We start from the raw sequence: 114,744 nt of genomic DNA, 5'->3' as shown, positions 1-114,744 counted from the left end.
CCAGCGCGGCGCCGCAGACCAGGCCCCACTGGATCATCCGGTTGCAGGCCGCCCGCGCGCCCGCGGCGTCGCCGGCGCCCAGGTATCGCCCGATGATGGCCTGCCCGGCGATCGCGATGGCGTCCAGCGCGAAGGCGAGCAGCGACCAGACCGTGAGGGTGATCTGGTGGGCGGCGATCTCGGTGTCGCCGAGCCGGGCGGCGACGGCGGTGGCGATCATCAGGACGGCCCGCAGGCTGATCGTCCGGATCAGCAGCGGAACCCCGGCGCGGGCGCAGGCGCGTATCCCGGCGGCGTCCGGGCGCAACATCGACCGCCACGTGCCGGGGGCCTGGGCGCGGGCGCCGCGGACCACCATGGCGAGGTAGACCGCCGCCATGCCGTTCTGGGCGATGACGGTGCCCCAGGCGGAACCCGCGATGCCCAGCCCCGCGCCGTAGACGAGCGCCGCGTTGAGGCCGGCGTTGACGGTGAAGCCGCCCACCGCGACGTAGAGCGGGGTACGGGTGTCCTGGAGGCCGCGCAGCACACCGGTGGCGGCGAGCACCATGAGCATCGCGGGGATGCCGAGCGAGCTGATCCGCAGGTAGGTGCTCGCGTAGGGGGCGGCGGTGTGCGAGGCGCCGAAGAAGCCGACCAGGCCCGGGGCGGTCGGGAGCACGGCGGCGATGACCAGGACGCCGATCAGGAGGGCCAGCCAGATGCCGTCCATGCCCTGCCGCAGAGCCGCGGGCAGGTCGCCGGCGCCGACCCGGCGGGCGACCGCGGCAGTGGTGGCGTAGGCGAGGAAGACGAAGATGCTGACCGCGGTGGTGAGCAAGGCGGCGGCCACGCCGAGCCCGGCGAGTTGGGCGGTGCCCAGATGGCCGACAACCGCGCTGTCCACCATGACGAAGAGCGGTTCGGCCACCAGGGCGCCGAAGGCCGGCAGTGCGAGGGCCACGATCTCCCGGTCGTGGCGGCGGCGCACCGAAGCGGGCGGCCGGGCGGGTTCGCGCGGCGCCGATGTGTCGACTGCCGGGGGTACGGGACTCACAGCGGCATATCCTAACCGTCCACAAGTAAGAGGTGAAGTGCAAGTCTGATCATTACGCGCGACTGCGCAGAGTGATCTCCTCCGCGTTGTTTGTCATGATCTTGGTCCGGGTGCAGAAGTTTTTCTCCTGCACAGGCTATGGACGAAGAAGTTGCAGGTCAGGATGGGTTCTGCTGAGTGGCGACCGGCTTGTCCACAGCACTGTCCCAAGGGCTGTACACAGGTTCGGGGCAGTTCTCCACAGGTATGCCGCCGTCATCCACACCCCCTGTGGATAACCGGCTTGGTGTGGGCCGCCGGTGGGCCTAGCGTGGACCGTCCCCGACTCCGCGAAGAGCGTGCGCCGGGAGGCTCGTTGGACGGCTGCGCCGCCGTGAAAACCGGGGCGCCGCCGTGAAAGAGTGGCACGCACGCGGGGTCCGGCCGGACCGGCCGGATGGGAGGAGGTGGCGGGAATGAGCCAACCCGAACCCGCGGACGACCATTGGGCGGACCACCCTCCCGACGAGCGCCCCGCGGTCGCCCCCTTCCGCAAGCGCGGCGCCGGCGGCCAGGACGAGGGCCGGTTCTCCGAGGGCGGAGGCGGCTTCGAGCGCGTACCCCCGCAGGACCTGGACGCCGAGCAGTCCGTGCTCGGCGGCATGCTGCTGTCGAAGGACGCGATCGCCGACGTCGTCGAGGTGCTCAAGGGCGCCGACTTCTACCGGCCCGCCCACGAGACGATCTACAGCGCGATCCTCGACCTCTACGCACGTGGCGAGCCCGCCGACCCCATCACCACCTCGGCCGAGCTCACCAAGCGCGGGGAGATCGCCCGCATCGGCGGCTCCCCCTACCTGCACACTCTCGTCAACGCGGTGCCCACGGCGGCGAACGCCGAGTTCTACGCCGAGATCGTGCACGAACGCGCCGTGCTGCGCCGCCTGGTGGAGGCCGGCACCCGCATCACGCAGATGGGATACGCCGCCGACGGCGATGTCGACGAGATCGTCAACAGTGCCCAGGCCGAGATCTACGCCGTCACCGAGCAGCGCACCTCCGAGGACTACCTGCCGCTCGGCGACATCATGGAGGGCGCGCTCGACGAGATCGAGGCGATCGGCTCCCGCAGCGGTCAGATGTCCGGTGTCCCCACCGGTTTCACCGACCTCGACTCCCTCACCAACGGCCTGCACCCCGGTCAGATGATCGTCATCGCGGCCCGGCCGGCGATGGGCAAGTCGACGCTCGCGCTGGACTTCGCCCGCACCTGCTCCATCGCGCACAAGATGCCCAGCGTGATCTTCTCCCTGGAGATGGGGCGCAACGAGATCGCGATGCGGCTGCTGTCCGCCGAGGCCCGGGTCGCCCTGCACCACATGCGCTCCGGCACCATGACCGACGACGACTGGACCAAGGTCGCCCGCCGGATGTCCGACGTCACCGAGGCGCCCCTCTACATCGACGACTCGCCGAACCTGTCGATGATGGAGATCCGCGCCAAGTGCCGTCGGCTCAAGCAGCGCAACGACCTGCGGCTGGTCGTCATCGACTACCTCCAGCTCATGCAGTCCGGCGGCTCCCGGCGCCCCGAGAGCCGCCAGCAGGAGGTCTCGGACATGTCCCGTAACCTCAAGCTCCTCGCCAAGGAGCTGGAGGTCCCCGTGATCGCCCTCTCCCAGCTCAACCGCGGACCCGAACAGCGCACCGACAAGAAGCCGATGGTCTCCGACCTGCGCGAGTCCGGCTCCATCGAGCAGGACGCCGACATGGTGATCCTGCTGCACCGCGAGGACGCCTACGAGAAGGAGTCCCCTCGCGCGGGCGAGGCCGACCTCATCGTCGCCAAGCACCGTAACGGCCCCACCGCCACCATCACGGTCGCATTCCAGGGCCACTACTCGCGCTTCGTGGACATGGCCCAGACCTGAGGTCCGGCGTTGTAGGCTCAAATTTCGCGGCAGCTCCGATGGCACATCGGCGGCACTTATGCCGCCTTCGTGAGACTTGCTGGTCGGGGCCATCACCTTTTCGGGCGACGGAGACTCTGGAGCATTCCGCCCGGCGATGCGGCGCTGACACCCTTGGCTACAAGGGCGTTTGCCCGTGAGCTGGGGGTATGGGGTGGACAGTGCGGGTGTGACGGTGAGCATTCGTCGGCCAGATGGCCCTCCCGCCGAGGACGAAGAGTGGGACTTGGCGCCCATCGGCCTCCTGCAGTCGGCTCAGCCCTGGCGGACGTTCCGTTGGTACAAGGGCCAGTAGCACTACTCGGGCACCTACTGGTCGGCGACGATGCGCGATCACGTGATCTACGAGTCGCGACTGGAGCTGTCGCGGTTGCTCTTCGCTGATTTCGATCGGTCCGTACGCGGGATCGTGGCCCAGCCCTTCTTGCCGAAGACGGTGCTGGAGGGGAAGGTCCGCAAGCACATCCCGGACTATCTCCTGGTCACCGGGCAGGTCCCGGTGGTCGTCGACGTTAAGCCACTGCACCGTTTGTCCAAGCCGGAGGTGGAGTTCACCTTGGCTGGACTCGGCGGGCGGTGGAGTCACGGGGGTGGAAGTACGAAGTCTGGAGCGAGCGTCCGACTGTGGAGCTGGAAAACATCCGGTTCCTGGCGGGCTATCGAAGGGACTGGTTGTTCAGACCCGAGGTTCTGGATGAGCTTCCGGGAGCTGACCTCGATGGTGTCTCTTTGGGTCAGGCTACGTGCTGTCTGCCGGACCGTCCGGAGCCCCAAGTGCGTTCTGCTGTACATCATTTGCTCTGGACGCAGTCTCTCGTTACCGATCTCGATCGACCGCTCAGCCCTTCACATGTTCTGAGGTGGGTGGCATGAGCAGGGCGGGGGCTCGGGTCGGGGTCGGTACGCGCTTCTGCTACGACGGAGAGACCGTCGAGGTGGTGGAGATGGCCGCGACCCCCGCGGGCAACGAAGTGGTCCTGAAGGACACCGGCGGTCGACTTCTGCGGCTGTCGCTCAAGGAACTGCTGTTCTCAGACCGTGCCGCCATCAGTCCCGACGGTCCGGGACCGTCGGCAGACGACGAGGGTGAGATCGCCTCCGTAGTCCTCGCGCAGCTTGACGAGGCGGAGAAGAGGAGCTGCTGACAGTCCGGACCGGTGGACAGATCTGGGGTCTGCTCAACGTCCTTCCCGACACCTTCGACAAGATTCCGGAGACCTTGGACGCGGCGTCCAAGAAGGACATCGTCAGCCGCGTAGAGCAAGCCGTGACCCAGCCGGAGTGGGCAGTTCGCTGACGGAGGCGATCACACATCAAGACCAGTCCAGTGTTGACATTGACCGAGCGGTCAATAATATTGGCCATATGGTCAATAGCGATGGGACTCACGCACCTCGTCAACTCGGTGCAGTCAGCGTGCTCGTCGGGGTCTACGCCGCCGCCATGGTCGGAACGGTCGTGGCGCTGGCGGTCATGGCGTCCACGGCCCCGGAGCAGGCGACCAATGAGGCGTGGGGGCACGCCCTGATCGTCACGTTCTTCGCAGTCCTCCTTCTGGTGCGACTCCGGTCCGCCCGATTGGGCAGCACCACGGCAGTCCGGGCACTCGGCATCATCGCCACGGCGATGCTCGTCGTGAACCTGGTGGAAGCCGCCCTGCCGGGTGTCTTCCCAGGGTGGATGCGGGTCGAGATGGTGGCGATCGCCCTGTGGATGTCGATACTGCTCACCTTGCTCCGTCGTTCGGCACGCCGCTGATTGGTGCCTCTCACAAACTCCTAGCTAGGAATAATGGTGTGAAAACGCCCCACCGAGAGCCTCACCCCCTTCCGCGCACTCGTCAGCGCCTCAGCGAGGAGGTACGTCGGACACAGATCATCAAGGCCACCATCGCGGTGGTTGCCGAACTCGGCTACGAGGGTGCCTCCCTGGCCCGGATCGCTGAGCAGGCGGACGTTTCCAAAGGCTTGATCTCGCACTACTTCACAGACAAGGATCGCCTGATGGAAACAGTTGCCAGGACCACTCTGGCGACCCTCAGGCAGACCATTGCCGACTCTCTCGTCCTGACCGATCCGGTTCCCGAGGTCATCCGTGCCGCGATTCGCCGTGTGGCCCGCTTGGGCGCAACGCACCAAGCCGAGCTGACCACGATGCGACAGATCAGCACCAACCTGCGTGAGGCCGACGGGACCCTACGGCTCGGCCTCACCGACTACGAGGAGACCTACCAAGGCCAGGAAGCCCTGTTCCGTCGAGGTCAGGAAGAGGGCAGCCTCCGCGACTTCGACACTCGGGTCATGTCGATCACCTACCAGGGCGCCATCGACACGATGGTCACCTACCTCCATGAGCATCCCGAGGCCGATGCCCACCTCTACGCGGACGCACTCGCTGACCTCATCGTCGCCGCTATCAGGCGCTGCTGAAGAGATGCCACGGAACTGAGACACGGACGCCTGGACACCAGCTGAGACAACTCCGAAACCCACTGGTCAGGGCGGTGTCCTAGGACACGAGCGGCGAGATCCTACAGGCGTGTACGATCCGCGTTTCGCTGTCAGAATCCGCGCCCAAGTGTCAAGCCAGTGTCGAATTTGACATGGTCCGAGGACCTGCAGGTCAGAAGCGTCACTCGTTGGAGCGGCCAGAAAGGGGGCATGAATGGCCGACGCCGACCAGGTGTTGCGGGTCAGGACGTTGGTGACTGCGCATAGTGGTGGGCAAGATCGGTGGCGAGGTCGCGAAGGTGAGTCCTGGCTTCGGTGGGGCTGTGCACGGTGATGGCGCTCCCGAACGGCAGTAGTGCTCGCACGTCCTCCAGATGCAGGAAGCGGATTGTTACCTTGCGGCCGGTGGCGGATTCTTCGTGGTCGTCCGGGACGAGTCGTAGGCCAAAGATCCGTTGCGCTCGCTCGAACTGGGTCTGGTAGATGGTGGCGCTGACCTCTATCGCGTGGTGGTGTTCCCACTGGTCAATGAGTGCTGCCGCGACGGTGGCCAGGGTCTGGCTCTCGCGGATCCGTCGTGGCTGGTCGACTTCTTTCCACTTCGTGATCTGTTCGAGTCGGTACATCCGTGGCACTCGGGCGCAGTCGGCGACGAGGTACCAGCTGCCGGCCTTGGCGAGCAGCCCGTAGGGATCCACGACCAGGTCGCGGGGGCATGGCTCGCGTGGGCTGTCGTACTCGATCCGTAGCCGGCGACCGCGCCGCACCGGGCCGATCAGCGAAGCCGGGGTCGTGCCGGAAGTACGGGCCTGGAGCCAGGGACGGCTGTCCACGTGTACTACGTCGGTGAGCGGCAGGAGCTCATCAACTCGACGTGGCTGTGCAGCGGCGATCTTGGAGCGCGCGCGCCGGCTTTCGACCGATGCGTCGAGCTCCGCACGTTGCTTCTCGTCCAGCCCGGTGAGCGACAGATGATCACGCTCGCCGGGTGTGAGTCGCGTGAGGTCGAGCCCGGACCCGGGCAGCATGGTCACGCCTCCGAGACGGCCCCGTTGCGCGGTCACCGGCAGACCGGCGTCGCGGAGCCAGTTCAGGTCCCGGGTGACGGTTCGAAGGGACACCCCCAGCGCCGAGGCAAGTTCCTGTGTGGTCACGGCATTCCTCGATGCCAGGAGCAGCATCAGGGAGAAGAAGCGGTCTGGGGTCACACGCCAAGTTTCTCAGGAATTGCGACATGATGCGGCGCATATCCCGGTCAGGCTGGCGGATGCGTACCCACGACCTGCGAGAAGGAAGAACCATGACCACATCCGTCGTGTCCATCGTCTACGTGAACGACGCTCCCGCAGCAGCGCGTTTCTACGGAGGCCTCCTCGGCATGAGCCCCTCGTTCGAGACTCCGGGATACATCACCTTCGACCTCGGGCCAGGCGCTGACCTCGCTGTGTGGTCCGGCCAGTTCGAGGATCTGTCAGCGGACGTCCCGCGTACCGGTGAGGTGTGTCTGGCCATCGACAGTGGGCCCGACGAGGTCAACGCGATCTTCAAGCAGTGGCAGTCCAAGGGCGTCACGATCCTGCAGGAGCCTCATGATGCGGGGTTCGGGCTGACCTTCCTCGCAGCCGATCCTGACGGGAACCGTATCCGCGTCGCACCGAGGGACTGACAGGCTGCAATGCGGCAGGCGCGCACGATAGGTTTCGCGCCTGCCGTCGTCTGACGTCGAGAGGACGACGAGTGCCCCACGCGAATGCGCCCCTGAGCGTCGAGGGCCGTAGGCGGCTCGCGGTGAAGCCGAACTCGACTTCGTGGACCTCGGCAGCGGTGACAACCGTCCCGAGCACCGGGACCTCCATACCGAGCAAGAACTCCATGCCCTCCTCGGATCCATACTCGACTGGATCGTCCTCGGCGCGAACGGCTGCCCACGAGGATTGGACATGACCGCGCGGACAGATGTCGACGACAACTGACGCGGACTCGAAGGAAACCCCAGCTCAACGCTCCGCCATTCGACACTCAATCGCGGAACCTACACCGGCGCCGGCGGTCCTGGTACGTGACCGTCCGGGTGGTGACCGTCGTCATGGGATCGAAGGGTAGTCAGGGTCGGGCCGGGTCGGGCCGATCTTCACTGCCGGCGGAACATCGCCGCAGGCCCGGTCAACGAGTGGTGAAGGCGCCGCCGTTGACGTGGAGGGTCTGGGCGGTGATGTGGCGCGCGCCGGGGGAGGCGAGGAAGAAGGCGGTCTCGGCGATGTCGTCGGGGGTGCCGGGGCGCTGGTTGTGGGTCTCCTGGACCAGGGCGGTGTGGCGGGCGTCGGTCATGCCGCCGCGGAAGAAGTCCGTGCCGGTGACGTAGCCGGGGGAGATCACGTTGCTGGTGACGCCGTGCGGGGCGAGCTGCGCGGACAGGGAGGTGTTCCAGGCGCCGAGGGCCGCCTTGGCCGCGCCGTACGATCCGCCGCGCCGCTCGGCGCCGATCGAACCGATGCTGATCACCGCGCCGCCGTCCGTGAGCCTGTCCCGCACGGAAGCCGTGGTCAGTACCGCGCTGAGCAGGTTGCGGCTGAGGCTGGAGCTCCACTCGGCGAGCAGGGCCTCCAGCGGCGGCGCGCCGTCGGGGGCCGGCGCGGGCAGCCCGCCGGCCGCGTTGACCAGCACGTCCACTGTGGTCAGTTGCTCGGCGAGCGCCGCAGTCTGGGTCGGGTCGGTCGCATCGCAGACCACGCCGCGCACGCCCAGGTCCTTGGCGGTTCGCTCCACCGTGTCGGCGTGCCGCCCGGTTACCACGACCTGGGCGCGGTCGGCGGCGAAGCGCGCGGCGATGGCGCGGCCGATGCCGCCGCTTCCTCCGGTGACGAGGACGGTACGGGTCAAGGGATCGCTCCTGGTCGAGGTGTCGGGGTGCGGTGCCGAGCTGCTACGTTTAGAACTAAACATAGCGTGGGGTGCAGCGGCAAGAGGGGAATCCGCCATGGCCGACGACGAAGCCGACGTGTCAGCCGATGCCGATACCGGCAGCGGCCGTAGCAGTGGATGCGCCTACGTATCGGCCGACGCCCCGCCGGGCGCTCCATCCGGCGCCCCACCGCCCTACCCCGCCGCCGACATCGCGGCCGCCTGGCAGCGTGAGCGCCCGGGCACCCCGACCACGTCGATCGAGGTCGTCACCCCCATCTGGCGGCTGGCGAAACTCTTCGCCGACGATCGCGCCCGGGTGCTGCGCGCCGCCGGGATCGACGCGGCCACCCTCGACCTGCTCTCCGTACTCCGCCGCGCGGGACCGCCCTACACCCTGTCCACCCGCGAGATCGCCCGCCGCACCCTGGTCACGGCCGGCGCCGTCTCGCAGCGGGTCGCCCGCGCGGAGGACGGCGGCCTGGTCAGCCGCGGCCCCGCGCCGACCGGCGGTCGTACGGTCCTGGTCGCGCTGACGGCCGAGGGGCACGCCCTGATCGAGCGCTCCGTCGACGCGGTGCTCGGGCGCGAGGCGGCGCTCGTGGCGGGCCTGTCCCCGCAGGAAAGCGCACTGCTGGTCGGACTGCTGGACAAGCTGTCCACCGACGTACGGGCGCGGATGAGCTGAAGCGAGGGCACCCCCGCGGCCCGAGCGGGTCGCGGGGGTGCCGTTCCGGCAGGTTCAGGCTGCCGTCAGGTGGCCGTCCAGACGAACGTCTCGGAGCCCTGGGAGCCCGCCGCGTTCCGGCCGGTGACCGTCACCGTCCAGGTGCCGGCCTTGTCGGCCGCGCCGGTGAAGGTGCCTCCGGCCGAGAGCGAGATGCCCGGCGGCAGCCCGGTCGCGGTGTAGCTGACGCCCTTGGCGTTCTTGTCGTACGTCCAGTCGACCTGCTTGTGCACCGGGCTGCTCATGCCGTACGGGTTGGGCACGGAGAGCGGCGCGGCGGTCGCGGCCGGCCCGGAGACGGCTGCCTTCGGGGTGACGGTCGCGGCCAGGTTGCCGTTGACGGTGGTCGGCACGTCGAGCGTGCCGGTCAGCGGCAGGTTCCGCGAGGAGTCGCCCACCAGGATCTGGTAGTCGCCGGCCGCGGTCGTCCAGTCGCTGTTCGAGGTGTTCCAGTAGGCCAGGTCGTGGGTGCTGACGGTGAAGGTCACCGTCTGCGACTGGCCCGGGTCGAGCGTGACGCGCTGATAGCCGCGCAACTGGTGCACGGGCTCACCGGTGGACGCCGGGTCCCCGACGTAGAGCTGCGCGACCTCGCTGCCGGCCCGCGACCCGGTGTTGGTGACCGTGGCGTGCACGGTCGCCGTCCCCCCGCTCAGCGCTCCTACCTGGAGATTGCTGAAACCGAAGGTGGTGTACGACAGGCCGAAGCCGAACGGGAAGAGCGGGGTGATGTTCTTCGCGTCGTACCACCGGTACCCGACGTCCAGACCCTCGCTGTACTGCACCTGCCCGTTGGTGCCGGGCCACTGCGCGGCCGTGTTCGCGGGCACGTCGGCGAGCGACTTCGGGAAGGTCACCGGCAGCTTGCCGGAGGGGTTGACGTCGCCGAAGATCAGCGCCGCCATCGCCGTGCCGATCTCCTGGCCCGGGTAGAAGCCCTCGAAGACGCCCGCCACCTGGTTGAGCCACGGCATGTTGATCGCCGAGTTGTTGTTGAGCACCACGATCGTGTTCGGGTTGGCCGCGGCCACCTGAGCGATCATGTCGTTGTCGCTGACCGAGCTGCCCCCGTTGGCCGGCAGGTCGAGCGTCGTGGTGTCGTGCTCCTCGTTTCCGTAGTTGTCGGACGCGTAGACGATCGCCACATCCGAGCTGCGGGCCAGCGTGACCGCCGAGTTGAGGTCGGTCGCGTCGTTGTACTGGACAGTGGTGCCGGTGCCCGCGACCCGGTTCTGCATGCCGGTGATCGGCCAGACCGTGCCAGAGCTGGTCGTGGTGCCGCTGCCGCCGCCGATGGTCTGCACACCGGCACCGCCGTCCCAGCCGATCACCGCGATCGACTTGGTGGTGGACGTGGACAGCGGCAGGATGCCGTTGTTCTTCAGCAGCACCGCGCCCTCCTCAGCGCCCTGGAGGGCGACCTGCTGGTGGGCGGGGGTGGTGACGGTGGCGCCGGTCGAGCCGCTGGGCGCCTTGTCGAAGAGGCCGAACGCGAAGTACTGGGTGAGCAGCCGGCTGGCCATGGTGTCCAGCGTGGCCTGGCTGACGGTGCCGTCGGCCACCGCCTGGGCGAGGAAGTCGGCGTAGAAGTACCCGTTGGGCATCTCCACCGTCAGCCCCGCGTTGGCGGAGTCCTGCGTCGAGTGCGTGCCACCCCAGTCGCTCGTGATGAAGCCGCCGAAGTTCGCCTGCTGGTAGAGGCCGACGTTCATCAGTGCGGGGTTCTGGCAGGCGGGCACATTGTTGACCACGCTGTACGCGCACATGGCCGCCGCCGGCGAACCCTGCTCGACCGCCGCCTGGAAGGCGGGCAGGTAGAGCTCCTGAAGGGTGCGGTTGTCGACGATGACCGTGCCTGCCGGGTTCTCGATGTTGTAGACGGCGACATGCTTCATCTCGGCCATCACGCCCTGGCTCTGGATGCCCTTGATATCGGCGGCGGCCATCTGCCCGTTGAGGTACGGGTCCTCGCCGAACGTCTCGAAGGCACGGCCCCAGCGCGGGTCGCGGACGATGTTCAGCGTCGGGCCGAGCGCCACCTGCGCGCCCTTGCCGGCGAACTCGGCGCCGATCGCGGCACCGTACTGCTGCTCGAGCGCGGTGTCCCAGGTGGCCGCCGAGGCGTTCGCCGAGGGCATCTGGGTGACCCCGCCGAGCCCGTCTCCCACCCCGTGCGGGCCGTCCTGGAGCCCGAGAGCGGGGATGCACAGCGACGGGATGCCGTTGATGTTGCCGATGTACGGCGAGGCGTTGTTGTTGCCGTGCAGGATCGACACCTTCTCGGCGTTCGTCATCTGCGCCATCACCTGCGTCACGCGGTCCGCGACCGGCGCCGTCGAACCGACCCAGGGGCAGTCACCGTCGCCGCCGGTCGGCGGGGTGCCGGTGCCGCCCGGGGTGAGGACGGTGAACTCCCAGAGCGAGTAGCCGTACTGGGTGGCCCGCTGGGTGCCGTACATCCGCACATAGCGTCCGGTGCCGGTGAAGGAGAGGTTCTCCGTCCCGCCGGCCCCGGATGTCGTGGAGTACACCGTGTTCCACGTGGAACCATCGTCGGAGAGCTGGATCTGGTACGCCGTGGCGTACGCCGTCTCCCAGGTCAGCTGGGCGCCGCAGATGCTCTGCGAGGAGCCGAGGTCGACCTGTATCCACTGGGGGTCGGAGGCCGCGCTCGACCAGCGGGTGCCCGCGTTCCCGTCGAAGGCCGCGGCCGCGGGGGTGCCGTCGTTCTCGGTCGACGAGGCGCTGGACGGCTTGCCGAGCGCCGCGTTGGTGTCACCGCACGTCGCCGGCGGGGTGCTTCCGCCGCCCGATCCTCCGTAGACCTGGAACTCCCAGAGTGAGTAGCCCCATTGGGTGCCGCGCTCGGTGCCGTACATCCGTACGTAGCGGCCGGTGCCCGTCACGTTGAGGGTCTGGACGCCGCCGGTGCCGGTGGTGGTGGAGTAGATGTCGGTCCAGCTCGTGCCGTTCTCCGAGGTCTGGATCTTGAACGACTTCCCGTAGGCGGTCTCCCAGTTGAGCACCACCTGGGTGATCGGCTGGCTGGAGCCGAGGTCGACCTGGAGCCACTGCGGATCGGACGTGGCGCTGGACCAGCGGGTCCCGGTGTCCCCGTCCACCGCCGCGCCTGCGGTGAAGGCGTCCTGGACCGAGGAGGCGGTGGCCGCCTTGCCCTGGGAGAGCAACTGCGGTGCGGCGGCGTGGGACGTGGTCGGGTTCAGCGAGAGGTATGCCGAGGCGATGAGCACCAAGGCGAGGAGGATGATTCCCTGCGGGGATCGTCGGAAACGTTTACGGCCTGGGTTGGAGAGCCCTTGTGGGGTGACCCTCATGTGTACTCCTGTATGTCGGGTGGGGGCTTGCGTGTTGGGGGGACCGACAGATGGTGCGGAGGGAGAGAGCAGTGGTGTGAGAGCGCTCTCTGACCGACGTGATGGTCACGCTCGCCCATGGGGGGTGTCAACCTTTCTGACAAGTCCGACCGGGGGAAACTGCTTGATTTGCCCGGTAGTTGACGTGGCGGCGACGCGGGGGGATGAGAGGCTGGCGCCATGGGCGACGGGGATGAAGCGAGCGGTGGTGCCGCGGACGGTGGCGGGACGGGCGGCGACGAGCCGGCGGGCGAGGTGACGGGCGAGCCGGCGGGCGAGGTGCACGGCGCTTTCGCCGGGCAAGGCGCCGGCCGGATCAAGGTCGAGTTGGACGGCGTGCCGGCGACGCTGCTGTGGAACCTGGCCCATCGCGCCGCCGAGGCCCGTCGACCACCGGGGAACCGGCTGCTGGACGACCCCTACGCGGTGGACCTGGTGGACCGGATCGACTACCCCTTCGACCGCTTCGGCAGCGCGGTGATGGCGCAGTGGCACGCGCTGCGGGTGCGCGCCTTCGACGACGAGGTGCGCCGGTTCGTCGCCGAGCACCCGGGTGGCACCGTCGTCGCGCTCGGCGAGGGCCTGGAGACGCAGTTCTGGCGGGTGGACGACGGCCGAGTGCGCTGGCTGACCGTCGATCTTCCGGAGACCGTCGCGGTACGCACCGCCCTGCTCCCCGACGATCCGCCACGCCGCCGCACCGTGGCCCGGTCCGCGCTCGACCTGGAGTGGATGGACGAGATCACCGCGGCCGATGTGGCGAAGGGCGTTCTCGTCACCGCGCAGGGGCTGCTGATGTATCTGCCGGAACGCGATGCGAAGGGGCTGATCGCCGCGTGCGCGGAGCGGTTCCCCGGCGGGTGGTTCCTCTTCGACGCGCTGCCGCGGGCCCAGGTCGCACAGAACCAGGCGGGCAGGCTGGATGCGCGGGACGGCAGATATCGGGCGCCGCGCTGGGAGTGGGGGATGGACTACCGGGAGTACCCCAAGGTCGCGGCGGCGTCTCCGCTGATCACGCAGGTGCGCAGCCTGCGGCTGGGACGCGGCCGGGGCCTGTATGCGATCGCCCCGTTCTCGCACCGCATCCCGGGGGTACGGTCGATGCGGATGTCGATCATCTCGGTGCGCTTCGGCGCGGCCGGGATACGCAAGCAGGACGCGGGCGAGTAGCGGCGCCCGCCGGCGGTGGTGTCGCTGGTCGCGGTCATGCGCGGTGGCGGTACGACCGGCGGCGGGCGCCGCTCCCCGTCCGTGACGGCGCCGGGCAAGGGACCCGGCAGAAGGGCAGGGGACGTGTGACGACGAACGACTCTCCTCAGGCGTACGACGGGGGACTGCTGCCCGCCACGACCCGGGCGCTGATGCACCGGGTGGCGGTGGAGCAGGCCAGGGGCCGCACACCGTCGCTGGTCGGCGGGGTGGTGCGGGACGGAACGCTGGTGTGGAGCGGGTCGCGCAGCATGATCGAGGGGCATGCCCCCGACAGCGACACGCAGTACCGGATCGGGTCGTTGACCAAGACCTTTGTCGCGGTGCTGGTGATGCGGTTGCGCGACGAGGGCCGGCTGGCGCTCACCGATCCGCTGGAGGAGCACCTGCCCGGCACGTCGGTGGGCGGGGTGACGATCGGTCAACTGCTGGCGCACACCTCGGGTATCGCCTCCGAGACGCCGGGGCCGTGGTGGGAGCGCACTCCGGGCGACCTGCGGCCCGAACTGGCGGATGTACTCGGTACCGCACCGGTCAAGCACCCGGCGGGGCGCCGGCACCACTACTCCAACCCCGGCTTCGCCCTGCTGGGTGCAGTGGTGGCCCGGCTGCGCGGCAAGCCATGGGGTGACGCGCTCCAGGAGGAGGTGCTGGACCCGCTCGGGATGGTCAGGACCAGCCTGCTGCCGAGGCAGCCCGCCGCGGGCGGTTTCGCCGTCCACCCGTGGGCCGATGTGATGGTGCCCGAGGCGGTGCAGGAGACGGGTGTGATGGCGCCGGCCGGTGAGCTGTGGTCGACGGTCGACGACCTCGCGCGGTGGGCGACCTTCCTGGCCGGCGGTCATCCAGAGGTGTTGGCCGAGGAGACCGTGGCGTACATGCGCGAGCCGGCCGCGCCCGCCGAGGCGGACGAGCCGGGCGCGGGTTACGGCCTCGGCATCCAGATCACACGGCACCACGGCCGTACTCTGATCGGCCACACCGGTTCGATGCCGGGCTTCCTGGCGACGGTGTGGGTGAGCGTCGAGGACCGGCTCGGAGCGGTCGCCCTGGCCAACTCCACCTCGGGACCCAGGGTGGGCGGCCTCGCGGCCGACCTGCTGGCGATCAGCGCCGACGCCGAACCCGCTTTCCCCGCGCCCTGGCGGCCCGCCGACGCTCTTGATCCGGCGCTGCTCGACCTGGCGGGCGCCTGGTACTGGGGCACTCATGGGTACGGGCTGCTGGTGCTGGCGTCGGGTGAGGTGGAGCTGAAGCCGTTGACCGGCCAGGGCCGTGGCACACGGTTCCACGTGGAACATGACGGCACCTGGACCGGACGTACGGGCTACTACGCGGGCGAGACGCTACGGGCGGTGCGCCGGGACGACGGCACGCTCAGCCATCTCGACCTGGGCTCCTTCGTGTTCACACGCGAGCCTTACGACCAGCAGGCCCCGGTGCCGGGCGGCTTCCCCGGCTGGAGTTGACGCCCAGCTCATCCGGGCCCGCCGTGCCGGTCGGGCTCAGTCCGGCCGGCGCCTGTCCCGCCGGGGTGCGCAGCAGCACCCCGGCGAGGACGGCCGCGGCGGCGAGCAGTCCCGCCGCCACGACGAAGGCCAGGTGGTAGCCGTCGGCGAGCGCCGTGGTCGCGGTCCGGCCGGCGGCCAGCCGGTGTTCGGTGCGAGTGCCGGCGATCGACGCCAGCGTCGCCAGTCCCAGCGCGCCGCCGATCTGCTGCGCGGTGTTGAACACCCCTGACACCAGGCCGGAGTCGGCCGGTCCCGCCTCGGCCATGCCGAGCGTCAGCAGCGAGGGCATGACCAGCCCGAACGCGACCCCCATCAGCAGGATCGGCGGCAGGATGTCGGCCACGTACGAGGCGTGGCTGCCGGGGCCGCCCGACGGTGTGCGGGCCAGCAGCAGGAAGGCGCCCGCGAAGAGCACCAGGCTCGGCAGGAGCACCGCCCGCTGCCCGAAGCGGGCTCCCAGCCGGGCGGACAGGACCAGCGACATCACGCCGATCGCCACCCCGGTGGGCGCCAGTGACAGCCCGATCTCCAGCGGGTCGTAGCCCAAGACGTGCTGGAGGTAGAGCGAGGTCATGAACTGGAAGCCGAACCCGCCCGCGACCACCAGTACCTGGACCGCGTTGGCACCGGCGACGATCCGGGACCGGAAGATCCGCAGTGGCATCAGCGGCTGCGCGGCACGGGCCTGGCGGACCAGGAAGGCGGCGAGCAGGGCGAGGGAGGCCGCGCCGAACCCGGCGGTGGGTGCCGAAGTCCAGCCGCGGTCGGTGGTCTTGACGATGGTGTAGACGCCGAGCATCAGGGCGGCGGTGACCAGTACCGCGCCCGGTGCGTCGGTACCGCGCAATCCGCCGCGGGCGGTGCCGGTGCCGGTGCCGGTCCCGGCGGTCCGGTCGGCCTGGTCACGGCCGGTGCGGGAGGGGCGGTCGTCGGGCAGCAGGCGCAGGCTCAGCAGGGCCGCGGCGAGGCCGATCGGCAGGTTGACGAAGAAGATCCAGTGCCAGTTGATCGCCTGGGTGAGGATGCCGCCGGCGAGGAGACCGAGGACACCGCCCGCGGACTGGGTGAAGCTGTAGATGCCCATCGCCCGGGCCCGGCCGTGCGGGTCGGGGTAGAGGGCGAGCACCATGCCGAGCGCGACAGCCGAGACCATCGCACCGGCCGCGCCCTGCACGAAGCGGGCGGCGATCAGCAGGCCCGCGGAGTCCGCGATGCCGCACAGGAACGACGCGACGGTGAAGGCGGCGAGCCCCGTCACCAGGACCCGGCGCCGGCCGAGCAGGTCGCCGATCCGGCCGGAGAGCAGCAGCAGACCGGCGAAGGCGATCAGATACGCGTTCACCACCCACGCCAGATTGGCCTGGGAGAAGCCGAGGTCGTGCTGGATGGACGGCAGGGCCACGTTCACGATGGTGCCGTCGAGGATGATCATCAAGGTGCCCGCGCTGAGGACCGCGAGCGCGGCCGCGCGCGACCTGACGGCCTGGGAGTCCGGTGAATCGGGGACAGACATGGGGTCGCCTCCTGGCGGATCGGTATGCCAAGAGTGACCGTAGCAGATGGTTTTGTTGGAGACTATCTTTTACGGGTCTATCGCCGAGGCTTGGTGGCGCCTGTTGCGGGGCGCCTCACTTGCGCGACTGGCGCGGCCTGCGCACCCCCTGGCCGCCTTCCGGGGAGTCGGCGGGGGTGGCCAGGTGGCCACCGGCGAGCCGGTTCAGCGCGGAGACGAACGCTGCCCGCTCCTCCTCGGGCAGTGCGCCGAGCACGTCGCCGTGCACCCGGTCGACGATGTCCTGGCCGGTCGTCACGACCTGCTCGCCCTTCGGTGTGACCTTGATGATCCGGGCCCGGCGGTCGTACGCCGAGGGCACGCGCTCGGCCAGGCCGTCCCGTTCCAGTTGGTCGACGGTGACCACCATCGTGGTCTTGTCCAGGTCGGAGAGTTCGGCGATCTGGGCCTGGGTCCGCTCGGCCTGGGCGGCATGCGCGAGTACGCAGTGTGCGCGCGGTGACATGCCGATCTCCCCCAGGGCGGCCGCCATCTGTGTGGCCAGTACGTGGGCGGTGTGGTGGAGCAGGAAGGAGACGTCGGTGGTCGTCGCGGGTGCGGGCGTGGTCTCGACGGTCATGGGTCGAGGGTAGCAAAATAGTTCCGCTACGGGATTGTTTGCTGGCGGACCTATGTGAGGGTCGGAGTTGGTCGCGCGGAGTGTTCCACGTGGAACACTGGCGGAGTAGACCAGTGAGCGAACGGGCGAACGGGCGGAGCCTGTCGACGCGGGGGTGCGTCGGCATGAGGGCCGGACCTGGTCGGCCGCGCATGAAGGAGGGGGACAGGATGGCGCGACTGCACATCTTCGACATGGACGGCACGCTGATGCCCGGTACGTCCGCCGCAATGGAGATCTCCCGGCAGATCGGCATGGTCGCCGAGTTCCGGGAGCTGGACAGAGCACTGTCCGGCGGCGAGATCGACTCGTACGTATACGCGCGGCGCGCGTACCGGATGTGGTCCGCGCTCACCGAGCGCCACGTGGCCGGCGCTTTCACGAGTGCGCCCTGGCTGAGTGGGATTCGCGAGGTGTGGGCCGACATCACCGCGCGAGGCGAGCACTGCGCGGTGATCTCGCTCTCCCCTGACTTCTTCGTGACACGGCTGCGCACGTGGGGTGTCCACGACGCCCGCGCCTCGGTCTTTCCCGCGTTCCCCTTCGCGCCCGGAGCCGCCCTCGATCCGTCCGGCATCCTGATGCCCGAGTCCAAGGTGACCATCGCCGACGAACTGTGCGCCCGCTACGGGGTCGGCCGCGCCGACTGCGTGGCCTACGGCGACTCGCTGTCGGACACCGCGCTGTTCGGCGTGGTCCCGGTGTCGGTCGCGGTCAACGGCGACGACCATGTCAGCGGCCTGGCCACCCATGCGTATGCCGGGGACGACCTGCGTGAGGCGTACGCCCTGGTCGCGGACGCCTGAGCGGCCCGTGGAGCGGCGGGGCCGGTCGGATCAGCTCAGGTCGGGGCCGAGCAGCCCGAGCACCCCTTCGATGTTCGCGTCCAGGTAGTGCCGAAGGGTCAGCGGCACGATCTCCACGGAGGCGAGTCCCATCCGGGTGAAGGGCACCCGCACCACCTCGTAGCTGCCGCACGGTGCGTCGATCTCCGGGCCGTGCCGCTGGTCGAGGTCCATCGACTCCAGCCGGCAGGCGAAGAAGTACTGCACCTTCACGCCGTGCGACCCGTCGTCCGCGATGTGCTCGACGGTGTCGACGAAGGCGGGTACCGCGTCGGTGATCTTGCCGCCCAGTTCCTCGTCGATCTCGCGGTGCAGGGCGGCGAGCACCCCGGCGTCCTCCTCCTCGACACCGCCGCCGGGCGTGACCCAGTACGGAGCGATGCCGGGTTTGGTCCGCTTGATCAGCACAAGCCGGTCGCCGTCGAGGATGATCGCGCGGGCCGTACGTTTGATCACCGGCCGGGTAAAGGGGCTGGGGTGCGAGTCCGGAGGCATGCCTGAGATCTGCCGCGACGAAGCGCCGAGCAAACGTGTCCGTGGCGGCGAAATCAGCGCCGTCGCGTCATCCCGTGCTCCTCACGCGCCTGCCGTGTATCGGTCACGAGCGGTGCCGTGCACCGCTCACGCGCCCGCCGCGTACCGCCAGAAGTCCCGTAGCTGCCGCGCGGGCACCGGGCTCGTCGCCGCGAGCTGGGTCAGCAGGATGTGGACCGAGCCGGTCGCGGGCACGACATGCGCCGACGTACCCGTGCCGCCGACCCAGCCGTAGCGACCAGGGACGTTCCACGGGTCGAGGGGCTCGACGTCCACGCAACCGCCGAAGCCCCAGCCCTGCCCCTCCAGGAAGAGCCGGCTCGCCGCGCGCTGCGCCCCGGTGAGGTGGTCCGCCGTCATCAGCCGCACCGACTGCGCCGACAGCAGCCGCCGACCGTCCGCGGTGGCGCCCTCGGCGAGCAGCATCCGGCCGAACGCCAGCCAGTCGTCGGCCGTCGAGGCCAGCCCGCCGGCGCCGGACGGGAAGGGCGGCATGCTGCTCCACTGGCCGTCCGGCCCGTCGGCCACTTCCAGGCCACCGGACTCGTCGGTCCGGTAGTAGCTGGTGAAGCGGTCCCGCTTCGCGGCCGGGACGACGAAGCCGGTGTCCCGCATGCCCAGCCGCTCGAAGATCCGCTCGGCCATGAAGTCGGGCAGCGACTCGCCGCTGACCCGCTCGATCAGCACGCCTTGCAGGTCGGAGGAGGTGTTGTAGAGCCACGCCTCGCCCGGCTGATGCAGCATCGGAACGCCGGCCAGCGTCTGCAGCCACTCGTCGGTGGCCAGGAAGTGCTGCGGTTCGCGGCCGTCGGACTGCACGCCCTCGGCGAAGAGCGGCCGCACGGCGGGCAGTGCGAAGTCCGGCGCGAAGCCGTACCCGGTGCGCGAGCTGAGCAGGTCCTCCACCGTGATCGGGCGGGTGGCCGGCACCACGTCGTCGAGCGGGCCTTCGGGGGTGCGCACCACGCTCGGCGCGGCCAGCTCCGGCAGCCACCGCCGTACCGGGTCCGCCGGATCGAGCCGGCCGTCGTCGACCAGCACCATCACCGCCGCGGCCGTGATCGGTTTGGTGATCGAGGCGATCCGGAAGATCGAGTCCCGGGCCATCGGCGACCGGCCCTCGGCGTCGAGGGACCCGACCGCCGCGAACTCGACGTCGTCGCCACGCGCCACCAGGCCGACCGCGCCGGGCAGGGTGCCGTCTTCCACATACGGTCGCAGGACGTCGATGAGGCCCGCCGGGGCCGACCCGTTCGCTGACTTGGTCATGCCCTCACGCTAGCCGTGCGGTGCGACAGCGCTACTGCTGCCGCGCGGCCTCGTCGAGCGCACGGACCACGTCGGCCACGATGTCGTCCGGGTCCTCCACGCCCACCGAGAAGCGGATGAAGCCCGGTGCCACCGCGTCGCCGCCCCAGCGGGCCCGGCGCTCGGCGGTGCACTGCACGCTGCCGAAGCTCGTCGCCTCCGAGGTCATCCGCAGCGCGCCGAGAAAGCGTTCCGCGTGCTCCCGGTCGGGCAGCGTGAAGGACACCACGCTGCCGAAGCGGCGCATCTGTGTCACCGCCACCTCGTGCGAGGGGTCGGTGGGCAGCCCCGGGTGCCGTACCCCCGTCACCTCGGGCCGCTCCAGCAGGGCGCGGGCGAGTGCCAGCGCGTTGTCCGCCTGGCGGTCCACCCGCAGCGCGAGCGTGGCCAGCGAGCGATGCGCCAGCCAGGTCTCCATCGGCCCCGGGATGGCGCCCACCGTCTTGCGCCACTTGCGTACGGAGTCGGCCAGTTCGGCGCTCCGCGTCGTGACGTACCCCATCAGCAGGTCGCCGTGGCCGTTGAGCGCCTTGGTGCCGCTGGCCACGGAGAAGTCCGCGCCCAGGGCGAGCGGCCGCTGGCCCAGCGGCGTGGCCAGCGTGTTGTCCACGGCGACCAGCGCGCCCGCCGCGTGGGCGGCGTCGGCCAGCCGCCGGATGTCGCACACGTCCAGTTCGGGGTTGGACGGGCTCTCCAGCCACACCAGCCGGGCGCCCTCCAGCAGCGGGAGTTGCGCGTCGCCGGCGGTCGGCGCCATCCGCACCTGCACGCCGTACGACTCCAGGCGCTCCACCAGCGCGCGTGTCGTCTGGTAGCAGTCCGACGGCAGGACGACCACCTCGCCGGAACGCACCTGCGACAGCAGCACCGCCGAGATCGCCCCCATGCCGGAGGCGAACGAGAGCGTGCTGGCCTCCGGGTCGCCCGGTGCCTCCAGTTCCGCGATCGCTTGCTCCAGCAGGTCCCAGGTGGGGTTGTCGTCCCGGCCGTAGACATACGGACCGGTGGGCTCGCCTGGCAGGTGGTAGTGCGAGACGAAGACCGGGCCGGGCAGCGACGGCTCGTACGGCCGGGCCTCGGGGCGGCCGGCGTGCACGCTGCGGGTGCTGTCGCCGACCTGGTCCTCTGCCGTGCGATCCTGCGTCATGCGGTCCTCATCCTTCATGTCTCCTCGGTGCTCGCTCGGGTCGGTGCTCAGTCGTCCTCGTCCGGAAGGACGAGGTGCAGCGCCCACGCGACGACGCTGACGATCAGGCCGCCGAGCACGGCCGTCCAGAAGCCGTGCACGTGGAACTTCAGACTGAGCCGGCCGGCCAGCCACGAGGTCAACAGCAGCATCAGCGCGTTCACCACGATGGTGATCAGGCCCAGGGTGAGGATGAACAGCGGAAACGACAGCACCTTGACGACCGGCTTCACCAGCCAGTTCACCACGCCGAAGACCAGGGCGACGAGTATGAGCGTCAGTGCTTCGCGCCACGCCGAATGACCGGTGAGCGTGATGTCCTTGAGCAGCCACACGGCAACGCCCAGGGCCCCGGCGTTCGCCAGGGTCTTGACGACGAAATTCTTCATGGTGAGATCGTCGCAGGTCTGATCATCGGGACAAGAGACGGAACAGAACCGTGGCCGTACCGCAGCGGAGGAGCGATCGATGAAGGTGTTCCGGTTGGACGATCTGGACGCGGAGCGTGCCGCGAACCAGGGTGCGTACCTCCGCTTTCTGCGGGAACGCAACATGTCAGCGGGGCTGTACGCCCTCAAGGCCGGCGAGAGCGACTCGCAGCAGCCGCACGCGCAGGACGAGGTCTACCTCGTGGTCAGCGGTCGGGCCGCGATCACCGTGGGGGACGAGACCACCACCGTCGCGCGCGGCAGCGTGGTCTACGTGCCGGCCGGTACCCCGCACCGCTTCCACCACATCACCGAGGACCTCAGGGTCATGGTGGTCTTCTCGCCGCCGGAACCCTAAGGGGCGGATCAGGGTCGGATGGGGTCTTCCCGGCCTTCGCCCCGGCGCCGGGTGGACCTACAGTCGAAGTACGGCACAGTCGGAGTGCGCGCCCCGCGCAGCGACCTAGGAGCGAAAGAGCGTCATGGAGAATCTGCTGAAGAGCCTGCCCTGGTGGGTCAAGTGGATCGGCATCCCGGTCATCGCGCTGGTCGTGTTCGGCACGCTGATCGCGAGCCTGGTCAGCATCGTGATCGGCCTGCTGTTCAAGGTGCTCGTCTTCGTGATCCTGGTCGGCGCGCTGGTCTTCGTCGTGAAACGCGTCACGTCGGGGGGCTCCGGTAAGAAGCGCGACTGGTGACGTCGGCGTCCCGGCCGAGGCCGGGACCCCGGAATCGACCCCGGACCGCCCGCAGCGCGCGCACCACCCGGACCGGCGAACGGCTCAGACCGTTCGCCGGTCCGCGTCATTTCACCCGGCGATGGCTGCGGCCCGCGCCGGCCGGGCGGGACGGGCCCGGGACCGTCGCCGCCTCGCCCTGACCGGTGCGACCGCCTGGGCCGCTCTGACCGCCCTGACCGCTCACCTCGCCCCGGTTTCCGCGGTCGGCGCTGACCACCAGCGCGGCCAGCGCCGTCGTCAGCGGCACCGACGCCACCAGACCGATGCTGCCGACCAGGGTCCGTACGATCTCCTCGGCCACCAGCTCGCTGCTCGCCACCTGGAAGACCCCGCTGCGGGCGATCGAGAAGAGCAGCAGGAGCGGGAGGGCGGCGCCCGCGTACGCCATCACCAGGGTGTTGACGACCGAGGCGATGTGGTCGCGGCCGATCCGCATGCCGGCGCCGTACAGCTTGCGCCAGTTCGCCGTCGGGTCGGCGTCCTTCAGCTCCCACACCGCCGCGACCTGGGTGACCGTCACATCGTCCAGCACTCCCAGCGAGCCGATGATCACCCCGGCCAGCAGCACCCCCTTGATCTCGATGTTCGGGTAGAGGGTGTGGATCAGGCCGGTCTCGTCGGAGGTGTTGCCGGTCAGCCGGGCCCAGGCGATGAAGACCGAGCCGAGCGCGCCGATCAGGAACAGCGAGCACAGCGTGCCGAGTACCGCCACGGACGTGCGGGCGCTGACGCCGTGGCACAGGTACAGCGCCATGAGCATGATCGCGCTGCCGCCCACCACCGCGACCAGCAGCGGATTGTCGCCGCGCAGGATCGCCGGGAGGATGAAGAACGTCAGGATGGCGAACGAGATGGCCAGGGCGACCAGCGCCATGAGCCCGCGCAGCCGCCCGATCAGGACCACGACGAGCGCGAACCCCAGTGCGAGCAGCGCGACCGGCAGGCCACGGTCCACGTCGGTGACCGAGTAGCGCAGGTTCTTCGGTGCGTCGGGGGCGTAGGCGAGTACGAGGCCCTCGCCCTCGGTGTAGCGGCGGGTCTGGTCCGGCTGCACGATCTCGGTGAACCTCGTGCCCTTGTCCGGGCCCGACATCACCTCGATCGTCGCCTTCTGGCAGGCGTCACTGGCGGCCGACCCCGCCGTGGAGCCCCCGCCCGAGGCCGATGTCCCGCCCGCGCCGCTTCCGGTGCCGCCCGAACCGTCGCCCGCCCCATCGGCGTTGGGCAGCGCGCCGACCTGCTTGCAGGACACGTGCACGAGTTGCACCACCTTGCCCGGCCGGGTCTGCTGGTCGAAGCCGACCCCGCTGCGCGCGTGCGCCGGCGCACCGCCCGGCCACAGCAGCACCATGCCGGCCACCACGGCGGCCGCGAACGGCACGAGGACGGCCGCGATCACCTTGCGCAGATGCCGGGAGACCGGAGGCACGGGCCCGTGCGCGTGCCCATGGCTGTGTCCGTGTCCTTGGCCGAGTCCTTGTCCGTGTTCCTGGCCGTGGCCGTGGTCGGGAGACGCGGCGGAGTGCGGGCCGTGCTCGCCGGCCTGGGGGGAGTCCACGGCCCGATCATCGCAAGGGCCCTGGTGAATGTCCGTACACAGCCGCTACCGTTGGCAGCACCTTTGCAAACGCGGGAGCTCGGAGCACCGGGCTGAGAGGGCGCTGACATCGCTTGAGGCGAGCGCTGCGCCGACCGCTGAACCTGTTACCGGGTAATGCCGGCGTAGGGAGTGGGTCTCACATGACCATGCAGGATGCGCGCACGCGTGAAATCGGCTGGCACAAGTCGTACGTCACCGGTCCCACCGGATCACGGCCGGACCTGCGGGTGCCGGTTCGCCAAGTGCATCTCACCAACGGCCACGACGTGACGCTGTACGACACGTCCGGCCCGTACACCGACCCGTCGGTCGACACCGACGTCCGGCGAGGCCTGGCGCCCCTCCGGGAGAACTGGATCATCGCCCGCGGCGACACCGAGGAGTACTCCGGCCGGCCGGCCCGGCCGGAGGACGACGGGCTCAAGCACACCTCGCCCCGCGGCGGACTGCGCAACCTCGACGCGGTCTTCCCCGGCCGGCCCCGGCTCCCCCGGCGCGGCCGCCCGGGCCGGCCGGTCACCCAACTCGCCTATGCCCGGCGCGGCGAGACCACCCCGGAGATGGAGTTCGTCGCGGTGCGCGAGAACGTCCCGGCCGAGATCGTGCGCGAGGAGATCGCCGCGGGCCGGGCCGTACTGCCGGCCTGCGTCAACCACCCCGAGATCGAGCCGATGATCATCGGCAAGCGGTTCCTGGTGAAGGTCAACGCGAATATCGGCAACTCCGCGGTCACTTCCTCGATCGAGGAGGAGGTCGAGAAGATGACCTGGGCGACCCGCTGGGGCGCCGACACCGTGATGGACCTGTCCACCGGGCGCAACATCCACACCACCCGCGAGTGGGTACTGCGCAACTCCCCCGTCCCCATCGGCACCGTGCCGCTCTACCAGGCACTGGAGAAGGTCGACGGCCGCGCCGAGGAACTGACCTGGGACGTCTACCGGGACACCGTCATCGAACAGGCCGAGCAGGGCGTCGACTACATGACGGTGCACGCCGGCGTGCTGCTGCGCCATGTGCCGCTGACCGCCCGCCGCAAGACCGGCATCGTCTCGCGCGGCGGCTCGATCATGGCCGCCTGGTGCCTGGCACACCACCGCGAGAGCTTCCTGTACGAGAACTTCGACGAGCTGTGCGACATCCTCGCCGCCTACGACATCACGTTCTCGCTCGGCGACGGACTGCGGCCGGGCTCGATCGCCGACGCCAACGACGAGGCGCAGTTCGCCGAACTGCGCACCCTCGGCGAACTCAACACTGTCGCCAAGCGGCATGACGTGCAGACCATGATCGAGGGCCCGGGCCATGTGCCCATGCACAAGATCAAGGAGAACATCGACCTCCAGCAGGAGATCTGCGAGGAGGCCCCGTTCTACACGCTCGGCCCGCTCACCACCGACATCGCACCCGCCTACGACCACATCACCTCGGGCATCGGCGCTGCGATGATCGCCTGGTGGGGCACCGCGATGCTCTGCTACGTCACTCCGAAGGAGCACCTCGGCCTGCCGGACCGCGACGATGTCAAGACCGGGGTGATCACCTACAAGATCGCCGCGCACGCCGCCGACCTCGCCAAGGGGCACCCCGGCGCCCAGGAGTGGGACGACGCGTTGTCCGACGCCCGCTTCGAGTTCCGCTGGGAGGACCAGTTCAATCTGGCCCTCGACCCCGACACCGCGCGTGACTTCCACGACGAGACGCTCCCCGCCGAGCCGGCCAAGACCGCGCACTTCTGCTCCATGTGCGGCCCGAAGTTCTGCTCGATGAAGATCTCGCACGACATCCGCCGTACCCACGGCGGCGGGGATCAGGGCGCCGAACAGGGCTCCACGGAGGGCCCCACGGAGGTTACTGAGGCGGAGATCCGCGCCGGGATGGCGGCCAAGTCCGCGGAGTTCGCCGCGTCCGGAAACCGCGTGTACCTGCCGATCGCGGACTGAGCGGCTTGGGCGAACCGAGCTGACTGAGCGTCCTGGGGGACTGACCCGCGCCCGCTGACCGAGGCGGTGGGGTCCGGCACGTCGCCGGGCCCTCCCGCTCGGGGGAGAGCCCAGTGGGGTCCGGCGGAACGCTAGTTGAGGGTCGGGCCTACGTTCGGCGGGACCGGCGGCGGCCAGCCGACCGTGGAGAAGCTGTGCCACAGGCCCGGGGTTTCGGCGACGCCCGCGCTCAACGTGGTGGCCAGGTAGGTGCTGGGGCGCCCCACCGGGTCCGTGCAGTCCAGTCCCTTGTGCAGCCAGATGTCGACACCGGTGTTGTTGGTGACGTGGTCGACGCCGAGCGGGGCGAACCGGTGGCAGGTGCCCTGGCCCTGGGTGGGGTTGGAGATGGTCTGGCTGAAGGCGAGACCTCGGGTGCCCGTCACCTGACCCGCCGAGGAATCGGAGCACGCGGTCGCCGCGAGGGCGAGCGGGATGGTCGTGCACAGAGCAGCGAGCGTACGGCGGCGGACGCGCATGGGCCTCTCCCGTTCTGAGCGGGTACGGGAGCAGTCAAGCAACGGTGCGCGGCCGCCGCGACCTGGGACGTCCATCCGTGCGGTCAAGGTGTTTGGACAGGCCGTTCGCGCAGGTCGTAGGGCAGGCCGTCCGCGCAGGGCATTCGGCCTTTCACACAGGGCGGCGGCCGGACCGCTCCAGCCGCCGCTCTTGGCCTAGTCCGGCCGGTGGTCCGGGCCGCCGAAGTCCGGGCTGGTGAAGTCGGGCGAGGCGAACCGGGGCGTCGCGCGGTGCGGGTCCTGTGGCGAGGAGAAGTCGGGCCGGGTGTAGCCGAGGCGGGGCATCCGCGGACCGGAGGCGGGTGCGGTGGGCGGCGGCATGGCCGCTCGACCGGCCAGCGCGTCGTCGAGGAAGGGCAGCAGCCCCCGGTCGAGCAGCGCCCGCCGCCACGCGTCACGCGCCTGCGCGACTTCCGGCGGCAGCGACTCGGGCGCGTCGTGGATCGCGGTGGAGCCGTCGCGCAGCGCGGTCAGCAGCAGGCCGACACCGCCGAGCACGATCGCGGCGGCGGCCACGGCGGCGAAGAACCAGCCCGCGGTGCGCAGCGGCGAGGCGATCCCGGGCTCCGGGGACACCGTCTGGAGCGCGTAGCCGATCAGCAGGAAGATCAGTGCCGCGGCGCCGGCGAGCAGCGGTGTGAGCACGGCCATCATCGCGAGGATGCCCGCTCCTGACCCGGTACGGTCCGCGACACCCATCGCGGCGTAGCTGAACGTCCGGCTGTCGCGGGCCCGGGCGGACTCGCGGGCCGCCGCCCGGCTGTCGGTGCGGACCTGGCGGTACACCTCGTACTCCTCGGCGGCCCGCGCCCCGATCGACTCAGCGGCGGCGAGGGCCATGGTGCGCAACTGCTCGGCGTTCAGCAGGGAACCGGCCATGCCGTCCCCGGCTGCCGCGCCCTCCATACCGTCCATGGCGATACGCAGCGCCTCGTCAAGGACATGCTCGAAGTCCTGGCGGTCCTCGGTGAGCAGATGTGGAGCGCTGGTCATGTGCATCCCCCGATGCTCCGACTCTCCGTGCGCGGCAGGTGTTCCACGTGGAACAAGCTCTGCCTGCCGGATGCCCAGAGAGCGGTGGGACTACGGATACTGCCGATGGTAGGGCTGTACGGGGGGGCCCTGACAGGGTGCAACCAGGAAATGTAGGAGCTAGCCCACCAGCGGGAGTTGGGCAACGAGCAGCCGCCCGTCCATCGTGACGCCACCGTCCATCGCCACCGCCAGGTTGTCGGCGTAGACCATCGGACCCTGCACCGCGTGTGCGGCCGCCTCGCCGTCCGCCGGGTTCTCCCCGCCGACCTCGCCGAGCAGGTACGGGATCGGGCTGTGGCCGTGCACGACCCGCTTGCCCCCATAGGTGCCCAGCAGTTCGCGCGCCGCCTCGGCGCCGCCGTCGCCGCGGAAGGCGAACCGCTTGGTGAACTTGCGGAACAGATCCCAGCATTCGTCGGCGTCGGAGCGCTGCAGCACGCTGGTGACCGCGTCGTTCATCTCCTCGATGCTGTTGCCGTAGTCGAGGTAGGCCGTGGTGTCGGAGTGCACCAGCAGGTGGCCGTCGGTGAGATGGGCGGCGTCCAACCGGGAGATCCAGGTCAGATGCCGGTCCTCCAGGCGCTCCATGTCGGACGGCTGGCCGCCGTTGAGCCGCCAGGCGGCGAGGAACGAGGCGGTGCCGCCGGTGGAGTTGACCGGGGTGTCGCCGAAGCGGTGGGCACCCAGCAGCAGCAGTTCGTGATTGCCCATCAGGGCGCGGCAGTAGCCGCCGGCCGCCGCGGCCTCCGCGGAGAGCTGCATCACCAGCTCGATCACGCCGATGCCGTCCGGGCCACGGTCGGTGAAGTCGCCGAGAAACCACAGCCGGGCGCTGCCCGCGGACCAGTGGCCGTCCTCGTCGACCAGCCCCGACTCGTGCAGGGCGGCGAGGAGTTCGTCCAGGTAGCCGTGCACGTCGCCGACCACGTAGAGCGGGCCGGGACGCTCGCCCGGCAGCGCCGCGTCGGTGATCACGGGCAGGTCGTGCGCGGTGGGGGTGTAGCCCGGCGGTACCAGCGGCGTGTCGGGGCGGGTCGGCTCATGGCCGGGCGGTGCCGAGGCCGGAGGAGCCGCGGGTGGCGGGGTGCCGTCGTAGGCGGGCGCCGCCGACGGGTAGCCCGGTTCGTACCCGTCGGCCGGCTGGAAGTCGGGCGCCGTCCCGTAGCCGGGCGCGGGCTCGTACCCGGTGTCGGGCTCATACCCCTGACCTGCCCCCTGAGTCATCGACCCCTCCACGCTCGCGCCGCCATCCGCCCATCATAGGAATGCGGCTGGCGCGTTGTGACATACCCAGGCACCTCGTTTTCGTGGGCCCTGGACAAACCGCCACGTAGTCACCTGGTCGGGCCGGTACTTCGGCGCCTGCCGTCCGTACCGCCGCACCCTCCCGTGTCGGGCGAGGCGCGGCGGTGGACGCGAAGCGAGCGGCGTTCGGCACTGATCGGCGATACGTGGCATTCTGCGGGCGATCCGCGGCGGTCCGCGGCAGTGTCCCGCGGTTCACGCCTCATCACGGGCCGGACCACGCGGTGGGCTGACGGTGGTGCGGTGCGCCCGCCGCTGCGAGGACGCCCGCACGATCAGCTCGGTCGGCATGACCTGCTGCACGGGGTGATTGGGCCCGATTCCCTCGATCGCGTCGATCAGCAGCTGGACGACGGCGGTACCGATCCGTCGCGGCTGCAGCGACAGCGTGGTGATCGGCGGGTCGGTGCCCGCGTAGCCGCCGCTCTCGCTGCAGCACACCAGCAACAGGTCGTCGGGGACGCGCAGGCCGTAGCGGCGGGCGGCGGCGAGCAGATCGGTGCCGTTGGGGTCGAAGAGTCCGTGTACGGCGTCGGGGCGGTCCGGACGGGCGAGTAACCGGTCCGCGGCGACGGCTCCCGCGCAGGGATCGTGGGCGGGGTACGCCTCGTACACCGGTTCCTGGCCGACGCGTTCGCACCACTCCAGGTAGGCCGTGGTGGACAGCCGGGTGTACGTGTCGGTGCTGGTGCCGGTGAGCAGCCCGATCCTGCGGGCGCCCGCCGCGGCGAGGTGGTCGAGGATGCCGAGCACGGCCTCTTCGTGGTCGTTGTCCACCCAGGCGTGCACCGGCAGGCTGCCGGCCGGGCGGCCGTCGCTGACCACCGGCACGCCCTGCCGGACGAGTTCGCCGACCACCGGGTCCTGGTCGGACGGGTCGATCACCACGGTGCCGTCCAGCGCCACGTTGCCCCACACGTCGTGCCGGGAGGAGGCGGGCAGGATGACCAGGGCGTACCCGCGGGCCAGCGCGGCGGAGGTGGCGGCTCTGGCCATCTCCGCGAAGTACGCGAACTCGGTGAAGGTGAACGGTTCTTCGCCGTATGTCGTCACTGTCAGGCCGATCAGGCCCGATCTTCCGGTGCGCAGAGTGCGGGCGGCGGCCGACGGGCGGTAGCCCAGCCGGTCGGCGACCTCGCGGACATGGCGCCTGGTGGTGTCCGGTAGTCGGCCCTTGCCGTTGAGCGCGTCGGAGACAGTCGTGATCGAGACGCCGGCGGCGGCGGCGACGTCCCTGATCCCCGCGCGCTCCAGCCGGCGTCCGATGGGTCGGCTCGCCTGGTGATTCCCTGCTGCTGTCATGGCGAGCCGATAGTAGGGCGGCACTGGTCCGTACGGCTGCCAGCCATGGGGGCCTCAGGAAGAACGGTTTCTGCAAGATTCAAAGCCGTATGCAAGGTGGAATATGCAGGCGGCAGGGCGGCAGGCCGGGCAGATAGCGGCCCGGTAGCGGTCTTCGCCCGGCCATTGGTCCGCCGGGATCACTGTCGGCAACTCACTCCTACGGGGGACGCGCGCCAGGGCGCGCGCTACCAGCGCGCACGGTGACGTAGCGCACCTCCCCCGTTCGCGGCGGCCCTCGTAGGGTGTGGCCATGACCACCCCCAAGCTGCGCGCGGAACTGGACGGCATCCCGACGTACAAGCCCGGGCGACCCCCGGCCACGGAGGAGGACGGCGCCTCGGGGCCCGCCTTCAAGCTGTCCTCGAACGAGAACCCGTATCCCCCGCTGCCCGGCGTGCTGGAGGCGGCGGCCGCTGCCGCGGCCTCCTTCAACCGCTATCCCGACCTGTCCTGTGCCGCGCTGACCGCGGAACTGGCGACGCGGTTCGACGTACCGGTCGGACACATCGCCACCGGCACCGGCTCGGTCGGCGTGGCCCAGCAACTGCTCCAGGTGACCTCGGGGCCGGGCGACGAGGTGATCTACGCCTGGCGGTCGTTCGAGGCGTATCCGATCATCACCCAGATCAGTGGTGCCCGGGCGGTGCAAGTGCCGCTGGACGCGGCCGAGGTGCACGACCTGGACGCGATGGCGGCCGCGATCACCGACCGGACCCGGCTGATCTTCGTCTGCAACCCGAACAACCCGACCGGCACCGTGGTGCGCCGGGCGGAACTGGAGCGCTTCCTGGACCGGGTACCGGCCGATGTGCTGGTCGTCCTGGACGAGGCGTACCGCGAGTTCAACACCGACCCCGAGGTGCCCGACGGCGTCGACCTCTACCGTGACCGCCCGAACGTCGCGGTGCTGCGCACCTTCTCCAAGGCGTACGGCCTGGCCGGGCTGCGGATCGGTTTCGCGATCGCGCACGAGCCGGTGGCCGAGGCGCTGCGGAAGACCGCGGTGCCGTTCGGGGTGAGCCAGCTCGCGCAGGACGCGGCGATCGCCAGCCTGCGGGCCGAGCCGGCGCTGCTGGAGCGGGTCGCGGGTCTGGTCGTGGAGCGCGCCCGGGTCGCCACGGCGCTGGCCGATCAGGGTTGGACGGTGCCCGAGACGCAGGCGAACTTCGTGTGGTTGCGGCTGGGGGAGCGCACCGCGGACTTCGCGGCGGCCTGCGAGCGGGCGGGTGTGACGGTCCGGCCGTTCGGTGCCGAGGGGGCGCGGATCACGATCGGGGAGACCGAGGCCAACGACATCATGCTGCGGACCGCTGAGTCGTTCCGCAAGGAGCTGTAGCCGGAGCGCCACCGGGTAAAAAGTGCTTTGACCTGCTAATTCGCCCCCTCTCACCCCCCGGTGGCAGGGGGCGAACGCATGTGCGCGATACTCCTTGTGAATGAGTTCACGTTCACAAGCAGAACGCGTATCGGCAGTAAAGGAGACGTATCGTGCAGCTCGCTTTGGAGCCACTGAACGTCGCCCGGTGGCAGTTCGGCGTGACGACCGTCTACCACTTCCTCTTCGTCCCCCTGACGATCTCGCTCTCCGCGCTCACCGCGGCACTGCAGACCGCCTGGGTGCGCACCGGCAAGGAGAAGTACCTCGGAGCCACCAAGTTCTGGGGCAAGCTCTTCCTGATCAACATCGCCATGGGCGTGGTGACCGGGATCGTGCAGGAGTTCCAGTTCGGTATGAACTGGTCTGACTACTCACGCTTCGTCGGCGATGTCTTCGGCGCGCCGCTCGCCTTCGAGGCGCTGATCGCGTTCTTCTTCGAGTCGACCTTCATCGGCCTGTGGATCTTCGGCTGGGACAAGCTGCCCAAACGCATCCACCTCGGCTGCATCTGGATGGTGTCGATCGGCACCATCCTGTCCGCGTACTTCATCCTGGCCGCCAACTCCTGGATGCAGCACCCGGTCGGCTACCACTACAACCCGAAGACCAAGCGGGCCGAACTCACCGACTTCTGGGCGGTGCTCACCCAGAACACCGCGCTCGCGCAGTTCTTCCACATCATGTCCGCGGCCTTCCTCACCGGTGCCGCGTTCATGATCGGCATCGCCGCCTACCACCTGGCCCGCAAGCAGCACATCGCGGTGATGCGCTCCTCGCTGAGGATGGCGCTGGTCGTCGCGGTGGTCGCCGGGGCGCTCACCGCGATCAGCGGCGACACCCTCGGCAAGGTGATGTTCAAGCAGCAGCCGATGAAGATGGCCGCGGCCGAGGCGCTGTGGGACGGTCAGAAGGGCGCGCCCTTCTCGGTCTTCGCGGTCGGCGACGTCAACAAGGGGCACAACGAGGTCGCCATCGACATCCCCAACCTGCTCTCCTTCCTCGCCACCGACGACTTCACCAGCTACGTCGGCGGCATCAACGACGTGAACAAGGCCGAGCAGAAGAAGTACGGTCCCGGCGACTACCGGCCGAACATCCCGGTCGAGTACTGGGGCTTCCGCTGGATGATCGGCTTCGGCGTGGTCTCCATCGGGATCGGTGCGGCCGGGCTGTGGCTGACCCGCCGCCGTTTCTGGCTCGCGCCGGATCGGCGCACCGGCGAGGACGAGGTGCCGCACCTGATGCTCACCCGCACCCTCGGGCTCGGCTCGCGGCTGTCCCGCTGGTACTGGCGGATCGCCCTGCTGACCATGGTCTTCCCGCTGATCGCCAACTCCTGGGGCTGGATCTTCACCGAGACCGGCCGCCAGCCCTGGGTGGTCTACGGCGTGCTGCGCACCAAGGACGCGGTCTCCCCCGGGGTGTCCGTCGGCTATGTGCTGACCTCGCTGATCGTCTTCACGCTGCTCTACGGGCTGCTCGCGGTGGTCGAGGTCAGGCTGCTGGTGAAGTACGCCAAGCAGGGGCCGCCCGAGCTCACCGAGGCCGACCTGAACCCCCCGACCAGGATCGGCGGCGGTCCCGGTGGCGACAGCACCGGCGCGTCCACGGACGCCGACCGGCCGATGGCCTTCTCGTACTGACGGACTGACGACGGAACGGAAGGGATACGGGACATGCATCTGCACGACGTCTGGTTCGTCATCATCGCCATCCTGTGGACGGGCTACTTCTTCCTGGAGGGCTTCGACTTCGGGGTCGGCGTCCTCACCAAGCTGCTCGCCCGCGACCGCACCGAGCGGCGGGTGCTGATCAACACGATCGGGCCGGTCTGGGACGGCAACGAGGTGTGGCTGCTCAGCGCGGGCGGCGCCACCTTCGCGGCCTTCCCGGACTGGTACGCCACGCTCTTCTCCGGCTTCTACCTGCCGCTGCTGTTGATCCTGGTCTGCCTGATCGTCCGCGGGGTCGCGTTCGAGTACCGCGCCAAGCGACCCGAGGAGCGCTGGCAGCGCAACTGGGAGCACGCGATCTTCTGGACCTCGCTACTGCCCGCCGTGCTGTGGGGGGTGGCGTTCGCCAACATCGTGCGGGGCGTGAAGATCGACGCGAACAAGGAGTACGTGGGCAACCTGGGGGACCTGCTCGGCGGCTATGCGCTGCTCGGCGGGCTGGTCACGCTGGCGCTGTTCACCTTCCACGGCGCGGTGTTCACCGCGCTGAAGACGGTCGGGCCGATCCGGGACCGGGCCCGGGCGATGGCCAGCAGGGTCGGCCTGGTCACGGCGGTGCTCGCGGCGGTCTTCCTGGTCTGGACGCAGGTGCACAGCGGCGGCGCCCGCAGCCTGCCCGCCCTGGTGGTCGCCCTCGTGGCGATGCTCGCCGCGCTCGTCGCGAACCGCGCCGGGCGGGAGGGCTGGTCGTTCGCCTTCTCCGGGGTGACGATCGCCGCCACCATCGCGATGTACTTCCTCACACTCTTCCCGGACGTGATGCCGTCCTCGCTGAACGGTGCCTGGAGCCTGACCGTCGGCAACGCCTCCGCGACCCCGTACACGCTGCGGATCATGACCTGGTGCGCGGCCATCGCGACTCCGCTGGTGATGCTCTACCAGGGCTGGACGTACTGGGTCTTCCGCAAGCGGATCGGCACCCAGCACATCGCGGAAGCGGCGCACTGATCATGTCCCGCCAGGTCAAGCCCCCTCTGCTCATGTTCCACGTGAAACACGAAAGGGGATGTTCCACGTGAAACCGATCGATCCCCGACTGCTGCGGTATGCGCGGACCACTCGGATCTTCCTCGCCGGCTCGGTGCTGCTGGGCCTGGCGGGGGCCGGACTGATGGTCGCCCAAGCGGTGCTGATCGCCGACGTGGTGGTCGGCGGCTTCCAGCAGGGCCGCGGGGTGGGTGCGTTGCGCGGCGACCTGATCGCGCTGGCCGCGGTGGCGGTGGGGCGGGCGCTGGTGGCCTGGCTCACCGAACTGTGCGCGCACCGGGCCGGCGCGGCGGTCAAGTCGCAGCTACGGCAGCGGCTGCTCGCTCATGCCACCGCGCTCGGCCCGAACTGGCTGACCGGGCAGCGCGGTGGCGAGCTGACCACGCTCGCCACCCGCGGGGTGGACGCACTCGACGACTACTTCTCCCGCTATCTGCCGCAACTCGGGCTCGCCGCGGTCGTGCCGCTGGTGGTGCTGGCCCGGATCGCCACCGCGGACTGGATCTCCGCGGTCACTATCGTGGTGACGCTGCCGCTGGTGCCGCTGTTCATGGCGCTGGTCGGGTGGGCGACCCGGGACCGGATGGATCGCCAGTGGCGGCTGCTTGCGCGGCTGTCCGGGCACTTCCTCGACGTGGTCGCCGGACTGCCCACGCTGAAGGTCTTCGGCCGGGCCAAGGCGCAGGCCGACAACATCCGGAAGATCACCGACGACTACCGGCGGGCCACCCTGCGAACCCTGCGGATCGCCTTCCTCTCGTCCTTCGTGCTGGAACTGCTCGCCACCATCTCGGTCGCGCTGGTCGCCGTCGGCATCGGCATGCGGCTGGTGCACGGCGAACTCGACCTGCGCACCGGGCTGCTGGTCCTGGTGCTCGCTCCGGAGGCGTATCTGCCGCTGCGGCAGGTGGGTGCTCAGTACCACGCGGCGGCAGAGGGGCTGTCGGCGGCGGAGGAGGTCTTCGAGGTGCTGGAGACCGGGCTCCCGGGCGCGTCGGCCACGGATACCGGCCGGGTGCCCGCGCCGGACCTGCGGAAGGCCACGGTCCTCGTCGAGGGCGTCGAGGTGGCGCGGGACGGGCGGTTGGCCCGGACCACGCTGGAACTCGCGCCCGGCCGGACGGTCGCGGTCACCGGGCCGAGCGGCGTGGGCAAGTCCACGCTGCTGCGGGCCCTGCTCAGCTTCGTCCAGCCGTCCACCGGGCGCATCCTCGTGGACGGGATCGACCTCGCCGACATCGACCGCGCCTCCTGGCACCGGCAGATCGCCTGGGTGCCGCAGCGGCCGCACCTGTTCGCCGGGACCGTCGCGGAGAACGTGCGGCTGGCCCGTCCCGACGCGAGCGAGTCGCAGGTACGGTCCGCACTGGCCGCTGCCGGGGTGGCCGGGTTCGCCGCTCCCGACGACGTCATCGGGGAGGACGGCGCGGGACTGTCGGCCGGCCAGCGGCAACGGCTCGCCCTGGCCCGCGCCTTTCTCGCCGACCGGCCCCTGCTGCTGCTCGACGAGCCCACCGCCAACCTGGACGGAGACACCGAGGCGGAGGTCGTCGCCGCCCTGCGCGAACTGTCTGCCACCCGCACGGTCCTGCTCATCGCGCACCGCCCCGCTCTGCTGCCGCTGGCCGACCAGGTCCAGTTCCTCGCCGCGGCGGGACCTGCGCAGTCCGCGCTTCGCACGGTCTCCGAGCCGGCCCAGGCGCCGTCCTCGTCCGAGCCGTCGCAGGCCGTGGCACCGGCTGAGCCGGCCGCGGCACCCTTCGACGATCCGGCCCCCGGCAGGCGCCTTCGGGGCATCGGCACTTTCGTCGAGGCCCGCGAGACCCGCGGGTTCCGGGTCCGGTTCGCGGGTGCCTGCGCGCTCGGGGTGCTCGCCCTCGGCTGCGCGGTCGGCCTGATCGGCACCTCGGGCTGGCTGATCAGCCGCGCCGCCCAGCAGCCGCCCGTGCTCTACCTGATGGTCGCCGTCACCGCGACCCGTACCTTCGGCATCGGTCGCGCCGCCTTCCGGTACGGGGAGCGGCTGGTCGGCCACGACGCGGTCTTCCGTGCGCTCGGCGGCGTACGGGTGGCCGTCTTCCGCAGGCTGGAGCGGCTGGCGCCCGCCGGGCTCGGCCGCACCGGTCGTGGCGACCTGCTCTCGAGGCTGGTCGCCGACGTGGACGGCGTCCAGGACCACTACCTGCGTTGGCTGCTGCCCGCCGTGACCGCGGCGGTGACCGGGATCGGTGCGGCCGCCTTCACCGGGTGGCTGCTGCCCGCGGCCGGTGCCGTGCTCGGCGCGGGACTGCTCGTCGCGGGCGTGGCCGTGCCCGCGCTGTCCGTGGCGGTGGCCCGCCGAACCGAGGACCGGCTCGCGCCCGCCAGGGGCGAGCTGTCCGCCCGGGTGCTCGGGCTGTTCACCGGCACCGCCGAGCTGACCGTGTCGGGCGCCCTGCCCGGGCGGCGCGCACGGGCCGCCGACGCCGACCTGACGCTGCGCCGGATCACGGCCCGCTCGGCCGCCGCCACCGCGCTCGGCGCAGGACTCACCGCACTGGTCACCGGCCTTACGGTCACCGGATGCGCCTGGGTGGGCGTGCGGGCGGTCGCCGCGCACCAGCTGCACGGCGTCGTGCTCGCCGTACTCGTGCTGCTCCCGCTCGCCGCCTTCGAGGCCGTCGCCGGGCTGCCGTCGGCCGCCCAGCAGCGGCAGCGCAGCCACAGGGCGGCACAGCGTGTACGGGACGTGCTGGACGCGCCCGTGCCCGTACAGGAGCCCGAGCGGCCGCGGAAGATCCCTGAGACGCCGTATCCGCTGGTGCTGAGCGGGCTGACCGCTCGTCACCCCGGACAGGAGCGGCCCGCGCTGGACGGCGTCGACCTGACGTTGACGCCAGGCCGCCGGATCGCGGTCGTCGGGCCGTCGGGCGCGGGCAAGACCACGCTGGCGCACGTACTGCTGCGGTTCCTCGACGCGGAGCGGGGTTCGTACACGCTGGCCGGCGAGGACGCCGCGGCGCTCGACGGCGACGAGGTGCGGCGGCTGGTCGGTCTGTGCGCGCAGGACGCGCATGTGTTCGCCAGCACCGTGCGGGAGAACCTGCGGCTGGCCAGGCCCGGCGCACCCGACGGCGAGTTGCGGGAGGCGCTGGCCGCGGCACGGCTCGAACTCGACCTGGACGCGGAGGTCGGTGAGCACGGCGCCCGGCTGTCCGGGGGCATGCGGCAGCGGCTCGCGCTGGCCCGCGCGCTGCTGGCCGACTTCCCCGTCCTCGTCCTCGACGAACCCGCGGAGCACCTGGACCTGCCCACCGCGGACGCCCTCACCGCCGATCTGCTGGCGGCCACCCGCGGCCGTACGACCGTACTGATCACCCACCGCCTGGCCGGGCTCGCGGACGGCGCCGTGGACGAGGTCGTGGTGCTGTCCGGCGGGCGCGTCGTGCAGCGCGGCGGGTACGACGAACTGGCCGCTGTCGAAGGGCCGTTCCGCCGCACCCTGGAACGGGAGCGGAGCACGGAGACGGCCCGTGGCTCCCGGGAGCCGGTGGGGGTCTGACGCCGGGGCTGCGTGGGCCGGGCTGTCCGGGCGATTCGGGCCGTCCGGTCAGCGCAGGTCGCGGCGCGGGAGGACGTCGGGGTCGTGTTCGAGAGCAGCGCGTTCGGCGCGCTCGGCGCGGGCGGCGAGGACGCGTTCGATGACGCGGGCCACACCGTCGTCGTCGTTGGACTCGGTGCGGTACGTGGTGGTCGCCAGCACCTGCGGATGGGCGTTGGCGACGGCGTAGGACGTGCCGGCCCAGCTCAGCATCGCCAGGTCGTTCGGCATGTCACCGAAGGCGACCACCTCGGCGGCGGTCACCCCGCGTTCGGCGCAGCACTTGGCCAAGGTGGTGGCCTTGCTGACGCCCGTGCCGCTGATCTCCAGCAGCGCGGACTCGCTGGAGCGGGTGACCTCGCCGTGCCCGCCTGCCACCGTGAGCGCGAGGGCGAGGAACTCGTCCGGGTCGAGGGAAGGGTGCTTGGCCAGCAGTTTCAGCAGCGGCTGGGCGCGGTCGGCGGCCAGGAGTTCCTCGATGCCCGCGCGGGGCACGGAACTGTCGGCTTCGATCGCCGGATAGTCGGGCTCACGCCGGAAGCCGAAGGTGCGCTCGACCGCGAAGGTCGTACCAGGGACCGCCGCACGCAGCGCGTGCGCGATCGCCAGCGCGTCGTCCTCGGGCAGCGGGAACGCCTCGATCAGCGTGCCGGCCCGCAGGTCGTAGACCGCGGCACCGTTCGCGACGATGGCCATACCGTGCCCGGCGAGGTGCTGGGCGACCACGCCCATCCAGCGCAGGGGGCGGCCGGTGACGAAGAAGACCTCGACGCCTGCGTCCTCGGCGGCGGCCAGGGCGGCGGTCGTCCGCTGCGAGATCGTCTTGTCGTCCCGCAGCAGCGTGCCGTCCAGATCGGTGGCGATCAGCCGCGGTCCGGGGTCGGTGAAGGTCTTTTCGTAAGTCTGTTGGTGGTGCTGTTGGTGGTGCTCGTACCTGTCGTGCTCGTCGTGCCGGCTCTGTCGGCCGGGTCCGTCGTGCCTGTCGTCCTGCTCATCCTGCTGGTTCTGCTGGTGGTTCTCGGGCCCGGTCCTGGGGTCCGTGTGGGCCTCGGGCCGGTGGCGGGCGTCGGAAGACTCGGCTGGCTCGGTGGCTGGGGTCACTGCCCCATCCTTCCGCACCGCAACCTTGTCCCGCTCGGTGGTGCGCAGATCCGCTCAGCGGAGCCGCTGGTTCAAGCCGTGGCCGGTGTCGGTCGAGGGGTCAACCGCGTTGCCACGAAGGGGTTTTGCTGGTGAATCGAGTCGAACGCGTTCATCGGGTGAAACGGCGCTGGATCAGGCGGCGCGGGTGAAGAGCTCGCGGGTGGCCTGCGCGGCGCCGGACCGGCTCGGGGCGTTCTCGCGGTGCGGCTGGGCGCCGAGGTCGGTGGAGGTGGTCGAACCGGTCGACGCGGCGGCGGCAGCGGGTGCGCCGGCCGCGGCGGCGAGGGCGCCGAGGTCACCGAACTCGTCCAGCCCGTCGGCGGTGCGCAGGCTGCGGGCGCTGGGCGAGGTGCCGTGTGCTTCGGCGCCGATGCGCTGCTTCATGGTGGGCGGCAGCGTCCGCCCCCGGCTCCTGCGCACCAGGCGCGACTCGGCCGCACGCGGCGCGGGGATGCGGGCGCCCGCTCCTCGGCGCTTCGGCGGCGCCGGCGGGCCGACCGGGGCCGGCACCGTACTTGTCGGGGCGCCCGCCGCCACCTCCGCTCGTGTCCCCACCGCGGCCCGCGCGGTGTTCTCGACGGTGGCGGCGGTGATGTCGGCGGCGACAGCCTGCCGACGGGCCGCGGTGCGGTCCGGAGTGGCGAATCCCAACGCGGCGATGCACTTGAGCAGCACGCTGAGCAGCGCGCCCCAGAACGTCTTGATGTCGGCAGCCATCGACCTCTCGCTTCCTGTTCTCGTCATGCGGTGAACTGACTAATCCGATGATGCGGAAACGAGCACACAATGCGTGGAGCCGCACCTCGGGTTCGGCGATATTCACATCAACGCCACCCGGATGGTGCAATCACGGCATTTCGGACCGAGGCCCGGGAGGCGGGCGCCCTGCCCGCACAGCCCTTGTCCCAGGCCGCCGACGACGGCCCCGACCAGGTTTTTCGGCGAGCCCGACACGACGTTCACCCGCCCGGCACACCGGCACGGAAGATCCGGGCCCGGACCTTCGCCGGTTGCTCACCGGCGGCGCCGTATCCCCCGCCCGCGGGGAACTGGGGTTCCACGCGGCCTACACCTATGACCACCTGTCGTGGCGGGGACGTTCCGGGACGGGCCCTGGTACGGGGCCGTGCCCACCTTGACGGCCGCGGCCGGGGCGGCGTCGACGATCCGGCTCGGCACGATGGTGACCTCGGTCAAGCCGCGCTCATGCATCACGGGCTGACCTGGGTGGACGCCGCTTGACCGTGGTCGAGCTGCCCTTACGGCGAGCAGAGGTCGGCGATGAGGTCGGCGATGAGGTGCTCCTCCTCGACACGGACGCGGTGGTGCCCGAGAGCCTCGCCGAGGGCCGGGTCCCAAGGAGTCGGTACAGGCGATCCGGTGCTGAGGGAGGTTCCCAGGCCCCGTTCGACGGCTGCCAGATAGGAGGGGGCGTCGTAGCGCCACGGTGTGGCGTCGAAGAGGCGCAGAAGGCTGCTGGCGATGCGGACTCCGCCCCAGTCGAAGTCGCTGTGGAAGGCCAGGCGGCAGCCCCTGTCGAGAAGGTGTCGCAGCAGGCCGCGCGCGGCAGCGGAGAGGGTGCCCTCCGTGCAGATCAGCGGGGGGCAGCCGGGGCCGAGTTCGTCAGCTGCCGCAGCGAGCACCGCCGGGTTCTCGCAGACCCGCACCAGACGGTCGTGGAGTCCCAGGTCGGGAACCCGGCGGGCCGTCTGGCGCAGCGTCAGGACCGCAGGTTCCCCTTCGTCGCGAGCAGCTGCGAGCATCCGGCCGACGGCGCCGTTGCCGGAACCGGGCAGGCCCAGGGTGAGGACACGTGAGGAGAGTTCGTCCCGCGCCACTCCGACAGCGGCCCATGCGGCTCGTCGGCCGTCGGCGCCTGCGGTCGCCTCCGCGGGCAGTTCAGCGAGGTGCCGTACGGCGGACAGCACGAGCGTGGTGAGCGGTCGCCCCTCGTCCAGCGCATGCGCGTCGCCGACGGTGCGGGCGGCCAGCACCGGGAGGGCGAGGCCGTCGGCGGGGAGCCGGATGAGTACCCGTACGGCGTCGGCGGCCAGGCGCCGCGCGGTGGCGGGGTCGCCGCCGGAGAGCCGCTTGAGGAGACCGCTCGAGGCCACCACGGCCGGCCAGGGTGCCAGGGCCGGCCGGTCCGTGACGGTGGGCTGGTCCAGCTCCTCCAGTGCCTGCCGCCAGGAGGCGGCGAGCGCGGTTTCCTGCGCCCGTTTGTCCGCGACCGGCCCGGTGAGCGCGACGACCGCCGCTGCCAGACCGTCCGGGCTGGCGAGGGATTCGCGCAGGACGCGGTCGACCTCCGCCAGAGGCACGGTCAGGGAGGCGCCCGACCGCAGCCGGCGGCCCAGCAGCGATTCGGCCGCGCGGCGCTGCTCGGGGGTCGCGGGCCTGAGCGTGGCCGAGGTGTCCAGCGGATGTCCGGCGGCCAGGCGGTTTCGGACGCGCTGTACCAGCCACGTGGTCTCCGGGCCGCCGAGCAGGCGCCGCAGGCGAGGAAGGTCCACGGCCTCAGAGTTCTCCCCGGCGCGGACCCGGCACCTCCGGAGCGGCAGCCTCGGCCTTCGCGCCGGTGACCCGGGTGCGCCGCATGCCGTCCCATTCCCAGCGGGTGACGAGGACGGCGGCGATCTCGTCCACCCGGGACAGCTGGGCGATGGCCAGGCCGGGGACCTGCGGGTAGCAGCCCCATTCGCGTTCGGACGTCATCACCACGTCCAGGTCGAACGCGGCCAGGAGGCCGAGGGACTTGGCCCGGGAGTCGTCGTCCACACCGGCGAACGCCTCGTCGAGCGTGACCAGACGAGGGGCGTGCGGGTTGCCCGCCGACGCGTAGTGCGAGGAGGCGGCGGCGAACAGCGGCAAGGAGACGGACAGCACCCGCTCGCCTCCCGACGCCGGCCCCGTGGCCGACTGCCACTTTCCGTGCTGGTGGCGTTCGATGCCGAACTCGTGCCAGGCGCGGTAGTCGAGCGCGGCGGTGAGGTGCTCCAGCCAGGTACCCGCGGGGTTCTCGGTACGTGCGCGTTCGATCTGGGCCTGGAGGAACTCGCCGAGCGCGGCGCGGTCGGCGGCCGTCCAGGCGTCCGACGACTGGCGCAGCAGACGGTCGCGGGCGGCCGGCAGTCCTCCGGGGGCGTTGCGGGCCGGCCGCCAGACGAGGCGCAGCCGCATGCCGGTGCTTGTCGGGCGGTCCCTGAGCTCCTCGTTCATCCGCAGCACCTGCTGCTCGGCGGCGCTGACCAGCTCCTGGAGGGTGCCGGCGACCTCGGTGATCAGGTGGTTCTCCAGGATCTCCTGCTCACGGGCGGACAGCAGTTGGCTGCGGTCCTCGACCTCGGTGGCCAGGGCTGCGGCCAGTTCGGGGACGGAACGCTCGCGCCCCTGGAAGACGACGTCCACGACGAGGCCGTCCTCCAGCATCCGAGCCGCGGCCGAGTGGCCGTGGCGGGAGAGGGCGTCGGAGAGGTCCTTGAGTTCCTCGGTGATCTTGCGTTGCACCTGGTCCCAGGCCGGGTCGGAGTCGTCCACGGCTTCCAGTTCGCGCTCCACGGCGCGGGCGAGTCGGACCGCGGGGTCGGGGGCCCAGGAGTCGGAGGCGATCTCCAGGTCGGGCAACGCGACGGCGAGCAGGCCGGTCGCGGCGAAGCGGCGGAGCGTGTCGACGGCCTCGGCCCGTGTCCGTACCGTCTCCTCGATCTCGGTACGCACACGGGCGCGCAGGGTGTCGGCCGCCGCCTGGCGACGCGTGGCGTCGTCATGATCCCGGCGGGTGGCGCGCTCGGCCTCGTCGCAGTCCCCCAGCGCGGCGGCCACCGCGTCGAGCCGGCGCTGCAAGTCGGCCACGGCCGCTCCGACCGTCGCGGTCAGGGTCTCGTGGCGCTCCTGGGCGGCGACGGCCTCACGGGCGGCCGCGCGGGAGCGTTCGGCCAGCTCCTCGGCATGCTCGGCGGCCCGAACGTGGTCGGCTTCCTCGGCGGCGAGGGCCGCGCGCGCGGAACGGGCTTCCCGTACCGCCGGCCACAGCGCGGCGAGGCTCTCGCGGTAGCCGGCAACAGCGTCCCGCAGTTCGCGCAGGGCGCCGAGGCCGCTCGGGAGGGCCAGCTCCTCGGCGAGTGAGCGCAGTTCGCCCGCCGCCCGTTCCGCCTCGGCAGCCGCTTCTTCCGCCGCCTGACCGGTCTCCTCACGCCGCTGGGCGGCCCGGGCGTACTCGCGTTGGGCGGCGGTCACGGCGGCATGCCCGTCGCGCAGGCCGGAGTCGTCGGGCAGCCGGTGCTGCTCGTCGGCGAGGGTTCGCAGCTGCGTCTCCAGAATCTCGCCGCGGGCCACGAGTTCGGCGAGCCGTTCCTCGACCTGTGCCGTTTCCGCCGCGATGCCAGCGATCCTGGTCCGCCGCGCCTGCTCGCGGGCGCCTTCGCCCAGGTACTCCGCGGCGGGCTTGGACCAGGCGCCGGTGAGGGCACCGAGGCGGAAGCGGCCGTCGGGCCCGAGCCATGTGCCGGAGTCGGGAAGCGGGTCGTCCGGGCCCACCAGGCCGATTCCGGCCAAGAGCCGGACGATGAGGTCGTCGGTGAGTTCGGCCGCGGCCGTGTCCGCCCTGTCCACCGCGGGGCGCAGCAGTCCGGCCAGCGAAGGACCGTCCACCGGCGCCCCCGCGGTCGCGAGGGTGTCACCCTTGCCGGCGTGAACCACTGCCCCGTCCGGGCCGACCCAGGCGTCGAGCAGGCCGGACGCCTCCAGCGCCGCCTCAAGCCCGGCCCGTCGGCCCGCGGTCAGGGAGTCGTCGGCGAAGTCCACCAGCCGCCACAGCGGCGCGCCCGGACACTCCCGCCGGGCATCGGCGGATCGGGTGTGCGGAGGGAGCGGGCCGCGCTGGCCGCCCGCCCTCAGCTCGGCCAGCTCCGCCCGCAGCCGGTCGCGGTGCTCGCCCGCCCGCTGCCGCTCGGTCTCCAGCTCGGCCAGCCGCCGTGCCGTCTCCGCGCCGACCGCCGCAGCTGTCTGGTGGGCCGCCACCCGTGCGGGGTCGGCGCCGGACAGCGTCTCGACCCACCGAGCCAGTTCGTCGAGCACGCCTTCGATGTGCGGCGGACGCAGCAGGGAGCATGCGGTGAAGTGCGCGCGGACCGCCGCCAGGTACTCCTGGCCCGCCCCGATCGCCCCTTCCTCGGCCTCGGCCCGCAGGTCGGCACGCCGGGCCAGCTCGCCGTCCGCGTCCTCCAGCCGCCGCCGAGCGCGGTCCAGGCCCTGCCACGCCTCCTGCGCGACGGCCGCCTCCTTCTCGACCAGTGCGATCGACCGCAGCCGGCGGTCCGTGAACTCGTTCGCGGCGTGCCGCGCGGTCTCCGGCTCCCCTCCCTGGGAAACGTCGGACACCACCCGGTCGGCGTGCTCACGCCCCAGCCCGGCGACCGCCGCCGCCTCACCCGTACCGTCGAGGGACATCCGCGAGGTCCGGTCGGCCGTGTCGGCACGGGAGCGGGCCGCGCCGAGCCGGCCGGCGACCCTGGCCAGTTCGCTCTCCGCCCGTAGGCCGTCGGCCTCGGCGCGCTCCGCGTCCCGCGCGGTACGCCGGGCCGCCTCGGCGGCACGCTCCAACTCACGGGCACTGCGCATCTCGGGACCTGCCCGCAGCGCCTCGTCCTGGGCCCGCAGGCCGATGCGCCGGTGCTCCAGCTCCTCCGCCCGGGCGTCGGCCTCGGCGAGCTGGACACCTGCCGCCGCGAACTTCTGCTCGGCGGTGTTGAGTTCGGCGCGCTGCGCCTCGTAGCGGGAGTGCTGGGTCCGCGGCGCACGGGCCTTGCGGCGCGCGGCGACCCGCGCGTACCGGCGGTAGTGCTGGAGGAAGGCGGCCGCGGCGCGCTCGGCGGCCGCCATGACCGCGAGCTGATCCTTCTCCTCGTCCAGGGAGCGGAACGCCTCAGCGACGTCCGCGACCACCGCCTGGTCCATCGGCGGCAGCGACTCGGTGAGCGCCTGGGAGAGCGCCTTCGCGCTGGGCCGCTTGGACAGCTGCGGCTGGCGCAGCTGGATCAGCAGGTCCACCAGGGCCGCGTACCGCTGCTCGCCCAGCCCGAACAGCGCCTCGTCCACCGCCCGGCGGTAGGAGCGTGCCGAGTCGTACACCAGCCCTCGGCCGTCCAGCGCGTCGGCCAGCCGCTCACGGCCTATCGCGGCGCCCGTGGAGTCCAGCAACCGCAGCTCCGCGCCGACCCGCTGGTCCGTCACGAAGAACCAGTGCCGGGCGATGCCACGTCCTGCCACGGCTTTCATACCGCAGCCGAGGGTGGTGTAACGGGCGGTACCGTCCTCGTCCATGCGGCCGAACTCGACCCAGGTGTAGCCGAGCCGCTCGGGGTGCGGGTGCTCGCCGCCGAGCAGGAGGTTCCACTCCATGCGCTTCTTCGGATCGGCGTCGGGCTCCACCCTGTGCGAGGCCATGTCGCCGTCCAGCAGGAACGGCAGAGTCAGGGCGAGCACCTTGGACTTGCCCGTGCCGTTGTTCCCCCGCATCAGCAGGCGGCCGTCCCGGAAGTGGAACTCCTCCACGTCGTAGTAGAAGAGGTCGACCAGGCCGATCCGTTGCGGCTGCCAGCGGGAGCAGGCGGGGGCGGGCAGCGGTGTCCCGACCGTCGAGCTCGTCACGTCCTCGCGCCTTTCGCGTTCTTTTTCTCCGGCTTCGTGCTCTTCGCGGGCGTCTGCCGCCTCTTTCGGGGTGCGCTCTGCCCCGGCTCCAGGAGGACCGTCTCACCGACCCGGTAGCGGTCGAGCGCCGGGCGGCCCCGGACCGCGCCCGCACTGTCCTCGCTCACCAGGCCCAACGCGGTGAGCCGGGCCACCGCCTGCTCGACCAGTTCGACCTCGGCGCCCGGAACGCCCGCGCTGCGCCGCCAGAACCCGGCGTGCTCCAGCGCCCAGCCGGTCACCAGGAGGTACAGCTCATGCCGTGCCACGGTGCCGCCCCGGCCCGCGAGGTGCTCGGCGATCAGCAGGGCGACATGGCCGTCTGTGCCCTGCTCGGGCATCCGCAGGTCGGTGAGGTCGTCGTCGGGGTCCACCATGGCGACGCCCTCCGCCCGCACCTCCGCCACCAGCCCGGTCAGTTCGCTGATCCTGCGGGTGAGGGCGCCCCGCTGGGTGGTCAGGTACGTACGCTCGGCGTCGGACAGCTCGTCCGCGTACAGCACCGGATCGTCCAGCAGCCGCCGGGTCAGGGTGTGCCGCAGCGCCCGGTTGCGCAGCTCGTCGCTGTCCGGCAGCACCTCGGCGCCCAGTTCGGCGAGACGCTCCTCGAAGTCCGCCGCGCGCACGGTGCTCGGACCGCGCCGGGAGACCAGCAGACCGGCCAGCACCCGGCGGTCCACGTCGTAGAGGGCGTCGCCGGCCGACTTGAGGAACGCCTCCTCGTCACCGGCGACCTTGGCCAGCACGCCCCAGTCCAGCAGCAGCCGGACCGCCGCCACCAGGTCGGTGCGCTGCTCCCGGTCGGTCAGGGTGAAGGCGACGCCCGCCTCGTCCAGCGCGGGATCGGCCGCCGCCAAGACCACCTGCTCCGCCAGCCGCCCGAGCGCGATCTGGTGCTCCGCGCGCTCCAGCGCCGCAAGGCACAGGCAGACCAGCACGTAGCGGCGCCGGGAGAAGGGCAGCCCGGTGCGCTGGTCCCGCGCCGGGTGGGTGGGGTCGGTGTCCCTGCCCGGTTCGCGGCGCAGCCGGGCCACCTCCGCGTCCACCAGCAGCGCCCAGCCGGTGTTGCGCTCGAACCACGTGCGCAGTTCGGCGGCGTGCTGCCGGACCGACCTGAACTCCTCGCTGCCGGCCCGCAGCAGCGGGCGGTGCAGGAGCGCCCGCGCGCCCCGCCGGATCTCCTCGGCCCGTTGCGCGGCGAGCGCGTCGCCCAACCGGTCGTCACTCATGCCCGGCACCGACCGTCTGCGGCTTTGCCGTGAGGTCCACGACCTCCACGTAGTGCTCGGGTCCCCGGAGGACGCCGTCGCAGGTGCGGATCTCGGCCGTCCCCTCGCCGGGCGCTCTCGTCAGCCTGATCTCCATCGTCCCGTCGTTGGTCGTGGCCGACACCGTCTGCCTGTCGGGCCGCCACCCCGCCAGGGCGTCGCCGAGCAGCAGCAGGAACAGCCGGAAGGCGTCCCTGTCCAGCTCACCGAGTTCGCTGAGCCGTACTGTTCCCCGGGTGGCCAGCCGGGCCCTGGCCGCCGCCGTCTGCTCGGCCTGCTTGTTCGCCAGTTCCGCCAGGTACGCCTTGGCCTGCGACCGGTCCTGTACGGCCCTGGCCCGGCCGCGCCGCTCGTACGAACCGGTACGGCGCAGGTGCGGGCTGATCCGCACGCCCGGCGCGTCGTACCAGGTCGTAGCGGACGGCACGGGCTCCGACTCCTGTGCGGCCAGCGAGTCCTGGTCGATCGTCAAGTGCCGTGCGGAGTACAGGCCGAAGGCGGAACGCCACAGCCGGTGCCGTGCCGCGTCATCAGGGGCCTCGGCGAACCAGCGTGCCAGCTCGCGGAAGTCGGCCGAGCGGTCCGAGCGCCCGGCCCGCCGCTCGTTCAGCGCCCTCACCACCGAGAGCAGCTGCGGGATCGCCTGGCGCGCGGCCGCCCGCAGCAGCTTCGCCTGGGAGTTGCGGCCCGGGACGCTGACGAACCACGCCCGCAACCCCTCCCAGCGTCCCTGCCAGCGGATCTCGGCGGCGGCCAGGGCCTCGGCGGCGAGGTCCGGGGCCGCGTCGGACGCGTCGCGTTCGGCGGCCAGCCGAAGCAACGGCTCGACCGGGCCGTCCGGCGGCCCGCCCAGTTCCCCCAGCAGGCCGGCGATCTCGGCGCCCCGGGTGACCAGGTCCTCGATGAACCGCTCCAGGTACTTGATGAGCCGCTGCTTGTAGGCGAGGAAAACCTCCACCTCGGCTTCGTGCAGATCAACCGTCCGCTGGAGCGAGCTCATGAACGCCCGCGCGTTCTCGGCCAGCCCGGCGAAGCGGTCGACCAGGGCCAGCAGGGAGAGGTGGACCAGAGTCGGGTCCTTCTCTGCGCGTTCGGCCATCACCAGCAGCGCCCGCAGCTGCACCGTGATGTCGGCGAGCGCCACCGCCTGCAACTCACCGCGACGCCCCAGCGCCTCGTCGTAGGCGGCCAGCGCCTCTTCGGCGGCCTCACCCTCGCGGGTGAGCTGGTAGATGTGCCGGGCCCGGTAGAAGTCCTCCAGCGCCGTCACGCGGCTGGTGTCCGGGTCGGCCCGCAGGTTGCCCCATCTGGCGAGCCGTTCCAGCGCCGTCGCCACCGCGTCCAGCGAAGGACGCTCCTCCGCAGCCAGCCCCAGGTGCACGTCCTCCGGGCGCAGATGAACGGAGAACTCCTGCTTGGCCCGTACGAAGGCCCCCATCATCTGCCGGTAGAGGGCGCAGTTCTCGGTGGTGAGGTGCGCGAACGGCTGGTAGCGCCCGCCCTCCTCACCGGCACCGGTGGCCGGCGGATTCGCGTGCGGACGGTCGGTGCTGCTCACGCCCACCATTGTGCAGGGCCCGGGCGCCCTCCGGCCCACTCCGCCGAACGGCTGACACCACTGCCGCCGTCCACGTATCCTCGCCGACCGGCGCAGCCCCCTACGTCGGTGACGACGGCACTGACGTCGCCGTCCGACCCGCCGCATCGTCAATGGCATGCGACTGAACACCATGACCCTGCCGATCCACCGCTGGCACGAGCAGTGCCGGGAGGGGCGGCGGCAGGCGGAGGAGCTGGGGTTCCACGCGGCCTACACCTACGACCACCTGTCATGGCGGACCTACCGGGACAAGCCGTGGTTCGGCGTGCTCCCGACGCTGACCGCTGCCGCAGCGGTGACCTTCCGTATCCGGTTGGGCACCCTCGTGACCTCGGTCAAGAGACGTTCACCTATCGTGGGCTGACATGTGAAAACGCGCCTGATCTCATCCTGGCGCGCCCGAACGTCACACTTCTACGAGCCGGATGCGGTTGACGCACAGCTTGGCCATGTCGTCGACGTCGGATGTGAGCATCGCGACCGGCCCCGGTTGTCGGAGTGCCAGTTCAGCGACGGTGGCATCGATCGCGTACTTGTGGCCGTGCAGACCGGCTTCCTTGAGCAGTTTGACCGCGCTCCTGGCTGCGTGCTCGGTCACCGCTTCCACTTTGACCTGGGAGAGGACCCAGCTCAGACGGGCGGTGTTCACTCGTGCGTGCGCGACTTCGATGATGGTGTTGGCGCAGACCACGAGGTCGGCTCCCATCGCATGGAAGGAACGGATCATCGCCAGGGTGCTCCGCTCCTGCGAGATCCAGGTGGACAGTCCTTGAGAGTCCAGTACGACGGTCTCAAGGCGCAGGTTCACGCGGCGCTCGCCGAGTCCTCGTGCCCGGTTGTGCCGAAGATTCTGGCCTGGGCGGCGGCCATCTCCTCATCGGTGAAAGCGCCGTTCTCTTCCTCGTAGCGTCGCAGTTCCTCGCCGAGCAACTGGTGCCTGATCTGGCGGGCCACCGCCTCGGCGACGTACCCGGAGAGGTTGTCCGTCAGCCTCTTCAGCTCGGTCACCTGCTTGGTGGGAAGGGTGACGGTGATACGGGTCGTCTCAGCCATACGGTCAGCATACTGCGGTATGCGCCCGCTGTCCTTCGGTGCCTCTCGCGGAAGACGAGGTCGGGCCGGCTGGTGGTCAGATCGAGGGCCGCTGCGGCGATCTCCGGCGCGGCGGTGCGAGGATAGGAGGACATCACGCCGGAGATGATCCACGCGTCGGGCACCGTTGCCAGGGCTACCACTCGGGCGCCGAGGAAGCTTCCTTTCGCGACCCCGCGGAAAGCCGACCGCCCGGCGTTGGTGTACGTCCGGTACTCGAGGTCGTCCAGCAGGTTGAGCAGGATCAGGCAGTCGCCGTCCTTGCCCCGTACTTCGAAGAGCCCCTCCACAGGGTCACGCCAGGCGAGAATCATCTGCCGGTCGGCATCGGTGAGGGTCGTTCGGCGGGCGGCGAAGCGGTCGGCGACCGTATTGCCGTCCGGAAGGCGGTACTGAAGAAGGAAGCGATCGATGACGTTGATCGCGGTCGCCTCGTCCAACGCGCCTTCGGGGCCGGCGGCTTCCGTCAAGAGCGGGTCGAGGAACCGCTCGAAGGAGCGGCCCTCCCCGAACGCTACGAGGTCTTCCTTCAGTTCGGCGCTACGCCGTAGGGCCTGTGCGAGATCTGTGGCCGTGCTCATGTCGTACTCCGACGCGCTTCGGCCCTTGCCCGGGTCACTTCGTCAGCAACCGGAACCAGCGCCGGTACGCCTCGATCCAGTGCGCCCCGTCCGGGGGCGGTTCCGGCAGGGGCAGTTCAGCCAAGCCGATGTCCTGCTGAAACCCCTCCCGGACGCAACGGGCAACCATGCGGGAGTCGTTCGTGAGGTAGATCTTGACCACGGTCACCTCGACGCCCAGGACGGTCGTGGCGAACGGAACGGCCAGGTGTTCATCGACGACCGCCAGGAATCCGTTGACCGCCTCGATCTCGTCGTACGTGTCGACGGTCGCTTCCTCGATCAGCCCGTCCAGTTCGGCGGCGCTCCTTGTACTCATCCGTGCCAGGTTGGCGACCCGGCACGCTCGGTCGTCCCGCTTCCACGAGACTGCCGGCACGACGCAGCCATGTTTCGCCACTGGTGTGCAGTCCGGTGCTCGTAAGGTCGTCCTCATGCGACTGAGTACCGTGATCTTGCCGATCTACCGTTGGGCCGAGGGTCGGAAGGTGTGGCAAGGGGCCGAGGAACTCGGCTTCCACGCCGCCTACACCTACGACCACCTGTCATGGCGGGTGCCGTTCCGCGACGGGCCGTGGTTCGGGGCGATCCCGACGCTGACCGCGGCGGCGGGGGCGACCGACACCATCCGGCTCGGCACGATGGTGACCTCGCCGAACTTCCGGCATCCGGTGACGCTCGCGAAGGAGCTGATGACGCTCGACGACGTCAGCGACGGGCGGGTGACGTTGGGGATCGGGTCCGGCGGGACCGGGTTCGACGCGCTGGTGCTGGGGCGGGAGGAGTGGTCGCCGCGCGAACGGGCGGACCGGTTCGCAGAGTTCGTGGAACTGCTCGACCGGCTGCTCACCCAGGGCGACATCACCTTCGGGGGCAGCTACTACTCCGCCGTCGAGGCGCGGAACATCCCCGGCTGCGTGCAGACGCCGCGGCTGCCGTTCGCGGTGGCGGCCACCGGGCCGCGGGGCATGCGGCTGGCTGCGAAGTACGGCCAGGCGTGGGTGACCACGGGTGACCCGGCGCTTTACGAGACGGGGACGCCGGAGGAGTCGCTGGCGGCGATCCGCGGCCAGATCGAGCGGCTCGGCTCGGCGCTGCGGGACGCCGCCCGTGAGCCGGCCGGCGTGCCCAAGGTGCTGCTGACCGGCTTCACTCCGGACCGGGCCGCTCCGTTCAGCTCGCTGGACGCGTTCGTGGACTTCGCCGGGCGGCACGCCGAGGCCGGGATCGACGAGATCGTCGTGCACTGGCCGATCCCGGACTCCGACTTCGGCTACGACCACGCGATCTTCGAGCAGATCGCGATCGAGGCACCGGGTCAGCTCGGCTGAGCCGCCCGCCGCGAGCGCCGGCCGGGCCGCCGCCACCGCGGCACGTGGCGGCCCGACGTCGTGCCGTGGAGCCCGGGACGGCGCCGCGTCGCTCGCGTCATGGAGCGGCGGGGCGGTCGGCCAGCGCGTCCATCCGGCGGGCGGCCACCTCGCGGTCGGCGGCGGCAGCGACGAACGCCGGGACCCGGTCGGCCCCCACCAGTTCCCGTACGGCGGCGACGGTGGGCGCGGGCAGCGGTACGAGTACGGACGGGGGCGACGGGGGCGTGGACGAGGGTGCCGCCGAAGGCACGGTGCCGGCGGAGGGCGCGGGCGCGGTGGCCTCGGGCGGGGCGCCTTCCGCGCTGCTCCGGTGCCCCGCTTCCGCCCCGGACCCGGGCGGCTCCTGCTCGGCCGGCGGCGTGAACGCGGCCGCGTCCCCCAGATGGCGCCGGATGTGCTCGGTGGCCCGCAACCGCATCGCTCGGGCCAGCTCGGCGTCGACGGTCTGCTGGGCGAGCGGGCGCAGCCGCCGGATGAGGTCGGCGGCCTCGGCGGCCTCCTCGTCGGTCGGCGGGTGCTGGAGGAAGCGCTGGAAGACGTACTCCGTGGTGAACTCCAGGAACCGCTCCGAGATGTGTTCGACATGGCCGCGCACCTCGCGCAGATGCCCGGTGATCGCGGCCAGCGGCACCCCGGCACGGTGCAGTTCGGCCGCGACGGCCAGCTCGCTGGGGCTCGGCGCCAGGAACTCGTCGTCGTGTCCGGGCACCGCCTCCAGGACGCCCAGCCGCAGAGCCTCCTCGACCGCTGTCAGGTCCATCACGCCGCCGAACGCGTCGGTCAGCTCGGCCAGCGCTGTCCGGGCCGGTGCCTCGTCGGACCACGGCCGGTCCACCTCGCCGACCAGTCCGAGTACGCCGCCGAGGCCAGTGCCCGCGTCCCAGGCGGCGAGCAACTCCTTGATGCTCGCCAGCGTGTAGCCGCGCTCCAGCAGGTCGGCGATCTGCCGCAGCCGGGCCAGATGGGTGTCGTCGTAGACATTGGCCCTGCCCTGCCGCTCGGGTTTGGGCAGCAGGCCGCGGTCGGTGTACGCCCGGATCGTGCGGACCGTGGTGCCACTGAGGTGGGACAGGTCCTCGATCCGGTAGGCGCGCTGCTCTTCCGCGGTGGTCACGGACTTGCTCCTCGCTGGTCTGCTGTACGGGGGTCAGGAGGCGACGGCCGGCCCTTCCGCCGCCCCGCCGCCGGCGGACGTCCTGGGCTGGACGGCCTGCGCGGCGGGGGACACCGCCAGGTACTCCACCGCTTTGCGCAACGATCCCTCCTGCGACGGATGGTACGACCGCCGCAGGTAGCGGGGCATGGCCCCGTGCAGCGAGGCCCACGAGGGGACCAGGCCGCGGCGGGCGGCCGCGCGGTGGTCCTTGAAGCGGTAGCGGCCCCGGTCCAGCTGCGGGTCGTGGCGCAGCAGATAGCGGGCACCGGCCACCCACAGGTAGAACAGCGTGGGCCAGGCCAGCGCCATGCCCTCGGCGCGCCGCAGGTAGCGCACCGCGCCCTTGCCGCCCGCGTGCTGGTACATGTCGAAGGCGACCGACCGGTGTTCGACCTCCTCGGCGCCGTGCCAGCGCAGCAGGTCGAGCATCACCTCGTCGCTGTCCGCGCCGTCCAGCGCGTCCGCGTCCAGAATCCAGTCGCCGAGCACCGCGGTGAAGTGCTCGATCGCGGCTATCAGCGACAGCCGGAAGCGCAGCCACTCGCGGCGCGGCACCGGCAGGCCCCACGGCGGGCGCTCGCCCAGCATCACGTCGAACATCCACTCCACATGGCGGGTGTACGCCTCAGTGTCGAGTCGCTGCTCGGCCAGGTGCTCCAGCACATACGCGTGCTGGACGCTGTGGGTGGCCTCCTGGCCCATGAAGCCCTTCACGTCCTTGAGCAACCGCTCGTCCGTGACCAGGGGCAGCGCTTCCTTGAACACCTTCACGAACCACCGCTCGCCCGCGGGCAGCAGCAGATGCAGCACGTTGATGACGTGGGTCGCCGTCGGCTCGCCCGGAATCCAGTGCAGCGGGGTCTGCTTCCAGTCGAACGTGACCCGACGGGGCTTGATCGCGTGGCTCACGGGTGTGGCCTCCTTACGGGTTCTGCGGGTGGGGGATCGGGACGGACGAGGGCGGCGATGTGGGCAGGGGCCCGGTCGGGCTGACGGGCAGCCGGTTACATCGGCGGATCGACCCGGGCGAGCGCGCGCAGCGCACCCGGGGACATCCGCGACAGCAGCCGCGCACCGCGCGCCTCGGGTGTGACCGGGACGACCGCGGTGTCCCGGCGCACCGCGCGCACCACGGCCCGGGCGACCTTCTCCGGCGGGTAGTTGCGCAAGGCGTACAGCTTGGCGCTCTTGGCCCGGCGCCGCTCCTGCTCCTCGTCGCTGACGCCCGCGTGCCGTGCGCTGCCGGTGATCGCGGTGTTGACCAGGCCGGGGCAGATCGCGCTCACCCCGATGCCGTGCGGGGCGAGTTCGGCCCGCAGGCACTCGCTGAGCATCAGCACGGCGGCCTTCGAGGTGCTGTACGCGGGCAGGGCGCGGGAGGGCTGGAAGGCGGCGGCCGACGCGGTGTTGACGATGTGGCCGCCCTGGCCGCGCTCGGCCATCTGGCGGCCGAAGAGCCGGCAGCCGTGGATGACGCCCCACAAGTTGACGTCCAGTACCTGCTTCCAGTCCTCCGGGGTGGTGTCGAGGAAGGCGCCGGCCAGCCCGATTCCCGCGTTGTTCACCACCACGTCGGGCACTCCGCGCAGGTCGGCGGTGCGGGCGGCGAACTTCTCCATCGCGTCGGCGTCCGCGACGTCGACCACCTCGGGCCAGGCGTCGGGCGCGCCGGCCCGGCGGGCGGCCGCCGCGGTCGAGGCGGCGCCCTCCGCGTCCCGGTCCACCGCGACCACCCGCGCACCGGCCTCGGCGAAGGCGAGCGCGGTCGCCTTCCCGATGCCGCTGCCGGCGCCGGTGACCACCACCAGTTGCCCGGCGAACCGCTCGCGTGCGGCCGGCAGGCCCCGGCCGAGCACGGTCCGCACAGCGGGGCCCGGTCCAGGGTCGTCGAGAGCGGCCTCACCCTCGGTGGCGGCCACGAAGTCCGTGATCCAGCGGGCCAGTTGGTCCGGCCGGGACCGCGGCACCCAGTGCTTGGCCGGCAGGGTGCGGCGGGTCAGCTGAGGCACCCAGCGGTCGAGGTCGTCGTAGAGCCGCTCGGACAGGAAGGCGTCGCGGGTGGGGGTGATCAGCAGGACCGGCACGTGGGCGACGGGGTCGGGGCGCGGGTGGCCGAGCCGGCGCCGGATGTTGTCGCGGTAGAGCCAGGCGCCGTGCGCGGCGTCCTGCGGGAGAGAGGCGGTCGGATAGCCGTCGGAGGGGACCTTCTCGGCCCGGGCGAGCATCTTGGGCCACTGCTTGCCGAGCGGTCCCCGCCAGGCCAGCTCGGGCAGCACGGGGGTGTGCAGGGCGCCGACGTACCACGACTTGGCTCCCTGGCCGAGGAGTTGGGCGACGCGGCGCGGGGTGGGGCGGTGCAGGCGACGGTTGATCCAGTGGCCGAAGTGGTCGAGGCTCGGGCCGGAGATCGAGGTGAAGGAGGCGATCCGGCCCTCGGCGGCGGGCACGGTGGCGAACTCCCAGCCCTGCACGGAGCCCCAGTCGTGGCCGACCAGGTGCACCGGGCGGTCCGGGCTGACCGCACGGACGACCGCGAGGAAGTCCTCGGTCAGCTTCTCCAGGGTGAAGCCGCCCCTGAGCGGGCTCGGCGCGGAGGAGCGGCCGTGCCCCCGCACGTCGTAGCTCACCACGTGGAAGCGGTCGGAGAGCCGCTCGGCGACCGGCGACCAGACTTCCTTGCTGTCCGGATAGCCGTGCACCAGCATCACGGTCGGCGGGCCGCCGGGCGCGGCGGCCGCACCTCGCTCGGTCACGCACAGCCGCACGCCGCCGGCGCCGGTCACGAACCGCTCCCGCACCGGACCGCGCGCCGGCTCGGCGCCGTCCGACTCCGTGTCAAGGCTCGCGCCCGCGTCAGCGCCCGTTGCCCGGCCCGCGTCCTCCGCGCCACTCCCGCCGTCCGTCCCGCCCGTTCCGTCCGTCCCACCCATGCCGTCCACGCCGTCACCGCCCCCAGCACCGATCAACACTGTCAGTGATCAATGTGACATCGACCGATGGCAGCGTCAAGACCTCCGACCCCGACCCGTAGGCACTTTCACCCGATCGGGTGCCGACCCCTACGGGTGGTCAGCCGTGAGTCGTACACGAAGCACCGCCCCGCGGGCGACGCGTGGGCCTTGCGTTTGCCACTACGGTCGAGCCGTGACTGTGATCGCTACCGAGAGCCTGAGCAAGCGGTACCCGAGGGTGACCGCGCTCGACCGGCTGACCGTGGACATCACGCCCGGTGTGACCGGGCTGGTGGGCGCCAACGGAGCCGGCAAGTCGACCCTGATCAAGATCCTGCTGGGACTCGCCCCGGCCTCCGAGGGCCGTGCCACCGTGCTCGGCCGCGACGTGGCCACGGACGGTGCCGAGATCAGGGCCCTGGTGGGCTACATGCCCGAGCACGACTGCCTCCCGCCGGACGTCTCGGCGACCGAGTTCGTGGTGCACATGGCCCGCATGTCGGGCCTGCCGCCCACCGCGGCCCGCGAGCGCACCGCCGACACGCTGCGGCACGTCGGCCTGTACGAGGAGCGCTACCGCCCGATGGGCGGCTACTCCACGGGCATGAAGCAGCGCGTCAAACTCGCCCAGGCGCTGGTGCACGACCCCGAGTTGGTGCTGCTCGACGAGCCGACCAACGGCCTCGACCCGGTCGGCCGTGACGACATGCTCGGGCTGATCCGCCGCGTGCACAGCGACTTCGGCATCTCGGTGCTCGTCACCTCGCACCTGCTCGGGGAGTTGGAGCGCACCAGCGACCACATCGTCGTCATCGACGGTGGCAAGTTGCTGCGGGCGTCGTCCACCAGCGACTTCACCCAGACCACCGGCTCCCTCGCCGTCGAGGTCACCGATCGCGAGGACGACCTGCTTGCCGCGCTGACCGGCGCGGGGCTGACCGCCCAGGGCGCCGGCCACCTGCTGATGGTCGACATCGCGGGTGACGAGACGTACGACACCGTCCGCGACGCGGTGGCCGTCCTCGGCGTCGGCCTGGTCCGCATGGAACAGCGCCGCCACCGGATCGCCGAACTCTTCGCGGACACGGACACGGACGCCGGTACCGACACCGACGCGCACGCACCCGTCCCCGCGGGCACAGGAAGGAACGCCCGGTGACCCAGCCCGACCTGACGCCCACGGACGTCATCCACGACATCGGCTACCGGTCGTACGACGGGCCCCGTCTCGGCCGCGCCTACGCCCGCAAGTCGCTCTACGTGCAGAGCCTGCGCGGCGCGTACGGCCTCGGCCGCAGCGCCAAGTCCAAGGTGCTGCCGATGCTGCTGCTCGCCGTGATGTGCCTGCCGGCACTGATCCTCGTCGCGGTCACGATCGTCACGAACCGCAACGACCTGCCGCTCCAGTACACCCGCTACGCGATCGTGCTCCAGGCGGTCATCACGCTCTTCGTCGCCTCCCAGGCACCCCAGGCCGTCTCGCGCGACCTGCGCTTCAAGACCACCCCGCTGTACTTCTCGCGGCCGATCGAGGCCGTCGACTACGTGGCCGCGAAGTTCGCCGCGCTGGCCTCGGCGCTGTTCCTGCTGACCGCGCTCCCCCTGCTGATCCTCTACATCGGCGCGCTGCTGGCGAAGCTCAGCTTCGGCCACCAGACCGCCGGGTTTGCGAAGGGCCTGGTGTCCATAGCCGTCCTGTCCCTGCTGTTCGCCGGCATCGGGCTGGTGATCGCGGCCGTCACCCCGCGCCGGGGCTTCGGAGTCGCCGCGGTGATCACCCTGTTCGTGATCACCTACGGCGCCGTCTCCGCGGTGCAGGGCGTCGCGTTCAACCAGGAGAAGTGGCACGTCATCGGCTGGCTCGGGCTGTTCTCGCCGATCACCCTGATCGACGGCTTCCAGACCTGGTTCCTGGACGCCACCTCCGCCTTCCCGAATGCGGCGGGACCGCCCAACGCGGCGGCCGGGATCGCGTATCTGCTGGTCATCATGGCGATCCTGGCGGGCAGCTTCGGGCTGCTGATGCGCCGCTACCAGAAGGCGGGCCTTTCATGACCACCATCGGCATCAACACGGTCTCCCGCTGGTTCGGCAACGTGGTGGCGGTCAACGACATCACCATGACCATCGGTCCGGGCGTCACCGGGCTGCTGGGCCCCAACGGCGCGGGCAAGTCCACGCTCATCAACATGATGGCCGGCTTCCTCGCCCCCTCCGGCGGCAGCGTCACCCTCGACGGCGCCGTCATCTGGCGCAACGAGCAGGCGTACCGCGAGATCGGCATCGTGCCCGAACGCGAGTCGATGTACGACTTCCTGACCGCACGCGAGTTCGTCGTCGCCAACGCCGAACTGCACGGCCTGGCCGACCCCGGCGCCGCCGCCCAGCGCGCCCTGGCCACGGTGGAGATGGAATACGCCCAGGACCGGCGGATCGAGACCTACAGCAAGGGCATGCGGCAGCGCGCCAAGATGGCGTCGGCGCTGGTGCACGACCCGTCGGTGCTGCTGCTCGACGAGCCGTTCAACGGCATGGACCCGCGCCAGCGGCTGCACCTGATGGACCTGTTGCGCGCCATGGGCGCGGACGGCAGGACCGTGCTGTTCTCCTCGCACATCCTGGAGGAGGTCGAGCAACTCGCCCACCACATCGAGGTCGTGGTGGCCGGACGGCACGCCGCCTCCGGCGACTTCCGCAAGATCCGCCGGCTGATGACCGACCGCCCGCACCGCTACCTCGTACGCTCCAGCGATGACCGTGCGCTCGCCTCCGTGCTCATCGCGCACGGCTCCACCGCGGGCATCGAGCTGGACCGCACCGAGCGGGCCCTGCGCATCCAGGCGATCGACTTCGCCGGCTTCACCGAGTACCTGCCGAGGATCGCCCGCGACCACGGCATCCGGCTGTACGCGGTCTCGCCGTCCGACGAGTCGTTGGAAAGCGTGTTTTCCTACCTGGTCACGGCGTAAGGAGCGACCGACATGTCCACCACCTCCGCGCTCCCCGACGCGCCCGCCGCCAAGCCGGCGGCCCCCCGCACCGGCGGTCCGGTGTTCTACCACCCCACCGTGGCCAGGCTCACCTACCGCGCGCTGCTCGGCCGCCGCCGCGCCCTGCTGCTGTTCGGGCTGCCCGCGCTGCTGCTGGTAATCTGCGCCGCCGTGCGCGCCCTGGCCGGCGCCGACGACGGCACCGCCAACGACATACTCCAGGGCTTCGCGCTCAGCTCCATGCTGCCGCTGCTCGGCGTCATCGCCGGCACCGGCGCGATCGGCCCCGAGATCGACGACGGCGCCATCGTCTACCTGCTCGCCAAGCCGATCAGGCGCTCCACGATCATCTCCACCAAGCTGCTCGTCGCCATCGGCGTCACCCTCGTCTTCTCCGCGATCCCCACCCTGCTCGCGGGTTACCTGCTCAACGCCAACGGCCAGAACATCGCGGTGGCCTACGGCATCGCCACCGCGGTCGCGTCCGTCGCCTACTCGGCGATCTTCCTGCTGCTCGGGGTGTTCACCCGGCACGCGGTCGTCGTCGGCCTGGTCTACGCGCTGGTGTGGGAGACGGTGATCGGCAACCTCGTGTCCGGCGCCCAGACGCTCAGCGTGCAGCAGTGGGCGCTCGCTGTCGGGGCGAAGGCCGCGCACGGCGACCTGGTCAGCTCGGCGGTGTCGCTGCCGACCGGGATCATCCTGCTGATCGTGGTCACGGTCGCGGCCACCTGGTACGCGGCGCGCCGGCTGAGCACCCTGAAGCCGGTGGGCGACGAGTAAGGCGGCGAACGCACCCGCCCGGCCAGTGCGTCCATCCGGCGGCTCACAGCGAACCGTCCGAGACTGGAGGGGATGGCCCAGGACTCCTCGCACAGCACCCCGCCGCCTCAGGGCCGCGCCGCCGGATCGGTCGCCCCGTGTCACCGGGTCACACCCGGCGACGCGGGGCGCGCTGCTGTCGCCTGGGTCCGCTCCACCCCGGGCACGCACATTTGGCTGCTGATCATCCTGCTCACCAGCGGGATCGCCGCGCTGCTGCCGGCGGACGTGCGCTCGCACGTACTGCACCATGTCAGCACCAACCTGGTGGAGCTGCGAGCGCATCCGATCCGGGTGCTGATCGCCAGCGCGCTGTGGATACAGAGTCCGTCCGGTCTCGCCGTGTACGTGGTGCTCTTCGAGGTGGTGCACGCCACCGCGGAACGCTGGCTCGGCACCGCGCGCTGGCTGGCGACCGCAGCCGTCGCGCACGTGGGCGCCACGCTGCTCAGCCAGAAGGCGGTCTTCCTCGACATCCGGGACAACCGCCTGCCGCACTCCCTGGCGCACACCGTGGACATCGGGGTCAGCTACGGCCTCGCCGGGGTCGCCGGGGTCCTCACCTACCGGCTGCCGCGCCGCGTCCGCCGGCCCTACGCGGTGGCGCTGATCGGCTTCTTCGGCTATCGCCTGGTGGCCGGTGACACCTTCACCGACCTCGGCCACTTCACGGCGGTGCTGATCGGGCTGTGCTGCTACGCCCTGACGCCGCTGCCGCCCACCCCTGCCGCGCACGCTCCGGTATCCGACAGCGGTACGGCCGACAGCGGTACGGCCGACGGAAGGGCGGCCGGGTGGGAGGACAGCCGCCGGGACCGCCGGTGGGCGCTCCCCGCAATCCCCTGCGTACGGACCCGGGCCGCGTGCCTCAGGAGGCGGCGGCGCCCATGAGCCGCTCCAGGACCACCGCGATGCCGTCCTCGTCGTTGGAGAGCGTGATCTCGTCGGCCACGGCCTTGAGGTCAGGGTGGGCGTTGGCCATCGCCACGCTGTGCCCGGCCCAGCGGAACATCGGCACGTCGTTGGGCATGTCGCCGAAGGCGATGGTCTGCGCCGCGGTGACGCCCAGCCGCCGGGCGGCCAGCGACAGCCCGGTCGCCTTGGTGAGACCGAGGGGCAGCAGTTCCACGATGCCCTGCCCGGCCATGACGACGCCCACCATGTCGCCGGCGACCGCGCGGGCTGCGTCGGCGAGCGCGTCGTCGTCGAGTTCGTGGTGCTGGATGTAGAGCTTGTTGATGGGCTCGGCCCACAGCACGTCGGTGCCGGTCATGTGGATGACCGGGAGTTCGGGGTTGTAGATGTATCCGTTGCCGACCAGCACCTCGCCGTCGAGGCCGTCCCGGCTGGCCGCCAGGGCGACCGGGCCGACCTCCGCCTCGATCTTGGCCAGTGCCACCGCGGCGAGCTTGCGGTCCAGCGTCACGGAGGTGAGCAGCCGGCCCGTGCCCGCGTCGTACACCTGCGCGCCCTGGCCGCAGACGGCGAGCCCCTGGTAACCGAGGTCCTCCAGGACATGCCGGGTCCAGGGCACCGAGCGGCCGGTGACGATGATGTGCGCCGCGCCCGCGGCGGTCACCGCGGCGAGCGCGGCGCGGGACCGCCGCGAGACGGTGCTGTCCTCGCGCAGCAGGGTGCCGTCCAGGTCGGTGGCGACCAGCTGGTACGGCAGCGGCCCGGTGGCGGAGCCGCCGGCCGTACCCGGCTCGGAGGCGGTCACTTGGCGGCGGGGTTCGCACCGGTGGCCGGGGGCTCCAGGACGTCGCGCCCGCCCAGGTAAGGCCGCAGGACCTCGGGCACCCGGACCGAGCCGTCGGCCTGCTGGTGGTTCTCCAGCAGGGCGACGATGGTGCGGGTCACCGCGCACAGGGTGCCGTTGAGGGTGGCCAACGGCCGGGTGCCGTCGCTGTCGCGCATCCGGATGCCGAGCCGCCGGGCCTGGAACTGCGTGGTGTTGGAGGTGGAGGTCAGCTCGCGGTACTTGCCCTGGGTCGGAATCCACGCCTCGCAGTCGAACTTGCGCGACGCCGAGGAGCCCAGGTCGCCCGAGGCCAGCTCGATCACCTGGAACGGCAGCTCCAGCGACGTCAGCCACTGCTTCTCCCACGCCAGCAACCGCTGGTGCTCGGCCTCGGCCTCCTCCGGCGTGGTGTAGACGAACATCTCGACCTTGTCGAACTGGTGCACCCGGAAGATGCCGCGGGTGTCCTTGCCGTACGAGCCGGCCTCCCGCCGGTAGCAGGCGGAGAAGCCCGCGTAGCGCAGCGGCAGCCTGGACGCCTCGATGATCTCGTCCATGTGGTAGGCGGCGAGCGGGACCTCGGAGGTGCCGACCAGGTAGAGGTCGTCCTTCTCCAGGTAGTACACGTCGTCCTCGACCTGGCCCAGGTAACCGGTGCCCGCCATGGCGGCGGGCCTTACCAGGTTCGGGGTGAGCATCGGGGTGAAGCCCGCGGCGGTGGCCTGCGCGATGGCGGCGTTGACCAGGGCCAGCTCCAGCAGCGCGCCGATGCCGGTGAGGTAGTAGAAGCGCGAGCCGGACACCTTGGCACCGCGGTCGGTGTCGATCGCGCCGAGCAGCTCGCCCAGCTCCAGGTGGTCCTTGGGGGCGAAGCCCTCGGCGGAGAAGTCCCGGGGGGTGCCGACGGTCTCGACGACGACGAAGTCCTCCTCGCCGCCGATCGGGACGTCCGGGTGCACCACGTTGCCCAGGCGCAGCAGAAGCTGCTGGGCCTGCTCGGCGGCCTCCTGCTGCTCGGCGTCCGCGGACTTGACCGAATCGGCCAGTTCCTTGGTGCGCTTGAGCAGGTCGGCCCGCTCGTCGCCCTGCGCCTTGGAGACCAGCCGGCCGAGTTGCTTCTGCTCGGCGCGCAGTTCGTCGAAACGGGTACTGGAGGACCTGCGCCGCTCGTCGGCGGAGAGCAGCGCGTCGACGAGCGCGACGTCCTCTCCACGGGCGCGCTGCGAGGCGCGCACTCGGTCGGGGTCCTCACGAAGCAGACGAAGGTCAATCACGGTCCACAGGCTACCGGGCGGCGGTCGGATGCGGCGACAACTTAAAGGCGTAATGCGAGCAATGTCCGGTTCGCTGGAAAAGCGAAGGAAGGAGGAGAAGATGGCGATAACGTCGTTCGTCAACGCAATTCCGACCATCCCTCCCCGGGGTCAGCCGGCCTGTGGAGAACCGGAGTTGATCCACAGCGGAGGGTGGCGCCAGGGGCGTTCCCAGCCCCTCTCCGGCCGAGTTATCCACAGGGAGTGGGGAAATCCCGGCCGGTTGTCCACAGGTTGTGGGGAAGATCTGTGGAGAAGTGGCGAGATCATTTCCCGGGCTCTGTGTCCGGCTATGGATTCCCCGCGCAAACCCGTTCCACACTCCCTTTCGAGTGAGATGCGTTCCCCCGGGAGGATGGCGAGGGGGATTTGGGGTGACGCGGGGTGAGGTGTCGCCCTCCGGGGCGACTTGGTGTCTGTGTACCAATTTGTCGACTTGGTCGGCTTCCTCTGTCGACTTGTCCCCAGTTACCCACAGGCCGTGCGCCGAGCCTGTGGATAACTCGGTGGACAACTCGCAAGATGGCTGGTGGGCAAAGCCAAGGCGAACGCCAGGCGACCGGGTGGGCGGTCACCTTCCGTCATGTCAGGGCCTGGATTTTGGCGGCGGGCCTGCCTCAGGCGCGCCCGTCGAGCGCCCGGTTCAGCCAGTCCGCGGCCTTGCTGAACTCCTCGTCGCTCGCGCCGCGGCGTACCTCCGGCGCGATCCCGTCGGCCCGCGGGTACGACCCGAGCAGCCGCACCTTCAGGCAGCGCCGGTGCAGCCCGAGCAGCGTCTCGCTCACCCGCCGGTCGGTCAGGTGGCCCTCGGCGTCGACCGAGAAGCAGTACTGCCCCAGGCCCTCACCGGTCGGCCGGGACTCGATCCGCATCAGGTTCACCCCGCGGATCGCGAACTCCTGGAGCAGGTCGAGCAGCGCGCCGGGGTGGTCGTCGCGCAGCCAGAACACCGCCGACGTCTTGTCCGCGCCGGTGGGCGCCGCCAGCCGGGCCGGCTTGCCGACCAGCACGAAGCGGGTGGTCGCGTTCGAGGCGTCGTGGATCTCGGTGGCCAGCGGTTCGAGGCCGTACGTCGGGGCGGCGAACTCGCCGGCGAAGGCGCCGTCGTAGCGGGACTCCTGGACCAGCCGGGCGCCGTCCGCGTTCGAGGCGGCCGACTCCCACACCGCGTCCGGAAGGTGCTTCGACAACCACTGCCTGACCTGCACCTGGGCGGCCGGGTGGCCGGTCACCGTCTTCACGTCGGACAGCTTCGTGCCCGGCCGGACCAGCAGGGCGAACGCGATCGGCAGCAGCACCTCGCGGTAGATCATCAGCGGGGCGCCGAACGCCAGCTCGTCGAGGGTGGTGGTGATGCCGCCCTCCACCGAGTTCTCGATCGGCACCAGCGCGCCGCCCGCCTCACCGGTGCGTACCGCGTCCAGCGCGGCGGCCACCGACACCATCGGGACCAGCTCGCGGGTGGCGGACTCGGGCAGCGTGCGCAGCGCCGCCTCGGTGAAGGTGCCCTCAGGTCCCAGATACGTGTAACGGCTCGCCGGCGACATGAGTTCAGCCTAACGGCCCACACGGGCGGCCCCGTCCGTCTCGTAAGCTTGTTCGCAAGGCTCCGCACGAACGTACGAGACGCGCGACCGCCCAGCGCCGGGCCCTCGCGCGTCAGCCCTCCCGCCTTGCGGGGCCCGCCGGCTCGTCAGCCCTCCAGCAGGCGCTGGCCGACGTACTCCCCCTTCCCCGCCCCGCCCGGCACCGCGAAGAGCCCGCTCGTCTCGTGGCGCAGGAAGCGGGACAGCCCGTCGGCGCCGTCGAGCTTGCGCTGGACCGGCACGAAGCCCGTCAGCGGGTCGGCCTGCCAGGCGACGAAGAGCAGCCCGGCGTCCGGAGTGCCGTCGGTGCCGATGCCGTCGTGGTAGGAGAAGGCGCGGCGCAGCATGGCCGCGCCGCTGTTCGACGCGGGGGCGGCCAGCCGGATGTGGGCGTCGCCCGCGATCGCCAGAGATCGGTCCGGGTTGATCTTGTCGAGCTGCACCGGTGTGGTCTCGACACCGCCGGACAGCGGCGCGCCGTCGGACTTGCGGCGCCCCACCACCCGCTCCTGCTCGGCCACCGACAGGCGGTCCCAGGTGTCCAGCAGCATCCTGATCCGCCGGACGACCGCGTACGAGCCGCCCGCCATCCAGTCGGGAATGCCGGTCGCCGGCACGAAGATCCGCTTGTCGAAGTCCGGGTCGGACGGCTTGGGGTTGTTGGTGCCGTCGATCTGCCCCATGAGGTTGCGCGCGGTGCGGGGCCGGTCGGTCGCACCGGGGGTGCGGTTGAACCCGTTCATCTGCCAGCGCACGGTCGCGGTGCCGCTCGCCGCCTTCTGCAGCACCCGCAGCGCGTGGAAGGCGACCAGCGCGTCGTCGGCGCCGATCTGCACCCACAGGTCGCCGTTGCTGCGCTTGGGGTCGAGGTGGTCCGAGGGGAAGTCGGGCAGCGGCGCCAGCGCGGCCGGCAGCTTCGACGTCAGCCCGGTCCGCCCGAAGAAGCTGCGCCCGAACCCGAAGGTGACGGTCAGCGAGGACGGCCCCGCGTCGTCGGCGACCTGGTCGTCGTACGCCGCGGGGGTGGCGGGGCGACCGGCCGCGGTCATCTCCCGCACCGCGTCCGACCAGCGCCGCAGCAGCGCGGCCGCCGCACGGCGGTCCGCGCCGGCCACCAGGTCGAAGGCGGCCAGATGGCCGCGGGCCTGAGCGGGCTGCACGATCCCGGCCTGCCGGGTGCCCTCGAACGGGATGTGCGCCGAGCCGACCGTCGTCAGCGCGGTCGGCTCGTCCCGGGTGCCGGCCGCCACGGCGGCGCCCGCACCGCCGCCGACCACGAGCCCGGCCGCCCCGGCCGCGCCCGCGGTGCCCAGCAGCCGCCGACGGCTGACCCCGGGCCGGGCCGCGTCCTGCTCGGAGCCCTGCCCTGAGCCCTGCCCGGGGTTCTGCTCGGCCGGCTTGCGGACGGCCTGTCCGGCGGTGCGCCCCGCCGCCTTGTTCGTGGCACTCACGACGTGACCTTCACATTCTTCGTCTCCGTCACCTCGTCGATGTCCGAGGTGCGGACGGTGACCGACATCTGCCAGGTGCCGGGCAGCGGCAACTGCGCCGCGCTCGCCGTCCACTTGCCGGTGCCCACGTGCGTGAGCGTGATCGGGATCGGGCCGAGGTTCTGTGCGGGCAGCGTGAACGCCAGCCGCACCTCGGGCACGTCGACCGGGGTGCCGGCCGCGCCGTTGATCACCAACTGCACCTGGTTGGGGGTCGCGGCCCGCCCGGGGGTCACCGTGATCTCCGCGGTGCCCTTCCCCTTCGGGCCGCCGGTGTCGTACGGCACCGTGACCGCGATCCGGCCCTGCCCCGAGGGTGCGGTGCCCGTGCCTGTGCCCGAGGACGCGGACGGTGCGGGTGCCAGGGCCTTCTGCTCCTCCGCGGCCCGCCCCGGCTGGGAGCCGGACAGGATCGTGGTCACCCCGAGCAGCACCACGGCCACCGCCGCCTCGGCCAGTACCGAGCGGCGCAGCGCGCCGCGGAAGGGGTCGGCGTCCAGGACCTTCCTGGCCCGCGCCGCGCTACGGGCGGCCTGCTGCCGGCGCAGTTGCGCGGCCCGGGCGTTGTCGGCCCCACCCGCACCGCCGCTTCCGGACGCCGCACCCGCCTTGGCGCCCGCGGTCGCGGCGGTCCCGTCCGTACGGTCCGTGGCCGCCGCCACCGGCTCGCGTACGCCCTGCGCCACCACGGTGCCGGCCGAGGCCGTGGCCGCCGCGGAAGCGGAAGCCGTGGTCGAAGCCGACGCCGAAGCGGAGCCCGAAGCCGAAGCCGTGGCCGGTGCCTGCCCGAGCCGCGCGGTCCAGCGCCGGGAGAACCAGGCGATGGCCACCAGCGCGCACACCAGCCCGATCTTGATCAGCAGCGTCCGCCCGTAGGAGGTGCCGGTGAAGGCCCGCCAACTGCCCATCTGCCGCCACGCCTGGTAGACGCCGGTGCCGACCAGCAGCGTGATCGCGGTGAGCCCGATCAGCGAGAAGCGGCGCACCGCGTACGCCTCGATCGGGCGGCTCGCGACCGAGGGAGCCCACAGCGCGGTCAGCAAGGTGATCAGACCGCCCAGCCAGACCGCCATGGACAGCAGGTGGACCACGTCGACCGGCATCGCGACCTGGTGCTGGATGCCCACCGAGGCGTGCTCGGCCATCGCCCAGGTCGCCGCGATGCCGACCGCGATCACGGTGCCGCCGATGCCCAGCCCCCAGGCGAGGTCCGCGCGTTCCTCCGGGTCCTCCCGTCTGGCGTACGACCCGAACAGCACCGCCAGGAACACCGCGGCGGCCGCGAGCAGCAGCAGCCGGGACAGCAGCGCCGCCCCGGGTCTGGTCTGGAGCTGGTCGCGCATCACCCCGAGGTCGAGCGCCTGCCCGAGCCCCTTGCCGTTGACGTACGGCCCGCGCAGCAGCAGCAACGCGATCGTGGAGGCGGCCATCGCCACCCAGCCGGTCGCCGCGATCCGCTGGAGCGGGCGCAGCAGCGCGCCGCGCGGCCAGCACACCGAGAGGAACACCGAGGCGCCGACCAGCAGTGCGAAGCCGGCGTACGCGACGTAGCGGCCGACGCCGTACAGGGTGCCGGCCGCGCCGCCGCCGCGCGCCGCGACGCCGGACAGGTCGACGTCCGTCCTGGAGGGGGCGCCGATGGAGAAGGTGAAGGCGCCGGCGACGGGGTGGCTGTCCTGGGAGATCGCCCGCCAGGCCACGGTGTAGGTGCCGTCGCCCAGGCCCGGTTTGAGGGCGACGGTCGAGGTGGCGCCGGAGTCCTTGCCCTGGGCGTGGCCCGGGGTGCCGACGGCGACGTTGGTGCCGTGCGGGTCGAGCACCCGCAGCGAGTCGTCGGACAGCAGCACGCCCTCGGAGTAGGTGAGCACCACCCGCTGCGGCGCCGTCTTGACCACCGACCCGTCGGCCGGGTCGGTACGGATCAGGGCGGCGTGCGCCGAGGCGGGCACCGCCGTGCCGAGCAGCAGCCCGACCAGCGCGCCGAGCCCCACGAGCAGCGCCGCCGCGCGCCGCGGCCAGGACCAGGCCGCCCGCGCCGCGAACGGACGCGTCCCGACCCGACGCCAACGCGACCCGGGCGGCCGGGCGCCCGGTTGCCGTACGTACGACCGTGTGTCCATCGGCTGTTCAGCCTCCTGGGTGGTACGTCGTCGGACGCACCGGCACGGTGACGGTCATCGTCGCCGGCGTGGCGTGCGCGAAGTGCAGGGTGAGCGTCACCTTGTCGCCCACCGCCGGCTTGTGGGTGAGGTCCTCCAGCATCACGTGGTTGCCGCCGGTGCTCAGCGTGAGCTTGCCGCCGGCCGGCACGGGCAGTGACATCACCTGCTGCATGGTGTCGCCGGCGGTGCGGTGCAGGGTGGCGTGCGCGGCCAGACCGCTGGTCACGGAGGTGAGTTGGGCCGCGGTGCCGCCGGTGTTGGTGACGGTGAAGTACGCGGCGGCCATGTCGGTCAGCAGCGGCTGCGGTATGTACCCACCGGTCACCGCGAGTTCGGCGGGGCGCGCGGACCTGGCGCCGGCCGCGGCGGCGGAGGTGTCCGCGGAACCCGTGGAGCCCGGCGAACCCGCCGAGGACGAGCAGCCGGTGAGCGCGATGGTGCCGCCGGTCGCCACCGCGGCGAGGGCCACCAGCGCGGCCGCGCCGGCCCGGGTGCGCCGCCCGGCGGACCTGGTCGCGATCACGACTTCTCACTCCTGATGATCTTCGGCAGCTCGCGCGTGTACTGGTCCGCGGTGGTGCCGGACATGTACACCACGTGCGCCTTGTTGTCCTTGGGCCAGAAGCCCAGCACCTCGGCGCCGTGGGTGACGGTGATGCTGCCGTCCTTCTCCTTCACCGGCGGGTCGATGCCGACGCCGAGCGAGCGGGCGGCGGCCTGGATCGTGCTGAACTTGCCGGTCAGACCGATGAAGCTCTTGTCGATCGCGCCGAGCCAGGCGTTCAGCCGGGCAGGGGTGTCGCGGTCGGGGTCGGAGGTGACGAAGACCACCTGGAGCTTGGCCTGATCGGCCGGGGACAGCTTCGACTTGGCCAGCGCGATGTCGCTCATGGTGGTCGGGCACACGTCGGGGCAGTGCGTGTAGCCGAAGTAGAGCAGCACGGGATGCCCGGCGGTCTGCTTGACCAGGTCGAACGACTTGCCGTGGTTGTCGGTCAGCACCAGGGAGGGCTTGGCGAACGGCGAGTCCAGGACGACACCCGGTCCCTGCGAGGCGTGGGTCGACACGACGGCAGCGGCGTTCGAACCGCTGCCGGACGACGAACCCCCGCACGCGGTGAGCAGGAGAGCGGCCGACGCGGTCACGGCGACTGCGCCGATTTTGACGGTGGTGCGCATGAGAGAAGTTCCTGTTCGCGAGTGCTCGAAGGGGCCGGGCGGCCGCGGTCCTATGGTGCGCGCACCGCGACCGCCCGGCGGAGGCCGGTCAGGCCGAGGGCGCGGAGGGGCCGTCGGAGGCGCCGCCCGCGGCACCCGTGGACGAGGCACCAGGCACCCCGGCGCCGGTCGCGGCCGTACGCCGCCGGCCGCCGTACACGCCGAAGCCGACGCCGATCACGCCGACCACGATCCCGGCCACGCCCAGGGCGCGAGCGGTGTCGTCGCTGCTGCTCGCCGACGCGGTGGTGGTCGCCGCGCCCTTGCCGCCGGCCGGCGGGGCCGCCGCGGGGCTGCCGGTCGTGGCGGGAGCGGCGCCGGAGTCGCTGCCCGCCGCGGTGAGCTTCAGGGTCGGTGCCGGGTTCTGCGGCTCGGGCTGCCCGGCCTGCGGGATCTCGATCCACCGCACCACGTTGCCGTCGCTGTAGGTCTGGAGCGCCTTGAACGACAGCGAGTCGGCGTTGTCCGGCAACGGCCCGAAGGAGACCGGGAACTGCTGGAACTGCCCCGGCTCGATCTTGCCGCCGGTCCAGGTGATCTTGGTGACGGCCGAGGTGACGGTGCCGTCGTCGGTCTTCAGCGGGGTGGTCAGCTTGGCCGTGGTGACCTTCGCCGTCCAGCCCGGCACGGGCTGGATCGACACCGAGGCGATCGGGTGGTCGGTCGGGAGGTTCACCTCCAGCTTGACGGTGGAGGCGTTGTCCTCCTCGCACGGCACCTTGAACGCGACGGTGCTGTAGCTGCCCTTGGCGGCCGAGCCCGGCTGCACGGTGACATGGGCGAAGGCGGGTACGGCGGCCAGCAGGACGGCGGAGCCGGCGAGCGCGGCGACGGTTGCGGCACGGCCGCGCATACGGGAACTGCTCATGGCAGGGGTATCTCCACGATGAAGTGGTGCGCTGACGGTGGACCGCGCACGGCAGCGTGCGCGGGGGGACGCGGGCAGCCCGCCCCGGACCCGCACGCGTACCCGTATCGGGGACCCCGGCCGTACGCGTGCGCGTACGGGCGTGTGATGCGGGGGACCGTCAGGGGTACGAGCGGTGCTCGTGGGAGGGCGGCCGGGCGACCGCGCGTCCGTCGGCGCTCCCGGTGGGGAGCCGACGCCGCGTCAGGCCGCCAGTGCGACCACCGGAGGACCGCGCCTGGCCAGGCAGTGCCGCAGCCAGACGGTACGGTGCCGGGCCGGCGCCGACCACGTGGCGCCCCGTATCGGGCGGCGGGCGCAGGGCACGGCGGCGGCGAGCGCCGCCAGCAGGACGCAGGCCCGGCGCAGCGCGGACGGTGCCAGCGAGGTCAGCCCCGCGGCGCCGCGCACCGACAGCCGGACCAGCCGCCACAGCGCGGCCTCACCGCGGCGCAGCAGCAACCCGGCGAGCACGGCGGCTAGCAGGTGCCCGAGCAGCATGGGACCCGAGAACATCGACAGCAGCATGCAGGGCAGCGACGCGTGGGAGCCGTGCGCGCCGGAGGAGCCGGCGAGCGTCGACATGCCCGGCATCAGCACGTCCCGCGGCTGCGTGGCGCCGCCGACCGCGGCGGGGTCGATCCCGGCCCGCAGCACGATCTGCCGAGCGGCCCCCGGGGAGAGTGCGGAGCTGCTGCCACCGCCGCCGCACACCAATCGGGCGGCGACGGCGATCAGCTCGTTCGTGGAGCCGCTCCGGGAGGAGCCGGTGACGGAGGCGCACATCTGCCCGGTGCTGAACACCGTGTGCAGGGCGAGTTGTCCGACGGCGAGCAGCGCGGTGATGCCCGGCAGCCCGCGCTCCCGGCCCGCCAGCGGCGCGACGACCGCGAAGGCCGCGAGCCAGCCGAGCGCCAGGGAGCCGGCCGGAACCGCACGATCCGACGCCATGGCGTGCCCGATCGCGGCGAGCAGCACGCAGACCGCGGTGAACACCGCGGTCCGCAGCAGTCGCATCCCGGCGCCCGCGCGCACGGTGGGCGCGGGTCGGCAGGAGTCGGAGGAAGGCGCAGCCATGACGGCGGTCATCATCTCACTGCCCGGTTCGCCCGCCTACGGCGCCCTTGCCGCCGCCCGCCCGCCGGGACCGCGCCGGGACCCTGTCGGCACTCCGCCGATGACACCGCCGATGCCCCGTCGATGACCCGCCGCGGACCCTGCTCGGGACGCGACCGGCGGGGCGATCCGGTACGCGGTACGGCCGTTGCCCGGGTCGACCGTGGCGGCGCCCGTCGGCGCGGGCGGTCTTGACAGCCGCGCCCCCTACACCGCCGCGTGCGGCTTCCGCATCCGCCGAATGAGCGGCATCACGTCAACATCACGCTTACGCCCGGGCTTTCGCGGCAATACGTAACCGTATGTCGAGCCGCAGCCAGGAGGCTGGAGCATGAGCATCTGGTGGTCACTCCATTTGCGGCGCGAGGCTGCGAGCGTTCCGCTGGCAAGGAGACTGCTGCTGGGGACCATGGAGACGGCCGGGGTCGACCCCGACATCTCCTTCGATCTCTCGGTGGCCCTCTCCGAGGCATGTGCGAACGCCGTGGAACACGCCGGTTCTGCCACGGGCTACAGCGTCACCGCCCAGATCGACGGCGACTGCTGCCGTATCGAGGTCGCCGACTCCGGGCCGGGCCTGCCCCACGACCACTTCCGCCTGCCGGCCCGGGCGCTGACCTTGCGGGGCCAGCAGGCCGAGCACGGCCGCGGACTGTTCCTGATCGAGGCCCTCGTCGACCATGTGCAGTTCCACGACCGCCCGGGGCATGGCACGGTCGTGGCGTTCGACAAGGTGCTCAAGTGGCGGGAGGACGCCCTGCTCAAGGCGTCCTGACCCGTCGCCGAAGCATCCGGCCCGCCGCGTCCGTCCCCGCAGCGTCCGGCCCGCCCCGCTTCTGCGCGGGGCGGGCCGGCCCACGACCGGTCAGCCCTTCAGCCCGGCCATCCACTCCTCGACCTCGTCCGAGCGGCGCGGCAGTCCCGCCGACAGGTTCCGGTTGCCGCTCTCGGTGACGAGGATGTCGTCCTCGATCCGCACCCCGATGCCGCGGTACTCCTCCGGTACCGTCAGGTCGTCCGCCTGGAAGTACAGCCCGGGCTCCACGGTGAGCACCATGCCCGGCTCCAGCGTGCAGTCCACGTACGTCTCGGTCCGTGCCTGGGCGCAGTCGTGCACGTCCAGGCCGAGCATGTGCCCGGTGCCGTGCAGCGTCCAGCGCCGCTGCAGGGCGAGTTCGAGCACCCGCTCCACCGGCCCCTCCAGCAGGCCCCACTCGACCAGCCGTTCGGCGAGCACGCGCTGCGCGGCCTCGTGGAAGTCGCGGTAGGCGGCGCCGGGCTTGACCGCATCGATGCCGGCCTGCTGCGCGTCGTGGACCGCGTCGTAGATCTTCTTCTGCAGCGGCGAGAACCGGCCGTCGATCGGGAGGGTGCGGGTGACGTCGGCGGTGTAGAGGGAGTGGGTCTCCACGCCGGCGTCGAGCAGCAGCAGTTCGCCGGCCCGGACCGGGCCGTCGTTGCGCACCCAGTGCAGGGTGGTGGCGTGCGGGCCGGCGGCGCAGATCGAGCCGTAGCCGATGTCGTTGCCCTCGACGCGGGCGCGCAGGAAGAAGGTGCCCTCGATGTACCGCTCGGAGGTGGCCTGCGCGCGGTCGAGGACCTTCACCACGTCCTCGAAGCCGCGGGCGGTGGAGTCGCACGCCTTCTGGAGCTCGCCGATCTCGAACTCGTCCTTGATCAGGCGGAGTTCCGACAGGAAGACCTTCAGCTCCGTGTCCCGCTCGGCGGTGACCTTGTCGGTGAGGGCCGCTTCGACCCCGGCGTCGTAGCCGCGCACCACGCGGACCGGGCCGGTGGCCTCGCGCAGCACGTCGGCGACCGTGCGGACGTCCTTGCACGGCAGCCCGAGCAGCTGCTCGCCCTCGGTCAGGCTGTTGCGCCGGCCGACCCACAGCTCACCCTGGCCGTCCAGCCAGAACTCGCCGTTCTCCCGGTCGGAGCGCGGCAGCAGGTACGCGGTCGCGGTGTGGCCGCCCTCGGCGATCGGTTCGAGGACGAGGACGGCGTCCTGGGTCTGGTCGCCGGTGAGGTGCACGTACTCCGTCGAGGCACGGAAGGGGTACTCCGTATCGTTGGCGCGGGTGCGCAGGTTTCCGGCGGGCACCACGATCCGCTCGCCCGGGAAGCGGGCGGACAGCGCGGCACGGCGGGCCGCGGCATACGGCGCCTGCGGTATCGGCTCCAGGCCGCTCCGCTCGGTGTCGGCCCAGCCGGACTTCATGACCGCGGTCAGCTCGTCGGACACCGCGGGATACAGCCCGTTCTTGCGCTGCTTGATCGGGCGGTCCTGCCCGTCGGACCCGGCCTCGCCCGCCTCGGCGGACTCCTGCGCGTCGAGCGCTTCTTCCTGCCGGCCCCCCGCCGTGTCCTGCCTGTCCTCGGCCTTCGCCACGTCCTGCCTCCTCAAGAATGAACCGTTCGTCCATCGTATGGGCGCGAGACGGCGACCGGTCGGGGCGCCTGTGGATAACCAGGGGCGAGAGGGGGAGAAGGGGCAGAAGTGGAAGAAGAGTCACATGGTGGCGGTATGAATCGTATGAACGGGGCTAAACGGTCGAAGTGGGAACGGCGGGGCGGGCGCGGTGGACGGAACAGGTCTGCCGGTGGGCCGCCGTCAGTCGTCGAAGCGCACGACGAGCAGTACCAGGTCCTCGATGTGGTCGGTCCGGTCCCGCCCGTCGGGGAAGAGCGTGCGCAGCACATGGTCGGCCAGCTCCTCCGGGTCGGCTCGTACGCTCCTGGGCGCGGTCTGCGCGGCTGAGTGCAGCCGGGACAGCGCCCGGTCCGCGGGCTCCCCGGTGCGGTGCAGCAGCCCGTCGGTGTACAGCAGCAGGCTCTCGCCGGGCCGGACGACCAGTTCGGCGCAGGGCGCCTCCCAGCAGCTCAGCATGTTCAGCGGCGCGGAGAGCGAGGTCTCCACGTACTCGCAGCGCCGGTCGCCGACCACCAGCGGCGGGCAGTGCCCGGCGCCGGCCATGGTCAGCTTGCGGCCGCCGCCCGGCAGCGCGGTGGCGTACGCGAAGAGCGCGGTGGCCGAACGGGCCGGTTCGGTCAGCCGCATCAGCAGTTCGAGGTCGGACAGCACCGCGACCGGGTCCTCGCCCTCCATCACGGCGTACGCCCGCAGGGACGCTCGCAGCCGGCCCATCGCGGCGACCGCGCCAGGCCCCGCGCCCGTCACCCCGCCGACTGCGAGCCCGAGCGCGCCTTCGGGCAGCGGCAGCGCGTCGTACCAGTCGCCGCCGCCGCGCGGGCCGGTGGTGTGGCGTACGGCCATCCGCAGACCGGGCACCCGCGGCAGCCGGGCCGGCAGCAGTTCCTCGGACAGCGCGCGGGCCGCGGCGCGGGCCCGGCCCAGGGTCAGGCAGCGGGCCACGTGCTCGACGGCGAAGCGCAGGTAGAGGCTGACGAGGCGGCGCTGGCGGTCGGTGGGCTCGGCGGGTTCGTCGTAGAACCAGACGGCGGTGCCGAGGCGGCCGGCGGGGTGGTCGGTGGAAAATCCGGTGCGGGGGCCGGTGCGGGAGCCAGTGGGGCGGCCGGCGGCGTGTTCGGCCCCGTCGCCCGGGCTGGTGCCGCTCTCGGCGGCGCCCTCCGCCACCAGCGGCACCGCGTAGCTCGCGGCCAGGCCGAGCTGGGCGGCGACCTCGCGGTGCCGGGTGGTCGGACCGGGGCCGTGCAGCAGGTCGGGGAGGACCGCCTCGGCGGACTCGGCGTCGAGCGGAACCGTCTCCAGGGTGCCGAGGTCGCTGCGGCCGAGGCCCAGACCGACGCTCGTCGCCGGGCCGAGCCCGTCCGCCGGGTCCAGGGCGATCAGCCCGCGCCGGGCGCCGACCAGCGTGGCGCCCGCCCGCAGCACCTCGTGCAGGGCGTCATCGAGCGCGGCGGTACGGGCCAGCCGCTCGGTCAGTTCGTGCAGCAGGGACAGGTCGCACACCCAGGCGGCGAGCCGGTCCTGGACGGCGAGGGAGTGGTCCGGGGTGCCGCGGGGCGGCATCGCGCGCGGGGCGGAGGTCGGCGAGGGCGGCACCGGAACAGGGGCGACGGGTAGCGCGGAACCGGCCGCGGTGGCGATTGTGGCGGCTGTGGCCGTGCCGGGCGCGGTGGGCGCGGGGACAGGGGCGTCAGTGTCCGCCTGGACGGGAGTGGACGGCTCGCTTCCGGCCACTTTTCTGACGGGTGCGGGGCTCACGGCCGGATACTTCCGGCCGGTTGCCGGTGAGCGGGGCAATCGGCGCTTTTCGTCCGCAATGCGCGGCGCATCTGCATGAATAGCATCGCAAACCCCCATGTCGTGCTGCGCTGCTGTCAAGACCCCACTTCTACACGCACGATCGTGGGCATGTCCAGGATTGTCCCGGTACACGGAGTGGTGTCGGCAGCGTGCCCCGGACGGCCCTGTTTCCGCGATGTTGGCCGAAAAGCGCCACCCCCGGTATATGCACACGATCGACTGGGGCCAGCCAACAGCGCGTCATTTCGCGGGTGGTGGGTAGGAACCCGAAGTCCGGCTCAAGCGTCGTAGTACGTATACAGTTGACGGCCGACCCAACCCCGAGTGGCGAGGGGTGCGGCGTCCGACGCGGACCATGACATATGGCCCGCGACCAGGGCGCAGTGAGTTCAGTGCGAGTCCAAGAGCGCCGGTTGTGCGCCACCCTCCGCCACGTTCCACGCTCGGCTGGCAGTGCGATGCGCTGCCTCAAATGCGGTGTGCTCGACAGTTACGTTGTGCAGTGGGCAGATCCCTGGGCGTTAACGGAAAGGAACGAGCGCTGATGCGCGAGATCCTCGGAAGGCGACGCAAGATCTCTCTTCGGCGGAAGGAGCGGACCGCGTATCTGGACGCGGCGCTGACTTACGCCGAGCGGTGGCAGTGGCGCGTGGTCCCCGGCGTGGGAGTCGACGGGCCGGGTGCGCGGCGCCCGGCCGGTGCCCCGGCCTGTGGCTGCGGGCGCCCCAACTGTCCGGTGCCCGGAGTCCACCCGGTCGAGCCCGGACTCCTCGCCGCGACCCGTGACCCGCGCATGGTCCGCTGGTGGTGGACCCGCCGGCCGGACGCGCCCGTGGTGCTGGCCACCGGCGACCGCGTCTCGGCGGCGAGCCTTCCCGCGGTCGCGGGAGCGCGCGCCCTGGAGGCGATGGAGTCGCTGGGCTGCCGGCTCGGCCCGGTCGTGGCCACTCCGACCCGCTATGTCTTCCTCGTTGCCCCCTACTCCCTCGCCGAGTTGGGCGAACTCCTCGACAGCCAGGACTGGGTGCCTACCTCGCTGCGCTATCACGGCGACGGCGGGTACGTGGCGCTGCCGCCGGCCGGCGGCCAGCCGGGCCCGCTGAAGTGGGTACGCCAGCCGGTCGTGCCGATCGTCCCGGTGGCGGCCGTCAGGGCCGCCAGGATGGTCGACGCCGTCAAGGCGGTCAGGAACGCCGAGCGGACGCCGTGGCTGCCGCGGATCGACACCCTCGTCGATGCCCTGGTCCGCGCGGGGCGCACCGCCCCCGACGGGGACCGACTGCGCTACTGAAGGTCCTCTGACGGGGTACAAGCCGGGTGTCGCCGGAACCACCGGTGGATTGCGAGCGTTATGTTCGCCCGGACCCCCGATGTCGAGTGCAGGTGAGCCCTTTGAAGTCACAGCAGCCGTCGGACGCTTCGGACCAGCGGGGGCGCTCCCGGTCTCGGGACCGGGACCGGGAGCACGACCAGGACGGGGCACGGGCGGACGGGCTGCGCAAGGTCGCCGCGGCGAGCGCGGCCGCGCTCGCCGCCGTACTGGCTCTCGCGGTGGCCACCGCCGGCTCCGACCACGGTGTCCCCCACCGGGGCAACGCCGGCCACAGCACCGCGCACGCCCACCCGTCGTCGGACGACGACTGAGGCGCTCGCCGCGGCCGGCAGGGCGATGACGACCGGTATGACGTGTACGACCGGTTTGGTGACGGTGTGTGCGATGACCGCGCCCGGGCCGCGCGCGACGGGATCGGCACCCGGGAAGCGGCGCCACAACGGATTGCGTCGATGCGGATCGGTCGGGGCATGGAAACGCCCGGTCGCTGGCGACGGGGGATGCACCAGCGACCGGGCTGCTCAAACGGTAACAAGACTTCGGCTGTTAGCAAATTCCCCGTTCGGGGGAGCTGCCCCATGACCCGGTGTTTCCACGGCAGTTGTGATCGGAATCACTGAACGACCGCTTGGTCGGGACCCTTGCGGCGGATGCGCGTTCGATCACGTTCGCCCGGTGTTCGGCGGCCGTAGGCGGTCAGCAGTCGCAGCGGCCGGCAGCGGCCGGCAGCGGCTGGCGGCGGCCTGCGGGGCCACCGCCGACCGCCGACCACCGACAGCCGTCAGCTCAGCGTGATCTGACGGTTGGTGAAGCCGCTGCGCGACCTGCGCTCCTCCGCGGTCAGCGGACCGGTACGGGCCAGCGTCTCGGTCAGCCGCTCCTCGAAGGCCGCGGCCGGCTTCTCCACCTCTTCCGCGGACATGCCGACCGGCAGGTCCCACACCGGCACCATCAGACCGTGCGCCCGGAAGGACCCGACCAGCCGGGTGCCCTCGCCGAGCCCGGAGGCCCCGGCGGCGTGCAGCCGCGCGAGCGCGTCGAGCAGGCCCTCCTCCGGGTGCGGCATGACCCAGCGCAGGTGGTTCTTCTCCGGCGTCTCGCACCAGTACGCGGCGTCCACGCCCGTCAGCCGGACCGTGGGGATCGCCGCCTGGTTCGCCCGCTCCAGCGACGCGGCCACCTCGCCGCCGGCCGCGTTCGCGTCCTCAAGCCAGAACTCGAAGCCGCTGTGCACCTCGGGCTCGAACGGCACGGACAGGTCGAGCAGGTCCTGCAACCGCGGTCCGTCCGGTGCGGGACGGCGGCCCTCCACCGGGTTGCCGGGCGCCGCGTCGAGCGCGCGGGTAAGGGTGTCCGCCAGGTCGCGGCTGATGTCGCCGCTCGACGCGTCGTTCTGCAGGCCGAGCAGCACGGCGCCGGTGTCGCGGCGCAGCGCCGGCCAGGCCATCGGCAGCACGGTGCCGAGGGTCACCGACGGCACGCCCGCGGGCAGTTCGCCCTTGAGGGTGAGCGGCACGGTCGCGGCCGGCACCAGTTCGCGCAGCGCCACCCAGTCGCACTCCCCCGGCAGGCCCTCGAACGGACGGCGTACCAGCTCGGTGACGGCGTGCGCCGCCTCCCGGCCGTGGCACGCCTTGTACCGCCGCCCCGAACCGCACGGGCACGGTTCGCGCGCGCCGACGACAGGAACGGCATCGCCTGCCGCCGCCTGCTGGTTCCTGGACTTGGTGGCGGTCGCGCGCTTCTTGGCCATGCTCGGTGTCTCCCGGCCTCTCCCGGTACGGCGTTCTTCCGGCCTGCGAGCCTAGCGGTCGCCGGGCCCCGCCCCGGCCGCAACGGACCTCGCGCCGCGCACGGGCATGCTCCGGTCGGCACGCGTACGTGCGAGGCCGTACGAACTCGGACGACCTCGCACGCCTCGTACGAGCGGGCCGGCGGGAGGGAGGCGGTATCCGTACGGTCGGCGGGAGGAGGGAACCGGCCACCGAAACGTGCGTGAACAGGCCACCGAACCGGCCACCGAACCATCGGCTATCCCAGGTCGTCCAGGGACTCGGCGAGGTCGAGCGGGAGGCCGAGGGGGACGCCCAGGGGGAGGCCGATGCCGGTGCCCATCGAGTCGTTGCGGCGGGCGTGCCTGCCGCGGACCGGCAGCAGCGCCCAGACCGTCACCTCACCCGGCGCGTCGCGCACGCCCCAGCGCAGGGCGAGGCTGCCGACGATGCCCAGGCCGCGGCCGCCGTGTGCGGTCAGCGAGGGGCTCGACGGGCGCGGCCGGGTCGGGCCGCCGCCGTCGGTGACCTCCAGGACGAGGACGCCGCCGGCGTCCACCGACCAGGCCGCTCGTATGCCGCTGCGCTGCTCGGGGGTGTCCGCGCGCTCCGCACGGTCGGTGTGGGCGGCGCGGACCGGATGGTGTGCGGGCGTCTGCACGCCCGCCCGGCCCTCCGGTGTCCGCGGGTCGCCGCCGAACCCGCTGATTCCGTTGACGCCGATCCCGCCGACATCGGCGATTCCGTCGGAGCCGTCGAGTCCGATGTCGTCCAGCGGACGGGCGTGCCGGCAGGAGTTGCTGATGAGCTCCGAGAGGATCAGGACCGCGTCGTCCACGACCGGGTCCGGCACTCCTCGCGCGCACAGGTCGGCGCGCAGTCTGCGTCTGGCGTCCGCGACGCCCGTCGGACCATGGGGCAGGGCCATGGTCGTGGACGTCGGCACCTCTTGCGCCACCATCAACGACACCCCCGAGACCTCCTTGTTCACCCCACGCCACAGGGTGGATGCCCCTTGGCACTCGAGCGGAAACAGGCCAAGCGCGATCTTTTACGGCACACTGACGGCTGATATGGAACACGTCCATGCCCAAGGCACGATCCGGCGCGTGGCGTAACGATTCAGCCCGTGAGGCGTGCGCCTCGCGTGCGGCGGCGGCGGAAGCCCCGTCTGCGACACGGCGAAGGCGGTGGTGGCGGTGGCGGTGGAGGTGACGGCCGCAGGCCCGCGCGGAGCCGTGGCCGGGGATGCGGCGTCAGCTAGGGCCGCGGGGGCCGCCACGGCCGCGGGGGCCGGCTCGGCCGCCGCCGGGCGGTCAGCGGCCGAGCTGGGCCAGCACCCTGCGCGGGCGGTTGGTGATGATCGCGTCGACGCCCAGCCGCGCGCACAGCTCGACGTCCTCGGGGCGGTCCACGGTCCAGACGTGCACCTGGTGGCCGGCGCGGTGCAGGCGCGCCACGTAGCCGGGGTTGGCGCGGACGATCCGCATGCTCGGCCCTGCGGTGCCCACGCCCGCCGGCAGCCGCCCGTCGCGGTGCCGCGGGGAGACGTACTGCATCAGGTAGACCGTCGGCAGGGCGGGCGAGGCGAGGCGGACCCGGCGCAGCGAGCGGGCGGAGAAGCTCATCACCCGCACCTGGGAGGGCGTGCCGGGCGCCGGGCGGTCCAGGCCGAACCGGCCCAGCAGCTCCAGCAGCCGTTCTTCCACCTGTCCGGCCCAGCGGGTCGGGTGCTTCGTCTCGATGGCCAGCTCGACCCTGCGGTCGGTGTCGGCGACCAGTTCCAACAGCCGCTGGAGGGTCAGCACCCGGCTGCGCTCGCCCGGGTCGTCCGGGCCGGTGCCGAGCCGGTCCTGGGCGAACCGCTCCGGCGCCTCGTGGTCGGCGTTCTGGCCCTTCCAGGAGCCGAAGTCGAGCGCTGCGAGGTCGGCCAGCTCCATCGACGACACGGCGCCGCGGCCGTTGGACGTGCGGTTCACCCGCCAGTCGTGCACGCACACCAGCTCGCCGTCGGCGGTCAGCCGGACGTCGCATTCGAGCGCGTCCGCACCGTCCTCGATAGCCTTCCGGTACGCGGCGAGCGTATGTTCTGGTACGTCCTCGGAGGCGCCCCGATGGGCGACGACCTGGACCGGCCGTCCCACCGGGTACGGCTCCGGGGCCACGCGCGCAAACGTCACCGGGCCATGGTGCCACCGTGCGGCCGGCGGCCACGCACCGTACGGCGGTCGGCCGCGGCGCCAGGCGTACGGGTCCGGGTGCGGGCTCCGTTCGGCGGGCTCGACGGTGCCGTAGGGCGGATGCCGTACGGCGGGCCGCAGGCTCCGTACGGCGAGCCGCGGGCTCCGTGCGGCGGACCCGCGCATGGCGCACAGCTACCCCTTACGGCGGTCCGACACGCCGTAGGAAATGCTATGTGCACGACGTGATCCGTCCCCTTGTCTTCTGTCGTTCGTCATGACCCTGAGGAGAAATGCTGTGAGCACCGAGAACGAGGCCGGGTCGTCCGTACCGGCTGCGGAGTCGGCGGCCGCGCCCGACGGTGCCCCGGCTGCCCACGTTCCGCCGGCCCCCTCCGCGCCGCCCGCCGCCCCGGCCCCCGCCGACCAGGTGCCGTCGCAGGCGCAGGAGGCGGATGTCGAGCCGGGCCGGGCCGCGAGCCCCGACGGCTCCTCCTCCGCTGGACCCGCCCCCGAGGCGGTGCCCACGCAGGCGCCCCCGCCGGTCGGTCCGCCGTCGCCGTACGGCCCGCCGCCGAGCGCGCTGGCCGGTGGCGGACAGGCCCCGTCGCCGTACGACGCGCCGAAGACGGGCGCGCCGTCGTACGAGGCACCTCAGGCACCCCAGGCCCCGCACGCACCTCAGGTCCCGCAGGCGCAGGCTCCTCAGCACCAGCACCAGCACCAGCACCAGCCGCAGTACCCGCAGCCGCCGGCCGCTCCGGCGCCCGCTTACGGCGCTGCCGCGCCGGCGTACGGCGCTGCGCAGGGCGGCCAGCCCGGGCAGCCGGGTCAGCCCGGTCCGCAGGGGCCTGAGCACCAGGGGGGCCAGGAGCCCGGTGCCCAGCAGCCCAATCCGGTGCACGACCCGTACGCGGTGCCGTCCACTCCCTCGTACGCCACTCCGCAGCCCGGCGCGGGTGGCCCCGGCTCCCCCGGCGGCCCGGTGTGGGGCACCCCGATGCCTCCCGGTTCGCCGTCCGGCGACGGGCGCGGCAAGCGCCGCATCGGCAGCATGGTCGCCGCGGTCCTGGTCGCCGCTCTGGTGGCCGGCGGGGTCGGCGGCGGCATCGGCTACTACGCCGCCAAGCACAACGACGACTCCGGCTCCACCACCATCTCCGCCGCCAGCAGCAGCAAGGCGCTCAACCGCGCCCCCACCTCGGTGGCCGGCATCGCCAGCAAGACGCTGCCCAGCGTCGTCACCATCAAGGCGCAGAACAGCCAGGAGAGCGACACCGGCACCGGCTTCGTCTTCGACAAGCAGGGCCACATCCTCACCAACAACCACGTGGTCGCCCCGGGTGCCGACAGCGGCAAGCTCACCGTCACCTTCTCCAACGGCAAGACCTATGACGCCTCGATCGTCGGCCGCGCCCAGGGGTACGACGTCGCCGTCATCAAGCTGAAGAACCCGGGCAGCGTCAAGCTCACCCCGCTGCCGCTCGGCAACTCCGACAACGCCGCCGTCGGCGACGCCACCATCGCGGTCGGCGCGCCCTACGGCCTGTCCGGCACCGTCACCACCGGCATCGTCTCCGCCGTCCACCGCCCGGTCGCCTCCAGCGACGGCGAGGGCAGCAGCGCCTCCTACATGAGCGCCATCCAGACCGACGCCTCCATCAACCCGGGCAACTCCGGCGGCCCCCTGCTCAACGCCAACGGCGCCGTCATCGGCATCAACTCGGCCATCCAGCCCGGCGGCACCTCGTCCCCCGGCAGCCAGGGCGGCAGCGTCGGCCTCGGCTTCGCCATCCCGATCAACCAGGCCAAGCGGGTCGCCGCTCAGCTGATCAAGACCGGCCAACCGGTCTACCCCGTCATCGGGGTCACCCTCAACACCCAGTACGACGGCGACGGCGCCCAGATCTCCACGGACTCCAACTCCGCGATCAGCCCCAACGGCCCCGGCCAGAAGGCGGGCCTCAAGCCCGGCGACGTGATCACCAAGTTCGACGACACCCTCGTCGACAGCGGTGAGACCCTGATCGGCGAGATCTGGCAGCACGAGCCCGGCGACCAGGTCACCCTGACCTACACCCGGGACGGCTCCACCCACACCACCACTCTCACGCTCGGCCACCGCACAGGAGACAGCAACAGCTGACCCACCCCACCCCCGCCCGACGACCCGATACGCTGTCCCCCACGGCGCCCCCGCCCCCGGGGACACCCGTGGAGGCTTGCCCGAGCGGCCTAAGGGAACGGTCTTGAAAACCGTCGTGGCAGCGATGTCACCGTGGGTTCAAATCCCACAGCCTCCGCAGAGGTAGATGTACGAGCTGGTCAGATGGGGTGCCCCGGATTCTGGGGCACCCCGTCGGCGTGTTTGGGGTCCTACCGGGAACCGTCCGCGTGCCGCCGTTGGCCGGTGCGGGTGGGCCCGGGGCGGACCGGAACCGGGGTGTCGGTGGGTGGTTGTTCAATGGGCGCCATGACCGTCCGCGAACTCGTGACCAAGCTTCCCGACCCAGTCGTTCTGGCTGCCCGCTGCCGGGCGTTCGCGATGCTTGACGCCATCCTCGACGCGTACGCTCCCACCCACTCGTTCGCGACCGGCTGGCGGGAGGGCGTGGATCTGGCCTCCATGGACAACGGCGCGGGTGACCAGTACGCGATCGTGTTCGACCCGGCGGGAGTGTTCCTCTACGGGTTCGACCACGAGTGCGACGTGACGCCGTGGCGGGAAGAGCCTCGCGCGCACTGGCCCGGTCTCCTCGACGGCCTGCCGGCCTCGCTCGCGCACTACGCGACGACCCCGGAGTTCCAGTTCGACGGCTTCTTCGACGCGACGGTCTGCGCGTGGCGTCAGGCGGGTGCGCATGCCTGGGAGTGCGGGCCGGTCGGGTTCGCGGACGACGAGTCGGACGGGGCGGGCTGGCTGTTCGGCCTGCTCGCCGAAGGCAGCCCAGAGGCGTACGTGGGTTATGCGCAGGACTACTTCGGGAGGCCGGTCGACCTGGACGCCGTGCGCGCGGTGCTCGCGGGTGACCCACTGACCCGTTGGACGGTCACCGCGCTTTCTGCCACGGCGAACTTCGAGGCCCTCACCCCGCGGGCCGGCGCGCTGGGCTACCGGGTCCAGGAGGAGCCCGGCTGCGGGCTGGGGGATCATGGGGGTGGCAGATCAGGCCGAGGGCCGGTCGGCGGCTGACGTGAGGTCGGCCGTGCTGGGCCGCCTGCACGAGTGGAAAGAGGACAGCATGCCTCTCAGCGGTGAGTACCAGCCGAGCCCGGACGAGTTCGTGCGGGATCAGGTGGCCCTGTACGAGAGTTCCGGGGGCACGGAGGGCACGACCCTGGAGGGGGTGCCGGTGATCGTTCTCACCAGCCTCGGGGCCAAGAGCGGCAAGGTCCGCAAGAACGCGCTCATGCGGGTGGAGCACCAGGGGACGTACGCCGTGGTGGCCTCCCAGGGTGGCGCGCCGAGCCATCCCGCCTGGTACCACAACCTGGTCGCGCACCCGCTGGTCGAGTTGCAGGACGGTGCCGTGCGCCAGGACATGACGGCCCGCGAGGCCACGGGCGAGGAGCGGGAGCTGTGGTGGCCCCGCGCGGTCGAGGTCTGGCCGGCGTACGCCGACTACCAGACCAAGACGGACCGGGTGATCCCCGTTTTCGTCCTGGAGCCGGCGGCCCGCGCCGACTGACGCCGCTCCTGATCCTGCGCTCCCGCCCGCCTCAGGGCGGGGTGCCCGCGTCGACCCGTGAGAGGTCGAACCGGGAGAACACGAGATCCCTCGCGTATTCGCGTCCGCCCGTCGCTCCCTCCGCGCGGGCGCGGCGCAGGCCGGACGTGCGCATGCTCAGCCCGCGCGGGAGAATGGCGGGGTAGGGATACGAACAGGGACGGCTGCGGGCCGATGAGGGTGCGGGTCGCCCATCGGTGAGGGGTGCCGCGTCACGCCGCGCGGGCATGGTCTCGGACGGAGTGGCCGCGTACTCCCGAGCCCTCGAAGCCCCTCGTGTCCGCGTACCTGGCGTGCGACGCCCACCGCGCCGATCCCGCGCTCTGTGCGGTCGGCCCGAGCGCCGCCGGCGATGCCTGGAGGTTCGTCATGAACTCACCGAGCACTCACGCTCACGGAGCGGTACGGGTCGGGACCGGCAGGGGGCCGGCGGGTGCCGGGTCGGCGCGCGCTCGGCGGCTGCGATGGCCGGTCGGCTGGGCGGCCACGTTCTTCGTCCTGACCGGGCTGCTCGCCTGGGGGGCGGCGGAAACGGACACGGGCGACACCCAGAACGTGATCGCCGTGCTGTCGACGGCCTGCTTCGTCTTGTTCTGCATGACGCTGGTCCACGTCGTACGGGTGGCGCGGAGGCGTTGACCCGAGCTGACCGGAGGCGTTGATCCGGAGCTGACCCGGAGGCGCTGACCGGAGACGCTGGCGCGGAGGCGCTGACCTATAGGCTGACGGGCTTCGATGAGTGGGTGCCGGTCGGCCGGAAGGCCCGCGGGGGCGGGTCGCCTGACGCGCGTCTGAAAAGGGGAGGGAACGTGCGACGTCCCGTCGTAGCGATCAGTGCTGCGTCACTGGCCTTCTTGTTGGCCGCGTGCGGTCATGAGGCAGCTGAGCATGAGCGTGGCAGCGGGGAACCGAAGCCGGCGGGGTCGTCGGCGTCGACGGCTCGGGTGGAGGGCCTGGACGGGAAACCCGCTGCTGCGAAGGTCTTCACGGCGGGGCAGTTGCTGCCCATGCTGCTCGACTCCGAGGGCGGCCACCCGGGTACGACCGGGCAGCTCGGTTCCGGATTTGGCCCGCAGAAGGGCGAGTTGGAGGCCGACTGTCCGGCCGGGGCCAAGGACACGGTGACCGACCTGTACGGCATGCAGGCCCCCCGTGCCGTCCAGTTCACGCCGCCGCGCACTGCTGGAGGAGCACCTGGGGGAACGCCCGGAGGAACACCCGGGTGAGCAACGGCGTCCGCATCGAGCCCCGTTGAGCAACTCGTCTCCATGCGGCGCGATCAGGCGGCGCACTACATGGCGTTGAAACGGGCCCTGGCGGCGACCTGCCCGCAGACCACGGTGTCCGCGCTGGGGTTCAGGCCGATGGCTCCCCAGACGCTGCGATTCCGCCAGACCGCGGCGGAGTTGGGGGATGAGGCGTTCGTCGAGGAGACCACGACGTGGGACGGCGGCAGCGACATGCCGTCGGCCAGGCCGGACGACGGTGCGCGGACGTACACGGTCTACGTCCGCATGGGCAGCGTCGTCGTCATCTACGGAGAGTTCCCGACGGAGCAGGCGGCCGTGGCGGGTGGGGCGAAGGCGGCGGCCCGCGCGCGGACCGGGCTCGTACGTGCCGCCGCCAGTACTCCCGCTGCCGGCACTTCCGCTGCTGGCACGTCCCCCTCCGGCACGTCCCCCTCCGGCCAGGCCGATTGAGTCCTGGGCGACCGCCGGGCGGCTCGGGAGCAGGCCGGGCCGACGACCCGGGGTGCCCGGAGGGGATGGCCTGGGTAACGGTGGCTTGTTCACGCGGCATTGACACCGTGCGCGGGCCGTCACCATCATGTGCGCGGCATCCCTGATCGGGTATGTCGCGAAAACCTCCTCAGCGCGCACAATCGCGCAGGCATCTCCGCCTGAGCCGCCCCCACCGGACCGTCAGGAGAGCATTCGTGCCCGACATCAACCGTCGAAGGTTCCTCCAACTCGCCGGCGGCACCGCTGCCGCGTCCGTGCTCAGCGGCGGCATCGCCAAGGCCGCCGCGATCCAGGCCGCCGCCGGAACCGGGACGTTGCAGGACGTCGAGCACGTCGTCGTCCTCATGCAGGAGAACCGTTCGTTCGACCACTACTTCGGCACCCTGCGGGGCGTCCGCGGCTTCGGCGACCCGCGCCCGGCCACCCTGCCGAGCGGCAGCACCGTCTTCCACCAGGCGGACTCCTCCGGGCACGCGACGCTGCCCTTCCGGCCGGACGCCGACAACCTGGGCCTGCAGTTCATCCAGGACCTCGACCACAGCTGGTACGGCACCCACCAGGCGTGGAACGGCGGCAACTACGACGACTGGATTCCCGCCAAGGGCACCACCACGATGGCGTACCTCACCCGCGCGGACATCCCCTTCCACTACGCCCTCGCCGACGCGTTCACCGTCTGCGACGCGTACCACTGCTCGATGCTCAGCTCCACCGACCCCAACCGCTACTACATGTACACCGGTTACGCGGGCAACGACGGCAGCGGCGGCGGCCCCGTGCTGGGCAACGAGGAGGCCGGCTACGGCTGGACCACCTTCCCGGAGATCCTGGAGAACGCGGGCGTCTCGTGGAAGGTCTACCAGGACACCGGCACCGGCCTGGACACCGGCGGCGGTTGGGGCTGGACCAGCGACGGCTTCATCGGCAACTACGGTGACAACTCGCTGCTCTACTTCGAGCAGTACCGCAACGCCGTGGCCGGCGACCCGCTCTACGACAAGGCCCGCACCGGCACCGATGTCAACGGCGGGGACGGCTACTTCGACCAGCTCAAGGCGGACGTGCTGGCCGGGCGGCTGCCGCAGGTCTCCTGGATCGCCGCCCCCGAGGCGTTCTGCGAGCACCCCAACTGGCCTGCGAACTACGGCGCCTGGTACGTCTCCCAGGTGCTCGACGCGCTCACCGCCGACCCCGACGTGTGGAGCCGTACCGCCGTCTTCCTCACCTACGACGAGAACGACGGCTTCTTCGACCACGTGGTCCCGCCCTTCCCGCCCGCCTCCGCCGCCCGCGGCCTGTCCACCGCCGACGTCACCCAGGACCTGTACACCGGCGGCGTGTCCGGGTACGCCGCCGGGCCGTACGGACTCGGACCGCGGGTACCGATGCTGGTCCTCTCGCCCTGGAGCACCGGCGGTTGGGTCTGCTCCCAGACCTTCGACCACACCTCGATCGTGCAGTTCATCGAGAAGCGGTTCGGCGTGCACAACCCCAATGTCTCGCCCTGGCGCCGCGCGGTCTGCGGCGACCTCACCGCCGCCTTCGACTTCACCCGCAGCGACTCCGCCGCGCCCACGCTCCCCGGCACCGGCGGCTATGCCCCGCCGAACCACGACAACCCCGGCGACTACGTCCCGACCCCGCCGTCCACCGGTACGGTGCCGGCGCAGGAGGCCGGCCTGCGCAACGCCCGCGCGCTGCCGTACGACCTGGCCGCGGACACCGAACCGGTCGACGGGCGCATGCAGTTCACCTTCGGCAACTTCGGCGCGGCGGGGGCGGCCTTCCTCGTCACCTCCGTGGTGCGCTCGGACGGCCCGTGGCCGTACACGGTCGAGGCGGGCAAGACCCTCACCGACACCTGGGCGATGCCCGGCGCCTCCTCGCCGTACGACTTCTCGGTCCAGGGGCCGAACGGCTTCCTGCGCCGGATGGCCGGCACGGCGGGCTCGGTCGGCCCCGAGGTGACCGCCCGGAACGACGCCTCCGCCGGCCAGGTCACCCTGGTCTTCAGCAACCCCGGCACCGACTCGGTCACGTTCACCGCGACCGACGCGTACGCGCCCGACGACCACTACACGTACACCGTCGCGGCGGGCGGCTCGCACAGCGTCCCGGGCTGGGGCGTGGCCGCCGGCAACCACTGGTACGACGTCACGGTCACCTCCAGCGCCGACGCCGCGTACGTGCGGCGCTTCGCCGGACACGTGGAGACCGGCGCCGCGAGCACCAGCGACCCGGCCACCGTGACGGCCTGACCGCTCACCCTCTGCCCACCCGCCCGCCCGCCGACCCCGTCCGCCCTGGCTGCGAGGCGGGTGGGCCGACGGGTGCGGGTACTCATCGCGGGTTGAGTAGCTGAGCCGATGAGGGATGATCTCCGGCCGGGCAGGCTGTTCCCATCGAACATCGGGAGCGGATGATGACGAAGGACAGCCGGGGCCGGAACCGAAGCGGTGCCGTCAGGGCAGCGGGGCGGCACGGGATACGGGCGTCGATGGTCGGGGCGGTGCTGGTGGGCGCCGCGGTCGTGGCGACGAGTACGGCGTGTGGCGTGGACCTGCGGGATCGCGAGTGCACGTCGAACGAGTATCCGGTCCAGGCGGTCGGGCCGGAGGGCGGCGGCCAGTGCGTCACCAAGGGCAAGGAGCCGCCGGCGGGCACCGTCCGCTACCCGAAGGGGCAGGAGCCGAAGCGCGTCGGTGACAAGTGGGACCTGTACTGGCAGGACCACGGACTCGACGCGAACGGCAAGCTGATCAAGAAGTGACGCCGGGGTCCGCGCCGCGGGGGGTGGCGAGGATCGCACGGCCGCGGTCCGGGGTGATCAGCTGGGCCAGGACGGGGTCGGCGAGCAGGGATATCGGGGCGATGTGGTCCTCGCTCAGTGGGCGCCACAGGGCCAGTGCCGCCCGGAGTTCGGGCCATGCCTCCTCGCACAGGGCCTCGCGGGCCGCTCGGACCCGGGCGGGGCTGGACAGCGGGCCCGGTTCGGGGGTCGGGCCGCCGTGTGTCGCGTAGAGGGTGACGACGATCGGGCCCCTGTCCATCGGCTCCTCGTCGGGGGTGCGGAAGGCGGGGTGTGCGGCGAGGCGGTCGGCGACGGCGTGCACCGCGGCGTCGAACTCGGCCCCGCCGAAGGTGAGTCGGAAGCCCGGCTCGGCGGCTCGGGCTTCGTGGTCGCGGATGAGCGCGCGCACCGGTTCTGACGCCTGTTCCTTGAGGCGTGGCAGGGGCCGCAGGTCGTGCGGGTGGGCGAGCTGGTCGTGCCGGACCAGCAACGGCAGCAACTCCGTGGCGAACAGCGGTCCGAGCAGGAGGTCGTCGCCGCCGGGGACGTGCCACAGCAGGTTCGCGATGACGCCGCGCCAGTCGCCGAGCAGCGCCGTCATCTGCGCGCTCAGCACATCGGCGCGCTCGCTGCCGTACTCGTGCGCCTTGGCGAACAGGGCGAGCGGCTCGTCCACCGCGCCGGCCAGCGCCTGACGACGGGCCTGTTCGACCTGCGCGTCCCAGTGGTCGCGCGTGGCGCCGGGCGGCTTGCGCAGGGCGTGGAAGGACACCCACTGCCGACGCATGAGGTCGTGGAACGAGTCGTACCGCTCAGGACCCATGCCGGACCAGGACGCGAGCCAGTACGCCGCCCACTCGCCGTCCGCGTCCACGTCGTCCGGGTCGAGCAGCATGACGGCGGCGTCACCGTCGAGGGACAGCCGCAGCGAACGCGCGAGGACCTTCGCCTCCGCGATCTCGAACGGCTCCTCCTCGTCTTCCTCCTCCTCGTCCTCGTCCTCATCGTCGTCCTCATCGTCCTCGGCGCTGTCCGCCGCGAGGTCCTCGTACACCTCGATCCAGGTGCGGTCGTCGGTGTCCCGCAGCCACGCCAGCTCCTCGGTGCCCGCCAGCCGGTAGATGAAGTCGCCCGCGTCGCGCCACCCGTTGGTGACGAGCAGGAACTCCCGCAGCGAGGGCGGCAGCCGGCGCCCCAGCCGGGCCTCGGCGGACGCCACCTCGGCCTCGCCCGCCGGCGCGAAGCCGAGCCAGGTGTCCCGGACGACCTCCTCCGCGAGCGGCAGGTGCTGCTCCGGGTCGTGCGCCGCGACCCACTCCGCGCTCCACTGCTCCAGGAATGGCCGCCACTGCGTACGCTCGCCCATCGCCCCCACCGTTCCTCGCCCGTTGTCGTCTGATGCCACCTCACCACAGGGGTACGACAACGGGCGTGGCCGGTCGGTGCGGACGGGCCGCGTTGTCGTAGGTGCGTGCTACGCATGGGGTCATGGACGTGGAGAACGCATCGCGGGAGGAATTGGACGCGCTTCGGGCGGCGTTCGGCGTCGACGACGGGGGAGCGTCGGCGCTCGGGTGGGAAGGGGTGCGGGCGTTCGAGGCGGAGTGCGGGGTGGTGCTGCCGGAGCCGTACCGGACGTTCGTCGCCGAGGTGGCGGACGGCTCGCCGCTCGGGCCACCGGAGTTCGGGCTGGTGAGCCTCGGCGGTGCGGGCGGCGACGACGGGCGGAGCGGGCAGAAGGGCCGGAACGGGCGGCGGGAAAGGGAGTTGGGGCGGCCGTTTCCGCTGACGGACGCGTGGGTGTGGGAGGACGATCCGCGGCCCGTGGCGGAGATCGACCCCGTCCTTGAGCGCGTGTTCGACGACGGTTCCGTCGTGCTGGGGACGGACGGGTGCGGCATGTACTGGCACCTGGTGGTCTCGGGGCCGCAGCGGGGACACGTGTGGCTGATCACCGGTGAGGGCGCGGTGCCCTTCGGCGCGGAGTTCGGACACACCGGCGGGGACGCGGGTTTCGCGGGGTGGGTACGGCACTGGGCCACGGACAGGCCCTGGTTCGACGAGGGTTGAGGGGGCGGGCGGGCCCTGTCCGGGCGGTGGATCGCGCCCGGACAGGGCCTAGGTTTGGGGGTGCACGCGGCCACGCGCGGTGCCGCGGTGGAGGAGGAGCCCCGGTGGTGGACGGATCGATGCCGTACGGCTGCGAGTTGGCGCGGCTGACGGTGGTGCGGCACGGGGAGAGCGCGGCGAACGAGCTGTTCGCGCGTGCCGTGGAGACCGGGGACGCGGACCTGCGGGTGGCGGAGCCCACCGACGCGCAGGTGCCGCTGTCGGCGACCGGGGTGCGGCAGGCGGAGGCGCTCGGGCGGTGGCTGGCCGGGCTGGGAGCGCGGGAGCGGCCGCAGTCGGTGATCTGCTCGCCCTATGCGCGGGCGGTGCGGACGTGGGAGGTGATGGCGTCGGTCGCGGACGCGGCGGGGGCGTCGTACGGGCCAGCGCTCGTGGACGAGCGGCTGCGGGACCGGGAGATGGGCGTGCTGGAACTGATGACGCCGCCGGCGGTGCGCGCGTACGCCCCCGCGGAGGCGGATCGGCGCGAGCGGGTGGGCGAGTGGTTCTACCGGCCGCCGGGCGGCGAGTCGTTGGCGGATGTGACGTTGCGGGTCAGGGACTTCCTGACGGAGTTGGGTCCCGCGGCGGCCGGACGCCGGGTGCTGCTCGTGGCGCACGACGCGGTGGTGCCGGCGGTCGGCCGCGTGCTCGCGGGGATCGGCGGGGCGCGGGCCGCGACGATGCCGGCGCAGGTGCCGAACGCGTCGCTGAGCTGGTGGGTGCGCGACGGGGTGGGGATGCGACCGGTGGTGATCGGCGGGACGCCGCATCTCGGCGGCTGATCCCGGCGCGGGGGGTGCGAGCCCGTACCGAGTGCGTCAAGTGCTCCTGAAAAGGGCGGAAGACGGGTTTATCGACAGATCGTCACGCGTGCGAGGGAAACGGATCATGGTGGGGCATTACGGGCGACCGGGTGGGCAAGTCTGCTGATGGCGACGCCGAACAAGCCGGCGGAGCGGTCGGCCGGCCGCTCCCCGAACCTCAGAGAGTATGTCCCCTGGGAGGGAACACCATGGCAAGCATCCGTACCGTCCGTGTCCTGGCCGCCGTCGCGGCACTGCCCCTTGCGGGAGTGCTGTTCGCCGGCACCGCCACGGCCGACAACGGTTCAATTGCGGGTGGCCACTCGAACGCGACGGTGGTGAGCAACTCCGGTGGCAACGTGGGTGGCGGCAACTTCGGGAACGTGACGACGACTCAGCAGGCCGCCACCGGAGCCGGCGCCTCGAACGTGAACAACACGGCCAACGTGGCGGGTTCGGCCTTCACGTCCGTCGACCAGAACACGGTGGGCATCCACTTCTCGCCGCTGTGGTGAGCCGCGGGCCGGGCGCGCCTGTCGCACCGGTCCGCTGAGGAGGGGCCTGGTCACACGGGACGCGCGGCGGCGCGAGAGTGTCGTCGCGCGTCCCGGACCCTCGGGGAGGGCGACGACGAGGGCGGGGTGGGGCCATGGGCACGGCGGACGTGGGGAGCGGTGGACGGTCACGGTGCGCGGGACGGGCACGGCGCGGAGGGGTGAGGAGGAGGGTGGCGAGTGGGGTGAGCTGACGCGAGGTGATGGGGTGGACCGGTGAAGTGACGTACGGCGGGCGCGGAATCGGGGTCGGCGGTGAGGTGGCGCTGTGCCGGGTCGGGCGGTGGGCGATGAGAGGGGGATCGCCCACGTGGTGGCCTGCTGGTGCGCGGCGGGGGATGCCGGCTCGGGAGGGGCCGCGGGGAGGGCTCGTGGCGGCGTGGCCGAGGGCGGTGCGGCGCTCGCGGTCGAGTGGAGGGGCGGATGGGGTGGAGGGGGCGATGCTCGGGTGGGGGTGCGAGGGGCGACAACTTGTCCACAGCCTGTGGACAAATATCTGCCGGTGCCGGTTCTCCGGGCCACCGTCGGGTCACTGCCGGGCCCGGGCCCGCTGGTCCGCGCCGATCCGACTCCCGTGGCCGCCGGGCGCCCCACCCTGATCGCCCCACTCCGGCCGGCGCCGACCCGCGCCGACCCGCCTCGCACCGCACGGCCCCGCATCGCCCCCCGCCCTACCCCCGTACAGGGGCGGCGCGGGCGGACGGGTGGGCGGCTTTCGTGGCCTCCCGGCGTGTCTGCGCGGTGCGGCGGCGTGATCATCGTTGACTCAACCAATGACCGAAACCAGTGCTTTTATCCGTTATTTCCTTGCGGGTGCCCTCGCGCTGACCGGGCTGCTGCTCCCGGCGGTGCCCGCGGACGCCGCCATCCCGTCCGACGCCCAGCGCAACTTCAGCGGGCAGGCGTTCGACACCTGCCAGGCCCCCGACCTCGCCACCATGAACGCGTGGATCGCCCACTCCGACTACCGGGCGGCGGGGATCTACTTCGGCGGCCGGGCCAGGGCCTGCAAGTCGCAGACCCATCTGACCCCGGACTGGGTCCGGCAGACCACCAAGGCCGGATGGAGCCTGCTGCCGATCTACGTCGGCTCGCAGAGCCCGTGCGTGACGGGCTCCAACAAGAACCCTTACCGGATCGACACCGAGCAGCCCACGTCCCAGGGCGCGAGCGAGGCCGCCGACGCGGTGCAGCAGGCGGACGCCCTCGGGCTGGAGCCGGGCAGCGCGCTCTACCTCGACATGGAGGCGTACGACATCGGGAACGCTTCGTGCGCGACGGCGACGTTGAAGTACATCCAGGCATGGGACAAGGGCGTGGCGGCGGCCGGATACGTCTCCGGGTTCTACAGCAGCGCCGACTCGGGCATCAAGCACATGGCGAAGTCGCGGCTGGCGGGCGTGTCCGACCTGCCGCAGGTGCTCTGGTACGCCCGCTGGGGGGTGACCCCGACGCTGACCGACGAGCCGTCGCTCGGGTCCGACGCGTGGACCCCGCACGCGCGTATCCACCAGTACCACGGCGCCGTCTCCGAGTCGCACGGCGGGAAGAAGCTGAGCATCGACCGCGACCTGGTGGACGCCCCGGTCGCCATCGTCGGCTGAGCCGTAGCGAACCGCCACCCGCGTGCCGGCCGGGCGTACAAGCCCGACGTGCGGCCCCGCGTCCCGGCCCGACCCCTACTCCCGCGAGCCGATCCCCTGCGGGACGGCCACCCCCGGCTCCACCCCCGGGGGGTGGGGACAGCCCCCGGCCTACGACCTGAGGGTGATTCCGTGTCGGCACCTGCGGCCGATCCGCCGACCGTGCCCCGGCTCCTACCTTTGAACCATGACCACGCCAGTGTGCACCAGCGCCAATACGACGCAGTTCACGGCCTACGTCCGGAGCAAGGGCCCGACGCTGCTGCGCACCGCGCGCTCCTTGACCCCCAACCCCTCCGACGCGGAAGACCTGCTGCAGACGGCCCTGACCAAGACCTACCTCGCCTGGGACCGGATCGACGACCACCGCGCGGTCGACGGCTACGTCCGCCGTACCCTGGTCAACACCCGCACGTCGCAGTGGCGCAAGCGCCGGGTGGACGAGTTCAGCACCGACGAACTGCCGGAGCCGGCCACCATCGGGCCCGACCTCATCGAGCAGCAGGCCCAGCGCGACGCGCTGCTGCGGGCGATAGCGCGGCTCCCGCCGCGGCAGCGCGCCATGGTGGTGCTGCGCTACTACGAGGACATGAGCGAGGTGCAGACCGCGGAGGCGCTCGGCGTCTCGGTCGGCACCGTCAAGAGCGCGGTCTCCCGCGCCCTCGGCAAGCTCCGGGACGACGCCGAGCTGGAGCTGTCCGTCGCCTGACCGCACCCGGCGACGGACCGGCGGAATCCCCGCGGGGTAGTGACATACCCCGCGGTATGGACGCAGAATCGCGGGCACACCCCTCGTAGTCGCCCGGAGGCCCGCGTGCTCAGCACTATGCAGGACGTTCCGCTGACCGTCACCCGCATCCTCGTGCACGGCACGCTGGTGCACGGCCGGTCCACGATCACCACCTGGACCGGCGGGGACCAGCCGCAGCGCCGCACGTTCCGGGAGACCGGCGTCCGTGCCGTCCAGCTCGCAGGCGCCCTGCGCGACGAACTCGGCGTCGGCCGCGGCGACCGGGTCGCGACCCTCATGTGGAACAACGCCGAGCACATGGAGGCGTACCTCGCGATCCCCGCCATGGGTGCGGTGCTGCACACCCTCAACCTGCGGCTGCCCGCCGGCCAGCTGAGCTGGATCGTCAACCACGCCGCCGACCGGGTGATCCTCGTCAACGGCACCCTGCTTCCGCTGCTCGCCCCGCTGCTGCCGGCCCTGGAGAGCGTCGAGCACCTGGTCGTCGTCGGCCCCGGCGACCGGTCACCGCTGGACGGCGTCCGCCCGGCCGTGCACGACTACGAGGAACTGCTCGCCGGCCGCCCGGCCAGGTACGACTGGCCGGAGCTGGACGAACGCGAGGCCGCGGCCATGTGCTACACCTCCGGGACCACCGGCGACCCCAAGGGCGTGGTCTTCTCCCATCGCTCGGTCTACCTGCACTCCCTCCAGGTCATCTCCGCCGAGTCGATGGGCCTGACCAACCGCGACACCTCGCTGCCGGTCGTGCCGATGTTCCACGTCAACGCCTGGGGCCTGCCGCACGCCGCCTTCATGTCCGGGATCAACCTGCTGATGCCGGACCGCTTCCTCCAGCCCGGCCCGCTCGCCGAGATGATCGAGAGCGAGCGCCCCACCCACGCCGCCGCCGTCCCGACCATCTGGCAGGGCCTGCTCGGCGAGCTGACCGCCAAGCCGCGCGACGTCGGTTCGCTCAAGCAGGTCACCATCGGCGGCTCGGCCTGCCCGCCCGCGCTGATGAAGGCGTTCGACGAGCAGCTGGGGGTGCGGCTGGTCCAGGCGTGGGGCATGACCGAGACGTCCCCGCTGGGCACCATCGCCCACCCGCCGGGCGACCTCACCCCGGAGGAGGAGTGGGAGTACCGCATCACGCAGGGCCGCTTCCCCGCCTCCGTCGAGGCGCGGCTGATCGGCCCGGACGGCTCGCAGATGCCGTGGGACGGGCAGTCCGCGGGCGAGCTGGAGGTGCGCGGCCCGTGGATCGCCGCCGCGTACTACGGCGGCGCCGGCGAGGAACCGCTGCGGCCGGAGGACAAGTTCAGCCCGGACGGCTGGCTGCGCACCGGCGACGTCGGGGTGATCTCCGACGACGGCTTCCTCACCCTCACCGACCGCGCGAAGGACGTCATCAAGTCCGGCGGCGAGTGGATCTCCTCGGTCGACCTGGAGAACCACCTCATGGCGCACCCCGACATCGCCGAGGCGGCCGTGGTCGCCGTCCCCGACGAACGCTGGGGCGAGCGCCCGCTCGCCACCGTCGTGCTGCGCGAGGGCGCCACCGCCGACTACACCGAGCTGCGCGACTTCCTCGCCGAACGGATCGCCCACTGGCAGGTGCCCGAGCGCTGGGCGATCGTGCCGACCGTACCGAAGACGAGCGTCGGCAAGTTCGACAAGAAGGTGATCCGGAAGTCCTACGCGGACGGCGAGTTGGACGTCACCCGCCTCTAGCGCCGGCCGCGACGAGCGGGACCGTACCGGCCGAACGGTACGGTCCCCGCGCCGCGGTTACGGTGCCGCGCCGATCAATTGCGGTGCCGCGCCGCGATGACGGTCGGGCCCGTCGCCACGGTCCCGCGCCGTCGTCACGCACCCGCGCTCACCCCTTCGCCTCCGCCCCGATCCGCGGGAACAGCGGGCGGGCCGGGGGCAGCACCCCGTCAACCGGGGTGACCTGCGCGGCGATCCGGGCCGCCGCCCCCGGCAGGAACGGCTCGACCGCCACCGCCAGGGCCACGCACCCGCGGTGCAGCGCGGCCAGGACCGCGTCGAGCCGTGCGCCCGCCGCCGGGTCACCGCCGCGCTCGGCCTTCGCCGACTCCCAGGGACGGGTGGCCTCCACCGCGCGGTTCGCCTCCTCCACGATCGACCGGACCGCCGCGCCGGCCCGACGGAAGTCGAACGCCTCCAGCGCCGCGTCGATCCGCCCGGGCGCCGCCTCGCATGCGGCCGCCACCTCCTCCGTGCCGGCGGGCTGTTCGGCCGACTCCGGCACCCGGCCGCCGCGGTAGGAGTGCACCATGGTGACGATCCGGTTCACCACGTTGCCCAGACCGCCCGCGAGGTCGGCGTCCGCGCGGGCCACCAGACGTTCCCGGGTGTAGTCCGCGTCCCCGATCCGGGGCACGTCGAGCAGCAGCCACCAGCGCACCGCGTCGGTGCCGACCTCCGCCGCCAGTTCCGCCGGGTCCACCGCGGTCCCCACCGACTTGCTGATCTTGCGGCCGTCGACGGTCAGATAGTCGTGCACCAGGACGTCCGTCGGCAGCGGCAGCCCGGCCGACAGCAGCATCGCGGGCCAGTACACGGCGTGGAAGCGCAGCACGCCCTTCCCCACGAGGTGCACCCGCCGCCCGTCGCCCGAGCCCGTACCTGTTTCCGCCCCCGCGGCCGTACCCCCGGCCGCCTCCACGCCCCACCACCGTTCGAAGTCCGGTGCCCCGCTGCCGTATCCGAGGCTCGTGACGTAGTTGCCGAGGGCGTCCCACCAGACGTAGACGACCTGGTCGGGGTCGCCGGGCACCGGGATGCCCCAGCCGCGGGCGCGGCGCTGCGAGCGGGAGACGGAGAAGTCGTGCAGCCCGGAGTCGATCAGGGCCAGCACCTCGTTGCGGCGCGCGGCGGGCTCGATCCGCAGGGTGCCGTCGGTGATCAGCGCGCGCAGCCGGTCGCCGTAGCGGGACAGCCGGAAGAACCAGTTCTCCTCGGCCACGAGGTGCGGCCTGGTCAGGTGCTCGGGGCACAGGCCGTCCGCGGTGAGCTCGTCCGGTGTGTAGAACTGCTCGCAGCCGACGCAGTACAGCCCTTCGTAGTGCTTGCGGTACAGGTCGCCGGTCGCGGCGACCCGCTCCCACAGCCGCTCGACGCCGACCCGGTGCCGGGGGTCGCTGCTGGTGCGGATGAAGTCGTCGAAGGAGAGCGCGAGGGGCTCGCGCAGATCGGCGAACGCGGTCGCGTTGCGGTCCACCAGCTCCTGTACGGGGACGCCCTCGGCCTCGGCGGCGAGCACGTTTTTCAGCGAGTTGTCGTCGGTGCCGGTCAGGAAGCGGACGTCCCGGCCGGCCTGGCGGGCCCGCCTGGCCAGCACGTCGGCCTGCACCAGTTCCAGCGCGAAGCCGAGGTGCGGACGGGAGTTGACGTAAGGGATCGTGGTCGTGACGTAGAAGCGCGACATCGGAACCTCCTGCGATCAGGGCGGCGGGGCTCCGACCCGCGACACGCGAACGAGGCCCCGACTCGGGGCCTCGGATGCGTCACACGTTCGCGTCAGCGGCCCCTGCGGGGCATCATCGCGAAGGCGTGTGCGGTCATGGGCCGACCCTAGCAAAGCGCCTGGAGCGGTCCGAACGGTTTACCGCCCCCGGGTATTCCGCACCCGCGCTCGCCTGGTGCCGAGGGTCCGGTGCCCCGCCGCCCGCCGCCCTGGCGCCTTCCGTCCGAGACGGCCCGCCGTCCGCGCTCGCTCCGCTACGTGCCGATCTTCCCCAGCAGGTCCACGATCCTGGACTGCACATCCGTGCTGGTCGACCGCTCCGCGAGGAACAGCACGGTCTCGCCGGACGCCAGCCGCGGCAGCTCGGCCGGGTCGATGTCCGCGGAGGTGTAGACGACCAGCGGCGTGCTGTTGAGCCGGGAGTTGCCGCGCAGCCAGTCCACGATGCCCTGGCGGCGCCGCCGGATCAGCATGAGGTCCATCACCACCAGGTTCGGGTGGATCTGGGCGGCCTTGGTCATCGCGTCGGCCTCGGAGTCGGCGTGGGTGACCTGCATTCCGCGCCGCTCCAGCGTGGCCGAGAACGCCATCGCGATCGGGTCGTGGCCCTCCACCAGCAGCACCCGCGGCGGGTGCTGCTCGCTGTCGCGCGGCGCGAGCGCCTTCAGCAGCACCGCCGGGTCGGCGCCGTACGCGGCCTCGCGGGTCGCCTGGCCGAGACCGGCCGTCACCAGCACCGGGACCTCGGCGGCGGCCGCGGCCTGGCGCAGCGCCTGCAGCGCGGTCCGGGTGATCGGCCCGGTCAGCGGGTCCACGAACAGCGCGGCGGGCGGCTCGGCGACCTGCGCGTCGACCTCTTCGCGGGATCGTACGATCACCGGACGGTAGCCCCGGTCGGTGAGCGCCTGCCGGGTCGAGACGTCGGGCTCGGGCCACACCAGCAAGCGGCGCGGCTCGTCCAGCGGCTCCTCGTGGCGGTCGTCGGCGGCCTCTCCGACGGGCACGTCGGTGACGTCCACCGCGCCGTTCGGCCCGTCCAGCAGCTCCGGTCCCTCGGCCGCGCCCGCCGCGGGCGCCCCGATCGCGTACGACCGGCCCGGCGGCTGCGGTTGCTGCTCCTCCAGCGGCGGCACGGGCCGCAGCAGCGCGGTGTCGCGCTCCCCGCCGGCCTGGCCGCGGCCGCGCGGGTCCGGCTTGCGCACCGGGAGCTGGCCGCTGTCGGGGTCGGCCTGCGGGTGCTGGCGGGCCTGGTGCTCGCCGCCCGGGCCGGGCTGCTGGTTCGGCAGCAACGGCTGCGGGCCGGGCGGCGGTTGGAGCTCCTGCGGTCCTTGCGGGTTCTGCGGCTGGGGTGCGGCGAGCCTGCGCCGGCGCCCGGAACCGCCCGCCGCGACCTGCGCGGGAAGTCCCTGCGGGTGCTGCGCCTGTACGGCCTGGGTGGGCGTCTGCTCGCGCGGGTCGGCGCCGAACGGCACACCCTGGCCGAGAGTACGCACGCTTATGGCCCGGCTGTGGGCCTGCTGCGACGGGTCCTGCTGCGGGCCGCCGCGGCTGCCGGGCGTGCCGTCGTGGGCACCTTGCGGGTCCTGGTGCGCGGCGCCCTGACCACCGGCCTGCGGCCAGGAAGTGGGTCCGGGGCCGGCCGCGGGGTGGCCGGGGTGGTCGTTCGGCGCGGACGGCGGTGCGGGCGCGGGCCGTTCGGGGTCGGGCCAGGTCCGGGGGGCCGGCTGCTGCGGGGGCGCCGCCGGTTCGGGGGCGGGCGCGGGGCGCGGCTCGGCCCGCGCGGCGGGGTCGGTGCCGGGCGCGTCCGGACCCGGCTGCGGCCAGCTCTGGGCCGGCGGCCGCGGGTGACCGTTGTCCGGCGGGTCCTCCCGGTAGGGCATCCCGGGTACGGGCGGCTGCTGCGGCGCGGCTTCGAGGGCGCGGCGACCGCGGCGGCCGGTACCGGGGGCCGGGTCCTGGCCGCCCTGCGGGTTCGCCGGGTTCAGCTGGTTCGGCGGGCTGAGCTGGTTGCCCGGGTTCGGGGCGCCGTCGCGGCCCGCGCCGCCGTCGGCCGGGGGCAGCGCGTTCGGGATGCGCGGCGCCGGAAGCTGCCGCAGCTCGCCGCCGCCCTCGGGGGACTGCTCCTCCACGGCCGGACGTCCCCTGCGGGCCCGGCGCCCGGTCGGCCGTACGCCCTCCGCCGGGTCGGCGCCCTCGGGTCCACCCGGTCCGCCCGGACCACCTGGCCCGATCTGCGGAATCTGCGGCGACGGTGACTGCGACTGAGGCTGCGGTGACCGCGCGCCGGCCTCCGGCTGCGGCCCGGCCGGGGCCTGCGGCTGGTCCTGCTGCCCGGCCTGCGGTTGCTCCTGCCCCTGCGGGTGTTCCGGACGGCCGACGGGCCGCCGCAGCGCACGCCGGCGCCCGGTCGGGGCCTCGGTCTGGTCGGCGGCCGGCGGGATCGACCACGGCGCCAGGACCGTACCGGTGTCGTCGCCGGGGTGGGGCGGCTGCGGGCCCGGCTCGGACCGCTCCCCCCGCTCCGCGTCCGTCCCGCCGCCGGGTGCCGCGTGCGAACGGCGGGCAGCACGCCCGCCGGGCACCGGACCGTCGGGCCCCGCACCCGTCGCCGCGGCCGTACCCGCGCCCGCGCGCGCCGCGTCGCCGTTCCCGCCGGAGTGCGCGCCCCCGCGCGAGGACGCGCCCGTACCCCTGCCGCCGCTCGTGCCGCCGGCGGTTCCGGAACCGCCTTCCGCGGCTGCCGCCCGGGCGGCGCGCACCGTGTCCGGGTCGAGGCCGAGCGGCACTTCGAGGACGTACGCGCTGCCCTGGCCCGGCACCTCATGGGTCTGCAGCACCCCGCCGTGCCGTTCGATGACGCCGCGCGCCAGCGGCAGGTGCACCGGGTCGCCGCCGGCGCTCGGGCCGCGCACGTCGATGCGTACGACGTCGCCGCGCTGGGCCACCGCGACCACGATGGTGGAGTCCCCGGCGTACGCGATCGCGTTGCCCGCCGAGTCCACCCCCGCCACGTCGGCGACGAGGTGGGCGAGCGCCTGGGCCATCCGCCCAGGGTCCACCGACGCCTCGATCGGCGCCGCGTGCACGGCGAACTGGGCCCGGCCGGGCCCGATCAGCTCGACCGCGCCCTCGACGGCCGCGGCCACCACCTCGTCCAGGCCGATCACCGAGCGGTGCAGCTTGTCGTCGCCGCGGTCCAGCCGCTGGAAGTCCAGCACGTTGTCGATCAGGGTGGTGATCCGGGCGTATCCGGCGGAGAGGTGGTGCAGGATCTGGTTGGCCTCCGGCCACAGCTGCCCGGCCGGGTCGGCGGCGAGCCCGGTCAGCTCGGCGCGCAGTTCGGCCAGCGGTCCGCGCAGCGAGGTGTCCAGCAGCGCGCGGAGCTGCCCGGTGCGGGCGGCCAGCGCGTCGTACTGGGTCCGGTCGGTGAACGTCATGACCGCGCCGACCAGTTGGTCGCCGTCGCGGACCGGCGCCGTGGTCAGGTCCACCGGCACCGCCCTGCCGTCCTTGCGCCACAGCACCTGGCCGCGTACCCGGTGCTTGCGGCCCGAGCGCAGCGTGTCGGCGAGCGGGGTCTCCTCGTACGCCAGCGGTGAGCCGTCCGGGCGGGAGTGGTGCACCAGCGGGTGCAGCTCCTTGCCGCCGAGGTCGGTCGCCCGGTGGCCGAGGATCTGCGCGGCCGACGGGTTGACCAGCACGATCTTGCCCTCGGTGTCCACGCCGACCACGCCCTCGGCCGCGGCCCGCAGGATCATCTCGGTCTGCCGCTGCTGGCGGGCGAGTTCGGCCTCGGTGTCCACGGTGCCGGACAGGTCGCGCACCACCAGCATCAGCAGTTCGTCGCCGGTGTAGTGCGGCATGCCGTCGCCGAAGTCCGCGTACGCGGTGCGGCTGTCGTCCAGGTTCGCGCTCGTCACCTGGGCCGGGAACTCCGAGCCGTCGGTGCGGCGCGCCTGCATCCGGGTCGGCTTCGTCCGGGTGTCGTCGGCCGCCGCCTGCGGGCTGCGCATCGACCCGGGGATGCGCTTCGGGTCGAACGACGGCAGCAGGTCCAGCAGTCCGCGCCCGACCAGTGCCGTGCCCGGTGCCTCGAAGGTCTCCAGCGCTATCGCGTTCGCGTTGACCACCGTGCCGTTGGCGTTGACCAGCAGCAGCGCGTCCGGGAGGGCGTCCAGTATCGAGGCGAGGCGAGCAGCGCCTCTGGATGGCCTGCTGCTCACGAGACGCGTCCTCCCTGTTACCGCATGTGCTGTTACACGTGGCGCAGTCCCCGGTGTGGCGCGCAGTGTCGGGCGCGGCGTCCGGACGAACTCACCTGAGTCGTACGGCGCTGTCGGCTGACGTCACGGGCGGCCCATCTTGCCGCCGCCCACCGGGCCATGTCACTAGACCGAGTGTACGGGTCGGGGTTGCTCCTGTGGCGTTGGACGGTCATGTGCCGTCACGGGGTGGGGGGTTGGGGGTTGTGCGGTGAAGGTGTGGTGTACGTCACGAAAGCGGGAACGCGGGGGTTCCGTGCCTGGCCGGCGGGGTTCTACGGGTTCTTCGGGTTCCGCGGGTCGGGTTCCGCGTGATGTGCCGTTCAGCTTCGTACGGGGGCGGCGCCTTGGCGCGAGGCGTCGGCCACCGGGTTGGGCAGCGCCGGGACCATGCGGTTCCAGCGGGCCACCTCGCAGCCGTTCGTCCTGCGGTAGGACTCCCGCACCGCCTGCCCCTGCCAGACGCCGGCCACCCGGGCGGACTGCGGGCCGCCGTAGATCATCGAGCACATCTGGCCGGAAGGTACGGCGGGGACCGGGCCGCCGATCTCGGCGAGGTGGGCGCAGGCGGTCGTCGGGTCGGGGCCGGGTGCGGGCACCGGAGTGGGAGCGGGAGCGGGTTCGGGTGCCGGAGTGGGCGCCGGGGCGGGTTCGGGCGCCGGGGAGCAGCTCAGCCGGTAGCTGCGGGTGTGGCCCGCGCCGTCGTCGTACGCCACGTCCAGGCTCGAGCCGGGCTGTTCCGAGGTCCAGATGGCCGGCACCGAGTGGGGGGACACCGAGGCGGGCGGGCCCGGTGGCCGGTGCGACGGCCGGTGCGGCGGGTTCCCCGAGCCGTACGCGACGCCCGTCAGCGCCGCGGTCAGTACGGCCGCGCCGGTCAGTGCCGTGGCGCCCGGGCGGGCGAGGCGGGCCCATCGGGCGGGCCGAGCCGGTCGGGCGGGCCGGAGGGGGGCGAGCGGCGAAGAGTGCATGCCCTTCTCCTACCGCCGGCCCGCTCCTCCCCCCGGCCAACCACCCCTTCGTGGGCGCGTCCAGGGACCCGCCGACCGGCCAATCCCTTTGCCCTGCCCGGTCGCGGCCTTGTACCGTACTCTCGGATTGGTCGCAGCCCTCCCGGCTGTGCCATCATTTCCCCACGCGCCCGCTCACCCGGGCACGTACCAGGAGGCGTCGCCTAGTCCGGTCTATGGCGCCGCACTGCTAATGCGGTTTGGGCTTTACCGTCCATCGAGGGTTCAAATCCCTCCGCCTCCGCCACCTCTCCCGGAGCCCCGCCGTCCCACCACGGCCGGGGCTCCTTCCTTTTCCCGCACCTCCCCCCGGGCGCCCCGCCTCCCGTCCCCCCGGACGCCCCACCTCTCCCGCGCACCTTCTCCACACGTTCCCCCCACCACCCGCACCCCCCACGGCGCCGCGTTCCCCCAGCTCACCGCCCCTCTCCCTTATCGATTTCACCTCCCGCGCCCCCTCATGTAATGTTGTTCCCGCGACGCCGACCGGCCCCAAAAAGCCGCGAAGCCACCCGCACTCGTAGCTCAACGGATAGAGCATCTGACTACGGATCAGAAGGTTGCAGGTTCGAATCCTGCCGAGTGCACAGCAGGTCAGAGGCCCCGTGGATCACTCCACGGGGCCTCTGACGTTTGCCTTGATGGCAGGCTTTGACGGCAACCGCCTCACAAGGCGGGCGCGGGGTTCGATCGCCGGCGACACCGCTACCTGACCGCGGCACGGTGAGGCCGCCAGGCTGTCGGCCACTTCACGGGCGGGGCGCCCGAGTCCCCGACACGATTCCTCCCGCTGGTGCCATCCCGACCGGGCGAAGCCGAGCAGGCGCACGACCGCTGATCCCGGCGGACGGAGGGCGCCATCCCGTAGTGCCGGATCGAGCGGACGACCCGTTGCCACGCGGGGATCGCGACTGCGGGCGGGCCGAGCCGCCGACGCTTGTTTTCAAAAGCCACACAACTCCTCTGCGAGCTCTGACGTTTCAGCTGTTACGGTCGTGCGCCTGCCCTTCGCGCGCAGAACGTGGACATGCCGGCGGCCTTCGGCTGCGAAGTCAGCACAGGGAGACCGCGGATGGACTACTGCTACACGTGCCAACGGATACTCAACGGTGTGCTGGTGTGCCCGGGTTGCGGCGCCTACGCGACCGAGGCCGAGTCGACCGCCGCCATGGCCGGTGGACCGTACGACGGCGCGTACCCGACCGGTCACCTCCGCCGCACCGAGCCGAGCGGGTTCCAGCCCGCGGGGTATTCCGCGGCGCCGGCCCCTCTGCCGGAGTACGTGCCCGCCGGCTACGCCGACCCGGCCCCGTACACCTCCACCGGGTTCGGCCCGGCCGCGGCACCGGAGACCGAGGAGGAGCCGGCAGCGGAGTCCGTGCTCGGGCCCGCGTCGATCGCGCCGACGCTGCACCGAGGCCGCGCGGCCCGGCGCCGCCAGATGGCGCGGTGGAAGAAGAGCAGGCGCCGTGCGGGCGTTGCCACCGCCTTCGCGCTGTTCAGCGGCGGCGTGACCGTGGCGTCGATGCACGCCCACGGCAAGGGCGGCGCGACCACCGCCTCGTCCGACACGGTGGCGCCGGTGAACCTGCGGACCCAGACCTCGCAGGACGGCGGGCCGTCCTCGGTGTCCCCGCAGCAGGCGGGGACCCCCGCGCACCACAACACCGCTTCGCAGCAGCGGAACGCCGCCGGCACCCCGTCCCACCCGACCGCGCAGGCCACCCACACGGTGACCGACAACGCCGGCGCGGTGCGCATCTCGGACGGCTCCCCGACCGGGCAGACCTCCGCGCAGCACAGCCGGACCCCGCAGACGTCCGCCACCACGGCTCCGACGACCGGCGACTCCGGTACGGGCACGAGCGGTTCGACGGGCACGAGCGGTTCCACGGGCACGACGACCACGGGTGGAAGCACGGGCACGACCGGAGGCGGCACCACCGCCACGCCCCCACCGACCGGGTCCACCCCTTCCACCCCGCCGACCACCACCTCACCGACGACGCCGGCCCCCCAGCAGGGCCTGTGCATCCTGATCCTCTGCATCGGTTGAGCTGATCCGAGGGTTGCAGGTTCGCATCCTGCCGAGTGCACAGCAGGTCAGAGGCTCCGTGGATCACTCCACGGGGCCTCTGGCTCGTGCCTTGACGACAGTGTTCGACGGCGACCGCCCCTCAAGGCGGGCGCGGGGCCGATCAGACCGCTACGGGAACACCGGCCGTGCCGCCGCCATCGTCGAGCTTGCCGTCACTCCGTAGTGCGTCCCCGACGCGGTCGAATTCTGGGCGCGGAGTGCGGTCACACGCTCAGCCAATACGTTGCCGCAGCATCGCGTCGTGGCGGGCGCGCCAGGCGATCGCGTCGTCGGCGGTGACGAGGTGCACGGTGCGGCGCATGAGATGGGTGCGGACGACCTCGCGGCCGGTGAGCAGGTCGTCCAGGTCGGCGGGGGTGAACGCCCTGACGCGGGACCACAGTCCGACGAACGGCTCCTGCGTGGAGGGCGACGGGTGTGGCGGTCAGCCGGTGTAGGGCGCGGTGACGTCCAGGACCCAGGTCACGCCGAAGCGGTCGGTGAGCATGCCGTACAGCGGTGCCCACGGCGCGGGCTCCAGCGGGCGCAGTACGGTCGAGCCGTCGGCCAGGCGCTGCCACAGGGCGCTGACCTCGTCGGTGTCCTCACCGCGCACGGACACGAAGAACGGGTTGGCGCCCGGCTCGTACGGCATCGCCGAAGGCACGTCGTAGGCCATGACGTGGAATCCGTCGTCGGCAGACACCTCGCCCCACATCACCCAGTCCGCCTCGCTCTCGTCCTGGACGTTGCCGGCGTCCTTGTAGGTCACGGCGGCGGTGCGCCCGCCGAAGACGGACCGGTAGAAGTCCAGCGCTTCGCGGGCCGAGCCGCGGAAGTTCAGATGAGTGGTGGTGGTGACGGACATGGGCTGCTCCTCGCCTGGGTGGGTGCCGGGATGTGCGCACGGATAGGCGCACGGCCGGGGGTGACCGCGAAGCGGCGGCATGAGATGCCCTGCTCCGCGGTTCGGTACCCACCGTCGCACCGGTAGAGGACAGGTGGTGTCCGCTACTCCGGCCATCATGGAGACATGCAGACGACGTCCTCGCGCCTCCTCACCCTGCTCTCCCTGCTCCAGGCCCGCCGGGAGTGGAGTGGCGAGGACCTGGCCGAGCGGCTGGAGGTGACCGTGCGTACGGTGCGCCGCGACGTCGACCGGCTGCGTGCGCTGGGCTATCCGGTCGCCGCGGCCAAGGGACCCGCCGGCGGATACCGCCTGGAGCCCGGGGCGCACCTGCCGCCGTTGCTCTTCGACGACGAGCAGGTCATCGCGCTGGCGGTCGCCCTGCAGACCACCGCGCACCGCGCGCTCGCGGAGGACGCCGGCCGGGCGCTCGCGACGATCCGGCACGTGCTGCCCCCGCGCCTGCGGCAACGCGTCGACGCGCTCCACGTCACCGTGGCCGGGCCGCCTGGGCCGCCTGGGCCGGAGACCTCGGCGCCGGCCGAGGACCTGGAGGTGCTCACCGTTCTGAGCGCCGCGATCCAGCGCCGTGAGGAACTGCGTCTGGACTACGCCCCGCACCGCGACGCCGCACCGCAGCGGCGCCGGGTGCAGCCGCACCACCTCGTGGCCTGGCGCACCCGCTGGTACCTGCTGGCCTGGGACCTCGACCACGACGACTGGCGGACCTTCCGCACCGACCGCCTGACCCCCCGCGCGCCGACGGGCCCGCGCTTCGCCCCGCGCCAGGTGCCGGGCCACGACGTCTCCACGTTCGTCGCCGGCCGGTTCCGCGGATCGGACGGCACCGGCGCCGCCTGGCCCTGCCAGGGCGAGGTCGTCATCGACCTCCCCGCCACGAAGGTCGCCCCGTACGCCGACGACGGCACGGTCGAACCCCTCGGCCCCGCGCGGTGCCGGCTCGTCGCCGGGTCCTGGTCCTGGACCGCCCTCGCCGCCGGCCTGGGCCGCTTCGACGCGGACCTGCACGTCGTCGGACCGCCGGCCCTGCGGCGAGCCTGCGCCACGCTCGCCCGGCGCTACGCCGGCGCCGCGGCCCCGTACGCCGAAGGCCCTGCGGACCAGCACGCGTAAGGAACCCGACCCGGCCCCGGGTCAGCCCGGGTCAGTGGGGAATGGCGAGGATGATCTCGGCGCCGCCCTGCTGGAGGAGGTCCGCGGCGGCGCGGGCGCCGAGGGTGGCGGGGGTGTCCGTGGCGCCGGCGGTGAGGTGGGTGTGGACGGAGGTGGAGCCGTCGGCGGAGAAGACCATGCCGCGCAGGGTGAGCGCTCCGTCGGGTGCGGTGGTGCAGTGGCCGGCGATGGGGCTGTTGCAGTGGCCGCGCAGGTCGTGGAGCATGGCGCGTTCGGCGGTGATCTCGGCCGTCGTCCGCTCGTGGTCGAGGCGGGACAGCAGGCCGGCGGTGGGGCCGTCGTCGTGGCGGCACTCCAGGCCGAGGGCGCCCGAGCCGACGGCCGGCAGGATCTCCTGGACGGTGAAGACCTGGCGGCCGCGGTGGGTCAGCTCCAGCCGGGCCAGGCCGGAGGACGCGAGGATCATGGCGTCCGGTTGGCTGCCGGACTGTTTCCTGCCGTCGAGCGTGTCGATGCGGGTGCCGACGGCGCCTCGTACCCGGACGACCTCGAGGTCCGGGCGGAGCCGGTGGAGTTGGGCCTTGCGGCGTACGGCCGAGGTCGCCACGGTGGCGCCGGCCGGGAGGTCGTCGAGGGTCCGCAGCGCGGAGCCCTCGGGGAAGAGGAGGACGTCGCGGACGTCGTCGCGCGGGAGGTGGGCCGCGAAGACCAGGCCCTCGGGCAGCGGGGTGTCGCCGGGGACGTCCTTCACGCAGTGGACGGCCAGGTCGACCTCGCCGCGCTGGAGCATGACGTCGATCTGCTTGACGAACAGGCCCTTCCCGCCGAGCTTGGACAGGTCGCCGTGCCAGCGGTCCGCCTCGGTGGTGACAGGCACCAACTCGACCTGGAGACCCGGCTGTTCCTTGCGCAGGAGGTCGGTCACGAGGTTGGCCTGGGCCAGCGCCATCGGTGAACTACGGGTGCCGATCCGCAAGGTCCGGTCGGCCGGGAAGGTGTGCATGGGGCCAGTCCTCTCGTTCCGGCTCCTACGGTAGAGGGTCGGCCGGCCGCGCCGGGGCCGCCCCCGGGGACGGTACGTCGCCGAGATCGCCGAGATCGCCGAACCTGCGGACCTCCGGCGCCAGCACGGCCATCGCCGTGGCCAGCCGGACCGGATCGAGGTCGCTCAGGGTGGTGCCGCGCCCGAGCCGTACGACGCCCCGGAAGGCGGCGGCGTCGCCGGGGTCGGCCTGGGCGGCGAGGTAGGCGTCCAGCTCTTCCAGACCGGGAACCGGGGGAGGGGCGGGGACCGGACGGACGGCGCGTCGGTGCACCGTCAAGCTGCTGGTGCGGCCCCAGAAGTGGTCGTCGCCCGACCAGTCCACCGCCACGACGTCGGCCCAGGGCACGAACTCCGATGCGCGGAAGGGCAGGAGGCGGTGGAGCGTGATGCCCTGCCCGTCCACCCGGACGGCTTTGCGGCGACTGGAGCAGACCGCCGCGGTCCACAGCGCGAACGGGCTGAACACCAGCTCGATGTGGTCCAGGTCCGGGGGTTCCATGTGCGGGAGGAAGCCCACCCCGATCAGCAGGGCCGTGACCGCGAACCAGCTCGCTCCGGCACGTGTCCAGCCGTGCCGGACGACGTACGCCCCGGTGAAGCCCCCCATGGCCACCACGAGGGCACACCTCCGCGCAGCTCGCCGCTGTCGTGCCGGTCCCGGTGCCGCGATCGGGTTGGGGCGGGCGGCGGTCTCTGGGAGGGTGGGGGCGGCTGGTCGGCGGCTTTGGGGCGGGAGTCGGAGTTGGAACGCATTGGTGGGTACAGCGTGGTGCGGCGGCTCGGCGAGGGCGGCATGGGGGTGGTGTGGCTGGCCAGGTCGCGCGGCGGGCGGCTGGTGGCGGTGAAGGTAGCCCGGTCGGAGCTGGCGGCGGACGCGGTGTTCCGGGAGCGGTTCCGGGCGGAGGTGGCGGCGGCGCGCAGCGTCGGGGGGTTCCACACCGCGCAGGTGGTGGACGCGGACCCGGACGCGGAGGCGCCGTGGCTGGCGACCGCGTACGTACCGGGGCCGACGCTCGCGCGGTTGGTGGCGGAGCAGGGGCCGATGGACGAGGCGCGGCTGCGCGGGCTGGGGGCGGCGCTCGCCGAGGCGTTGCAGGCGATCCACCGCTGCGGGCTGGTGCACCGGGACCTGAAGCCGGCGAACATCGTGATGGCCGAGGACGGGCCGCGAGTGCTGGACTTCGGCATCGCGCGGGCGGTGGAGAACACCCGGCTGACGGTGACGGGCACGGCGTTCGGCACCCCCGGGTTCCTCGCGCCCGAGCAGGCGGAGGGGCGCGAAGTCGGGCCTGCCGCCGATGTGTTCGCGCTCGGCGCGGTGCTGGTCGCGGCCGCGGGCGGCTCCGCGTTCGGCGGCGGCACCCCGGTCGCGCTGATGTACCGCTCGGTGCACCAGGAGGCCGATCTCAGCGCGGTGCCCGAGCGGTTGCGGCCGATCGTGGCGGCCTGCCTGGACAAGGAGCCGGCACGCAGGCCGGATACGGACCGGCTGCTGGACTGGCTCGACCCGGTGGACCCCTCGGACCCGGCGGAGGTGGCTGACACGGCGGACCCGGCTGACGCGGCGCCGAGCGCGGCCGCCACGGACGCAGGTACGGGTACGGCCCCGGGCGCGGCCGCCGCATCCGTCCCGCCGGTTCCCCCGATGCCCGGCTACGCCCCCGCGCCTCCGGTGCCCTCCGCCCCGCTGCCGCCCTCGCCCTACGCCCCGCCCTCGCCGTACGCCCCCGCGGCCGGCTACGGCTATGCCGCACCGCCGCCGTTCCCCGCCGCCGTGCCCACGCCCGCCTCGGCTCCCGGCACCGGGTACGGCGGGCCGCCCGTGGACCAAGTCCCGCCCGACGCACCCGAGTTCCTCGCCATGGACCGTAAGAACGCGGTCGTCGCCGACGCCGACGGGATCTCCCTCGGGGTCAACGGCCGCGTCGCGGAGTTCCCTTGGCCGTCGATCAACACCGCCTGGTGCGAACGGGCCACCGGGCGCGGCCATGTGCTGCTGGTGGCCGTGGCGCTGAACGACGGAAGCATCCACTCCTGCGAGGTCCGTACCCGCGACCAGGCCGAACTCACCGCGTGGCTGGCCCACTTCACGGCGCTGACGGCGTACTACGAGCCGGCGGACTGACCCGGCTGCTGCGGCACCCCGGACGCGTCGCCCGCGGCACCCGACGCCGCGCCGCCGCCCCCTTCAACCGTGCCGACCGTCCCCGTAGGCCCAACCGCGGTGGCCGGCAGGGCAGCCGGCGCCGTCACGGCCTCGACGGCCGCGGCCCCGACCGCCGCTGCCGCCGCACCCGCCGCCGCCACGCCCGCACCCGCCGCCACCACCATCGACACCGATGCGGGCCCGCTCGGCCCGGCCGGCGCCTCCGTCGCGTCCCGCCGCTGGAACGACCTGCGCAGCGCCCCCGGCAGCATCGCCGCGACCAGCCCCGATGTCGCCATCCCGAGCAGCCCCACGACGACCGCGATCTTCGTCCACAGCGACACCTGCGGCAGCACGAACACCGCGATGTCCAGGCCGAAGGAGGCCGCGCTGACCACGGTGAGCGCGGCGGCGACCCGGTTGAGCCGGGTGTCGAGGGCCTCGGCCCGCTCCGAGGCGGCGGCCAGCAGCGAACTGCTCACGTAGCCGAGGAGTTTGTCGGCGCGCTCCTGCGTGTCGTCGAGGCCGATGGTCTGCCGCGCGGCCAGGTAGCTCGCGCGGTGCGCCTGGGAGGACTCCACGCGGTAGCTGTCGAGGTGGTGGAAGTCGGCCCACAGACCGTCGAGGAAGCGACGGAAGGCGTGCACGCCGGTGTTGGCGGGGTGCGCGTGCGCCAGGTCGCCGAGCACCCAGCGGCCGGCGATGAGCGCCCCGGCGAGCAGGGACTGCTGCGCGACCGCGATGTCGGTCGGCTCGGTCATCGTCAGCAGCTCGGCCAGCGCGGTGTCCGGGTCGCGGTCCCAGGCGTAGGTGTACGGCAGCAGGATGCGGCAGTCCGGGCCCGAAGAGACCGCGGGCACGCGGGAGTCCGGCTGCCACGGCGGGTCCTGTCCGACGAAGTGCGCGTTGTAGCGGGCCGATCGGCGGTCGATCGGTGAACTCGGGCCGGCCACCGCCAGGTCGGGGCGCAGCGCGACGCTGCGGAGCAGACCGCTGCTGACGGCGGCGGACAGCACGGCGGACAGGATCGGCGCGTCGGTCTCGCGCAGGACCCGGTTGATGTCGGCGTCCAGGGCATCGAGTTCGAGCAGGTCCAACGCGCGCAGGTCCTGCTCGTGGCGCAGCGCGTAGACCACCAGGATGGTGCCGGCGGCCAGGACGCGGGCGTGGCAGGCGACGACCTCCACCCCGGGCAGCGCGACGGCCGGGCGGATCATGCCGGTCAGATCCAACTCGACGGTGATGTCGGGGTTGTAGGCGAGGGAGCGCAGGCTGCCGAGGACCGGATGTAACTCGCCGTGGCCGGGCACGGTGAAGGCGTCGAGCGAGGTGGTCGGGGTGCGGTGGTGCAACGGGTAGGCGCGGCACTGGAGATGGAGTACCGCGGTGCTCACGCGACCGCTCCTGACGGCCCCGCCGCGCCGATCGCTCCGCGCGTGCCCGGGGTGCCCCAGGACACGGCCACGTACTCCGGGATGAGGGCGGACTCGGGCACCACCACCCGGTCCAGGTAACGCCGTTGCAGATCCTCCGGGCCCTGGTCGTCCAAGGGCGCGCCCAGCAGCGCGGCCAGCTCGGCGTGCGTGTGGTGGCTCGCCTCCTCCGGGACGGACCTGCTGCGGAACCAGGCGCGCTGCTCGGCCAGCACCACGCTGCCCGAGGCCGCCGCCGGCCAGTAGCTCACCGCGGTGACGGCGGTCGTGCCGAACTCCGCGCCGAGCGTCACCACCGCACGCGCGTCGGCGGGCGGCAGGTAGAAGACGACGCCCTCGACGACGTACGCGACCGGCCGCCCGGCCGCGACCGCCCGCACCTGCTCCGCCACCGCGGCGCGGTCCGCGGGCACGGCCAGGTCGGCACCGATGTGCCGCACGTCGCGCACCGGCAGCGTCCCGTCCGCGGTCAGCTCGGCCGCGCGCAGCCGCTTCGCCTCGGCCATGTGCGGCAGGTCCACCTCGACCGCGACCGGGAAGCGCAGCAGCCAGGGGTACGACGAGAAGCCCGCGCCGCACACCACCAGCACCGTGTCCGGGTCGGCCCGCAGCGCCTCGGCGAGGGTGTCCGCGATGAACCGGCCGCGGAGCGAGACCACCAGGTCGTCGTGCGGGTAGACGGCGTCGGCGAACTCCTGCCACAGCGCCTTGACGCCCGGCCGTTCCCCCTCGGGAATCCACGCGGCCGCCGGCCCGTCCAGGGCGAGGTCGGGCCGGCGGGCCCGCGACTCGTTGACGAGATATGCCGTCAGTCCGACTCCACCCTGCATCGTGTGACCTGCCCCCGCTCGTGACGTGACGTCATCATGGCTGTCAGCCAGTCGACTTCGTACCTTCGTACCATCGCGGGGTGGGGCGGCCGCAAGGGGGCGCCGGTACGCCGATACGCCGGTAAGCGGCCGCGCCGGTACGCCCACGCCCTCGTACGTGCGCGGTCCTGCCCCCGCCTCGCCCCCGCCTCCCCCGTCCCCGCGGTCCATCCGCCCGGGCGGCCCCGCACCGCCTGAACCCCGGTCGCCCGGTCACCCGGGGCCCCGTCCACCGGCTGGTGCACCCCTGCCCCGCTTTACTCCACCGTCACCGGATTCTCAGAGTTTTCACAGAAACGGATTAAGGCTCCTCTCATAGCCGGTGCACAGGGTGTCCCGTATGCCTTCCACTTCATCGGCGGCCACCCGCTCCACCCACCCCGCCGCCCCCGCGACCCACACCGCCCCCGCGTCCGCCCCGGCCGGCGACCTCGCCCGCCCGGACGGCTCCCCGGTCCGCGTCCTCGTGGTGGACGACGAGGCCCCGCTCGCCGACCTGCTCTCGATGGCCCTGCGCTACGAGGGCTGGCAGGTCCGTACCGAGGGTGACGGTGCGAGCGCGCTGCGTTCCGCCCGCGAGAACCGCCCCGACGCGGTGGTGCTCGACGTGATGCTCCCGGACATGGACGGGCTCGAAGTGCTCGCCCGGCTGCGCCGCCAGACCCCCGACGTGCCCGTACTCTTCCTCACCGCGAAGGACGCGGTCGAGGACCGGATCGCCGGGCTCACCGCCGGCGGCGACGACTACGTGACCAAGCCGTTCAGCCTGGAGGAGGTCGTCGCCCGCCTGCGCGGACTGCTGCGTCGCTCCGGCGCCGCCGCCGTCCGCAACGAGTCCGTGCTCGCCGTCGGCGACCTCGTCCTGAACGAGGACAGCCACGAGGTCAGCCGCGGCGGCGACAACATCCACCTCACGGCGACCGAGTTCGAGCTGCTCCGCTACCTCATGCGCAACCCGCGCCGGGTGCTGAGCAAGGCGCAGATCCTGGACCGGGTCTGGTCGTACGACTTCGGCGGCCAGGCCAACGTCGTCGAGCTGTACATCTCCTACCTGCGCCGCAAGATCGACGCCGGCCGCTCGCCGATGATCCACACCCGGCGCGGCGCCGGCTACCTCATCAAGCCCGGCGAACCGGTGTGACCCGCCCCGCGCCGACCGCACCCCACGCGTACGGCCCGGCCCCGCAGGCCGGACCGGGCCCCGGCGCGGGTCCTGGCACGAGTCCTGGCACGGGCCCCGGCGCGACCCCCGGCACCGGCTCGACCCGCGCCCCCGGCGCCACGGCGCCCCCCCGCCCGCGCGGCCGGCCGCACCGCGGGCGCTGGGCGCCGCGGCGCTGGTCCCTGCGCCGCCGCCTGGTCGCCTCCTGCGTCGCGCTGGTCGCGGTGGTCTGCGCGGTGATCGGCGCGGTGACGATATTCGCGCTGCACGACTTCCTGTACGGGCAGCTGGACGCCAAGGTGCACGACACCGCGGTGCGCGCCGACGGCCCGCGCCCCGACCAGGCCACCCCCGGCCAGAGCGCCCCCGGCGACCGGGGCGCGCTGGGCCCGACCGGCCACGGCAGGGCCACCGACATGCCCCGCAGCATCCCCTTCGTCTTCCTCGCCGGCGGCGGCCAGCCGGGCGAGACGGTCGGCGCGACCGTCAGCTCCACCGGCACCGTCACCGAGGCCGCG

At 72.3% G+C, this 114,744-nt stretch carries 95 protein-coding genes, 3 tRNA genes and 3 pseudogenes (2 of these 101 cut by a window edge); 48 read left to right on the top strand and 53 right to left on the bottom strand.

The features are described from left to right. A protein-coding gene (locus OG370_RS21140; protein WP_443060720.1) for an MATE family efflux transporter crosses the window boundary here: on the bottom strand, positions 1 to 1,036 show its 5' portion. Its footprint begins 353 nt before the window's first position; 1,036 of the gene's 1,389 nt are visible here — the first part of the coding sequence; the start codon lies at positions 1,034 to 1,036; the stop codon falls past the left edge of the window. A gap of 455 nt (positions 1,037 to 1,491) precedes the next feature. Between OG370_RS21140 and dnaB the strand changes: the two genes are divergently transcribed. The 4 genes from dnaB (at position 1,492) to OG370_RS21120 (ending at position 5,414) form a co-directional block, all read left to right on the top strand. Beyond that, a complete protein-coding gene (gene dnaB / locus OG370_RS21135) occupies positions 1,492 to 2,946 on the top strand; it encodes a replicative DNA helicase (protein ID WP_328466561.1) in 1,455 nt (484 codons plus the stop codon). A gap of 908 nt (positions 2,947 to 3,854) precedes the next feature. Beyond that, positions 3,855 to 4,130, top strand: coding sequence for a hypothetical protein (locus OG370_RS21130; RefSeq protein WP_328466559.1), 276 nt, complete (start codon positions 3,855 to 3,857; stop codon positions 4,128 to 4,130). Between the two features lie 136 nt (positions 4,131 to 4,266). Further along, the gene (locus OG370_RS21125) at positions 4,267 to 4,743 is read left to right on the top strand and encodes a hypothetical protein (protein WP_328466557.1); all 477 of its coding nucleotides are present in this window, start codon (positions 4,267 to 4,269) and stop codon (positions 4,741 to 4,743) included. A gap of 38 nt (positions 4,744 to 4,781) precedes the next feature. Beyond that, positions 4,782 to 5,414, top strand: coding sequence for a TetR/AcrR family transcriptional regulator (locus tag OG370_RS21120; protein ID WP_328466555.1), 633 nt, complete (start codon positions 4,782 to 4,784; stop codon positions 5,412 to 5,414). Between the two features lie 263 nt (positions 5,415 to 5,677). On the opposite strand, the gene OG370_RS21115 is transcribed toward OG370_RS21120, so the two are convergent. After that, positions 5,678 to 6,643, bottom strand: a complete 966-nt coding sequence (locus OG370_RS21115; RefSeq protein WP_328466553.1) for a helix-turn-helix transcriptional regulator — start codon at positions 6,641 to 6,643, stop codon at positions 5,678 to 5,680. A gap of 92 nt (positions 6,644 to 6,735) precedes the next feature. On the opposite strand from OG370_RS21115, the gene OG370_RS21110 reads away from it, so the two are divergent. Further along, entirely contained in the window at positions 6,736 to 7,101 is a 366-nt protein-coding gene (locus OG370_RS21110; RefSeq protein ID WP_328466551.1) for a VOC family protein, read from the top strand. Between the two features lie 497 nt (positions 7,102 to 7,598). On the opposite strand, the gene OG370_RS21105 is transcribed toward OG370_RS21110, so the two are convergent. Next, the gene (locus OG370_RS21105; RefSeq protein WP_328466549.1) at positions 7,599 to 8,315 is read right to left on the bottom strand and encodes an SDR family NAD(P)-dependent oxidoreductase; all 717 of its coding nucleotides are present in this window, start codon (positions 8,313 to 8,315) and stop codon (positions 7,599 to 7,601) included. A gap of 97 nt (positions 8,316 to 8,412) precedes the next feature. Between OG370_RS21105 and OG370_RS21100 the strand changes: the two genes are divergently transcribed. Then, positions 8,413 to 9,024, top strand: a complete 612-nt coding sequence (locus OG370_RS21100) for a MarR family winged helix-turn-helix transcriptional regulator (RefSeq protein ID WP_328466547.1) — start codon at positions 8,413 to 8,415, stop codon at positions 9,022 to 9,024. A 65-nt stretch (positions 9,025 to 9,089) separates the two neighbouring features. On the opposite strand, the gene OG370_RS21095 is transcribed toward OG370_RS21100, so the two are convergent. Beyond that, positions 9,090 to 12,398 carry a discoidin domain-containing protein gene (locus tag OG370_RS21095; protein ID WP_328466545.1) on the bottom strand — a complete coding sequence of 1,103 codons (3,309 nt, stop codon included), beginning with the start codon at positions 12,396 to 12,398 and terminating at the stop codon, positions 9,090 to 9,092. A 219-nt stretch (positions 12,399 to 12,617) separates the two neighbouring features. On the opposite strand from OG370_RS21095, the gene OG370_RS21090 reads away from it, so the two are divergent. Both OG370_RS21090 and OG370_RS21085 read left to right on the top strand, forming a co-directional pair. Beyond that, positions 12,618 to 13,607 carry a class I SAM-dependent methyltransferase gene (locus tag OG370_RS21090; RefSeq protein WP_328466543.1) on the top strand — a complete coding sequence of 330 codons (990 nt, stop codon included), beginning with the start codon at positions 12,618 to 12,620 and terminating at the stop codon, positions 13,605 to 13,607. 191 nt (positions 13,608 to 13,798) lie between these two features. Further along, the gene (locus tag OG370_RS21085; RefSeq protein WP_328474287.1) at positions 13,799 to 15,115 is read left to right on the top strand and encodes a serine hydrolase domain-containing protein; all 1,317 of its coding nucleotides are present in this window, start codon (positions 13,799 to 13,801) and stop codon (positions 15,113 to 15,115) included. Here the strand turns inward: OG370_RS21085 and OG370_RS21080 are convergent. Next, a complete protein-coding gene (locus OG370_RS21080; protein WP_328466541.1) occupies positions 15,054 to 16,670 on the bottom strand; it encodes an MFS transporter in 1,617 nt (538 codons plus the stop codon). The two genes, OG370_RS21085 and OG370_RS21080, sit on opposite strands and share 62 nt — an antisense overlap. Before the next feature lie 115 nt (positions 16,671 to 16,785). Continuing rightward, positions 16,786 to 17,289: a MarR family winged helix-turn-helix transcriptional regulator gene (locus OG370_RS21075; protein ID WP_328466539.1), complete on the bottom strand. Its 504-nt coding sequence runs from the start codon at positions 17,287 to 17,289 to the stop codon at positions 16,786 to 16,788. A 209-nt stretch (positions 17,290 to 17,498) separates the two neighbouring features. On the opposite strand from OG370_RS21075, the gene OG370_RS21070 reads away from it, so the two are divergent. Continuing rightward, entirely contained in the window at positions 17,499 to 18,134 is a 636-nt protein-coding gene (locus OG370_RS21070; RefSeq protein ID WP_328466537.1) for an HAD family hydrolase, read from the top strand. A gap of 30 nt (positions 18,135 to 18,164) precedes the next feature. On the opposite strand, the gene OG370_RS21065 is transcribed toward OG370_RS21070, so the two are convergent. The 4 genes from OG370_RS21065 to OG370_RS21050 all read right to left on the bottom strand — a co-directional run bounded on the left by OG370_RS21065 (position 18,165) and on the right by OG370_RS21050 (position 21,590). Further along, positions 18,165 to 18,668: an NUDIX hydrolase gene (locus tag OG370_RS21065; protein WP_328466535.1), complete on the bottom strand. Its 504-nt coding sequence runs from the start codon at positions 18,666 to 18,668 to the stop codon at positions 18,165 to 18,167. Positions 18,669 to 18,794: 126 nt separating this feature from the next. After that, positions 18,795 to 19,976, bottom strand: a complete 1,182-nt coding sequence (locus OG370_RS21060) for a serine hydrolase domain-containing protein (RefSeq protein ID WP_328466533.1) — start codon at positions 19,974 to 19,976, stop codon at positions 18,795 to 18,797. A gap of 31 nt (positions 19,977 to 20,007) precedes the next feature. Beyond that, on the bottom strand, positions 20,008 to 21,162 hold the full coding sequence (locus tag OG370_RS21055) for a cystathionine gamma-lyase (protein WP_328466531.1): 1,155 nt from the start codon (positions 21,160 to 21,162) through the stop codon (positions 20,008 to 20,010). A 47-nt stretch (positions 21,163 to 21,209) separates the two neighbouring features. Continuing rightward, positions 21,210 to 21,590: a phage holin family protein gene (locus OG370_RS21050; protein ID WP_328466529.1), complete on the bottom strand. Its 381-nt coding sequence runs from the start codon at positions 21,588 to 21,590 to the stop codon at positions 21,210 to 21,212. A gap of 79 nt (positions 21,591 to 21,669) precedes the next feature. Between OG370_RS21050 and OG370_RS21045 the strand changes: the two genes are divergently transcribed. Together OG370_RS21045 and OG370_RS21040 are read left to right on the top strand one after the other, a co-directional pair. Further along, positions 21,670 to 21,987 carry a cupin domain-containing protein gene (locus OG370_RS21045; RefSeq protein WP_328466527.1) on the top strand — a complete coding sequence of 106 codons (318 nt, stop codon included), beginning with the start codon at positions 21,670 to 21,672 and terminating at the stop codon, positions 21,985 to 21,987. A 124-nt stretch (positions 21,988 to 22,111) separates the two neighbouring features. Then, on the top strand, positions 22,112 to 22,327 hold the full coding sequence (locus tag OG370_RS21040; RefSeq protein WP_328466525.1) for a DUF5326 family protein: 216 nt from the start codon (positions 22,112 to 22,114) through the stop codon (positions 22,325 to 22,327). Positions 22,328 to 22,433: 106 nt separating this feature from the next. Here the strand turns inward: OG370_RS21040 and OG370_RS21035 are convergent, their stop codons facing one another. Then, positions 22,434 to 23,927, bottom strand: coding sequence for a YibE/F family protein (locus OG370_RS21035; RefSeq protein ID WP_328466523.1), 1,494 nt, complete (start codon positions 23,925 to 23,927; stop codon positions 22,434 to 22,436). A gap of 182 nt (positions 23,928 to 24,109) precedes the next feature. On the opposite strand from OG370_RS21035, the gene thiC reads away from it, so the two are divergent. After that, complete coding sequence (gene thiC / locus OG370_RS21030) at positions 24,110 to 25,912, top strand: phosphomethylpyrimidine synthase ThiC (protein WP_328466521.1); 1,803 nt, start codon at positions 24,110 to 24,112, stop codon at positions 25,910 to 25,912. A 131-nt stretch (positions 25,913 to 26,043) separates the two neighbouring features. On the opposite strand, the gene OG370_RS21025 is transcribed toward thiC, so the two are convergent. From OG370_RS21025 to OG370_RS21010, 4 genes are all read right to left on the bottom strand, one after another. Then, positions 26,044 to 26,430, bottom strand: coding sequence for a hypothetical protein (locus tag OG370_RS21025; protein ID WP_328466519.1), 387 nt, complete (start codon positions 26,428 to 26,430; stop codon positions 26,044 to 26,046). A 195-nt stretch (positions 26,431 to 26,625) separates the two neighbouring features. Continuing rightward, positions 26,626 to 27,468, bottom strand: a complete 843-nt coding sequence (locus OG370_RS21020; protein ID WP_328466517.1) for a hypothetical protein — start codon at positions 27,466 to 27,468, stop codon at positions 26,626 to 26,628. A gap of 153 nt (positions 27,469 to 27,621) precedes the next feature. Beyond that, positions 27,622 to 28,728, bottom strand: a complete 1,107-nt coding sequence (locus tag OG370_RS21015) for a metallophosphoesterase (RefSeq protein ID WP_328466515.1) — start codon at positions 28,726 to 28,728, stop codon at positions 27,622 to 27,624. Positions 28,729 to 29,004: 276 nt separating this feature from the next. Continuing rightward, the gene (locus tag OG370_RS21010; protein WP_328466513.1) at positions 29,005 to 30,111 is read right to left on the bottom strand and encodes a LacI family DNA-binding transcriptional regulator; all 1,107 of its coding nucleotides are present in this window, start codon (positions 30,109 to 30,111) and stop codon (positions 29,005 to 29,007) included. A gap of 286 nt (positions 30,112 to 30,397) precedes the next feature. Here OG370_RS21010 and hisC point away from each other — a divergent pair, with 286 nt between their 5' ends. From hisC to cydD, 4 genes are all read left to right on the top strand, one after another. Then, complete coding sequence (gene hisC / locus OG370_RS21005) at positions 30,398 to 31,489, top strand: histidinol-phosphate transaminase (protein ID WP_328466511.1); 1,092 nt, start codon at positions 30,398 to 30,400, stop codon at positions 31,487 to 31,489. A gap of 152 nt (positions 31,490 to 31,641) precedes the next feature. After that, positions 31,642 to 33,174: a cytochrome ubiquinol oxidase subunit I gene (locus tag OG370_RS21000; RefSeq protein ID WP_328466509.1), complete on the top strand. Its 1,533-nt coding sequence runs from the start codon at positions 31,642 to 31,644 to the stop codon at positions 33,172 to 33,174. A gap of 33 nt (positions 33,175 to 33,207) precedes the next feature. After that, a complete protein-coding gene (gene cydB / locus OG370_RS20995; protein WP_328466507.1) occupies positions 33,208 to 34,212 on the top strand; it encodes a cytochrome d ubiquinol oxidase subunit II in 1,005 nt (334 codons plus the stop codon). A 67-nt stretch (positions 34,213 to 34,279) separates the two neighbouring features. Then, positions 34,280 to 37,792 (top strand): thiol reductant ABC exporter subunit CydD, encoded by a 3,513-nt coding sequence (cydD, locus tag OG370_RS20990; protein ID WP_328466505.1) that lies wholly within the window; start codon positions 34,280 to 34,282, stop codon positions 37,790 to 37,792. Between the two features lie 48 nt (positions 37,793 to 37,840). On the opposite strand, the gene OG370_RS20985 is transcribed toward cydD, so the two are convergent. Further along, complete coding sequence (locus OG370_RS20985; RefSeq protein WP_328474285.1) at positions 37,841 to 38,698, bottom strand: Cof-type HAD-IIB family hydrolase; 858 nt, start codon at positions 38,696 to 38,698, stop codon at positions 37,841 to 37,843. A gap of 408 nt (positions 38,699 to 39,106) precedes the next feature. Beyond that, positions 39,107 to 39,691 carry a DUF6344 domain-containing protein gene (locus tag OG370_RS20980; protein ID WP_328466503.1) on the bottom strand — a complete coding sequence of 195 codons (585 nt, stop codon included), beginning with the start codon at positions 39,689 to 39,691 and terminating at the stop codon, positions 39,107 to 39,109. Positions 39,692 to 39,984: 293 nt separating this feature from the next. Between OG370_RS20980 and OG370_RS20975 the strand changes: the two are divergent. Further along, positions 39,985 to 40,190: pseudogene (locus tag OG370_RS20975) on the top strand (LLM class flavin-dependent oxidoreductase); the annotation flags it as partial. Between the two features lie 43 nt (positions 40,191 to 40,233). Here the strand turns inward: OG370_RS20975 and OG370_RS20970 are convergent. From OG370_RS20970 to OG370_RS20955, 4 genes are read right to left on the bottom strand one after another with little or no spacing between them, the layout of a single operon-like run. Continuing rightward, the gene (locus OG370_RS20970; protein ID WP_328466501.1) at positions 40,234 to 41,487 is read right to left on the bottom strand and encodes a TIGR02679 family protein; all 1,254 of its coding nucleotides are present in this window, start codon (positions 41,485 to 41,487) and stop codon (positions 40,234 to 40,236) included. 4 nt (positions 41,488 to 41,491) lie between these two features. Then, positions 41,492 to 45,622 carry a TIGR02680 family protein gene (locus tag OG370_RS20965; protein ID WP_328466499.1) on the bottom strand — a complete coding sequence of 1,377 codons (4,131 nt, stop codon included), beginning with the start codon at positions 45,620 to 45,622 and terminating at the stop codon, positions 41,492 to 41,494. Then, positions 45,619 to 46,890: a TIGR02678 family protein gene (locus OG370_RS20960; protein ID WP_328466497.1), complete on the bottom strand. Its 1,272-nt coding sequence runs from the start codon at positions 46,888 to 46,890 to the stop codon at positions 45,619 to 45,621. Before OG370_RS20960 ends, OG370_RS20965 begins: the two co-directional genes overlap by 4 nt. After that, entirely contained in the window at positions 46,883 to 48,487 is a 1,605-nt protein-coding gene (locus OG370_RS20955; protein ID WP_328466495.1) for a TIGR02677 family protein, read from the bottom strand. Before OG370_RS20955 ends, OG370_RS20960 begins: the two co-directional genes overlap by 8 nt. 157 nt (positions 48,488 to 48,644) lie before the next feature. On the opposite strand from OG370_RS20955, the pseudogene OG370_RS20950 reads away from it, so the two are divergent. Then, positions 48,645 to 48,884 (top strand): annotated as a pseudogene (locus OG370_RS20950) (LLM class flavin-dependent oxidoreductase); the annotation flags it as partial. A gap of 51 nt (positions 48,885 to 48,935) precedes the next feature. On the opposite strand, the gene OG370_RS20945 reads toward OG370_RS20950, so the two are convergent. Genes OG370_RS20945 through OG370_RS20930 form a run of 4 tightly spaced genes read right to left on the bottom strand, consistent with a single transcriptional unit; the run spans position 48,936 to position 50,560 of the window. Then, positions 48,936 to 49,337: a DNA-binding protein gene (locus OG370_RS20945; protein WP_328466493.1), complete on the bottom strand. Its 402-nt coding sequence runs from the start codon at positions 49,335 to 49,337 to the stop codon at positions 48,936 to 48,938. Then, positions 49,334 to 49,582: a hypothetical protein gene (locus OG370_RS20940; protein ID WP_328466491.1), complete on the bottom strand. Its 249-nt coding sequence runs from the start codon at positions 49,580 to 49,582 to the stop codon at positions 49,334 to 49,336. Before OG370_RS20940 ends, OG370_RS20945 begins: the two co-directional genes overlap by 4 nt. Next, positions 49,534 to 50,202: a hypothetical protein gene (locus OG370_RS20935; protein WP_328466489.1), complete on the bottom strand. Its 669-nt coding sequence runs from the start codon at positions 50,200 to 50,202 to the stop codon at positions 49,534 to 49,536. Before OG370_RS20935 ends, OG370_RS20940 begins: the two co-directional genes overlap by 49 nt. Before the next feature lie 34 nt (positions 50,203 to 50,236). After that, on the bottom strand, positions 50,237 to 50,560 hold the full coding sequence (locus OG370_RS20930; protein WP_328466487.1) for a hypothetical protein: 324 nt from the start codon (positions 50,558 to 50,560) through the stop codon (positions 50,237 to 50,239). A gap of 115 nt (positions 50,561 to 50,675) precedes the next feature. Here OG370_RS20930 and OG370_RS20925 point away from each other — a divergent pair, with 115 nt between their 5' ends. Next, on the top strand, positions 50,676 to 51,572 hold the full coding sequence (locus OG370_RS20925) for an LLM class flavin-dependent oxidoreductase (RefSeq protein WP_328466485.1): 897 nt from the start codon (positions 50,676 to 50,678) through the stop codon (positions 51,570 to 51,572). Between the two features lie 97 nt (positions 51,573 to 51,669). On the opposite strand, the gene OG370_RS20920 is transcribed toward OG370_RS20925, so the two are convergent. The 3 genes from OG370_RS20920 to OG370_RS20910 form a co-directional block, all read right to left on the bottom strand. After that, positions 51,670 to 52,728 carry a MerR family transcriptional regulator gene (locus OG370_RS20920; protein WP_328466483.1) on the bottom strand — a complete coding sequence of 353 codons (1,059 nt, stop codon included), beginning with the start codon at positions 52,726 to 52,728 and terminating at the stop codon, positions 51,670 to 51,672. A gap of 33 nt (positions 52,729 to 52,761) precedes the next feature. Further along, complete coding sequence (locus OG370_RS20915) at positions 52,762 to 53,679, bottom strand: metal-dependent hydrolase (protein WP_328466481.1); 918 nt, start codon at positions 53,677 to 53,679, stop codon at positions 52,762 to 52,764. Positions 53,680 to 53,774: 95 nt separating this feature from the next. Then, entirely contained in the window at positions 53,775 to 55,700 is a 1,926-nt protein-coding gene (locus OG370_RS20910) for an SDR family oxidoreductase (protein ID WP_443060877.1), read from the bottom strand. A 214-nt stretch (positions 55,701 to 55,914) separates the two neighbouring features. Here OG370_RS20910 and OG370_RS20905 point away from each other — a divergent pair, with 214 nt between their 5' ends. The 5 genes from OG370_RS20905 (at position 55,915) to OG370_RS20885 (ending at position 60,424) form a co-directional block, all read left to right on the top strand. Next, positions 55,915 to 56,880, top strand: coding sequence for an ABC transporter ATP-binding protein (locus tag OG370_RS20905; RefSeq protein ID WP_328466477.1), 966 nt, complete (start codon positions 55,915 to 55,917; stop codon positions 56,878 to 56,880). Beyond that, positions 56,877 to 57,776, top strand: coding sequence for an ABC transporter permease (locus OG370_RS20900; protein WP_328466475.1), 900 nt, complete (start codon positions 56,877 to 56,879; stop codon positions 57,774 to 57,776). Before OG370_RS20905 ends, OG370_RS20900 begins: the two co-directional genes overlap by 4 nt. Continuing rightward, complete coding sequence (locus tag OG370_RS20895; protein WP_328466473.1) at positions 57,773 to 58,690, top strand: ABC transporter ATP-binding protein; 918 nt, start codon at positions 57,773 to 57,775, stop codon at positions 58,688 to 58,690. Before OG370_RS20900 ends, OG370_RS20895 begins: the two co-directional genes overlap by 4 nt. A gap of 12 nt (positions 58,691 to 58,702) precedes the next feature. Next, a complete protein-coding gene (locus OG370_RS20890) occupies positions 58,703 to 59,494 on the top strand; it encodes an ABC transporter permease (protein WP_328466471.1) in 792 nt (263 codons plus the stop codon). A 72-nt stretch (positions 59,495 to 59,566) separates the two neighbouring features. Then, positions 59,567 to 60,424 (top strand): rhomboid-like protein, encoded by an 858-nt coding sequence (locus OG370_RS20885; protein ID WP_328466469.1) that lies wholly within the window; start codon positions 59,567 to 59,569, stop codon positions 60,422 to 60,424. Here OG370_RS20885 and OG370_RS20880 read toward each other — a convergent pair. From OG370_RS20880 to OG370_RS20840, 9 genes are all read right to left on the bottom strand, one after another. Further along, positions 60,402 to 61,253: an HAD family hydrolase gene (locus tag OG370_RS20880; RefSeq protein WP_328466467.1), complete on the bottom strand. Its 852-nt coding sequence runs from the start codon at positions 61,251 to 61,253 to the stop codon at positions 60,402 to 60,404. The two genes, OG370_RS20885 and OG370_RS20880, sit on opposite strands and share 23 nt — an antisense overlap. Continuing rightward, positions 61,250 to 62,548 carry a serine--tRNA ligase gene (serS, locus tag OG370_RS20875; RefSeq protein WP_328466465.1) on the bottom strand — a complete coding sequence of 433 codons (1,299 nt, stop codon included), beginning with the start codon at positions 62,546 to 62,548 and terminating at the stop codon, positions 61,250 to 61,252. Before serS ends, OG370_RS20880 begins: the two co-directional genes overlap by 4 nt. A 656-nt stretch (positions 62,549 to 63,204) precedes the next feature. Further along, positions 63,205 to 64,134, bottom strand: coding sequence for a prephenate dehydratase (gene pheA / locus OG370_RS20870; protein ID WP_328466463.1), 930 nt, complete (start codon positions 64,132 to 64,134; stop codon positions 63,205 to 63,207). A 146-nt stretch (positions 64,135 to 64,280) separates the two neighbouring features. Next, positions 64,281 to 65,624, bottom strand: coding sequence for an iron uptake transporter deferrochelatase/peroxidase subunit (gene efeB, locus OG370_RS20865; RefSeq protein ID WP_443060719.1), 1,344 nt, complete (start codon positions 65,622 to 65,624; stop codon positions 64,281 to 64,283). Then, the gene (locus OG370_RS20860) at positions 65,621 to 67,783 is read right to left on the bottom strand and encodes a copper resistance protein CopC (protein WP_328466461.1); all 2,163 of its coding nucleotides are present in this window, start codon (positions 67,781 to 67,783) and stop codon (positions 65,621 to 65,623) included. Before OG370_RS20860 ends, efeB begins: the two co-directional genes overlap by 4 nt. A gap of 7 nt (positions 67,784 to 67,790) precedes the next feature. Beyond that, on the bottom strand, positions 67,791 to 68,348 hold the full coding sequence (locus tag OG370_RS20855; RefSeq protein WP_328466459.1) for a copper chaperone PCu(A)C: 558 nt from the start codon (positions 68,346 to 68,348) through the stop codon (positions 67,791 to 67,793). Continuing rightward, positions 68,345 to 69,004, bottom strand: a complete 660-nt coding sequence (locus tag OG370_RS20850; RefSeq protein WP_328466457.1) for an SCO family protein — start codon at positions 69,002 to 69,004, stop codon at positions 68,345 to 68,347. Before OG370_RS20850 ends, OG370_RS20855 begins: the two co-directional genes overlap by 4 nt. A gap of 88 nt (positions 69,005 to 69,092) precedes the next feature. Beyond that, entirely contained in the window at positions 69,093 to 69,911 is an 819-nt protein-coding gene (locus OG370_RS20845) for a YcnI family copper-binding membrane protein (protein ID WP_328466455.1), read from the bottom strand. Between the two features lie 243 nt (positions 69,912 to 70,154). After that, the gene (locus OG370_RS20840) at positions 70,155 to 71,027 is read right to left on the bottom strand and encodes a hypothetical protein (protein ID WP_328466453.1); all 873 of its coding nucleotides are present in this window, start codon (positions 71,025 to 71,027) and stop codon (positions 70,155 to 70,157) included. Positions 71,028 to 71,397: 370 nt separating this feature from the next. Here OG370_RS20840 and OG370_RS20835 point away from each other — a divergent pair, with 370 nt between their 5' ends. Beyond that, positions 71,398 to 71,841 carry an ATP-binding protein gene (locus OG370_RS20835; protein ID WP_328466451.1) on the top strand — a complete coding sequence of 148 codons (444 nt, stop codon included), beginning with the start codon at positions 71,398 to 71,400 and terminating at the stop codon, positions 71,839 to 71,841. A 90-nt stretch (positions 71,842 to 71,931) separates the two neighbouring features. On the opposite strand, the gene OG370_RS20830 is transcribed toward OG370_RS20835, so the two are convergent. Next, complete coding sequence (locus OG370_RS20830) at positions 71,932 to 73,344, bottom strand: aminopeptidase P family protein (protein ID WP_328474281.1); 1,413 nt, start codon at positions 73,342 to 73,344, stop codon at positions 71,932 to 71,934. A 336-nt stretch (positions 73,345 to 73,680) separates the two neighbouring features. Continuing rightward, entirely contained in the window at positions 73,681 to 75,093 is a 1,413-nt protein-coding gene (locus tag OG370_RS20825; RefSeq protein ID WP_443060718.1) for a PP2C family protein-serine/threonine phosphatase, read from the bottom strand. A 748-nt stretch (positions 75,094 to 75,841) separates the two neighbouring features. Here OG370_RS20825 and OG370_RS20820 point away from each other — a divergent pair. Beyond that, entirely contained in the window at positions 75,842 to 76,588 is a 747-nt protein-coding gene (locus tag OG370_RS20820) for a bifunctional DNA primase/polymerase (protein WP_328466447.1), read from the top strand. Positions 76,589 to 76,689: 101 nt separating this feature from the next. Next, a complete protein-coding gene (locus tag OG370_RS20815; protein WP_328466445.1) occupies positions 76,690 to 76,941 on the top strand; it encodes a hypothetical protein in 252 nt (83 codons plus the stop codon). A gap of 470 nt (positions 76,942 to 77,411) precedes the next feature. Here OG370_RS20815 and OG370_RS20810 read toward each other — a convergent pair whose 3' ends face one another. The 3 genes from OG370_RS20810 to OG370_RS20800 all read right to left on the bottom strand — a co-directional run bounded on the left by OG370_RS20810 (position 77,412) and on the right by OG370_RS20800 (position 80,582). Continuing rightward, complete coding sequence (locus OG370_RS20810; RefSeq protein WP_328466443.1) at positions 77,412 to 78,383, bottom strand: DUF5926 family protein; 972 nt, start codon at positions 78,381 to 78,383, stop codon at positions 77,412 to 77,414. A 278-nt stretch (positions 78,384 to 78,661) separates the two neighbouring features. Beyond that, positions 78,662 to 79,372: an ATP-binding protein gene (locus OG370_RS20805; RefSeq protein WP_443060717.1), complete on the bottom strand. Its 711-nt coding sequence runs from the start codon at positions 79,370 to 79,372 to the stop codon at positions 78,662 to 78,664. Positions 79,373 to 79,718: 346 nt separating this feature from the next. Then, positions 79,719 to 80,582, bottom strand: coding sequence for a glycerophosphodiester phosphodiesterase (locus OG370_RS20800; protein WP_328466441.1), 864 nt, complete (start codon positions 80,580 to 80,582; stop codon positions 79,719 to 79,721). 520 nt (positions 80,583 to 81,102) lie between these two features. Here OG370_RS20800 and OG370_RS20795 point away from each other — a divergent pair. From OG370_RS20795 to OG370_RS20780, 4 genes are all read left to right on the top strand, one after another. Further along, complete coding sequence (locus OG370_RS20795; RefSeq protein WP_328474277.1) at positions 81,103 to 82,728, top strand: S1C family serine protease; 1,626 nt, start codon at positions 81,103 to 81,105, stop codon at positions 82,726 to 82,728. A gap of 70 nt (positions 82,729 to 82,798) precedes the next feature. Continuing rightward, a tRNA-Ser gene (locus OG370_RS20790) sits at positions 82,799 to 82,885 on the top strand. 170 nt (positions 82,886 to 83,055) lie between these two features. Then, on the top strand, positions 83,056 to 83,775 hold the full coding sequence (locus OG370_RS20785; RefSeq protein WP_328466440.1) for a hypothetical protein: 720 nt from the start codon (positions 83,056 to 83,058) through the stop codon (positions 83,773 to 83,775). A 49-nt stretch (positions 83,776 to 83,824) separates the two neighbouring features. Then, complete coding sequence (locus tag OG370_RS20780; RefSeq protein WP_328466438.1) at positions 83,825 to 84,271, top strand: nitroreductase family deazaflavin-dependent oxidoreductase; 447 nt, start codon at positions 83,825 to 83,827, stop codon at positions 84,269 to 84,271. A 431-nt stretch (positions 84,272 to 84,702) separates the two neighbouring features. Here the strand turns inward: OG370_RS20780 and OG370_RS20775 are convergent, their stop codons facing one another. Next, the gene (locus tag OG370_RS20775; RefSeq protein ID WP_328466436.1) at positions 84,703 to 84,909 is read right to left on the bottom strand and encodes a hypothetical protein; all 207 of its coding nucleotides are present in this window, start codon (positions 84,907 to 84,909) and stop codon (positions 84,703 to 84,705) included. A gap of 345 nt (positions 84,910 to 85,254) precedes the next feature. Here OG370_RS20775 and OG370_RS20770 point away from each other — a divergent pair, with 345 nt between their 5' ends. From OG370_RS20770 to OG370_RS20755, 4 genes are all read left to right on the top strand, one after another. Then, positions 85,255 to 85,536: a hypothetical protein gene (locus tag OG370_RS20770; protein ID WP_328466434.1), complete on the top strand. Its 282-nt coding sequence runs from the start codon at positions 85,255 to 85,257 to the stop codon at positions 85,534 to 85,536. A 42-nt stretch (positions 85,537 to 85,578) separates the two neighbouring features. After that, positions 85,579 to 86,010, top strand: coding sequence for a hypothetical protein (locus OG370_RS20765; RefSeq protein WP_328466432.1), 432 nt, complete (start codon positions 85,579 to 85,581; stop codon positions 86,008 to 86,010). A 236-nt stretch (positions 86,011 to 86,246) separates the two neighbouring features. Further along, a complete protein-coding gene (locus OG370_RS20760) occupies positions 86,247 to 88,310 on the top strand; it encodes a phosphocholine-specific phospholipase C (RefSeq protein ID WP_328466430.1) in 2,064 nt (687 codons plus the stop codon). A gap of 164 nt (positions 88,311 to 88,474) precedes the next feature. After that, the gene (locus OG370_RS20755) at positions 88,475 to 88,822 is read left to right on the top strand and encodes an SCO0607 family lipoprotein (RefSeq protein ID WP_328466428.1); all 348 of its coding nucleotides are present in this window, start codon (positions 88,475 to 88,477) and stop codon (positions 88,820 to 88,822) included. Here OG370_RS20755 and OG370_RS20750 read toward each other — a convergent pair. Next, positions 88,812 to 90,209, bottom strand: coding sequence for an SMI1/KNR4 family protein (locus OG370_RS20750; protein ID WP_328466426.1), 1,398 nt, complete (start codon positions 90,207 to 90,209; stop codon positions 88,812 to 88,814). The two genes, OG370_RS20755 and OG370_RS20750, sit on opposite strands and share 11 nt — an antisense overlap. A 122-nt stretch (positions 90,210 to 90,331) precedes the next feature. Between OG370_RS20750 and OG370_RS20745 the strand changes: the two genes are divergently transcribed. From OG370_RS20745 to OG370_RS20720, 6 genes are all read left to right on the top strand, one after another. Next, positions 90,332 to 90,913 (top strand): SMI1/KNR4 family protein, encoded by a 582-nt coding sequence (locus OG370_RS20745; RefSeq protein WP_328466424.1) that lies wholly within the window; start codon positions 90,332 to 90,334, stop codon positions 90,911 to 90,913. A 119-nt stretch (positions 90,914 to 91,032) separates the two neighbouring features. Beyond that, a complete protein-coding gene (locus OG370_RS20740) occupies positions 91,033 to 91,737 on the top strand; it encodes a histidine phosphatase family protein (protein ID WP_328474275.1) in 705 nt (234 codons plus the stop codon). Positions 91,738 to 91,967: 230 nt separating this feature from the next. Continuing rightward, positions 91,968 to 92,273: a hypothetical protein gene (locus OG370_RS20735; RefSeq protein WP_328466422.1), complete on the top strand. Its 306-nt coding sequence runs from the start codon at positions 91,968 to 91,970 to the stop codon at positions 92,271 to 92,273. An 812-nt stretch (positions 92,274 to 93,085) separates the two neighbouring features. Further along, positions 93,086 to 93,916, top strand: a complete 831-nt coding sequence (locus OG370_RS20730; RefSeq protein WP_328466420.1) for a glycoside hydrolase domain-containing protein — start codon at positions 93,086 to 93,088, stop codon at positions 93,914 to 93,916. Positions 93,917 to 94,142: 226 nt separating this feature from the next. After that, a complete protein-coding gene (locus tag OG370_RS20725; protein ID WP_328466419.1) occupies positions 94,143 to 94,664 on the top strand; it encodes a SigE family RNA polymerase sigma factor in 522 nt (173 codons plus the stop codon). Positions 94,665 to 94,769: 105 nt separating this feature from the next. Beyond that, positions 94,770 to 96,419, top strand: coding sequence for a long-chain fatty acid--CoA ligase (locus tag OG370_RS20720; protein WP_328466418.1), 1,650 nt, complete (start codon positions 94,770 to 94,772; stop codon positions 96,417 to 96,419). Positions 96,420 to 96,567: 148 nt separating this feature from the next. Here OG370_RS20720 and metG read toward each other — a convergent pair whose 3' ends face one another. The 3 genes from metG to OG370_RS20705 all read right to left on the bottom strand — a co-directional run bounded on the left by metG (position 96,568) and on the right by OG370_RS20705 (position 103,414). Continuing rightward, entirely contained in the window at positions 96,568 to 98,142 is a 1,575-nt protein-coding gene (metG, locus tag OG370_RS20715; protein ID WP_328466417.1) for a methionine--tRNA ligase, read from the bottom strand. Between the two features lie 293 nt (positions 98,143 to 98,435). After that, a complete protein-coding gene (locus OG370_RS20710) occupies positions 98,436 to 102,404 on the bottom strand; it encodes a PAS domain-containing protein (protein WP_328466416.1) in 3,969 nt (1,322 codons plus the stop codon). Positions 102,405 to 102,766: 362 nt separating this feature from the next. Next, positions 102,767 to 103,414 (bottom strand): SSI family serine proteinase inhibitor, encoded by a 648-nt coding sequence (locus OG370_RS20705; RefSeq protein ID WP_328466415.1) that lies wholly within the window; start codon positions 103,412 to 103,414, stop codon positions 102,767 to 102,769. 192 nt (positions 103,415 to 103,606) lie between these two features. On the opposite strand from OG370_RS20705, the gene OG370_RS20700 reads away from it, so the two are divergent. The 3 genes from OG370_RS20700 to OG370_RS20690 all read left to right on the top strand — a co-directional run bounded on the left by OG370_RS20700 (position 103,607) and on the right by OG370_RS20690 (position 105,509). Next, a tRNA-Ser gene (locus OG370_RS20700) sits at positions 103,607 to 103,700 on the top strand. A 267-nt stretch (positions 103,701 to 103,967) separates the two neighbouring features. After that, positions 103,968 to 104,040, top strand: a tRNA-Arg gene (locus OG370_RS20695). A gap of 485 nt (positions 104,041 to 104,525) precedes the next feature. Beyond that, positions 104,526 to 105,509 (top strand): SCO2400 family protein, encoded by a 984-nt coding sequence (locus OG370_RS20690; RefSeq protein WP_328466413.1) that lies wholly within the window; start codon positions 104,526 to 104,528, stop codon positions 105,507 to 105,509. A 259-nt stretch (positions 105,510 to 105,768) separates the two neighbouring features. On the opposite strand, the pseudogene OG370_RS20685 reads toward OG370_RS20690, so the two are convergent. Together OG370_RS20685 and OG370_RS20680 are read right to left on the bottom strand one after the other, a co-directional pair. Continuing rightward, positions 105,769 to 105,951: pseudogene (locus OG370_RS20685) on the bottom strand (DNA glycosylase AlkZ-like family protein); the annotation flags it as partial. A 24-nt stretch (positions 105,952 to 105,975) separates the two neighbouring features. Continuing rightward, a complete protein-coding gene (locus OG370_RS20680) occupies positions 105,976 to 106,398 on the bottom strand; it encodes a VOC family protein (protein ID WP_328466411.1) in 423 nt (140 codons plus the stop codon). Positions 106,399 to 106,563: 165 nt separating this feature from the next. Here OG370_RS20680 and OG370_RS20675 point away from each other — a divergent pair, with 165 nt between their 5' ends. Next, entirely contained in the window at positions 106,564 to 107,571 is a 1,008-nt protein-coding gene (locus OG370_RS20675; protein WP_328466409.1) for a helix-turn-helix transcriptional regulator, read from the top strand. A gap of 31 nt (positions 107,572 to 107,602) precedes the next feature. Here OG370_RS20675 and hemC read toward each other — a convergent pair whose 3' ends face one another. Further along, a complete protein-coding gene (gene hemC / locus OG370_RS20670) occupies positions 107,603 to 108,574 on the bottom strand; it encodes a hydroxymethylbilane synthase (protein ID WP_328466407.1) in 972 nt (323 codons plus the stop codon). A 25-nt stretch (positions 108,575 to 108,599) separates the two neighbouring features. Next, positions 108,600 to 109,232, bottom strand: a complete 633-nt coding sequence (locus OG370_RS20665) for a hypothetical protein (protein ID WP_328466405.1) — start codon at positions 109,230 to 109,232, stop codon at positions 108,600 to 108,602. A 126-nt stretch (positions 109,233 to 109,358) separates the two neighbouring features. On the opposite strand from OG370_RS20665, the gene OG370_RS20660 reads away from it, so the two are divergent. Continuing rightward, positions 109,359 to 110,741, top strand: coding sequence for a serine/threonine-protein kinase (locus OG370_RS20660; RefSeq protein ID WP_328466403.1), 1,383 nt, complete (start codon positions 109,359 to 109,361; stop codon positions 110,739 to 110,741). Here OG370_RS20660 and OG370_RS20655 read toward each other — a convergent pair. Both OG370_RS20655 and OG370_RS20650 read right to left on the bottom strand, forming a co-directional pair. Next, a complete protein-coding gene (locus tag OG370_RS20655) occupies positions 110,723 to 112,156 on the bottom strand; it encodes a hypothetical protein (RefSeq protein WP_328466401.1) in 1,434 nt (477 codons plus the stop codon). The genes OG370_RS20660 and OG370_RS20655 overlap by 19 nt on opposite strands. After that, positions 112,153 to 113,025, bottom strand: a complete 873-nt coding sequence (locus OG370_RS20650) for a class I SAM-dependent methyltransferase (RefSeq protein WP_328466399.1) — start codon at positions 113,023 to 113,025, stop codon at positions 112,153 to 112,155. The genes OG370_RS20655 and OG370_RS20650 overlap by 4 nt, the downstream gene beginning before the upstream one ends. Positions 113,026 to 113,404: 379 nt before the next feature. Here OG370_RS20650 and OG370_RS20645 point away from each other — a divergent pair, with 379 nt between their 5' ends. Both OG370_RS20645 and OG370_RS20640 read left to right on the top strand, forming a co-directional pair. After that, a complete protein-coding gene (locus OG370_RS20645; protein ID WP_328466397.1) occupies positions 113,405 to 114,205 on the top strand; it encodes a response regulator transcription factor in 801 nt (266 codons plus the stop codon). After that, positions 114,202 to 114,744, top strand: the beginning of a protein-coding gene (locus OG370_RS20640; RefSeq protein ID WP_443060716.1) for a sensor histidine kinase. Its footprint extends 1,368 nt past the window's final position; the window shows 543 of its 1,911 coding nt (coding positions 1–543); it begins with the start codon at positions 114,202 to 114,204; its stop codon lies beyond the right edge, outside the window. Before OG370_RS20645 ends, OG370_RS20640 begins: the two co-directional genes overlap by 4 nt.

The organism is Streptomyces sp. NBC_00448 (assembly GCF_036014115.1).
In the GTDB taxonomy this organism is placed as follows: Bacteria; Actinomycetota; Actinomycetes; order Streptomycetales; family Streptomycetaceae; genus Actinacidiphila.
Note: the sequence above shows the minus strand (reverse complement) of the source record. Positions and strands in the feature narration are given on the sequence as shown.

Excerpts from the sequence above, each read along its gene's own strand:
- dnaB (WP_328466561.1), top strand. The coding sequence starts at position 1,492 with ATGAGCCAACCCGAACCCGCGGACGACCATTGGGCGGACCACCCTCCC.
- OG370_RS21130 (WP_328466559.1), top strand. The coding sequence starts at position 3,855 with ATGAGCAGGGCGGGGGCTCGGGTCGGGGTCGGTACGCGCTTCTGCTAC.
- OG370_RS21110 (WP_328466551.1), top strand. The coding sequence starts at position 6,736 with ATGACCACATCCGTCGTGTCCATCGTCTACGTGAACGACGCTCCCGCA.
- OG370_RS21100 (WP_328466547.1), top strand. The coding sequence starts at position 8,413 with ATGGCCGACGACGAAGCCGACGTGTCAGCCGATGCCGATACCGGCAGC.
- OG370_RS21095 (WP_328466545.1), bottom strand. The coding sequence starts at position 12,398 with ATGAGGGTCACCCCACAAGGGCTCTCCAACCCAGGCCGTAAACGTTTC.
- OG370_RS21090 (WP_328466543.1), top strand. The coding sequence starts at position 12,618 with ATGGGCGACGGGGATGAAGCGAGCGGTGGTGCCGCGGACGGTGGCGGG.
- OG370_RS21085 (WP_328474287.1), top strand. The coding sequence starts at position 13,799 with ATGCACCGGGTGGCGGTGGAGCAGGCCAGGGGCCGCACACCGTCGCTG.
- OG370_RS21080 (WP_328466541.1), bottom strand. The coding sequence starts at position 16,670 with ATGTCTGTCCCCGATTCACCGGACTCCCAGGCCGTCAGGTCGCGCGCG.
- OG370_RS21075 (WP_328466539.1), bottom strand. The coding sequence starts at position 17,289 with ATGACCGTCGAGACCACGCCCGCACCCGCGACGACCACCGACGTCTCC.
- OG370_RS21070 (WP_328466537.1), top strand. The coding sequence starts at position 17,499 with ATGGCGCGACTGCACATCTTCGACATGGACGGCACGCTGATGCCCGGT.
- OG370_RS21065 (WP_328466535.1), bottom strand. The coding sequence starts at position 18,668 with ATGCCTCCGGACTCGCACCCCAGCCCCTTTACCCGGCCGGTGATCAAA.
- OG370_RS21060 (WP_328466533.1), bottom strand. The coding sequence starts at position 19,976 with ATGACCAAGTCAGCGAACGGGTCGGCCCCGGCGGGCCTCATCGACGTC.
- OG370_RS21055 (WP_328466531.1), bottom strand. The coding sequence starts at position 21,162 with ATGACGCAGGATCGCACGGCAGAGGACCAGGTCGGCGACAGCACCCGC.
- OG370_RS21050 (WP_328466529.1), bottom strand. The coding sequence starts at position 21,590 with ATGAAGAATTTCGTCGTCAAGACCCTGGCGAACGCCGGGGCCCTGGGC.
- OG370_RS21045 (WP_328466527.1), top strand. The coding sequence starts at position 21,670 with ATGAAGGTGTTCCGGTTGGACGATCTGGACGCGGAGCGTGCCGCGAAC.
- OG370_RS21040 (WP_328466525.1), top strand. The coding sequence starts at position 22,112 with ATGGAGAATCTGCTGAAGAGCCTGCCCTGGTGGGTCAAGTGGATCGGC.
- thiC (WP_328466521.1), top strand. The coding sequence starts at position 24,110 with ATGACCATGCAGGATGCGCGCACGCGTGAAATCGGCTGGCACAAGTCG.
- OG370_RS21025 (WP_328466519.1), bottom strand. The coding sequence starts at position 26,430 with ATGCGCGTCCGCCGCCGTACGCTCGCTGCTCTGTGCACGACCATCCCG.
- OG370_RS21020 (WP_328466517.1), bottom strand. The coding sequence starts at position 27,468 with ATGCACATGACCAGCGCTCCACATCTGCTCACCGAGGACCGCCAGGAC.
- OG370_RS21015 (WP_328466515.1), bottom strand. The coding sequence starts at position 28,728 with ATGACTCAGGGGGCAGGTCAGGGGTATGAGCCCGACACCGGGTACGAG.
- OG370_RS21010 (WP_328466513.1), bottom strand. The coding sequence starts at position 30,111 with ATGACAGCAGCAGGGAATCACCAGGCGAGCCGACCCATCGGACGCCGG.
- cydB (WP_328466507.1), top strand. The coding sequence starts at position 33,208 with ATGCATCTGCACGACGTCTGGTTCGTCATCATCGCCATCCTGTGGACG.
- OG370_RS20980 (WP_328466503.1), bottom strand. The coding sequence starts at position 39,691 with ATGGCTGCCGACATCAAGACGTTCTGGGGCGCGCTGCTCAGCGTGCTG.
- OG370_RS20960 (WP_328466497.1), bottom strand. The coding sequence starts at position 46,890 with ATGAGTGACGACCGGTTGGGCGACGCGCTCGCCGCGCAACGGGCCGAG.
- OG370_RS20940 (WP_328466491.1), bottom strand. The coding sequence starts at position 49,582 with ATGGCTGAGACGACCCGTATCACCGTCACCCTTCCCACCAAGCAGGTG.
- OG370_RS20935 (WP_328466489.1), bottom strand. The coding sequence starts at position 50,202 with ATGAGCACGGCCACAGATCTCGCACAGGCCCTACGGCGTAGCGCCGAA.
- OG370_RS20930 (WP_328466487.1), bottom strand. The coding sequence starts at position 50,560 with ATGAGTACAAGGAGCGCCGCCGAACTGGACGGGCTGATCGAGGAAGCG.
- OG370_RS20925 (WP_328466485.1), top strand. The coding sequence starts at position 50,676 with ATGCGACTGAGTACCGTGATCTTGCCGATCTACCGTTGGGCCGAGGGT.
- OG370_RS20910 (WP_443060877.1), bottom strand. The coding sequence starts at position 55,700 with ATGGGTGGGACGGACGGAACGGGCGGGACGGACGGCGGGAGTGGCGCG.
- OG370_RS20895 (WP_328466473.1), top strand. The coding sequence starts at position 57,773 with ATGACCACCATCGGCATCAACACGGTCTCCCGCTGGTTCGGCAACGTG.
- OG370_RS20890 (WP_328466471.1), top strand. The coding sequence starts at position 58,703 with ATGTCCACCACCTCCGCGCTCCCCGACGCGCCCGCCGCCAAGCCGGCG.
- OG370_RS20885 (WP_328466469.1), top strand. The coding sequence starts at position 59,567 with ATGGCCCAGGACTCCTCGCACAGCACCCCGCCGCCTCAGGGCCGCGCC.
- pheA (WP_328466463.1), bottom strand. The coding sequence starts at position 64,134 with ATGTCGCCGGCGAGCCGTTACACGTATCTGGGACCTGAGGGCACCTTC.
- OG370_RS20860 (WP_328466461.1), bottom strand. The coding sequence starts at position 67,783 with ATGGACACACGGTCGTACGTACGGCAACCGGGCGCCCGGCCGCCCGGG.
- OG370_RS20850 (WP_328466457.1), bottom strand. The coding sequence starts at position 69,004 with ATGCGCACCACCGTCAAAATCGGCGCAGTCGCCGTGACCGCGTCGGCC.
- OG370_RS20845 (WP_328466455.1), bottom strand. The coding sequence starts at position 69,911 with ATGAGCAGTTCCCGTATGCGCGGCCGTGCCGCAACCGTCGCCGCGCTC.
- OG370_RS20840 (WP_328466453.1), bottom strand. The coding sequence starts at position 71,027 with ATGGCTGCGCCTTCCTCCGACTCCTGCCGACCCGCGCCCACCGTGCGC.
- OG370_RS20835 (WP_328466451.1), top strand. The coding sequence starts at position 71,398 with ATGAGCATCTGGTGGTCACTCCATTTGCGGCGCGAGGCTGCGAGCGTT.
- OG370_RS20820 (WP_328466447.1), top strand. The coding sequence starts at position 75,842 with ATGCGCGAGATCCTCGGAAGGCGACGCAAGATCTCTCTTCGGCGGAAG.
- OG370_RS20810 (WP_328466443.1), bottom strand. The coding sequence starts at position 78,383 with ATGGCCAAGAAGCGCGCGACCGCCACCAAGTCCAGGAACCAGCAGGCG.
- OG370_RS20785 (WP_328466440.1), top strand. The coding sequence starts at position 83,056 with ATGACCGTCCGCGAACTCGTGACCAAGCTTCCCGACCCAGTCGTTCTG.
- OG370_RS20780 (WP_328466438.1), top strand. The coding sequence starts at position 83,825 with ATGCCTCTCAGCGGTGAGTACCAGCCGAGCCCGGACGAGTTCGTGCGG.
- OG370_RS20775 (WP_328466436.1), bottom strand. The coding sequence starts at position 84,909 with ATGCAGAACAAGACGAAGCAGGCCGTCGACAGCACGGCGATCACGTTC.
- OG370_RS20765 (WP_328466432.1), top strand. The coding sequence starts at position 85,579 with ATGCGGCGCGATCAGGCGGCGCACTACATGGCGTTGAAACGGGCCCTG.
- OG370_RS20755 (WP_328466428.1), top strand. The coding sequence starts at position 88,475 with ATGACGAAGGACAGCCGGGGCCGGAACCGAAGCGGTGCCGTCAGGGCA.
- OG370_RS20750 (WP_328466426.1), bottom strand. The coding sequence starts at position 90,209 with ATGGGCGAGCGTACGCAGTGGCGGCCATTCCTGGAGCAGTGGAGCGCG.
- OG370_RS20745 (WP_328466424.1), top strand. The coding sequence starts at position 90,332 with ATGGACGTGGAGAACGCATCGCGGGAGGAATTGGACGCGCTTCGGGCG.
- OG370_RS20740 (WP_328474275.1), top strand. The coding sequence starts at position 91,033 with ATGCCGTACGGCTGCGAGTTGGCGCGGCTGACGGTGGTGCGGCACGGG.
- OG370_RS20735 (WP_328466422.1), top strand. The coding sequence starts at position 91,968 with ATGGCAAGCATCCGTACCGTCCGTGTCCTGGCCGCCGTCGCGGCACTG.
- OG370_RS20730 (WP_328466420.1), top strand. The coding sequence starts at position 93,086 with ATGACCGAAACCAGTGCTTTTATCCGTTATTTCCTTGCGGGTGCCCTC.
- OG370_RS20725 (WP_328466419.1), top strand. The coding sequence starts at position 94,143 with ATGACCACGCCAGTGTGCACCAGCGCCAATACGACGCAGTTCACGGCC.
- metG (WP_328466417.1), bottom strand. The coding sequence starts at position 98,142 with ATGTCGCGCTTCTACGTCACGACCACGATCCCTTACGTCAACTCCCGT.
- OG370_RS20705 (WP_328466415.1), bottom strand. The coding sequence starts at position 103,414 with ATGCACTCTTCGCCGCTCGCCCCCCTCCGGCCCGCCCGACCGGCTCGG.
- OG370_RS20690 (WP_328466413.1), top strand. The coding sequence starts at position 104,526 with ATGGACTACTGCTACACGTGCCAACGGATACTCAACGGTGTGCTGGTG.
- OG370_RS20680 (WP_328466411.1), bottom strand. The coding sequence starts at position 106,398 with ATGTCCGTCACCACCACCACTCATCTGAACTTCCGCGGCTCGGCCCGC.
- OG370_RS20675 (WP_328466409.1), top strand. The coding sequence starts at position 106,564 with ATGCAGACGACGTCCTCGCGCCTCCTCACCCTGCTCTCCCTGCTCCAG.
- hemC (WP_328466407.1), bottom strand. The coding sequence starts at position 108,574 with ATGCACACCTTCCCGGCCGACCGGACCTTGCGGATCGGCACCCGTAGT.
- OG370_RS20650 (WP_328466399.1), bottom strand. The coding sequence starts at position 113,025 with ATGCAGGGTGGAGTCGGACTGACGGCATATCTCGTCAACGAGTCGCGG.
- OG370_RS20645 (WP_328466397.1), top strand. The coding sequence starts at position 113,405 with ATGCCTTCCACTTCATCGGCGGCCACCCGCTCCACCCACCCCGCCGCC.